The organism is Mucilaginibacter sp. AK015 (genome assembly GCF_014200785.1).
GTDB lineage: Bacteria > Bacteroidota > Bacteroidia > Sphingobacteriales > Sphingobacteriaceae > Mucilaginibacter.
Genome location: NZ_JACHCV010000001.1, coordinates 1,728,901 through 1,839,337, shown reverse-complemented (window position 1 = coordinate 1,839,337; position 110,437 = coordinate 1,728,901). Strand labels below are relative to the sequence as shown.

Sequence of the window (110,437 nt, the reverse complement as noted above, 5' to 3'; positions counted from 1 at the left end):
CAGCTTGTAAAAGCTGGTTAATGTTTGCACCCGCTTTTATACCGATCATATCATCAGCCACATTAGCAGGTACGGGGATGATATTCCAGTTAGCAGTTTGATTAATATTGCTGCAGAAATGACTGAACAACTCTTCAAACACCTCACTCAATTCAAGCCTGTCGGCGGCCGTATTGTCGTTAAATTCGCGAATAGCTTCTTTCTTTTCGCCACCATTACTAAGGCCAGAAGCTTTTTCGGCATTGACAAGTTCCTTTGGAACGGAGAACCCTTTAATAATGCGCGCTTCTACAGATCGTTCGGTAGTTTCAAAAAGCTTATCGTTGTTTTGAATTGCATAAGGTTGAAACTCAGGTTTTGCACTTTCATCTTCGTATTCTATCACAATTATTTTTTGCGCACTTTTGGCACCCTGAAAAGTACCCAGGTCTTTTTCTAATTGCGATGGTGTATTAGTTTTGCGGTTATCTATAACGTTATCGGCTTCCTCGCGGCGCGATTGCATAAACAGCATCGTTGATGGCAAAAAGCCTGTGGTTACTTCGCGGTTGTTAAAGATCTTGATACCGGCTTCGGTTTCAAAATCCTCCCATACCGAGTCGGCTTCTATCAGTGGGTAATCGCAAACTTCGGGGTTAAAATAATATAACTGCCCTTTGTAGTTATCCCAGCCGCCCGCAGCTTTAACCTGTAGCTGTATCACTGTTTCATCAGGGTTGTACCTGTCCAAAAAAGTGATTTTGCTGCGCATGATGTTTTTCCAGGTTTTGCGGCCCCAGTCGTTATAGATCGCAAACTTATCAGCAGTTTCGGTATTGTCCGTATCGCCCATGCGGATATCCTCGAACTTGACATAATTAACAGATGCTATTTTGAAATTTGCATTGTAATTTACATGAATGCCAAACCCGCGAAATAATGCTTTGTCTGCAGCGATGGCTTTTAAAAGCTTGGTTATGGTAAGCCCCTTGCTGTTGATGATCTGCTTGCCGACAGATGCTTCTTCAAAACCGTTCCCGGCAATGAATTTTGCCCGCTTGTTCCAGCAATCTTTGGCAGTAGGCGATTGGCCAACCAGCTCCAGCATACGTTGCGGATAGGCGTTATCCATGTCGTAATTAAGTATACCGAAGGTTTGATTAGGCCTTACCAGTATACGCCTTTCAATTTGTGGTAAGTAGGTTTTCATAAGCCCTCCTCACCGCCCGAAGGGGGAGCCAAAAATTCAGCTCTTTTTATTCTTCGTCTTTTCATTTTAGTTTTTTCCTCCTTTACTTCGGAAGCTCCCGCTTCTGGGGACTGGGCGGTAAACAGCTTTACTATGTGCGGGTATCTTTGCAAATACCATTCGGCTTCTTTGTCCGTCAGGTTGTCGTTATTGTGCACCGCAGGCGAACCGGGAGCGAATTGATGTGTGCCGGGTTTAAGAATATATTTTTTCATGTTGATGGTTCATAGTTCATAGATCATGGTTTAAGGCGGTTCACAATTCATTACCATGAACTATGAACCATTAGCTATAAACTTAAACCGCAACCAATGCCTCAAGTGCTGCTATTGTGCTTGCATACGTAGCTGATCCGCTTTCAGGAGCGATAGATACGGCACGCGGAGGATATGGCTCTTTCAACTTATCCGGATTGGTTAATTTGATCTTATAACCGCCATCTAAAGTTTCGTCGGCTGCGTTGCGTTCAGCTTCGGTAACAATTAAGCCGTTCACCGCGCCAAACAATTCTATGGCCGAGTCGCTGTCCTTATAGTTATTTACTGCTATGGCGCGAACGCGGCCATAACCCATTGCCATTAACTGGGCTTTAACATCGGTAGACAAACCGGCGATATTAAAATCTATCTCCTCGGTATAGCGCGGGCCAACCTGGGTTTTAGCCAGTTTGCTCATGGTATTAAAACTGTTGTTGGTGCCTTCAAATTTGTAAACTTTGGCGGTAGCAACGGGGGTAAGGTCTGTGATGATAAGCGGGTTTGCCACATCATACGTAAGCACCATATCATCCTGGTTAAATATATACACTACATCTTCGATGCCCGAAGTAATTGGCCCGTTTGTGCCTAAGTTAAACCCGGCATTTATTTTATTGTAAATTGACATTGTTATTTATTTAGTGATTTATTGAATTAATGATTTAGTGAATTAATTAAGAGGATGATTGACTGCGGTGATAATTCACTAAATCAGTCAATCACTAATTCACTAATTACACTACGCGCCCAGGTAAAACAGCTCGTTAGCGAATTTGAAGTTTACGGCTGCCTTCATGCGGGCCTTCATACGTACCACGTTATCGTTGGTGTAAGGCTTCATGTAAACGGTAGACAATTCGGAAGCATCCCCCAAAAGATCCACACCCAGGAACAGGTTTGACGAGCGCGCGCCCAGAATGGTGTTGGCCTGCCAGTGGTTCATCAGTTGCAGCGGTACACCCAGGTAGTCCATCTTTTTGGGGTCGGTAAAGGCGTTTAGCACGTTTACTGCTTTATCCGCCTGTGCCTGTGCGTAAGCATATCCAACGTGTAAAGGTATCTGCAGGTTAAAATCTTCCTGAGAACGATCCGCTGGGTCAAGCTGGGCATAGATGCCGGTTAGTACACCTAAAACGTTGCTTGCGTTAATGTAGCTTACAGTGGCCGCAGTAGATGTGCCGCTGAAAGTTGCCGCTTTGCGGGTATTCACCTCGTTGTAATTACGTACCAGTTTAAAAGTAGTTGAACTGATAACCTGTATAAAGTATGATTGGCCCTGCACGTCCACCCCGCTGCCGCCGTTGGTAGTATCTTTACTTGTGCCGGTTACCGCGGTAATGCTTACCACATCGCCATCCCTTAAGGTTGCAGTGCTGCTTACAGTTACTACGCCTGAGGCGCTGATGGCTGTAGCTGCCATTGAAGTTTCTGATTTACCCAGGCCTACTTTGTAAACGCCGCTTGCTGCCGCGATAGAGGGCAATAAACCGGTGAACGGGGCTGTAAAGGCCGCCTCTTTGGTAGAGCCTTTACCAAGCCAGTACAAGCGCTCGTTAGCAATTTGTATTTTGGTTAAGTAACGTTGTACCATAAAGTCGCTAAGGTCAACCACACCCTCGTAATCAAGGAACGCGCCGGGTTTAAGCTGCTGGCTCTCCCATGATTGTACCAGTTTATCCCATTGTTCCGCTGCCGTTAATAAACTCGAATATTCGATCTGTCTTATTAAAGCTTTTAACTAAACTTTTAAATATATCCGATTGATCATGTATGGCGTGGGCGTCGCGTAGCGCGCCCGATTTAAGGTTAGGTATGTCTTGCCCAACTACGGTTATTATTTGTTTGTGGTTATTTGCTGCAAAGCAAAAAAGTGCCTGTAAAACAGCATAGGTTTTACCCGAGCTTGTACCACCCTGGTTTACAATGACATCGGTAGCGGCAAAATAATTACACCAGAATAATATTGAGGCCTTCATTATTGACATTAGGATAGGTTGAATATTTAATAGCGATGTTGGATGTTTTAAAAGCGTATAAGGGCAATTTTATAATTAGCAGTACAAAATTTATTATCATCTTAGGCGTAAATTGTATTGTTTGTGATGAATCATATTACGGCCGGCGTTAGTCGAAAAGCTTTTTATTAATTATACCCGCGTTATTTATAGCCTGCCTTTTTTCTTGTAAAAAGGATAGCGCTCCTGTTGATGATACCCCGCTTATAGTTGGCAAATGGTTGTATAAAAGCAAAACCGATAAACGCATAACGAACGGCGCTGTAGTTCAGGATAATACTTACACCGACATGAATGGCGCCAGTATACAGTTTAACGCTGATAACACCGCTGAGGTGCTAACCGAAAGCGGAAACGCTTTTACAATGCAGTATACCTTAAGCGGTGATTTGTTAACGTATATACATACTGAAAGCCACGATTACTACGGCTCTAAAGAGATACTCCGGATAAAAAAAATGACTAGCAACGAACTGCAGCTGACTTATTCGCCACAGGATAATGAGCCCGCGTTAACGCCACCGGATGGATTTTATTCAGAAATGGTGTTAACAAGGTAATCAGGCCCTTTAAATTAAATGTCTACTTCTTTTTCGGTTCCGGCAATTTGAGGGCCGGTATTGATAACGCTTATCTTTAATTTTGAGGGTGCAGCCTTTACTGATCGCGCCGACGACTTTTCTGTCCACCCCATGCAGCGCAAAGCAAAAATCGCCCCGGTTGGTGCAGGCTGGTGCAACTTTTTTTCATATTCACATTCAATACGCAGGCGGGCTTCCCGCAGGGTTTTTTTGAACAGCCCGGTTTGCTCGTAAGCCTCAAAATCAGCCAGGCTCGGAAACCCGAGAAATAAGGCCAGACCGGTGAGCAGGGGCACTTCGGGCTTATTGGTTTTTGGCGTATACATTGCCAGTGGCGATGTTTTCTTTATATATTTTGACGGCGGTTTTGCCTCGGGTACCGGTTGGCCGGCTACGGACAGAAAATATTTTTCCACACGATCGCTGAGTTCAGCAACAGAATAAAAATGAGTCATACAGGAAATAATATGATTGATATGCCTTTTGGCATTTTATATATACAAATGTACGAATAAATCTTTACTTTAACAAGTAAATACAGAAAATTCTTTATTGAATATCAGGAAGGGAGAGTAGCAGGGACCGACAGTACTTGTCCCGCCATTAAACAATAAATTACCGTTAAAAAATGTTAAATTTTTGACTTAAAAGTTGTAAATACAATTTTTAGATAAATTTTTTATAATTTTATAGCATCCACGTACCTATGCGCAAAAAACGGTTTACTAATTGGTATTTTTCACTTGTCATGCTCCTTTCGGTTATGGCGGTGTCGTGCCAAAAAGATACCGGCGAACAGGCCGTTGATGAAAAGAAGATCGCCTTAAATGCCGATAGTGCTTTAAGCGCTGCATCCCCGGATAATTTCCTTGCCGTTGCAGGCACGCTTACCCTAAAAATGCAGGATTCTGTTTACACTTTTGATGCCGCTAAAGACTCTGTCGCGTTTGTAAATATGAGCGCGGGCGACAACCGGTACTTTGGTATCACCGCCATTAATAAAGAACATACTATAAGTTTTGGTGTAAGCTCAAAAGGCGCTGCCGCGGATAGTCTGATTAAGCCTGTAGCTGGCGGCCAGCTACTAATGATGGCCGATGTGATGCATACCAGGCAGTATACCTTAACACAATATGCAGAACCGGGCGATGCCGGTGTAATACATCTGCTGCAGTATCGCACCAAAGATGTGCTTGCAAAAGGCAATTTTTTTACATTTCTATCTAAGGATGACGAACCGAACTCCTCACTTTACAGGGTAGAAGGAACCTTTGAACTGATGTTGAAGAAACAACAAAAGTAGCTGTGCTCAGTATTGACACCTTATTGTAAAAAACGCTTTACACACCTCATCCTTCGCCTCTAAGCAGCCAAAAACCGGCCTTTTTTGCGTATCTTTACAGAAAAACAAAAGGAGATTAATGAAAGTATTTATTGGAGGCCTTCCGTTAGAAGTAAGTGAGGCCGAACTAAATGCGGTTTTTGGTGATTTTGGGCCGGTTAAGTCCCTCAGGATCGTTAAAGATCGTGAAACAAAAGAAAGCAGAGGCTTTGGATTTGTTGAAATGGTTAATGAAGCAGAAGCTAAAGAAGCCATCAGGTGTATGAATGGCCAAAGCTATTATGGCAAACGCATAACCGTTAATATAGCAGAGGATAAAGGCCCCGGTTTTGGCGGTGGCGGCGGTAACAGAGGCGGTTTTAGCCGTAACTAAGCCCTATATAATTTCTTAAGATATCATGAGCCCTGCAAAGCAGGGCTTTTTTTGTGCTGTTCCGTTTAAATAATTTTATTTTTAAGAAAGATCCTTTAGTACTTGTTCCGCCAATATTTATTTGTACCTTGGATAACCTAAACAAGTAACAAATTTTGCGCCTTTTTGGAAACATAAACAGGCTATGGCTCACGCTTACGGGCTCTACTACCGAGTTCTCTTTAGAGATCAGGATATTTCACTCCCTTTGCCTCATTTCGATACTTGCGCTGGCTTATAACGTGCCCTTTAATTATCTAATAGGGCTGCCCTTTGTGTCCTTGCTTAGTCTTTTAACCCTTATTATATTTTCGGCACTTTATTACTTGTCGCGTTTCCGTGGCAGCTTCAAAGTAACGGTTACCATATTCACCGTCATCGGGAACCTGCTGTTCGCAACGAATTTTATATACAACTCCGGCACTTATGGGCCAACAGACCTGCTAATGGGCCTGTGTATTTTATTGGTGTTGTGCGTTGTGCCTAAAAATCAGCAGAAATTTTGGATTGCCCTTAATATGCTCATCATTGTTGGATTGCACCTGGCTGAGTATTATCACCCGGCATGGGTGCCAAATACCTACGTAAACCGCTCCAGCCGGTATCTCGACCTCACATCTGCTTATGTTGTGGTGGTTATAGTGCTGTATTATACAGTAACTTATTTCAGGCGTAATTATGATTACGAAAAACGCTCCGCTTCTGATAAGGCAAATGCCATTGAACTTCAAAATCACCACATTACTCAGCAAAACCAGGAATTAGCCCGCATTAACTCCGAGAAGAATAAACTAATGTCGATAATAGCGCATGATCTGCGTTCTCCTTTAAGTAATATCCAAAATTACCTTGAACTGGTTACAGAGTACGAATTGGATACAGCTGAACGCCGGATGGTAGAAGGTGATTTGCTTAAAGTTACCCGCCGAACCATTGATATGCTTGGCAAGCTGCTTATATGGTCAAAAGCTCAAATGGACGGGGTTAATGTAAAACTTGGCTATGTTAACCTTCGCGACGCTCTCTTTAATACCCTGGAACTGGAAAAAGCCATCGCCCTAAAAAAAAATATTAGCCTTACTGACGAAATAGATTGGGATATCCGCATTGTAGCCGATATTGATATGCTGCAATTGGTTATACGCAACCTTATAAGTAACGCTATTAAGTTTACTGCGCCCGGTGGGCAAGTAAGTTTTAAAGCAAAACAGATCGGTGGCGAGTGCTGGCTTATTGTTCGTGATAATGGTATCGGCATGTCTGCCGAAAAGCAGGCAGAACTGTTTTCTTTACAAGCGCAATCTACTTTTGGTACCGATAACGAAAAAGGGGTAGGGCTTGGCTTATTGCTCTGCAAAGAATTTACAGAAATGCAAGGCGGGCACATCTGGGTGGAGAGCTCGCCCGACCACGGGGCCGCTTTTTTCGTATCGATGCCGGCCGGCAGTTAATTCAAAAGTCGAAAATCGAAAAAGATTGTGATAATTTGTAAAGCTGTTTTTACTTTTGAGTTTAATTTTAACTTACTATGAGGCCGGGCGATAAAGTGATATGTATAAATGATAAGATCGACGCCGACAAAAGTACCGAAATAAGGCGCGATTTTGAGATCTGGATCACCAAAGATAAAGAATATACCATTCGCGAAATATTAGATAACAACGGTATTGTAACCGGGGTGCTGCTTGATGAGGTCCATAACTTCCCCAAATTTTTTAAATTAATAAACCGCTATCAGGAACCGGCCTTCGCCATCTGGCGTTTCCGCAAGCTTAACTACGCCACCGCCCCTGCAGAAGCGATAAGCGAAGTTGAAGAGCTGGTGCAGGCAGACCAGGAACAATTGGTTAAGGCTAAGTAAATTCCAGTTGGGTATGCCACATATGAGCAGATAGGCTGTTTATGTTTTAAATGCTAAATGGCATAATCGTTACCAATTTTTATCCATCGCGGCCTCGGTCTCTACTAATTGCGTTAATATAGCTTTTAGCATTGCTTCCCGGGCCCATTGCTGCTCTATAAGCGTAGCATCCTGTTTGTACCAGGCTATCGCTTCGTTTATTTGTACACGTGTTTTGTAAACAAACTGCTTGTTAGGGTGCAGGCGCTGGCCTTCATAACTGTTTAGGTTTTCATCCTTAATTATCCTGGCAAAGTTTTTAACAGAGATGTCCAGCTGGAGGCAATCATCAAGGGAATTTTTAAAGTCCTGTTTATCTTCCAGCCAAAGGGTAAGCGTGTCATCCGTCAGGTCGTGGTCGGCAATGCTTATTCGGCTGTAATTATAATCAACGGTAATAATAAGCCACCATAGCTGGTCCTTAAGTTTTTGGGCGATTTTTATCATTGTTTTATTTAATAATGGTTAATATTCATAGAAAAGTAAGTCACTCACGCATTCGCCTCAAAAGGCGGCATCCACCCGGGTATATATTTTTGTATTGCGGCGATTTCATGACGGTACTTATCGCAAGCAGCTATATAGCCCGCAGCGCGTTTGGTTAATTCCCGACTAGTTGGCATGTGCTTGCCGTTTTTTTGTTTAGTGCGTAGGGCGGAGTATGCGATATACATAGGTTATTTAGATATTGATTTTAAATGACTGTAAACATATTGTTGTATATAGCTAAAGTATATTCTGTAAGTTCTGTAAAGCGATTATTTGTTTTACTGATTTTTAGTTTTAATTTAGCATTCGTCGAACAAACAAATATAAAGAAATATCTTTATTTAAATCAAGAAAAATCTTTAATTATTTTTTATTGTATGAATGACCTGTCGAAACCCAACAAAATAAAAACAGTACGACCTGAAACACTGGAGTTTATTATACTGTACAATCAACTAAGGGGTAAGGCATTTAATAATAATACCGAACTGGCTGAAGCTTTAAACTTCAACTCGGCCAGTTCCATTACCGAAATCATTAAAAGCCGCCAAAATATTGATCCCGAAAAATTGAAGGTATTTAAAGAAAAATATGCGGAGCATTTAGGAGGAAAAAAAAATACCGAGAAAGCTGTAGCCGCACGAAGTGAGGAGGGTATACCAATGTACGAAATTACCGCTACGGCATCTGGTGTTGAGGTTTATAATGATATAAATGATTCGCGCCCGGTGGGTCGTATGAATTTCCCGGGGATAGAGGAGTGCGATTTTGCCCTGCCTGTTTGGGGGCACTCCATGTATCCGTATTTAGAAAATGGCTGCTGGGTGGCACTGAAGATAATCAGCGATATGAAAATATTGCCCGGTGAGGTTTATTACATAGAGTGGGGCGATTACCGCATGTATAAGCGCCTGCTGGCCAGCGATAACCCGGAAGAAGTGATCGCTCACTCGGATAATGTAACAGAAATGGTTGCCGGCCGTCTAAAATATGCACCTTTTCCTATCCGCATAGATGAAATAAAAAAGCTATGCCTGGTAAAAGATATCCATAAAAAGCATAACCATTAGTGGAAACAACATACAGCAAAAGATACTTATCAAATTTAAAACCTGTTTACCGTACGGTGATATACTATGCGATATTACTGCCGGCTACTATAATGTTTAATACCCTGCCGGCTTTTAAAACAGGCCCCTGTACCCCTAACCTGGATTTACTGTCAGCTTTCATTTTATTTGTTGGCTCAATGGTGTTATTGATTTTATGCCTTATACGGCTTAAAAGAAAAGGCAAAAGCTATTTACCGTCAGTGCTATACATTCGTCTGTTTTTATAGCCTGTGTTTTAGATATTTAATAATAGGATAACAATTTAATGGAAAATCAATCTCCCGTCCGCCTTGCCACTTTACAAGACATACCCGCTATTATGCAGGTTGTAGCCGATGTTGTACCCATTATGCGTGCAGCAGGCAATTTGCAATGGGATGATACATACCCCAACCCGCGCGTATTTGAAGACGATATTAAAGCCGGCCAGCTTTGGGTGGCCGAAGTGGAAGGCCAAATTGCCGGTGTAACGGCAATTACTACCGATCAATACTCCGAGTACGCACAGGTGGGGCTTGATACCAGCGAAGAAGCTATTGTCACTCACCGGCTGGCGGTGAGCCCTCATTTTAGGGGCAGGGGCCTTGCTGCCGACCTGCTGTACCAGGCAGAACTTGTAGCCATTGAGCGTGGTATACCTATTTTACGCATAGATACCAACACCCAGAACCATGCAACACGGCAGCTCTTCCCAAAAATGGGATATAGTTTAAAAGGCGAAATAACCTTAGAGTTTAGGCCCGGTTTAAGCTTTGTTTGTTTCGAAAAGAGGTTGGATCAAGCGTCTATTCAAAATGCAGACTAAATGTAAAAGTATGCAGGGATAGCCGGCTAATAGGGTTTGCATAAGGCGTGTTTTCTGACAACAGGATATTGCCAAAGCTGTTGCTGAGTTTAATTTCCGGGGATAGTTTAAAATACTCAAAATAAATATCGAAACCAACGCCCGCTTCGTAAGAAGAGTACCCTTTTATATTCCTTAGCAAAAGCTCGGTAGGCGCAGTATTGGCATCATTTTTTTTGGAACCTATCGCCCCCGAATATTTTAAGCCACCCAACAGGTAAGCCCTAAAGTTGCCTATCCGGTCAGATTTTAATTTTAGCTGTAAAGGAAAATCAACGGTAGTGGTTTGTACAGGTTTGGTAACATCCTGCTCCGGTTGCTCATAAGCATAGCTTACGGCCCTGTCGGCAAATACCAGCGACGGTGTAATACGTGTCTCCAGGTGGTCGGTAATACGATAACGCGTTAAAAAACCAACGGCAAAGCCCGGCATGGGCTTAGAACTTATGGCAGTTAATTTACTGGTAGCATATTGGTTTAACCCTGAATCAAAAAAGGCATCGCGCCAGTACGGCTGCTTAATTATCTTAAAGCTGCTCTGGATGTATGAAAAGGAGAATCCGAAGCTAAGATCCTTGTTATCGGCACCGCCGCCCCACGCCTGCGCAAATAAAAGTTTGCTGCAGCCCATCAATATGATGGTTATGAAGAGGCGGGCTTTTATCATTTAATACCGGTGTAAATAGAACAGATACCAAACGCCAAAGGGCGACTTTTGGTATTTTTAAAGCCCGCTTTTCGCATCAGGTTAGTAAACGCTTCGCCGTCGGGAAAGGCTGCCACCGACTCGGGCAAATATGTGTACGCCCTTGCATCCTTTGAAAATAGCTTACCTATGCCCGGAGTAACGTAATTAAAATAAAAGGCGTAAAGCTGTTTTATGGGGAACCCTTTTGGTTTCGAAAATTCCAGTACAACTGCTTTGCCGCCCGGTTTAAGCACCCTGTGGATGTCGGCAAGGCCGGTTTCCAGGTTTTCAAAATTACGTACACCGTAGGCTACCGTAACCGCGTCAAACTCATCAGTATTAAAAGGCAGTTTTTCCGAATCGCCCAGCTTAACTTCAAATTTGTTGTTTAAGCCACGCTTGGCTATCTTTTGCTTCGCGATATCCAGCATACCCTGCGAAATATCCACGCCGATTATTTTTTTGGGCTTTAGGATAGATAACGCCTCAAAAGCAAAATCGCCTGTACCTGTAGCTACATCAAGGATCAGCTGGGGCTGGTCCTTTTTAAGCTCGTTAATTGCCTTTTTACGCCAGATAATATCTATCCCAAGCGACAAAAAATGATTCAGAAAATCGTAGGTTTTTGAAATGTTGTTAAACATATCGGCTACCTGCTCTTTTTTAGCGACTTGCTGGTTTTGGTATGGTGTTACGGTTTTGCTCATGACTATGCGGGCAAAGATAAGTATTGAGGCGCATAGTTATGGTTCATAATTAACGGTTGGCGTACGGCTCAACAAATTTGATTTTGTTATGAATAATTTTCATAAGTTTAAACCACCACTTTAAGCGCCAATCCTACAGCAAAAGCTATAAATATACTTAGCAAGGTTCCAACCAATAGATATTCAGTTTTAACTTCTTCGTTCGAACTATTGTAACGCAGGATGCTTTTTCCGGTTATTAATAGGCCTATAGCTTCATAATGGCCCTGGTATACCAGCAAGCATATTAAAATCCGTTCGATTATTCCAATGTACTTACCGGCGTTTTTTAACCCTGCAGGTACCGCCCATTGCCTGGTAGCCTGGCCAATAATAACTGACGAGGGTAAGGTTAAGAAAAACGCGGCGGCAGCAAATGTCCAAAACCGACTGCCGCTATAAAAAGCTGCAATTGCACCGGTACCCGGCCGGTGTTGCTCAAAAATAACAAGCCAGCAGGCTATTATTACCGCAAGGTGTAACAACTGGCCTATTGTAAAAGTTACGAAGTTATTTTTGGTATATAATTTTAGCACAGTAATTACATAATGGCTTATGGTGATAATTAAAACTACCGCCCAATAATTAAATCCAATAAGCAACAATGCTGCAAGGCCGGTAACCAGGGTATGCCAATACAAATACTTCGATCTAATTTTATGCTGCTCTATACCGGTAACCCACTTTTTGGGCTGCAGGGCAAAATCGCTTATCAAATGCGCCAGTATAAGTTTTATTAACCATATAATGCTTTCATCCATGTTGCAACTGGTTGGTTAGTATATCAAATTTATTAAGGATGTTTTCAATCTCGTCATACCGGGCCGTTTTTACGTGCTGGCTTATCGTAGCTGTTGTTTTATTTAACAGTCGGGCGGTTTCAACCTGGGTTTTACCACATAGTAACTGATACACAACCTCAGCCTGCCGCGCCGTAACCCGTTCCAGTATACTATCTAAATATTGGGCCATAATTTCGTAAGTAAAATCAGCCTCTTTTATACCACTTACAATATACAATTTATGAGACGTGTTTTGAAATTTATCAAAATATCTGCCCGAACTTATGAACAGCTCATCCATATTTGAGCCTAGTTTACCTGTATCACTATTCAATAAACCAATGCTAATGCTCATCCGTATATCAATGCGCTGTTTGTGGCTGTATTGGATAGCCAATAACCTGCTTTTTATACAATCCAATAAAGCATTGTCGGCTTTTTTAACAAATGCCTGAAAACTATCCCCGCGATAGATCTCTAAATTATCCTTTCCGAAAAGGGCGGTTAGGGCACTTATCAATTTTCTAAATGACTCTTTATCTAAAACGGTAGAGTTAACTATATCTGCTGTAATTACTGCATTCATATCTGGCTTAGTTACCTAATTTTTATAAAATTAGTATAAATAACCTAATAAACAAAAAATTAGCTTAAAAAGCCTAATATTGCTGTTGGTAGATATTGCACTTGAAATGTTTTATAAAAAACTATACCTTTCGCCTTTAAGCATCAAAGCTTCCTTATAAGTTCGTAACAATTAAATAACCTTAACGCGTAAACCATGAAAGAAAATTCTGAAGCATCCCGCAGGGGCTTTATAAAAAAGCTGGCTACCACCGCCGCTGCTGTTACCGCCGGAAGCAGCTTAATAGCTGCGGATAAGCACAGTTTTCATTACCTTAAACAAAAGTATAACCAGTACGGCCCTAACGACCAGGTTAATATAGCGCTGATAGGCGCGGGGGGCATGGGTACGCAGGATACCATAGTGGCCTTGCAGGTGCCGGGTGTAAAACTTGTTGCTGTTTGCGATTTGTATGATGGCCGTTTAAAGGATGCCAAAACACGCTGGGGAGCTGATATTTACACCACTAAAGTTTATAAAGAAATATTGAACCGCAAAGATGTTGACGCGGTAATTATAGCCACGCCCGATCATTGGCACCAGCAGATTTCTGTAGATGCTATGCACGCGGGCAAGCATGTATACTGCGAAAAACCAATGGTACACTCAGTTACCGAGGGCCCTGCGGTGATTAAGGCACAGCAGGAAACGGGCAAGGTATTCCAGGTAGGCAGTCAGGGGGTATCATCGTTAGGTAACGAAAAAGCACATGAGCTATTAAAAAGCGGGGCAATTGGCGAATTAAATTATGCCGAAGGCTTTTGGGCGCGCCGGGCGCCGGTTGAAGTGTGGCAATATCCTATACCCGATGATGCATCGCCGCAAACGGTTGATTGGGAAACATATGTGGCCAATACCCAAAAACGGCCGTACGATTCCAAAAGGTTCTTCCGCTGGAGAAATTATACCGATTATGGTACCGGTATGGCGGGTGATTTATTTGTTCACCTGTTTAGCAGTCTGCACTTTATTACCGGCTCAATGGGGCCAAATAAAATATATGCATCCGGCGGGTTGCGTTACTGGAACGATGGCCGCGAAGTGCCTGATGTGTTGTTAGGCACCTTTGATTATGGTAAAACTGTTGCCCACCCGGCGTTCAACCTGTCGTTGCGGTGTAATTTTGTTGATGGCACAAGCGGTACCACCTATCTTAAACTGGTTGGGAGCGAGGGCTCAATGGATATCACCTGGGACAGCGTTACCTTGAAGCGGAATAAGGTTATACAGTCGGACGATCCCTTTTATATCGAAAAGATGCGCAAAGCGGGGCAAACCGACTCGGGCCGGAAACATATTCTACCCCCTGAAGAAATTACTTTTAACGCCGAAAAAGGCTATCTGGGTGGCCCTTACGACCATATGAACAATTGGATAACGGCTATCCGTAACAACGGTAAAGTTACCGAAGACGCTGTTTTTGGTTACCGCGCTGCCGCACCCGCGTTATTGTGTAACGATAGCTATTATAAAAACAGCCCCATGTTTTGGGATCCCGAGAAAATGAAGATGGTTAAATCATAACAATACTTATGATGATGAAAACAAATTTTAAGGTATTAGGGCTTGCAGCAGCCATAAGCTTTGGCAGCATGCAAAGTTTTGGCCAGGTAAAAAAGGCTGGTTGGATAAGTTTATTTAACGGAAAGGACCTGCAAGGATGGCATGGCTATAATAAAAAGGGCGAGGTGAAGAACTGGGAGATCGAGGATGGCGCTTTGGTTTGCCTTGGCGCGGTGAAAGGTACTGATACAGGGGGCGATATTGTTAGCGACAAGCAGTTTGGTAATTTTGAACTTACCTGGGAATGGAAGATTGACAAGGGAAGTAATAGCGGCGTATTGTACCACGTTGTAGAATCGCCTAAATACGAGGCATCGTACCTTACCGGCCCCGAGTACCAGATCATAGATGATATAGGCTGGGTGCCTGATAAACTGGAGGAATGGCAAAAAACCGGCGCCGATTACGCTATGCACATCCCCAATTCGCAAAAAAAGATAATGCCGGTTGGGCAGTGGAACACCAGCCGCATTATATTTAAAAACGGGCATGTTGAGCATTGGCTAAACGGAAAGAAAATAGTTGAGTTTACCGCATGGGATGCCGATTGGCAAAAGAAAAAGGCCGAAGGTAAATGGAAAGACCATCCTGAATATGGCATGGCTAAAATTGGCCATATCGCTTTACAGGATCACGGTCATAAGGCTTACTACCGGAATATCAAAATAAGGCGGCTGTAAGGAAACTAAGCATCAGCATTAATTATCTGAAAAGGCTTGTCAATCGACAGGCCTTTTTATTTCGTCGATTATTGAACCCTGTTCGTCTGGTAAGTATTACATTGCCCTCAAATTGTCTACCATCGTTGCTTGTTTGTCTAATAGATTTCAGCTGTTTTTAAAATGCAGGTTTCTTTGTAAAATCTAAACCAGCATTATGATCCACCATAAAGATTTTTTCATTGTACTCATTCGTTTGTTCCTGGGCTACATTTTTTTGTCGTCAGGTTTATGTAAGTTAACCAACGGGCATTTCGGGCAAATAATCGGCCCGCCATTGTTTGAGGCTATGCTGGCAAAATATGGTTTAGCTTTATTTGCCCGGATAGTGGCTACTTTGCAGGTAGTGTGCGGCATACTGCTGCTATCGCAACGGTTTAGTACCATTGGTGCAATTATGCTTGTGCCTATGAATTTATCTATTCTTGCTGTAACTATCTCCCTTGATTGGCAGGGCACACCGTATGTTAATGGTTTCTTCACCCTGTTAAATGTGCTTTTACTTATTTATGATTGGCATAAATTAAAGATATTGGTAAACCCTAAACTGGCGTCATCGGTAAAGCCCACTGTTATAGATGCCCATACATATAATATATACAACATAGCGGGGGTGGTTTTTGCTGCAGTTGCAATTATTGCTTCGCGGTACGATATTATATTTACTAATGCCTTTGCCATAGCGGCATTTGTATGTTTTGGGTATGCTATAATACAGGTAAAAGCCGTTACCAAAATGCAGGCAATTATAGTGGCCCTGGTTATGTTGAATATGATAATGATAACGCTTGCGGGCAGGTTTGGCCTAATGGTGCAAAAGCTGGTTTTATATAATACGCTTGTTGTATTATTGCTGATAAGCCTGTCGTTTATAAAACGGCTTAATCCGGTAGATAAGCCGGCAGTAACTTAGCCAAACTATCCTTACGGTAAAAAGACAAATAAAGTCAACATAAAAACATAATTTCGTTGCCAATAGTTATTCATATCTATGGCAAAGATAGCACTGATAACAGGCGCCACCGCAGGGATTGGCGAGGCCTGTGCCCACACATTTGCGCGCGAGGGATATAACCTGATACTTACCGGCAGGCGTATGGAGCGCCTTGAAAAAATAGCGCAACAGCTGAATCATAAATACAATGTCGAGGTAGCTGTATCGTCATTTGACGTACGCAACCGCGATCAGGTTATTCAAAGCCTTGAAGGCCTGCCCGCCCACTGGAAAAAAGTTGACGTATTGGTTAACAACGCCGGCCTTAGTCAGGGGTTAGACCCTATTCAAAACGGTAGTTACGAAGACTGGGAAACCATGATAGATACCAATATAAAGGGGTTGCTTTATGTAAGTCGCGTAGTATCTAACTGGATGATAAAAAACGGCTACGGGCATATTGTTAATTTAGGATCGATAGCCGGCAAAGAGGTTTACCCTAACGGGAATGTTTATTGTGCTACCAAGCATGCCGTGGATGCCCTTAACAAAGGTATGCGTATAGATTTGAATGGCTATGGTATCAGGGTTACGGGCATACATCCCGGGGCCGTAGAAACGGAGTTTTCAGAGGTGCGTTTTAAGGGCGATAAAGAGCGCGCAAAAAAAGTATATGAAGGTTTTGAGCCACTGGCAGCCAATGATATAGCGGAAACAATTTGGTTTGTAGTATCGCGCCCGGCACATGTAAACATCAACGACCTGGTTATTATGCCAACGGCGCAGGCCACAGCAACTAATATATTCAGGAAGTGAGTTAAGTCGGAAGTCCGAAGTCGGAAAGTCCAAAGAAGATCGCAAAAACTAATAATTACAAATACATATTTTCCGGCTTCCGGACGTACCGGACCGTCGGAGTTAAAAACTTAAAACCATGTCATTAATAACGCAGATAGACCAGGATATAAAACAAGCCATGTTAAGTAAGCAAGCCGACAGGCTGAGGGGCTTACGCGCCATTAAGTCGGCATTGCTGCTGGCCAAAACAGAAAAAGGTGCTGCTGAAGAGTTAACTCAGGATGCCGAGATCAAAGTTTTGCAAAGGCTTATTAAACAGCGCAAAGAGTCTGCAGACATCTACAAAACTCAGGGCCGCGATGATCTTTATGATATAGAAATGGCCGAAATGTATGTAATTGAGCCTTACCTGCCCAAGCAGATGACCCGGTTTGAGATAGAAGGTTTTGTACAGAATGTTATAGAGAGGCTGGGTGTAACTTCGGTAAAAGATATGGGACGTGTAATGGGAGTAGCCAATAAAGAACTTGCCGGCCGTGCTGATGGTAAAACCGTATCAGAAGTGGTAAAACAACTATTGGGTTAGTTTTAGCGTAATTATTATTAAACAAAGCCTTGTAAACGGTTTTATAATTATAATTTTACAACTTTTGAGACCAAAAACAGGCGCGGCCTGATATATTTACATGATAACTCACATCCTTCATATATGAATTTTGCGCTTAAAGAAGAAAAAGGTTTCAGTTACATTGAAGAAGGCGAAGGCGAAACGCTGTTGCTGCTTCATGGGTTAATGGGCGCTTTAAGCAATTGGGACGAGGTGATAAAAGCATTTAGTCCAAACTATAGGGTCATTATTCCTGTTTTGCCTATTTATGATATGCCTTTGCTGACAACCGGGGTGCGGAGTCTTTCAAAATTTGTACATAAGTTCATAAAATTCAAAAAACTTAGCAACGTTATTTTGCTGGGTAATTCGCTGGGCGGGCATGTTGGGCTCATCTATGTGCTGGCGCATCCGGGGTATGTAAAGGCGCTGGTTTTAACCGGCAGTTCGGGTTTGTACGAGAACGCATTCGGCGGTTCCTTCCCGCGACGCGAAAGTATCGATTTTGTGAGAGAGAAAGTACAATACACTTTTTATGACCCCGCGATAGCCACGGACGAACTGGTGCACGAAGTATACCAAATGATAAATGACCGCCATAAGGTGATCAGGATATTAGCTATGGCAAAATCGGCCATAAGGCATAACATGAAAACCGAGTTGCGTAAAATTACCATGCCGGTATCGTTGATATGGGGTCGCGATGATAAGATCACTCCGCCGGAGGTAGCTGTGGAATTCAACGAGTCGTTGCCCAATGCCGAACTGCATTGGATAGATAAATGCGGCCACGCGCCCATGATGGAACGGCCCGAAGAGTTTAACAGGTATCTTGCAATGTTTTTAAATAAAATAAAAAAATAACCATGTATGCAATTGAGCTGATATCTAACGCTATGCCACCGGTACATACTTCTGATAGCATACAGAAGGTTTTTGACCGTATGGCAGAGTTTAAAGTTCGCCATTTGCCAATTGTTAACGAGGAGCAGTTTCTGGGTCTTATAAGCGAAGACGACCTGGTGGAAGAAAGCGACTTTAACGCGCCCATCGGCTCGCTTGCTTTATCGCTTGTTAACCCGTATGTACTGGAAGAGCAACATATTTATGATGTGATCAGATTGTTTTATGAACGACAACTGACCGTGGTGCCGGTGCTTAACATAAAAAAGGACTACCAGGGAATGATCTCCATCAACGCCATGAACGAGTATTTTGCCAAGCTTACTTCGGTATCCGAGCCGGGCGGCATAATCGTTTTAGAAGTTGACAATAAAAACAACTCCCTGGCGCACATGTCGCAGGTTGTTGAGTCTGATAACGCGCAGGTATTGAGCTCCTATGTGCGCACTTTCCCCGATAGCACCCGCATCGAAGTAACCCTGAAGGTTAATAAGCAGGATATTTCAAATATACTGGCAACGTTTTTACGCTACAATTACGATGTTAAAGCTACCTTTAACTTCACCGACCATAATGACAACTCCATGGATAGGTTTGATTCGTTCATGAACTACCTGAATTTGTAACGTTACCATATGAAGATAGCAGTTTACGGCAGGCAGTTTAATGATCCATCGGTGTTTCCGTATATCCGCCAGGTCTTCGATAGTCTGGCACAGCATAAGGTTGACGTTTATGTACATCCTGCGCTAAGCGATTACTTACAGGGAAATGTTGACATATCTGCATGTGCTACCCTTAATTGCGAAGAACCTATTAAAAACCATATCGATATTTTTTTAACGCTTGGCGGTGATGGTACCCTGTTGGATGTGGTGACCCTTATCCGCGATTCGGGTGTACCGGTTATCGGTATCAATTTTGGCAGGCTCGGCTTTTTGGCAAGTATCAACAAAAGCGATATAGCGGCTGCTATACACGCGGTTGTCAACCACGAATTTTCATTAGACAGCCGCGAACTGCTGGTCATCGATTCAGAACAAAACCTGTTTGGCGACAATAACTTTGCACTGAACGATGTAACCATTCATAAGCGCGACGATAGTGCTATGATAACCACCCACGTATCCCTTGACGGCGAGTTCTTAAACTCGTATTGGGGCGACGGTATCATTATATCAACCCCAACGGGGTCAACCGCTTATTCGCTAAGTTGTAACGGGCCTATCATTTTTCCGCAGTCAAACAGTATCGCACTTACGCCCGTTGCGCCGCATAATTTAAATGTAAGGCCGGTAGTATTGCCCGATACCAGCACACTTACGCTGGATATTGACTACCGCGGCAATAACTATATTGTATCGTGCGATAGCCGAACCGTTATAGTTAATAAGCCCATGCAGTTTAAAGTGTACAAGGCTGGCTTTAAGCTTAATTTAGTGCGCCTTAATAATGAAAGCTACTTATCTACGTTAAGGAAAAAGCTATTATGGGGTTTAGATGCCCGTAATTATTAAATTGCCTTTAATGCGTAAATTTCTTGTAGCTTTTTTACTATTGTTTATCACTATTAAGGTACAGGCCCAAACCTGGGAAATAGGAGGGGCAATAGGCGCCGCAGGCTACATTGGCGACCTGAATGTAAACAACCCCGTTAAACCCAGCGGCGGATTTGCCGGTTTGTTTGTGAAACGAAACTTTAACCGTTATTTGGGGGTAAAGCTAAGCTACAGTTTCGCGCAGATAAGCGGTGCCGATAGTACCTCGTCCAGCCGGCAATTTCGTGATCGGAACCTCAGTTTTAAAACGCCTTTGAATGAACTTAGCCTGATGGGCGAGTTTAATTTCATGAGCTATATACCCGACGCCGGCAAAAACAAATATACGCCATATATATACCTTGGCGCGGGTGTTACATCGTACGCCCCAAGGGCTGTGTTAGATGACAAGTTAGTAGGCTTAAGGGCCCTGCGCACCGAGGGGCAAAGCAACCCTTATGCAACCACCACTATTGTAATTCCTTTTGGCGCCGGCGTTAAGTACAATTTTTCGGGCAAGTGGACGGTAGCTGCCGACCTGGGATATAGGTACACCACCACTGATTACCTTGACGATGTAAGCGGCCTGTATGCAGATCCGTCCCGGTTATCGAGTGCCGCGGCCGTAAAACTGGCCGACCGATCGGGCGAAAAAACACATGTTTACATAGGGACTCCCGGTACTCAGCGGGGCGACTTTAAACCCCGGGATTATTACCTGTTTGTTGGCTTCACGCTTTCTTACACATTTGTAACATCTGCGTGCTATTACTAAAACGGACGGCATAGAATATTATTCTAAAAGAATAAATTAAACAAAATTTAATTTTGTTTAACGGAACAAAACAGTACATTTATACGTTTAATAATGAGTAACCTATTGTTTTACCTTAAACTGTATTGCCATGGCCGAATTAAATTCAACCCCCGAAAGATCAGGAAATAAAAATCGTTCAAAAAAACCTGCATTAAGGGTAGATCGTACCGCGATGGTGGATCTTGCATTCCTGCTTATTACATTTTTTATGCTTACCACGTCGTTAACAAAACCAAAAGCAATGAATATAGCTATGCCGGTGGGCGGCGAGCCGGCGGGTGCGGCAGAATCGCGTACCATGACCATCTGTCTTGGTAAAGACAATAAAGCCATTTATTATTTAGGCATTGCAGATAAGCCAGCTATCGCGCCGGCGATAACCAACTATAGCCGGAGTGGCCTGCGCCATGCTATACTTGAAACCCGGAGGCACGTACTGCAAAGCACCGGTAAAAGTATGATAGTGATCATCAAACCGTCTGATAAAGCTGTTTACGGCAACCTGGTAAACACGATCGATGAATTGAACATAACCGGGGTGCAGCAATACGCTATTGCCGATATAGTGCCCAAGGATGTTAGTTTGCTAAAGAAAATGCAGGCTTTTTGATAGTATCGAAAACTTGAATTTATCCGACTTTTTTCGGGCGTTTTTTGAAGAATCTGAAGGAAAGAGCTCTGGGCTGCAACGCAAAATATTTTCAGAAAACCTCCGATTGGTACCCCCTCTGATCGATAGCAACCGCACCTCCTCCGGCAGGTAGATTTTAAAGCCCCCATCCACCGGATGGGGGCTCGGTGTGAGGCTTCACGCCTTCCCGTACAATTTTTCTCGGGCGCCGCCTGATATTTTCCATTCGTTAAAGTTGAGATATGACGGCTGATATTCAATACCCGTTATGCCTTCGGCCTCCAGGTGTTGTTTGAGCCTTTCGGAAACAAGGTACATTACCCCGCCTTCAACGTTTTCTAATACCAAAAAATCACTGGTTATATTTTCCAGGATATGCACATTTTCGATGTAGATGGAATAAGGGTAACCTTTTTCTTTTATTATGGCTTTTTGCATAACAAAATCCTTATAAGTCAATACATCCAATTTTTTTACTTTGGTAAACGTCATCTCCATCAGGTAAACCTCTGCCTTTTTAAAATCTATGGCCTGCATATCAAATATATAGGGGTTCAGTACCCAATAGTCTTCTACCTGGCTCCCCTGGTAAATCACGGGGGAATTATAAATTTGCAGCCCCTGTTTGTCGGTAATCTCCAAAATGGCTTTCAATTTACCGCTTATCAATGGCTTTTTAGAAAATCCCATGCCGCCCGGATACATATAATCTGTAAGCTTTGCCTTTTTTGCCAGTATGGCCTTCGCGGTTATAGGGTTAAAGTTAACCTTTTTAAAGTCCACCGCCTCATGGTCAATAAACCGAGGCTCGTCCCAAACGCTACAGCTATATTCCGCATTTACCGTCTGAGGGTATTTGCCTGTTATTTTTCTATTTAGGCTATTTCTAAGGATGTAATAAACCATTGTATTAAAATAATTCTCTAAGCCTTCCCATATAACTGTTCCCGAAGGCCGCCTTTTGCCAGCCACTCATTAAAGGAAATATAAGATGGCTGATATTCTATTCCCGTGATGCCCTCAGCCTCCAGGTGCTGTTTGAGCCTTTCGGATACCAGATACATCACGCCGCCTTCAACATTTTCCAATATCAAAAAATCACTGGTTGTGTTTTCCAGGATATGTACGTTTTCAATGTAGATGGAATAGGGATATCCTTTTTCTTGTATCATTGCTTTTTGTTTAATAAAATCCTCGTAAGTCAATACATCAAGCTTTTTAATTTTATGAACATACTTTTCCATTAGATAAACATCCACATTTTTAAAGTCTATGGCCTGCATATCAAATATATAAGGATTTAACACCCAATAGTCCTCTATCTCGTTGCCCTGGTAAATAACAGGGGAATTGTAAATCTGCAGTCCCTGTTTGTCGGTAACTTCCAAGATGGATTTAAGCTTACCACTGATTAATGGCTTTTTAGAGAAACCCATACCGCCCGGATACATAAAATCGTTAAGCCTCGCCTTTTTTGCCAGGATGGCCTTAGCAGTTATTGGGGTAAAATTTACTTTTTCAAAACTTACCGATTCATGTTCTATAAACCGGGGGTCTTCCCAGCTATCACAACTATATACCGTATTTTCCACTTGCGGATATTTACCTAATATTTTTCTATTTAAACTTTCATTAAGAATATAATAAGCCATAGTGTTAAAATATTAAATCGTTAACATGTGTATTTGGATTTGCTATCATTTTGCTTTTAATTTCATTAATAAGATCTTCAATAGCGTCAGCCGTTGCCTCCGGCGACAGGTTTTTATCTATCAAGTTCAATCTTCTTGCAACTTTTCCATCATATACAGTATGGCTCCCCAAATGTACGGATGTATTTAAAGGTATGCCATTTAAGGCGCTGTTCATATGAAAAGCTTTTTTTGATTTGGCTGCTTTTTGTATAACTGCCTCTGTCTGTTTAGCCCAGGGTATTACGTGGTGGGCTATTCGCGCATCGCCTTTGGCCAGATTTAAAATTTTCCGTAGCTGTCCGCGGTCGCCAAAATGAACTATATCGCCAATTTTAACGGCCCATTTAAGCGTGGTTTTGGTGCCGTCGGCCAGTACAATGGTTTTTTTGGCAAACTTGGCACCTGCTGCAAACCACCCAGCTATTGGTATAGCCGATGCGTAGCTTAAAGTGGCATCAACACCCTTGCCTTCAATGGTGTATAAAACCCCATTCGTTAGGTCGGCAACCTCACCAACAACAGGTATCAGGATTGATATTGGCAGTTATGGCCAACAGGCTAAAGGTTTCGGCCTGCCTGCCGCATCGGTTAACTCAAATATTTTTTGGGCCTGCTGCGGTTTGATCATGATACGCAAGTGCCTGGGTGCAACGGCGTGTTATAGGATAGAAAAAAGCTGTAGATTTGAGTATGCTTAAAGTGATTTTTAAATATTTTGAAGCCGACGGTGCAGCAACTTCCCAAATCCTAGCGTCAATTTTAACGGCGTTAATTTCATGGGTAACGTTATTCCGAGATTTTCGAGCTCGAACTACAGTTCTTAAGAAAGAAGCTAAAGTCATAGCTGTAGTTGTTGGGGTGGTAACAATTGTTTCAATCTTTAATATCATAGCATCCAACGCTTATAGTAATCAGGAAAAAAAGGACGTATCTCAAAAGTTGGGTAATTTTCAAACCAGCAACGATTCACTTGTAAAAATCAGTGCTCGTTTGGTAAATAAAAACGACTCGTTACGGTAAAAGCTTGAACACTATAACTCCGAACAGTCTAAACTTATCGTAACATCGCAAACTAAATCAGCTAATCAGCTCAGGCTTGCTGCCGATAATTTGACTAAAAGAATTGAAGGGTCCGACAGTGTTCCTGTGTTCGCATTTAGTACAGTTTCTGCAAATAGAATTGACGGCGGCCTCATAAATAATAGCGATTTACCAGTGCTTAACTTAACTATACAAACAATAAATTATGATGAATTTTTGACGTGTCGCCAAACCACTATAGGTGTACGCAGGGTCATTGAAAAATCCTGTTTTGATAATTGCTCGAATCCATTGGTTTTTGAAGATTATATTTCTCCCCATTCCATGGTTAAATTCAGCCTTCCAGGGTTTAAAGGAATAGAAAATAAGGGCAGGTACGTTGTTAATTTATTATTAAAAGGGAAAATATTTGAAGAGCAGATTTTATATGGACATAAAGATAAACTCTATTATATAGCTGTTCGAATAGTGGAGTATAGAAATAATAAAGCTGTAAGTAATAAGGTTCGAACCAATACCGCCCCTTATCATATTGACTGGGATAAAGAGTTCCCAATCCAAAACCTGGCATCTATTAGAGATATCCAATTTTAGTCTTTTAATAATATTCAATAAATTAAGTTGTAGTTATAACCAAAAAAATTACTTCGTAATGCGCATTCGCAACGGAAACGTCTTGTGTTTTAGAATCGGGAACTTAAATATTAAATCCAATTTTATATTAACATTTACCTCACTATTGACCCCGTCACGCCCTGTCATGAAATTGTTATTGCAAGCCGGGCTCCCGCCCATATATGAAAAAGGCGCCTCGAGGCGCCTTGAAAGAAACTAAACGGTTGATGCTACTTAAGGAACATGGTCTCGAGCATGGAGCTGTCGCCCTTGAGGTACTCCTGGTTAGCCCACTATAGTAAGTTATTGGTTGCGCCAGGAAGTGGGTGATCTTACGTTGATCCAAGTAAGCTTACCTTCGTCGTCGTTGTATTTCTCAAGCTTTATGTGAACGTTTTCATGTAGATGGAATAAGGGTATCGTTTTTCCTGTACAATTGCTTTCTGTTTAGCAGGGTCATCATAAGTTGAATGTTCAATCTTTCAAATCGGTAAAGCTCTTTTCCATCAGGTAACTTCCGTTGTTTTAAAACAAATGGCCTGCATATCAAATTTACCCACCTCGTGCAGTATTTTAAACCTCACCCTGCAATTATTTCTTTTTACCGCATACTAAAATAAATACAATTAAGTTTTACCTTTGTCACCTGAAAAAAATAGCATAAGTAATTGAAAGCTTTGCTAAAAAAGGTTTTAAATTTTACAAAGCAACAGGTGCAGCAGCCCAAACCAGGCTGTTAAAGCCCTTCGGGAAATGAGTTATAAGGACCAGATAGATCTTCAGAAATTACCCCGGCATATAGCCGTTATTATGGACGGTAACGGGCGGTGGGCCAAGGGCAAAGGCAAGTTAAGGGTGTTTGGCCATCATAACGGGGTGCTGTCTGTAAGAGATATTGTTGAGGGTGCCGGTGAGTTAGGCATCGAGTATTTAACGTTATACACCTTTAGCACCGAAAACTGGAGCCGGCCAAAATTTGAGGTAACCGCTATTATGGAACTCCTTATCAGTACTCTTAATAAGGAGATTGCCAAGCTGATGAAGAACAATGTACGTTTGAATGCCATTGGCGACCTGAGCATGCTGCCGGGCAAATGCCATAAGGAGTTGCAAAACGCCATCAACCAAACAGCTGATAACACCGGGCTAGTACTTACCCTTGCTTTAAGCTACAGCTCGAGGGGCGAAATTGTGAACGCCGCTAAAAATCTGGCTGCTAAAGTACAAAGCGGGGAATTGCAGCCCGCCGATATTGACGAAAAAATGTTTGAAGATAATTTATATACCGGCGGTATGCCAAACCCCGAACTGTTGATCAGGACGAGCGGCGAATACCGCATAAGTAATTATTTACTGTGGCAAATTGCCTATGCCGAGCTATACTTTACTACAAAACTTTGGCCTGATTTCAGGCGCGAAGATCTATACGAGGCTATACTCGATTTCCAGAAACGCGAGCGCCGTTTTGGGATGACAAGTGAGCAGGTAAACTAAATTTTTACTTTTAACACTTTTTAACAACTGTATAAATTATTTTTAGCCCACTAAAATATTCGGATGAATAAAGTTTTTTTTGCCCTTTTCTTCTCTATTATAAGCACCGCAGCACTGGCACAGGTTAATGGTTCAAGGCAATCTCCGTTGTCTCAATCCATATCGGCCGATAGCTTAAGCTACCTTAACCCTAAAGATTATATCATAGGCGATATTACCGTATCGGGTGCCAAATATGTTGACAAAGATATACTGCTTACCATATCTAAATTAAATAAAGGCGACAGGATCAATTTGCCGGGCGAAGCAAACGCCAACGTAATTAAGGACCTTTATAAGCAAGGCCTTTTTGACGATGTGCAGCTAAACGTTACCCGGATAAATATGGATACCATATACCTGCAAATAGCTGTTGTGGAGCGTCCGCGTTTGTCACGTTTACATATTACCGGTATCCGGAAGGGCGAAATTGAGGACGTTAACAAAAAACTGAACGATAAAACGGGCAAAATTGTAAACGAAAACCTGCTGAGCACTACCACCGCTATCATTAAAAAGCATTTTAACGAAAAGGGTTACCTGAATACAACCGTTAATATAAAGCAAACAAAAGACCCCGGCGACCCTAACAGCGTTATATTGGACGTAGCTGTAAATAAAGGATCGAAAGTTAAAATAAACAGCGTAACATTTGAGGGAAACAAAGCTTTCTCTGACGCTAAGCTTCGCAAGTTTCTTAAAAATACACGCGAGAAAAAGTTTTGGCACATATTCGGCAACAAAAAGTTTAAGCAGGATAAATACGAGGAAGACAAACAAACCCTTGTAGAAAAAATGCAGGGCAAAGGCTACCGCGATGCCGAAGTTTTAAGCGATACGGTTACCAAACACGATGAAAAATCTGTTGATGTAAAAATTAAAGTTTACGAGGGGCCTCGATATTATTTTGGTAACATCAAATTTTCAGGCAACGCCCGTTATCCTACAGAAGCTTTAACCAGGATACTGCAGATCGAAAAAGGGCAGGTATTCAGCGAAGAAGAACTGAATAAGCGTTTAACCGGCCCAACGCCAAATAACGATGACGTTTCATCGTTGTATTTAAATGATGGTTATTTAACTTTCCAGGCCGACCCAGTGCAAACACGTATCTATAACGATACCGTTGATCTGGATATCAGGATATACGAGGGCCCGCAATATACCATTAACCGCGTACTGCTTAAAGGTAACGATGTTACCAATGATAAAGTAGTAATGCGCGAAATAAGGACCAAGCCAGGGCAGAAATTTAATAAGGAATTATTGATACGCAGCGCGCGCGAAATTGGCCAGCTGGGCAATTTTGATGAGCAAAAAACCGAACCAAGGCCAACCAATATTAACCCGGCAGATGGTACGGTAGACTTGGTTTACAACGTGGTTGAAAAACCATCGGATCAGATCGAGCTTTCGGGTGGTTTTGGGGGCGGCCAGCTGGTAGGTACCCTGGGTTTAACGTTTAACAACTTTGCCCTGCGTAACATATTCAATCTTAAAGCTTACAAACCACTGCCAAAAGGCGATGGCCAAAAATTAAGTTTAAGGGGTCAATCCAGCGGGCGTACTTATCAAAACTTCTCGTTTACGTTCTCTGAACCGTGGCTGGGTGGTAAAAAACCAATTTATTTTGCTTTATCTGCTTACACGCAAGGCAGCTCAACGGGGCAATATTATCCTAAATCGAGCCCTTATTACAATAAATTGCGTATAAACGGCATCGGTGTAACTTTAGGTAAACGTTTAAACTGGCCCGATAACTATTTCCAGCTAAACTACTCGTTAAACGTAGATCACTATGACCTGGATAATTACGGCGGTTACCTTTTCCAGAACGGTACATCGTACAATATCAAATTAACCCAGGAGTTAAGCCGCAACTCTATTGATATGCCGCTTTATCCTACATCAGGTTCAAATATTAAGCTTACCATACAGGCAACGCCGCCATATTCATTATTTAACAATATCAATTATAAGGTAGCTACTCCCGAAGAAAGGTATCACTTTGTTGAGTATTATAAATGGAAATTTGACGCGCAGTGGTTCCAGCGGATAACCGGTAAACTGGTGCTGATGTCGCAGGTGCGCTTTGGTTACCTGGGCCAGTATAACAAGCTGGTAGGCCCGTCACCATTCGAGCGGTTTAAACTGGGCGGCGATGGTATGCAAAGTTACCAGTTTTTACAAGGTACCGATGTGGTAGGTTTGCGTGGTTACGAAAACTTCTCGATAGTGCCGGTAGGCTCAAACTTAAATGCCAATACAAACCAAGGTAGCGCTATTTACAATAAATATACGTTTGAGCTAAGGCACCCGGTAATTACCGGTCAGTCGGCCACTATATTCCTGCTTGGTTTTGCCGAAGGTGGTAACGTTTGGGATAATTTTAACCAGTTTAATCCGTTTAATGTTAGGCGTTCGGTTGGTGTGGGTGCAAGGATATTTTTACCGATATTTGGCTTGTTAGGCTTAGATTATGGTTATGGTTTTGATAAAATACCGGGCCAGCCCGATGCCAACAAAGGCCATTTCCATTTTACAATTTCACAGAGCTTAAGCGGAGGATTTAACTAAATTTGCATAGCAGTTTATGAAAAAGATAATATTAGTACTTTTTATTACGTTTACAGCCTGCACAGCGGCGCTGGCACAACGGTTTGCGTATGTTGATTCGGATTACATATTAAAGCACATGCCCGAGTACACATCATCACAAAAGCAGCTGGCCTCGTTATCAGAGTCATGGCAAAAGGATGTTGACGGCCGTTTCCAGGAGATTGACCGTTTGTATAAAGCGTACCAGGCCGATCAGGTTTTAATGACCCCCGAAATGCGTAAACGCCGCGAAGCGGAAATAGTGGATAAAGAGAAGCAGGCCAAGGACTACCAGCGCCAGATATTTGGTCCGGATGGCGAGCTTTCTAAAAAAAGCAATGCCCTAATTAAACCAATACAGGATAGAGTGTCTAAAGCTGTACAGGCTGTTGCCGAAAGCGAAAACCTGGACATGATATTTGACAAAAACAGCGAAGTTATAATGCTGTACGCAAATCCGCGTTATAACAAAAGCGATGCGGTAATAACCCGCTTGGGGTTGAAGCCGGGTGTATTTGCCAAATAAAAATTTTATATTTAAAAAATCAGAACTATTATTAAACACAGAAGAACAGAAATGAAAAAACTATTTAAAGTTGCTTTAGTTGCAGCAGGAATGTTATTTGCAGGCAACTTTGCCCAGGCGCAGTCAAAAATTGGTCACATCAATTTTTCGCAATTGATTGACATGATGCCTGAGACCAAAACAGTAAAATCTCAGCTTGAAATTTATCAAAAACAATTCATTGACCAGTTAACCGCAATGAATAACGAATACCAAACCAAAGGCCAGGCCTACCAAACCGGCAGGGATAAAATGACCGATGCGGCACGCGGCGCTGCAGAAACCGAGTTACAGGATCTGGCTAAGCGTTTACAGGATTACCAACAGTCTTCACAGCAAAAGGTTGAGACCAAACGCGGTGAGTTAGGTAAACCACTTATCGACAAAGCGCGCGGGGCGGTTGAAGCCGTTGCGAAGGAAAAAGGTTACTCGTATGTATTAGATACCACCAGCGAATATTTAGTGGTATCGCCGGCTGCCGATGACCTGATGGCTGCAGTAAAGCTTAAATTAGGATTGAAATAATCTGAAAATTAAATTATTTATAAAGCGCCTCCATTACGGGGCGCTTTTTTATTTTTGAGATATGTTAACAGGGAGCCCTATCGGCGTATTTGATTCGGGTATTGGTGGCTTAACCGTGTTCCGTTCAATTGTAGAGCGGTTGCCGGCTTATGATTATTTATACCTGGGTGATAATGGAAGGGCGCCGTATGGTAACCGGTCTTTCAATACCATACATCAATACACCTGGGAATGCGTACAGTGGATGTTTAAGCAAGGTTGCCCGCTGGTAATATTGGCCTGCAACACAGCATCGGCAAAAGCGTTGCGTACTATACAGCGGCAGGATATGCCCCGCAGCCATGCTGATAAGCGTGTGCTTGGTGTTATCCGGCCCACTGCCGAAGTAATCGGCACTTATACCCAAACAAAAAAAATCGGCGTACTGGGTACCAAGGGGACCGTACAGTCAGGATCATACCTGTTAGAGATAGCGCGTTTTTTCCCTCATCTTGAAGTCTTTCAGCAGGCATGCCCGCTTTGGGTACCTTTGATAGAGAATGGCGAGTACAATAAGCCCGGTGCCGACTACTACGTGCAGTTATACCTCGATCAGCTGATGCAGCAATCAGCCGGTATAGATACCATTTTGCTGGCGTGTACCCATTACCCCCTTTTGCAGGATAAGATAAAGGCCCACCTGCCGGCCAATATAAAGGTGGTGGCCCAGGGCGATATTGTGGCCGCGAGTTTAACAGATTACCTGCACCGCCATCCTGAAATGGAACAACGGCTCAGCAAAACCGGCGACCGCCGTTTTTACACCACAATGGATGACACGCCGGAATTTAACAGCCACGCTTCGCAGTTTTTCGGCAGCGAAATTATAAGCAGTTTTGTTGATGTAAGAGAAGGGTGTTGATCGGGTAGCACAGGCATTGCCTCAGCACACCCTTTCACAGAACAGGACGCAGCCGCGATTTTTCTTTGGTTACTTTCTTTTGAGAGAAAAGAAAGTAACATCCACTAACGGCTCAATAACTCACTGCCATCCCTCACGAAGCGCTGTTAAAGTGTTGTGCTTTGAATGAACGTTAGCCCGCTCATTGCCGCGGATGGCTACTTCTTTTGCCTTGATACAAAAGAAGCAAAAGATCAAGTCAGAGTGATGCTTCCGCCCGCCCTGCCGGTTCTTAACGCTTTTTTTCTCGATTGTTCGCTGCGCTCCAATCCATCGAAAAAAGCTAAACCGTCATTCCCGCCAGCACCCGGCCCGCTCACTCTGACAGGAAGCCCAACGCTCTTGAAGGTCGAAACTGACGAACGGAACGTTAGCCAAAAATGCGGCATTGGCCTGTTCGGATAGCACAACAACTGATAAAGCACATCCTTTCACAGAACAGGGCGCAGCCGCGACTTTTCTTTGGTTACTTTCTTTTGAGAGAAAAGAAAGTAACATCCACTGACGGCTCATACAGCACACTACCTGTCCTCACGAAGGCAAACGCGGGGATTGCTTCACCACAATACTTCTTACACCTTGCCCTTAATAACCGTGCAAGTCATACCAGTTCAGGTGCCCGGCCCCTATTGTAAAAAACAACTACCAAACCAGTCAACTATCCCCATCATTTATTAAGTTTGCACCCAAAGCAAGCGCCCTTGAATTTTTACCTCACATATTTTATTGTAGCAGCAGGATTATTTGCTTTTGTGGGGTTATTCACCATGTTTGGCGTATACGCCGAACGTAAGGTGAGCGCGTTTATACAACATCGCCTGGGGCCTACCGAAACCGGCAAATATGGTACCCTCCAGGTGTTGGCCGATATGATAAAAATGGTGCAAAAGGAAATGATCATTCCGGCGGCGGCTGATAAGATATTGTTCCTGGCGGCACCCGTTATCATATTTATAGGCGTTTACCTCGGTTTTGCGGCCTTGCCGTGGGCGCCCGGATTGGTGCCCGCGAATATTAATATAGGTCTGTATTATGTCTTCGCGATCATCTCGATCGAAACTCTTGGTATACTCATGGCCGGTTGGGGGTCAAACAACAAATATTCAATATTGGGCGCTATGCGTTCGGCGGCTCAGATCATTTCTTACGAGATACCTGCCGGCTTCGCGCTGATATCCGTAATAATGATAGCGCAGACATTAAACTTGCAGGATATCGCTGTTAAGCAGGGTGTACTATCCGCCGATAAAGCAAAGTTCTTTGGCTTTTGGGATGTATCCCAAATAGGGGGCATACTTTCATGGAATGTTTTCCAGGCGCCGCATTTACTGGTGGCCTTCGCCATATATTTTATCGCATCGCTGGCCGAAAGTAACCGCGCGCCATTTGATATCCCCGAGGCGGAATCGGAGTTGGTGGCCGGCTTCCATACCGAATTTACAGGGTTACAGTTCGCCCTGGTGTTCCTGGCCGAATATTCCATGATGTTCCTGGTATCGATGGTTGGCGTTATCTTATTTTTAGGTGCATGGAACACGCCCTTACCAAACATAGGTTCGGTAACTTTGGCAATATGGACCACCGGCACCTTATGGGGCATTTTTTGGATGCTGGTGAAAACGCTGCTGCTGGTAGGCGTGCAAATGTGGATCAGGTGGACACTTCCACGTTTACGGGTAGACCAGCTGATGAACCTTTGCTGGAAGGTATTGACCCCGCTTGCGTTTGTATGTATGCTGATATCGGGTGTATGGCGGCTGTGGGTAATGTAAAGGTTGATTTCGGATTTCGGATTTTCGATTTCGGATTTTTAATTATTTAGTATTTAAGTTTAGGATTTGATAAAGAGAGCAATAAACGGTTTTACAACGGCATGGAAGGGGCTATCCCTTACCGTAAAGGCTTTGTTTGCCTCAAATGCGAAACGTAACGTTACGCCTATTACCAACGATAACTATTTTCATCAGCAAAATAACACCAATACCATACAGTACCCTAAACAGGAGCTGCCGGTGCCCGAAGTTGGCCGCTACCAGTTGGATGTAGAGATTGACGATTGCATAGTGTGCGACCTGTGCGCCAAGATTTGCCCGGTAAACTGCATCGATATTGAGTCGATAAAGTCGACTGAAGGCAGCATCGGTGAAACATCCGACGGGTCGAAAAAACTATTGTACGCCGCTAAGTTTGATATTGATATGGCCAAATGTATGTATTGCGGCCTATGCACCATTGTGTGCCCCACCGAATGCATCATCATGACCAACCAGTATGACCGGACCGTGTTTGACCTGGGAAACCTCACTTACGAATTTTCGGATATGTCGCCTGAGGAGGCGGCTGAAAAGCGCATGCTTCTTGAAAAACAAACCGCCGAAAAACAGGCAGCAAAACTGGCCGCCATGAAGGCAAAGGAGGGCGGGGCATGAGTTTAGTACAAATACTGTTTTATACAATGGCCTTTATAACACTGGGCTCGGCGCTGGTAGTTGCCGCCGGCAAAAACCTGGTGCGCAGTATATTTATGTTTTTTGTAACGCTGTTTGGTTTGGCCGGCTTATATGTGCTGGCCCTGGCCGATTTTGTGGCTGTTACCCAGATAGTAATATACGTTGGGGGTATCTTGGTACTGATATTATTCGCTTTTATGCTTTCAGGCAGGGAAGCGCTGGTCGCCGCAGAAAAACATCCGGGCAACTTCATCAGCCTGAAAAATATACCTGCGTTATTTTTGGCGTCCTTGTTTTTGATAGTGATGCTAAACGTAATATTTAAAGCCGATGTAAATAACCTGCCCTGGGTAAAAGCTGCCGTAGCCAGCAAAAATGTAGTGCCCGTTAATGGTAGCGGTATTAATAACATCGGCGTAAATTTAATGACACGCTATTTGCTGCCTTTTGAGGTAGTATCTATATTGTTGATGATAGCCCTTGTGGGTGCAGCCCACCTGTCGCGAAAGGAGGCTGCCGAAGCATGATCAACCTAAGCGATTTTATGATAGTGAGCGTGGTGCTGTTTTGCACGGGCCTGTTCATTATCGTATCAAAAAAAAACACCATACAAATTTTGATAGGGATTGAACTGATGCTGAATGCCGCCATTTTAAACCTGGTGGCTTTTGGCAAATATGACCGTACAAACAATGGCGGACAAATGTTCGCGCTGTTTGCAATTGTGCTGGCCGCCGCTACAACAGCGGTAGCGCTGGCTATTATACTAAATGTATACCGGCGGTACAAAACCATCGATCCCGACAGGATAAACCAGTTAAAAGATCAATGAAAAAGCTCCTTTTAATACTGCTTATACTGCTTTCTGTTGGTGCGTTTGCCCAACATAAAAAGCGTGCGAAAAAGAAGGTTAGGCGTACTGCTAAGCGTTCGGTACGGCATAAGGCCATTGAAAAGACGGAACCTGACTTTCAATATGTGGCTATGGGGCCCGATAAAAGAATTGTATTTACCGACCCGCCCGAAGAACTGGAAAAACCTTTTGTGCTGATAAACGACACCGTTTACAACGGCAGGCTGCAAGACCTGAATGTAGACGATATTATTGATGTGTCGGTGATAAAGCGTAAAGGCGCCAGGATAATGTATGGGCCTAAAGCCGCTGCGGGCGCTATCATCATTAAAACAAAGCAGCAATTGCCGGCAAATGCAGGTAATAACGTTTTGCCCTCGCCTAAGCCGCCAACGGTAAAAAAATCTTTCTTGTTTAACGAGGAAGTTACCTATGGAAATGTTGAGGACCTTGACCCTAAAAAGATATTGAGTATTGATACGCTGATAGAGCCGAAATTTACAGGATCTAAAGACAATGACACCACCATAAGCGTAACCACTAAAGTCTACGGCAAAAAGCTCTACCAATGGAAATTCGGCACCCTGTCAAAAGCCTACAAAACCTATATCAGGAGCCGCAGGGGAAATGACAACGGTGTACTTTATATCTTGGGCGATGGCACAACCCTGACTGGCGGTAAAGAAGAAGACCTGATCAAATTACTAAATGTGTATAACGCGGGTGTTAAATCGGTAAGTTTTACTCCGCCGGGCGGTAAACGCAAAAACCGTACGCCTGCCAAAGTAACCATTGAATTAAACCAACCGGAAAATTGAAGCCAACCCTGCCATATAACGATGCGCAAACCGTAACCCTTGCAATTATTACAGTGGTGTTGCCTTTTGCTGCTTTTGTGGTAAACTTTTTACTATTAGGTAAAAGCAAGGCTTCGGGCTGGGTATCCACGGTGGCCATACTGGCAAGCACGGTACTGGCCGGTAGCGTGTTTTTTAATGTTTGGAATAACCATACCATCCATGCCCAACAGGTTTGGTTTACCATTGGCGCTACTAAGGTACAGGCGGGTATATTGCTCAATAACCTTTCGGTGTTGATGCTGTTGCTGGTATCGGTTATCGCGTTGCCGGTGCATATTTACTCTACCGCTTACATGAAGGATGACGATGGATACAGCCGTTACTTCCGTTATTTAAGTCTGTTTTGTTTTAGCATGCTGGCGTTGGTAGTGGTTGATAACCTGATACTGCTCTATGCCTTTTGGGAACTGGTAGGTTTCTCCTCATATCTGCTCATTGGTTTTTGGTTTACCCGCCAGAGTGCCATCATCGCCAATAAAAAAGCCTTTATCATGAACAGGATAGGGGATATCGGTTTGCTTACAGCGATCATTATCCTTTACACCCAGTTCAATACATTTGACATTGAAACGCTGTTTGGCAACAAGGGATTGATCTCCTTATCCAATATTACCAATGGCGAATGGACGTCTGCCATCGGCAGCATCCCGGCCCTGTGGCAATACATAGCCTTCGGTGGGGTTTTCCTGGCTGTTGCAGCTAAATCAGCGCAGTTCCCCTTACACACCTGGCTGCCCGACGCCATGGAAGGCCCTACATCGGTATCGGCGCTTATCCACGCAGCAACCATGGTGGCGGCAGGCGTATTTTTGTTAGGCCGGTTCTACCCCATGTTTAACGGAACTGAACTAACCATACTGGCTATTGTTGGCTGCTTTACCGCTTTCATGGCGGCAACTATCGCTCTTACGCAAAACGACCTGAAGCGCATCCTGGCGTATTCTACCATATCGCAATTAGGCTTTATGGTGATGGCAATGGGTGTTGGGGCTTATTCTTCATCGCTGTTCCACTTGGCAACGCATGCCTTTTTCAAATGCCTGCTGTTCCTTGTCGCGGGTGTTGTTATCCACCAGGTAAAACATATTAAGGACGATAACAACCTCGATATCGATCCGCAAAATATCCTGCACATGGGCGGCCTCCGCAAAAAACTGCCCCTAACCTTTATCGCTGCCTTGATTGGCGGGCTGGCGCTTGTTGGTTTACCGCTTACATCGGGCTACCTGTCAAAAGATGGTATCCTGATACAGGCATTTGATTGGAGCGACAATAGATCTGGTATCCTGAAATTAGTGCCTTACACGGCGCTATTCACCAGTTGGCTAACCGCGTTTTACGTGGCGAGGCTTATTGTAAAAGTTTTCTTCGGAGAGTTCCGTCTGCAAAAAATGAATCCGCATATCCATATCCACATGGGCGATGGCAACTGGCAATACAAACTGCCGTTGATATTTTTAGCTATTTGCTGCTTATTCCCGGTGTTTTCATACAGCCCGGTTTTTTATGAAGACGCCTGGCTGTACAAAGGGTTTTTGCAGGCAAACTTTTTAGCCCGCGAAAACATGTACCACTACATAATCCCTGTACTGGTAAATATTTTAAGCGTAGTGGTAATTTATGCGGCTTATGCTATTTATGTAAAACGCAATACCTGGTCGTTCCCGCAAACGGGGCTGCTGTTCCGCATCTCGTTCAACGAGTGGTATATAGATGTATTTTATAACCGTGTTATCGTTCGCTTTGTGATGTGGCTCAGCAAGGCTTCGTACTGGTTCGACCGGAAAGTGGTGGATGGATTGGTTGCTCTGCTGGAAAAAGCAGGTATCGCCCTTGCCGCTATCGCCGCCTGGCTCGACAGATATATAGTTGATGGCATATTGCACCTGATTGCCGATATTGTACACGCCATTGGTGGGTTTGCGCGCCGGTTTCAAAGCGGCAAAATCCAATATTATTTATACAGCATGTTGTTAGTGCTTATCACCGTATTTATATTAAAACTGATCTGGACCTGATGAATATATTAACCCTGCTCATTTTTACACCCATTTTATTTGGCCTGGTAATTTTGCTGCTGCCATCATCGCTGCGAGCCAGTTTCAAATATATTACGCTGTTTGCAACCGTCCTGCAGCTGTGCTTCAGCATATATGTTTATATGCACTTTCAAACCGGGGCAGCGCATGCAGGCATAAGTGCTGAGGGCCAGTTTCAGTTTGTGCAAAAGCTGCCGTGGATAAGCCTTAACCTGGGCAGTATAGGCAAAATGCAGATAGAATATTTTGTGGGGATTGACGGTATATCGGTTACGTTATTGGTAATGACATCGCTGGTGATGGTGATAGCTGCCATAGCATCCTGGGAAATAAAAAGTAATTTAAAAGGGTTCTTTGCGCTGTTTCTGTTGTTAGATATGGCTGTCATAGGTGTGTTCTGCGCGTTGGATTTCTTCCTTTTTTATACCTTTTACGAGCTGATGCTGCTGCCATTATACTTCCTGATAGGGATGTGGGGCGGTGCAAGGCGCGAATACGCGGCAATCAAGTTTTTCCTCTACACGCTGTTCGGCTCTGTATTTATGCTGTTGGTAATGGTGGGTTTATACCTGTCGGTTACCGATCCGGCCACGGGTAATCATACCTTTAACATCATCCATATGATGAACCCGGCTAACTATATCGAAGGTTCGGTGTTCTCGGTGTTAAGTCACGCTACCATATTGGGGATGCCCGCGCGTACGGTTGGCTTTGTGGTACTGTTTATTGCCTTCGCTATTAAGGTGCCTGTGGTACCGCTGCATACCTGGCTGCCCGATGCCCACGTAGAGGCGCCTACCCCTGTATCAATTATCCTTGCGGGTATATTGTTAAAAATAGGGGGGTACGGTATCATACGTATTTGTATTGGTATCTTCCCTGATGTTGCCTTTACAGGGGCCTTTTGGCTTGGGCTGCTTGGAGTTATCTCTATTTTATACGGCGCTTTCAACGCCCTTGCACAACGCGACCTGAAACGTATGATAGCTTATTCCTCGGTATCGCACATGGGGTTTGTATTATTGGGCATTGCCTCTAACACTGCCGAGGGCATCAGCGGCGCGGTGCTGCAAATGGTTAGTCACGGCTTTTTATCAACCATGCTGTTCTTCCTGGTGGGCGTTATATACAACCGCGTGCACGACAGGGATATCTACAATTTCCGTGGATTGGGCACCCTGATGCCGCGTTATACGGTTTATATCATGATAGCGTTTTTCGCATCGCTGGGTTTACCGGGCTTTTCTGCTTTTGTAGCCGAAGCCTTTTCGCTGGCGGGTGCCTTCAAATCACATTCGGTTAACGGCCTGCTGCCTTACTGGATGGCGGTTTGCGGCTCGGTGGGTATTTTGTTGAGCGCGGCCTATTTCCTGTGGACACTGCAGCGGATGTTCTTTGGCAGTGTATCGTTAAAGGGCGGCGATAGCTGGAAGGCTGCATTAACCGATATCAACTTCCGCGAAACAGCAACTTTATTACCGCTGGCACTTATGGCCCTGGCTCTTGGTATTATGCCATCGCTGGTGCTCGGTAAAATAAACGATTCGGTATTGGCACTGGTTGCTTACACTCAAAACGTTTTACGTTAACCATAATAAATGAAGGATCTGTTACCCGATATTACCACCCAGTTAAATGATGTATTACGCGGCCTGCGCTTTTTTGTGCCCGAGCTGTATTTAACAGCATTGTTTATTGTGGTGCTGGTAACAGATCTTTTGTTCGGTAAAAGGTCGGCAGTGTTATGCCGTATAATAGCGATCGGCGGTATGGCGCTGGTGTGTGTGCAGGTGATTAGTCAGAACGTAAGCCTCCAGGCAAACGAAACCGCGCGGTTTTTTGGCGATATGCTGTTGCTGCACCATCCTGGCATTATATTTAAGCTGATCATTGATGCGCTGGCCCTCATATTACTGCTGTTTTTTGCCTGGGACGATAAGCTTAAGCAGCATAAAAAGGGCTTGTCAGACCTGTACAGCATTGTAATAGGTTCTGTACTGGGCCTGCATTTAATGGTAATGGCTGTGAACCTGCTGTCAGTCTACCTAGCTATCGAAATGGTCTCTATAGCCTCGTACCTGCTTGCAGCGTACTATACGGGTAACGCCAAAAGTACCGAGGCCGGTTTAAAATACGTGCTTTTTGGGGCGGCAGCGTCTGCGGTAATGTTGTATGGCATTTCGCTGCTTTATGCTTTCAGTGGTTCGCTGGATATCTTTTCGCGCGAGATGCAGCAGGGTCTGATACAAACCAACCATTTAAGTGTGTCGTTTGCCTTGGTGCTATTATTACTTGGTATAGGTTTTAAGCTATCGCTTGTCCCCGCGCACTTTTACGTGCCAGATGTTTATGAAGGCGCCGCTACACCGGTTACCGCTTACCTTTCTACCTTACCTAAAATAGCCGCCTTTGCATTACTGGTGAATTTCGTCACACCGTTCATCAGTTCCAGCGGAATGTACATCAATTGGACCGGACTTAATTTTAGGACTGTGCTGGCGGCCATTGGTATGGTCACCATGGTAACGGGTAATTTTGCTGCGGTTTGGCAAAACGGTGTTAAACGTATGCTCGCGTATTCGGGAATTGGGCATACCGGGTTTGCGTTAATGGCAGTAATAACCTTTAGCGGCGAGGGCCTTACCGCCTTAAGCTATTACCTGTTGGCTTACAGTTTGGCCAACATTGCTGCCCTTATGCTGGCCAATTACTTTGAAAATAACGAAGGCATCACCAATATGAGCGATTATAAAGGCCTGGGCTTTAAATATCCGCTGGCCTCGGTTTGCTTTGTTATCGTATTGATATCTTTAACGGGGATACCTGTTAGCGCAGGCTTTATAGGTAAAGTGTATATATTCTCGGCTGTGTATGATATTTATCAGCAAGCGCACGATGTATGGTTGATGGCCTTGCTAATTACCGGAGCAGTAACAACTGTGGTTGGTTTATTTTACTATATCAAAATACCGCTCAACTTATTCTTAAAAACAGCCGAGATCGACAAAAAAAAATCTTCATATTCTATCAACCTACTGGTAATTTCTTCAATAATTGCAATTTTGTTAATAATATTAGGCATATTCCCTGATTTGTTGATTAAATTATTATAATATATTCAATTTTTATAAAATTTTCGGATAAAAAATTTATAAATTAAACCCGTTTAAACTAAATGGTTTTAATTTGATATGAAACGCTACGTTCCCTTTTTTGTAATTCTGGTTATTTTAACATTAACATTCGTTTTCCCTTCTGTTGAGTACGATAAAACGGTAAAAACTAACTTTAATACAGGTGATATTGCATGGATGCTGATGTCAACCGCCCTTGTTTTGATAATGACACCCGGACTTGCCTTTTTTTACGGTGGAATGGTGAATAAAAAGAACGTTATCTCTACAATGTTGCAAAGTATTGTTTGTATGGTGATCATTACGGTGCTTTGGGGGATATTTGGCTTTAGTTTAGCCTTCGGCGATAGCATAGGAGGGGTAATAGGTAATCCGTCTACCTATTTTATGATGAAGGGCATGCTGGGCAACGCCAGCTGGAAGTTAGCGCCTACCATCCCGTTATTGCTGTTTGCTATGTACCAGTTAAAGTTTGCCATTATTACCCCCGCGCTGATAACCGGCGCTTTTGCAGAGCGTATCCGGTTCAACTCATACATTATATTTTTGGTACTGTTTTCCATATTCATTTTTTCGCCGCTTGCCCATGCAACCTGGCACCCCGATGGCATATTATCCAAATTAGGCGTGCTGGATTTTGCAGGTGGTACGGTAGTACACATGTCGGCCGGATGGGCGGCGCTGGCATCGGCCTTATTTTTAAAGCGACGTAACGAGGCTAACCACGCCCCGGCGCGAATTACTTATGTAATGATAGGCACTGGTTTATTATGGTTTGGCTGGTTTGGTTTTAATGCGGGTTCGGCGTTTGGCGCTAACCACCTGGCGGTAACGGCGCTGGCCACCAGCACAACCGCATCTGCAGCAGCGGGCGTTACCTGGATATTTTTTGATATGCTTCGGGGCCGTAAGCCATCGGCTATGGGTACCTGTATCGGCGCGGTGGTTGGGTTGGTTGCCATAACACCGGCAGCAGGTTTTGTAAGTGTGCCGCACTCATTGGCCATAGGTATTATATCGGCAGTGGTTAGTAACCTGGTGGTTGAGTGGCGCACACGTACCTCCATTGATGATACCTTAGATGTATTTCCGTGCCACGGTGTGGGCGGTATGGTGGGAATGCTGCTAACCGGTGTTTTTGCCAGTCAAAATGTTAACCCCAACAATACAACCGGCGAAGGCCTGTTTTTCGGTCACACGCATTTGTTCCTGGTACAGTTACTGGCACTGGTGGCTACATCCTTATTCTCGTTTTTTGGGTCGGTATTGCTGCTCAAGATCACCGATATGATATCGCCGTTACGGGTATCAAAAGAAGAAGAAGAATTAGGGTTAGATATCAGCCAGCATGGGGAAAAACTATAGATGACAAAGTAATCAATAAACCGGGCTGCGTCCTGTTGCAGTAAAATAAGGTGTAAAGGGTAATATAATACCGGTTTTTCGTGGTGCAATTTATTTTATATTTGAATAACATAAACCCGCATCATGAAACGTATTTTAACCTGTATCGTTTTTTCCATCAGCATATCGGGAAGGAAACTTACCGGGTTTATAACTATAAAGATGCTAAGAAGTATGTGGTTGATTTTAAATTTATCGACAGGGGCAGCCCCGTGCCTCTAAAAGCTACACTAGCGGTAACCCCCTTTGCCGACCCAATTGAGCTATTTGTCAAAGGCAATACTTCCAGGTTTTCGGTTATAAACGATTCTATAAAGATCAGGGGGAATGTAGCTGATATCCGGGTCAGCGATTCAATCTACAAAAAAAACATCAGCGGCTTCACGTTTCCCGTAACAGGCTATTCGCCTGCCACTGTACAACAGGTCTTGCTGCAATACTGGAACAACAAAAAGCAGCCAGCAAGCATCAATACTCTGCCCTTTGGAGCGTTACAGATCAAAAACACAGGAGTCGATCAACTCATGATAAACGGGAAACCGATTACCTTTAAACGCTATACGATCAGCGGGTTGATATGGGGCAACGAACTGGTGTGGACGGATACCGCCGGCAAGTTGGTTTGCATCCTTACTATAGACGCCGAGGGTGATAAAACCGAAATGATGCGCGAGCAGTATGAGCCACTGTTGCCCGAACTTATAAAACGCGCAGCAGGATATGGTATGGAGGCTTTTGCCAAGGCAGCGCCTTCCAATAACACACCGGCAGGAACGATAGCGATTAAGGGTGGGAATATAATTGATGTAGAAAGCGGGCATGCTATTCCTAATGGCGTTCTAATGATAATTAATGGTAAGATCGTCAGTATCAACAGATCTGCCGCTGCGCCAATACCTAAAGGCGCACAGGTTATTAATGCAGCGGGCAAAACTATTATGCCAGGTTTATGGGATATGCATGCTCACTTTGAACAAACCGAGTGGGGGCCGGCCTACCTGGCTGCGGGCGTAACTACTGTACGCGATTGTGGTAACGAACTTGGCTTTATTGATGCTATACAACAAGCTATAGATAGCGGCAAAGGTATTGGCCCTAAGATATTGATGGCCGGTATTATTGATGGCAAGGGCCCTATGGCTTTGGGTATCATCCAGGCAGATACAAAAGAGGAGGCTATAAAGGCGGTAGATGTTTACAAGGCAAAAGGTTTTGCGCAGATAAAAATTTACAGCTCAACCAAGCCTGCTATTGTGAAGGCGATATGCGACGAAGCGCACAAACAAGGGCTAACGGTTACCGGGCATATCCCTAATGGTATGACCCTGATGGCTGGCGTTGATTCGGGTATGAACATGGTGAACCACGTACAATATGTGTACAGCACTATGAAAAAGAACAAAGACCGCTCGGTGAATTTTGACGATAGTGTAAGCATAGCGGCAATTAAATTTATAAAAGACCATAACACCGTTATTGACCCAACCGTTGGCGTTTATGAACTGGCGTACCGCAATGTTAAGGATGATATAAATAAGCTGGAGCCTGCGTTTAATACCCTGCCCTTGCCGCTGCAAACCCAGTTCAGGACATACGGCGAAGACTCGGCTACGGTTGCAAGGATCGCGCCTATGCTTAAAAGCATGAAGATGATAGTGAAAAAACTTTACGAGGCCGGTGTACCGATAGTAGCAGGTACCGATATGGGGTTCCCGGGATTTAGTGTTGACCGCGAGTTGGAACTGTATGTAGAGGCAGGTTTAACTCCCGCACAAGCGCTTAAAACCGGTACTATTACCCCGGCAACAGTGATGGGGCTGGATAAGCGAACAGGATCAGTAACAGTGGGCAAAAATGCCGATATTGTTATTGTAGACGGCAATCCATTAATCAACATCAGCAGTGTACGTTACGTTAAGGTGGTAATAAAAGGGGGTAAAGTTTATGATCCGGGTGCCTTACATAAGATGGTTGGATTTAGGAAATAAGGTATGAAGGACGAAATTATAACGTTGTACAGGCCTGTCGGGCCAACTGAACTTCAATTAATAAAAGACTCAGGCTGGAAAAGATTTCCGAAAAGGCTAATAGAGCAGCCTATTTTTTACCCGGTGATGAATGAAGAATATGCAATACAAATTGCGCGCGATTGGAATGTACCGGCATCGGGCTCGGGCTTCGTAACAAGGTTTGATCTGCCGGTTACTTATATCAAAAAATTTAAAGTGCAAAATGTTGGCGGCGCAATTCACGACGAACTTTGGGTGCCTGCAGAAGAACTGGAAGAATTTAACGATAACATTGTTGGCGTTATAACAGTAACACAGTCGTTTTACCCATAAGAGACCCGAAATTACTTATCTATACAATTCCGGCTTAAATCTTTTTGCTAGATAACCGGTAGCTTTTTCAGTATCAATATCCGCTACAATAACGCCTGCCTCGCCGTAGGCCTGATAGGCAGCGCATGCGCCATCGGGGGCTATAATAGCACTGGTCGATTCCTGGTATTTCATCGTATAACCCACGCTTGCAAAGTAAATAGTGTTTTCTAAGGCGCGCATCATCATAGCTTTTTCGTAATAGGGGCTGCCGCTATCACACCATTTAGTTATTTGATTGCCTTTTATATCGCTGCCGGTAAGGTGCGGGTGAAAAACTACCTGCGCGCCTTCGCGTGCGGCCCAGCGAACCGATTCGGGATAACGGAAACCTTCATGGCAAATGGTGATACCAAACTTTAAGCCGCCCACTTCAAACAGCGTTCGTTCCGTGCCGGGTGTCCAAACCGCGTCTTCAGATGGGTCCAACTGGTTTTTTGTTTGATAGCCTAATACTTTGCCTTCGGCGGATATTACCTGCGCAACGTTTAAAAATTTGTCGCCATAGTACCAATCCATCGGCATAATGATAGCTATTGCATTTGCAGCGGCTATTTCGCAAACCTTTTTGAGCGCTTCCTGTAGTTCATCGGGCGAAGCTTTTGGCACTTCAACATCTGCCAGGGGGTAACCCGGCATAAATGTTTCGGGGAAGCAAATTATTGCCGCGCCTTGCTGTGCCGCGTCCTTTACCAACTTTTCGGTAACGGCTAATCCATCAGTTATTGATGTTGGGAACGGGGGAGAGGCAAGTGCTATTTTCATGCACGTAAATTTAACAGTTAGCCAGACTTGTCGCTACATTATATCACAAACTTTTAAGGTATTTTATAGTCTCGGGGATTTGCGCGGCGTGGTCCGGGCTTTCGTCTTCAATAAAATAATGTTTAACGCCTACTTTTTTTGCCGCTTTTATCACTTCAGGTACGTTTATCTGGCCTGTTCCGAGAGATACATCGTTTTTAATATCGGTGCCGCCGGTCAGGTCGTTAGCTATACCCTTGCGGATATCTTTCAGGTGCACCAGCTTCCAGCGGGTTGGGTATTTCAGCAGCAGCGCGGCCGGGTCAGCACCGCCATGAAACGCCCAAAGCATATCCAGTTCAAAAGATACATATTTTGGATTGGTGTTTTTGGCGATATAATCAAACAAGGTGCCGTCTTCATACTTTCCAAATTCGTAGCCATGATTATGGTAGCATAAGGTGATGCCGTTTTCCTGTAACACTTTACCGCCGGCGTTAAAGTCTGCAACGGCTTTCTTGGCGTCATCAATAGTAAAAGTATCGCCATGCGGTATCCAGGCTACCATTACGTACTTAGATCCGAATATTTTGGCGAGCCTGACAGCTTCCTGCGGGTTGGTAGCGATGATATTATAATCAAGCCCTATGGAGGGCATACTGATGCCGCGCTCGTCAAGCATCTTCTTAAACTCCCCGGGACTGATATTTTTAGGGTTTGGGCCTTCCATTTCGGTAATGCCCAAAGCTTTAACGGTATCAAGTGTGGCAGCGACGCCATTAGGGAAACTGGCGCGGTAAGTGTATGCCTGAACACCCATCGGCATGTCAAACAGCGGCTTTGCCTTTTGCGATGAACAGGAAACGGTGACTAAGGCGTAAAGCGTAGCTACGCCAAAAAATAATTTTTTCATAATGTAGATAATTGATCTGTTCAAATTTAAGGTTTCTGCAATAGTGTCAAAATTTGAGATGCCTGGGCATTATAAAATGTTAAAATTGTATCAGGTACGCGCTGATTTTCCACATCGCAAAAAATACTAACTAATGACAATATGTTTAAACACAATATAAGATAAAATTTTACCTTTGCATGCTCATTACCAATCATGAGCGATCAGATTAAACATGAATGCGGTGTGGCATTTATCCGCTTACTAAAGCCACTCTCTTACTATCAGAAAAAGTACGGCACTGCGCTGTACGGTTTAAACAAGCTTTACCTTTTAATGGAAAAACAGCACAATCGCGGGCAAGACGGCGCGGGTGTTGCCACTATTAAACTGGATATCGAGCCTGGCAAACGGTACATTAGCAGGCATCGGTCAATGGCGTCGAACGCTGTGGCCGACATCTTTGAGTATATTCAGAAAAAATTTGCTGAGATACAAAAGGAAACGCCTGAAAAAATGGCTGACACCGAATGGCTCAAAGAACATGTAAGCTTTACCGGCGAAGTGTTATTGGGCCATTTGCGTTATGGTACACACGGCAAAAACAGCATAGAAAACTGCCACCCCTTTCTTCGCCAAAACAACTGGATGACCCGAAACCTCGTTATTGCCGGTAACTTCAACATGACAAATGTTGATGAACTGTTGCAGCAACTTTACGACCTGGGGCAGCATCCCAAAGAAAAGGCCGACACCGTTACCGTGCTTGAGAAGATCGGACACTTCCTTGATACTGAAAATCAGGGATTGTTTGACCAGTACAAACGCGAGGGTGTGAACGACAACATGGAGATCAGTAAAATGATAGCCAACGACCTTGACGTAGCCAAGATACTTACCAAATCGGCCAAGAACTGGGACGGCGGCTACACCATTGCCGGTATAATGGGCCACGGCGACGCATTTGTAATGCGCGACCCGGTTGGCATACGCCCTGCGTTTTATTATTATAATGATGAGATAGTGGTTGCCGCGTCTGAGCGCCCCGCTATTCAAACCGCGTTCAATATCCCTATTGAGGATATTCGCGAGATAAAGCCCGGCCACGCCCTTATTGTAAAAAAGAACGGTACGATAACCGAGAGCATGTTTAGCGAACCGTTGGAAAAAAAATCATGCTCATTCGAACGGATATATTTTTCGCGCGGCAGCGATGCTTCTATTTATAAAGAGCGTAAACAATTAGGCAGGCTGCTTTGCCCGCAGATATTGGATTCGGTAAATAACGATGTTAAAAATACCGTATTTTCCTATATACCAAATACCGCCGAAGTTGCTTTTTACGGGATGGTAGAGGGGGTGCACAAGTACATAAAGCAATACCAGCGCGACAGGCTGCTGAACCGCGAGGATAAGATAAGCGAAGAAGAACTTTCTGAAGTTTTGGCGCTTGCCCCGAGGGTTGAAAAGATAGCCATAAAAGATGTTAAGCTGCGCACCTTTATTACCCAGGATGCCGACCGCAGCGAAATGGTTGCCCACGTTTATGACACCACTTACGGCCTTATTAATAAAGACGCCGATACCCTGGTGGTGTTAGATGATTCGATAGTGCGTGGTACTACTTTGAAACAAAGTATATTAAAAATACTTGACCGCCTTGGACCAAAAAAGGTTGTGGTGGTATCATCTGCCCCGCAGATCCGTTACCCGGATTGCTACGGTATCGACATGTCGCGCATGGGGGAGTTTGTGGCTTTTGAGGCCGCGATAAGCCTGCTGAAAGAACAAGGTAAAGAAAACGTTATTGTTGAAGTTTACCAAAAATGTAAGGACAGCTCAAAATTGGCTAAAGAGGAAGTAGAGAACTACGTAAAGGCTATCTACGCGCCATTTACCGATCAGGAAATATCTGACCGTATTGCTAAGATCATCACGCCTCCAAATATCAAGGCCAAGGTAGAGGTGCTTTATCAAACGCTTGATAACCTGCATGTAGCATGCCCCGACCATACCGGCGACTGGTACTTTAGCGGCAATTACCCAACACCGGGTGGTAACAAGGTGGTAAACCGCGCCTTTGTTAACTGGATGGAAGGCAATAACCAAAGGGCGTATATGTAATTTGGTGAGTAGAGAATAGAGATTGGAGGGCAGTTCCGATCTAATCAATATAAAGAGCGATGGAAAACCCATCGCTCTTTTTTCTTTGCCAGATGCTTTTCGTAGAGACGCGATATTTCGCGTCTTTTGCTCCGGAATGGTTGCTCAACTAACCGCCGGTGCCGAAAATATGAAATGGGTAACCAACCTGTCTATCAATACCAGCGAGGCGATGATCAACGCTATGCCTGCAACCTCATTTAAGCGGTGTATAAATTTCGGAGATATTTTTTCGCGAAGTTTGTTTGCGTAGAAGGCTTTTACTGTATCAAGCCCGAATTGGATAATCAATATGGTAAGAAACATTACCGCTATTTTAGCGGTACGGTGGTGCACACCCGCATGAAACTGCGTACTGGCCACACCGATAACCACCGTCCAGTGCAGCAGCACGGTAGGGTTGAAAATGCACATCACAAAGCCTTTAAAAAAGTAACCTGCGTGGTTTATTTTTTTTGGAATAGTGTTTTTGTAATCAACATCGGCCTTTTTAAAGATGTAATAAATGCCGATAGTGAATAAGATGACACTACCGATAATGCCTGCAATGGTTTTATCATGAGCGGAAACCTCAAAATATTGCGAACCGTAAAGTATGGCGCCAACAAACACCATATCGCTCATTACCACACCAAGGGCAAGCGATATGCCGGCATGAAAGCCTTTTTCTATACTGGTTTTTATTAAAGCAAAAAAGACCGGGCCTGTTATAAACGTGAGCACTAATCCAAATCCAATTCCCGAAATAATGGCTTCTATCATTATATAGGCTTATATGTCCTGCGTAAATCATACAGGTAAAAAATCAGGACACTAATATGCAACTTTTATCTGTTAAACAACAAAAACTTAATGTTGTGATTTATATTTTGAAAAAATTATAGCCATAATTATAAAATTTGATTTATGTTTAGTGCTTCAAACACACCAATAGTATAATCTTAATTAAACGATGGAAAAAACACACTCGAAGAGTAATGGATCGGCGTTGTATACGCTGGTAACAGTATTTTTCTTTTGGGGCTTTTTAGCAGCTTCGAACGGAATATTCATACCTTTTTGTAAAGCGCATTTTAGCTTAACACAATTCGAATCGCAATTGATCGATTTTACTTTTTACGGTGGCTATTTCATCGGCTCGTTGATACTTTATTTTGCGTCTTCGGCAACCAAGGTAGATATCCTGAACAAGATAGGGTACAAAAACGGTATCATTTATGGGTTGTTGATCTCGGCCGTTGGCGCATTGATCATGATCCCGGCAATTAATTCGGGCTCATTCGCCTTCATATTGTTCACTTTCTTTGTAATTGCTTTGGGTTTCTCTTTACAGCAAACTGCGGCCAACCCGTTTGTAGTTGCCTTAGGCAGTGCCGAAACCGGTACCCACCGTTTAAACTTTGCGGGCGGTGTAAATAACTTCGGTAGTATTTTAGGCCCAATTATCGTCGGCTTTGTGCTGTTTGGATCGGCTACAGCTAAAATCCCCGCTGCGGATGTTAAAATATCATCAGTAAATAATCTTTATTATATACTTGCGGGGCTATTTATTGCAGTAGCTATATTCTTTTGGGTATCAAAGTTACCAAGTGTAACCAGCGACGAAAAAATTGAGTCAAGCAGTAAAGCTAACAGGCCATTGGGAATTATATTTATCGCTTTCTTGCTGATATTGGCCGCGCAGCCGCTTACAGATGCTACCGGCATTACAAAATCGTACTTTGTGTATGCCTCGCTGGCCATCATCCTCATAACCCTGTTTACTACCGTATCTGTGAGCAGCAAGCACAAAGAGGGTTGGGGCGCTATGCAATACCCACAGTTAATATTAGGTATGCTTGCCATATTTACCTATGTAGGCGTTGAAGTTACCATCCAGAGTAATATGGGTGCCTTACTGGAAACCCCCGCGTTTGGTAACTACACGCCGGATACTATTGCACCGTTCATATCGCTTTATTGGGGTAGCTTGATGATTGGCCGATGGACAGGCGCTATTGCTGCTTTTCAGCTTACAAAAACCGTTAAGTTTGTTCTTACTGTAATTGTTCCGTTTATAGCGTTTGCAGTGGTTATGATCGTTAATCATATTGGCGGTACAGATGTAACCACCTTATTACCTTATGCGGGTTGTGTTGCTGTATTGGTAATAGGTTTCCTTATTGGCAACCAAAAGCCGGTACGCACATTGGCCCTGTTTGGCATACTGGGCGCTATATTTATGATAACAGGTTTACTAACAACTGGCATGGTAGCCATCTTTGCATTTATCAGCGGTGGCTTGTGCTGCTCTATCATGTGGCCATCCATCTTCTCGTTGTCAGTTACCGGCCTGGGTAAATACACCAGCCAGGGCTCTGCATTTTTAATTATGATGATCCTGGGCGGTTCTATAATTCCGCCGGTACAAGGTATCCTTGCCGATACCAGCGGTATTCACCAATCGTACATTATCCCTGTTATAGGCTTTGCCTACCTTGCCTTCTTTGCATGGAAGGCCGGATCTGAGTTAAAGAAACAAGGTATTGATGTAGATAATATGGAAGCATCCGGAGGACACTAATATTAGTGATTAGAGATTAGTGATCAGAGATTAGTTTTCTTCACTAACCTCTAATCTCTTATCTCTAATTAACTATGGATAAACCAAGTTTCGAAAATATTTTCATGAACCTGGCAACCGACCTGGCCAAACGCTCGCACTGCGTTAAGGCACAGGTCGGTGCCGTTTTAGCTAAAGACACGCGCATTATATCCATTGGGTATAACGGCCCGCCTGCGGGCACCCACAACTGCGATGAAGAATGGCCAGGCCAGGGTTGCGCGCGCGATTCAAAAGGCAGCTGCTCACTTGCCCTGCACGCCGAAGAGAACGCTATTCTGTATGCTGTAAAAAATGGCGCTAACCTTGAAGGCGCTACATTATACACCACATTATCGCCATGCCTGCCATGCGCAAGGCTTATATTTTCTGCAGGGATAAAACAAGTTTATTTCGACAAATCGTACGCCCAGTACAAAGGCCTCGCCAGCGATGAAGGTGTTGACTTTTTAAACAGGTTTGGCGTGAAAGCCGTAAAATCGGGAGAGTAAGAGAACTAATCCCATATTTTTCGCGTCATTGCGAGCGTAGGGTGGCAATCTTCAACATGCTTGTCGTCAACTTTCTATATAAGATTGCCACGTCGCTATCGCTCCTCGCAATGAGGTAGGATAGTCTGACTTTCGACTTTATACTTTCAACTTCTCCACCTTATCCAGTGCAAACTGCAGCTGCTCATCGGGGGTAAGGTTGGTATTATCCAGTATAATAGCATCCCTGGCACGTACCAGGGGGCTTTCCTCGCGGGTGGTATCCTGGTAATCGCGGTGGGCAATGTTCTCAAATATTTCTTCTAATGTGATCCCTGGGTTTTTTGTGTGGATCTCGTCATAACGCCGTTTGGCGCGTACGGCCGGATCGGCGGTCATAAATATTTTTATAGGTGCATCCGGAAAAACAGCTGTGCCGATATCGCGGCCATCCATTACAATGTTTTTTGATTGGCCCATGCGCTGCTGCTGCTTTACCATTTCGCGGCGCACTTCTTTAAGGGCTGATACCTCGCTCACCTTTTCGGATACGGGCATCTGGCGTATCTCGTCCGAAACTTCCTCGCCGTTCAGTGTAATGTGGGTTTCGTAATCGCGCGAGTGGAAATTAAGGTGGATGTTATTTAAAGCTTCCTCTATCTGCGCATGGTTATGCGTATCAATATTATTCCTTAAAAAATACAGGGCTACGGCACGGTACATGGCGCCGCTATCTACATAAATATAATGGAGCTTTTTGGCCAATGCCTTGGCCAGGGTGCTTTTGCCGCATGATGAGTAGCCGTCAATGGCTACTATGATATTGTTGCTCATCAGGTAACGAAGTTACGGTTTTTTGCTTAATGGTGAATGGTTGATTTAGTTGAATAGTGAGTGGTCAGATTATCTTTATTAAAAGAACGATCAATAAAAAACAACCACTCACCACTTAATCCAATTAACCATTCACTATTTTTACCCCATGAACTTAAATAAGGCCGACCTGCAAAAGGAGGTTTCCTACAAAACATCGCGTAGCGGGGGCAAGGGCGGGCAAAACGTAAACAAGGTTTCTACCAAGGTGGAGTTGCTTTTTGATATCAACAGCTCGGCCTTGTTTAGTGATGAAGAAAAATTATTACTGAACAAAAAGCTGCAAACACGTTTTAACAAGGATGGCCTGGTGCAGGTGATATGTGATGAAGAGCGCAGCCAGTACCTTAATAAAGAGATAGCCATTGAACGGCTGGTGTTATTGCTAACCAACGCGCTCCACAAACCCAAAGCGCGCAAGCCATCAAAGATCAGCAAGGCGGCAAAGCTTGCCCGCCTGGGCAACAAACGGATTCAATCAGCCAAAAAAGCCGACCGTAAAAAGGATTTTGATTATTAATTAAAGCGGTAAAGCACACTTACCGAACCCCATTGGTGGCTGCTTTTAACCATTTGCTTTACTTCGCGGGTATTAATAACCGCACCGATGTCAAACACAAACCTGCTGGTGGTAAATGCCACGCCCAACTGGTTGCTAAAAACAACGTGGTTAATATCGCCAACTATCTCCTGGGTGCCTGGTTCAGGGTGGTCGTTAAATATGTTGCCTTGCACTGTAGCATCGTATAAAACACCGTTAATTTGCGGTTTGTAGTAAAAAAACAATTCGTTGTTATGCAAAAGCGGTGTGCTTGTGTTTTTGCTAACCGTGCTTTGCGTACTAACCGATTGAAATAGCTGGTTAAAATTACCCAAACGCAGCATTGGCCCAATGCCGGCAGCATTAAAACCTGTACCTACATTAACATAGCCGGCATAACTAATATCGGCCCATGAGTTGCGTGCAAGTAATTTATTAACCTCGAAATTAAGGTTTAGCTGCGGGGCGTTACGTACCTGATACTGCCAGGTATTGAGCTCGTAAAAACCAAAGGTATTGTGGATGAATTTTTGGATGGCGTAGCCGCCTGCTGCCGGGCCTACAATACCCACCCGCGCAGTTAATTTTATCGAGGTTTCGTTTTTATAGATGATATTTCCGGATATACCAAAGTATAGGTAACCTGCAACTGGCCTGTCTATTTCGCTCGCCGAGGGCAATTGGCCTGATTGCGCATTATAGATCTTTTGACCTATCTCATACCCGGCTATGTAATTCGCAATATCGTCGTGGCGCTTCATTTTGCTAAAATCAATGGCGTGGCGATAATTAAGAAAAAAACCGTTTGTGTAATATCGATCAGACCCCTGGCCCAGGAAAGAATCGTTGTCTGATTGAAAGCCAATTTCGTTGATGCGGTTTTGGGCGTATGAGCCAATGCCGGTTAAAACAGCAGCGGCTAACAAAAGAAATTTTTTCTTCATTTTAGGATTAAAGGTGCGCTAATGTAAAAAAAGCAGCGATATTATCGCTGCTTTTTTTTAAAACGCGTAGCCAAAGCTCACATACGGCCAGTAGGGTAAGAACTGCTCGGAGGTAATAACCGGGCTCACACCCGCCCTGAACGAAAAGCCTCCGTCCACAGGTTGATAACGATAACCGAAATTTAGCGTTCCGATTATTCCGCTGTGATTTTTGCTTTTGGTGTAATAAGTGCCGTCGCTAAAATAAACATCTTCGTACTGTGTGCTGAAAAAAACGTCGTTGGTGTTTACGTTATAATAGGTAATACCTGCGCCAACTTCAAAATATTTACCGCGTTTACCTGCCAGATAATTTATTGCCACAGGTAAGGTAAACAGGTGGTCGCCATTATCGGCGTAGTAGCTTATTCCGGCACGCCCTCCCCAGCCGTCCTGTTGCTTCTTGAAACGCACATCATAGTTAATCGAATATATAGCGCCGGGACCGAGCAATTCAAAAAAGAAGGTTTTGGCTTGTTTGTTAGCATAAGAAGTTTGAATGGAATCGGCCTGCGCTATTTTTTGTGCGCTGGCTGTAAAAGTGCCGGCGCACAGTAATGCGAGTAGGCTTAATCGGAAAAGTTTAAACATATAAGGGTATAAAATTGGTCCGAAGATAAATTTTTTAATTTAAACTAATTTATAAGTTAACCTTTTAAAATATATTAAACAAAATAGCCGGCAGTGTGATCTGCCGGCTATTGTTTTATGGTTTTGCGGATTGCTTAATTTACAACTACAATTGGCGTATCTTTTTCCTTAACCGTTAAGTCAAGTGCACCAGCAACCTTTTCATCAAGCAGCGCCAGGTTTATCACCTCGCGCATATCGGTAACGTAATGAAATTTAAGATCGGTAATATAATCTTCCTTAATTTCCAGGATATCCTTTTGGTTTGATTTGCAGAGGATGATCTCTTTTATGTTAGCACGCTTTGCCGCCAGTATCTTTTCTTTAATGCCGCCTACAGGCAACACACGGCCGCGCAGTGTAATTTCGCCTGTCATGGCCAGGTGTGGTTTTACTTTACGTTGCGTAAAAGCCGATACCAGCGCGGTAAGCATGGTGACACCCGCAGATGGGCCATCTTTTGGGGTAGCGCCTGCCGGTACGTGCACATGCACATCCCATTGTTCAAACAGCTTTGGATTAATGTTAAATTCAGCGGCATGCGCCCTTAAATAAGCTAATGCAATTGTCACCGATTCCTTCATTACATCGCCCAAACTGCCCGTAAGGGTTAATTTGCCGTTACCCGGACTTAAGCTGGCTTCAATAAACAAGATGTCGCCGCCAACTGATGTCCACGCAAGGCCGGTTACCACGCCTGCGGTATCGTTGCCTTCGTACAGGTCTTTATCGTAAAATGGCGGGCCAAGTATCTTTTCAACTTCCTTTTTGGTGACGAGGGTGTTGTACGGCTCTTCCATGGCTATATTTTTAGCCACACCCCGTATAACCGAACCTATCCTTTTCTCCAGGGCGCGCACCCCCGATTCGCGGGTGTAATCTTCTATCAACTTTTCAATAACATCGCTTTTTATAACCACATCCTTTGCGGTAAGGCCGTGGGCCTCGCGCTGTTTGGGTAATAAGTGCCGTTTTGCTATCTCTGTTTTTTCTTCGATGGTATAACCGTTCACCTCGATGATCTCCATACGATCCAAGAGGGCGGGCTGTATAGTGCTCAGCGAGTTTGCAGTAGCGATGAACATTACGTTCGAGAGATCGAAATCAACCTCAACATAGTTATCGTAAAAAGTACTGTTCTGTTCAGGGTCAAGCACTTCAAGCAAAGCCGATGAAGGGTCGCCACGAAAATCGGTGCTTACTTTATCTATCTCATCTAAAATAAATACGGGGTTTGCCGCGCCGGCTTTTTTAACCGACTGTATGATGCGGCCCGGCATAGCGCCTATATACGTTTTACGGTGCCCGCGTATCTCTGCTTCGTCGCGTACGCCGCCAAGCGCCATACGCACATATTTACGGCCCAACGCTTTGGCTATTGATTTCCCCAGCGATGTTTTACCAACCCCCGGGGGGCCTACCAAACAAAGAATAGGGGCTTTCATATTATGCTTCAGCTTTAATACAGCCAGGTATTCAACGATACGCTGTTTAACCTTATCAAGGCCGAAATGGTCTTTATCCAGTATTTTTTGAGCGCGTTTAAGGTCAAAGTTGTCTTTGGTAAACTCGTTCCAGGGCAGGTCTAATAAAAGCTCAAGGTAGTTTATCTGCACTGAATAATCTGCTGCGGCAGGATTGGTGCGGGTAAGTTTTTCCAGCTCTTTGGCAAAATGGGTTTTAACTTCCTTGCCCCATTTCTTTTTTAGCGCGCGCTGGCGCAGGTTCTCTATTTCCAGGTCGAGCGATGTGCCGCCAAGTTCCTCCTGTATGGTTTTCAGCTGCTGGTTAAGGAAATAATCTCGCTGCTGCTTGTCAAGGTCAACCCTTACTTTGGTTTGTATCTGGTTTTTTAGTTCCAGCATCTGTAGGTCGAGCGTAAGGTGTTCAAGCACCATATTTATCCTGTCGCGCAGGCTGGCAGTTTGTAATAAAGCCTGCTTGGCCGCCATATCGGCGTTCATATTTGACGATATGAAATTGATCAGAAAAGATGTGCTTTCGATATTACGGATAGCTATGCCGGCCTCGCTGGGGATATTCGGCGATAGCTGTATAATGTTCATGGCCATGTCTTTAACAGACGATACCATGGCTTTAAATTCTTTATCTTCTTTGGCCTTAACTTCTTTAAAAGGTTCGATAGTTGCCTTAATGTAGGGCTCGCTTTGTACCTCTTCTTTCAACACAAAACGCTTTTTGCCTTGCAGTATTACGGTAGTGTTACCATCGGGCATTTGCAGCATTTTTATGATAAGTGCAATGGTACCAACCTTGTTAAGCTGGTTAAAGGTAGGGTCTTCAATACTTACATCCTGCTGGGCAACAACACCTATCAGGCGGCTACCTTTATTGGCATCGCGTATCAGTTTGATGGATTTATCGCGACCAACAGTAATGGGTATAACAACACCCGGGAATAACACGGTGTTGCGCAGCGGAAGGATAGAAATAATATCGGGTACCTGCTCATTATTCATCTCCTCCTCATCCTCTGACGACATCAGGGGGAAAAACTCGGAATCTTCGTTAATAGAAGGCATGGTATTCTTAAAATCGAATGGATCAAAACTCATCAATCACCTGTTATGTATGGTAATAACGTCATAATGGCAGGCTCAGATACGCCGGGCATGCACATACAGGTTTATTACCGGTAGTTATATATTCAAATATACAGTTTCAAGAGCTGTGCCAATATAAATTTATGAGGGCTATGAAAGGTAGTTTTAGCTTAATTAACTGACTTATTGTGCCTTAGGATTTCAGGCGTGGTGATCAGGGGAGAGCGCTAAATTTGGTAAAGCGGAAAAAAAGTCATGCTGAGGAAAGGTTTTACACAAATAACAGCAAAGTACCGAGTTGCCAGCCCCTCGAAAAAAACAGAACATTCCCGGTAGATTTAAAATTTTTATCTGCTTATTTAGCGGCAAACAACATTTAATTATAGCCCCGGCAACACCGCAACTATAATTATAGGGTTAACATCTCGGATGGCTTTGAGAGATATTGGTTCTTCACCTTTTTAAGGTACAACCGGTTCCTCTTTAGTTATCAGCGTTATACAGTGCGCGTACGCATGTAACTATATTAGTTGATAATTATATAGCTTAACAAATTATTAGCAAATTGCGGGCATCACATAATAATTTACTGTATTGTTAGTTATTATTGTTATCGGATAAAATCCCAAGAATTAATGAGGCTGTCGGCTATAATTTCTTTTTTCATACTTACCTCGCTCGAAACTTCATCGGCCCAGAACGCCTATGTGAAGTTGGGGCAGCAGGCTTTTATGGATGGCAATTTTAAATCGGCGGTTAAGCAGTTGGAAAAGGCGTGTATGGTTGATTCGACCAATGCCAACGCCTACTGGATGCTGGGTTATTCTTATTATCACAGCCAAAGCTACCGTAAATCAATAGCTGCCTATACCAAGGTTATCTTTATAAACCCGATTGATGCCACCGCCTATTATTACCGAGCACGTGCAAAGGGATATCTGGGGAAGGATACCTTCCTGTCGCCGACAGAGCGTGAAAAGTACCTGCTGGGGGCAATTTTCGACCTTACTAAAGCATTAGCCATAGACCCGGACGATCACGGAAAATGCTACCAGACCCGCGGCATAGCATACCGCGAATACGGCGAATTTAAATTACAGCAAAACAGTCAGCATACCTACGATAAGGCCCGGGGTATTAACGCCCTTAAAGCATCAATAGCCGACCTGGAGAAAGTGCTTAACGATAACCCCGGAAGGGCCGATATATCGTCGCTGATAGAGCTTTCGAAAGAAAAGTTAGCTACAGCGCTTGGTCATCATTAAATATCCCTTTAATGCGGTAGCTGTTGGCGCCCATTATTTTTACCCGCTGCATTTTTTCGATGGAATAGTATAAGTCAGGGTTGTAAACAAGCTTTTCGGTAGTATTGTACAGTATATTGTGTGCGTTATTGATAATAGCTATAGCCGTTACTTTCCCTGCTTTTTTACTGATAACTATTTTTCGCGTTTTAAGGTCAGGGTATTTGGCTTTGTAAACCAGGCTATCTTCATTAGCTTGTACCGTGTAGCTTAGTTTCCAGGCAGGCTTGTTTATATCGCTTTCTGTAAAAAGTTCAAGTTCTTTGGGCCAGCTGCTAATACGTATTTTATGGCTTTCAGCTTCATCGTTATGGGCAACTGTTTTATAAACCTGCGGGTTTTGCCTGGTAAGGCGTGCTGCTTCGCTGTTAAAATATCCCTTTAGGTCAAAGTAACTTAGCCGGGCGCCTGTTTCTTTAATTTCGGGTTTGTTACAGGCATAGCTGCCGCTTAAAAGCAGCAGCAGGCCCATATAAATTGTATATTTTTTAACCGGATTACACCAATACATTACCTGTCATTTCTTTAGGGATAGGAACACCTAAAATTTGCAGCACAGTTGGCGCTATATCGCCCAGTTTGCCATCTTTTACCTGTTTAACATCAGCATCTATTATAATGCAGGGAACCAGGTTGGTGGTGTGCGCCGTATTTGGCGATCCATCCTCATTTATCATATAATCGGCATTACCGTGGTCGGCAATGATGATGAACGAGTACCCGTTTTTTAAGCCTGTTTCAACCACTGCTTTTGTACAGGCGTCGGCGGTTTCGGCAGCCTTCATAACCGCGCTAAAAACACCTGTATGGCCCACCATATCGGTATTGGCAAAGTTAAGGCACACAAAATCGGGCCAGCCGGCTTCCAACTCAGGGATTATGGCATCGCGGATGCCTTCGGCACTCATTTCGGGCTGCAAATCGTAAGTTGCAACCTTTGGCGATGGTACTAACAGTCGCTTCTCATCTTTAAACTCCGTTTCGCGCCCGCCCGAAAAGAAAAACGTTACATGCGGATATTTCTCTGTTTCGGCTATGCGTATTTGTTTTTTACCCGCGCTTTCTAAAACCTCGCCCAATGTTTTATCCAGGTCGTCCTTGCGAAAAACCACCTTTACGTTTTTAAAGGTTTCATCATACGATGTCATGGTGACATAATGGATGTTTAGCGGTTTCATACCGTACTCCGGAAACTCTTTTTGGGTAAGCGCCTGCGATATCTCGCGGCCCCTGTCTGTACGGAAGTTGAAGCAGATCACCACATCGCCGTCTTTAATAACCGCAACAGGTTGGCCGTTTTCATCAACCTTAACAATCGGTTTAATAAATTCATCAGTAACGCCTTCAGCATACGATGTTTCTATGGCGGCTAATACGTCGTCAGTAGGTTTGCCCTCGCCTTTAACCATCAGGTCGTAAGCCAGCTTTACCCGCTCCCAGCGGTTATCGCGGTCCATGGCGTAATACCTGCCAATTGCCGAAGCCAATCTTACCGGCGAGTCGGCAATGTGCTGTTCCAGGTCGGTAATGAATTTTAAGCCTGAGTTTGGGTCGGTATCGCGGCCATCTAAAAAGGCGTGTACAAATACTTTTTCCAGGCCTAACGCATTGGTGGCATCAGTTAAACCTTTTAAGTGGTTAATGTGTGCATGCACTCCGCCATCACTCACTAAACCTATCAGGTGCAGGTCTTTATCGTTATCCTTAGCATACTTAAATGCTTCCAGTATAGTTTCGTTCTGTACAAACTCATTGTCTGTAACCGCTTTGTTTATACGGCCCAGTTCCTGGTAAACCACCCGGCCGGCGCCTAAATTCATGTGCCCCACTTCCGAGTTGCCCATTTGTCCTTCAGGCAATCCTACGGCAAGGCCCGATGCCTCCAGCCTTGAATTTGGATATTGAGCAATCATCGAGTCGAAAAACGGCGTGTTTGCTGCCGCAATAGCGTTCGATTTGTCGTTACGGCCGTATCCCCAGCCGTCGAGTATAATTAATACAACTTTTTTTTCGTTTTCCACAATGCAAATATAAAAGCAACGTTTAAACATTATAATTTAAATACCTGTTTATTTTTGTGCAACAATTCTTTAGTTTAATGGTCATATCATTATGAAACTAAGATATCTGCCGATGCTCTCCCTTTTTTACCTGTTGCCGCTGGTAGCTACCGGGGGCACTATTGAAAAAATCGCCGATTTTTTTAAACAAGGTAACGCCCACGAAATAGCGAAGTTTTTTGCAGTAAATGTGGATATCAGCATTTTAGACGAAAGCAATGTATATGCGAAGTCGCAATCAGAAATGATATTGGATAAATTTTTCAGAGAGAATAAACCGCATTCGGTAAAAATACTGCATCGTGTAAGCTCGAACCCTAATTACAACTTTGGCGTGCTTATATTAACTACAGATAAGGGCAAGTTCAGGGTATCGTACACGCTTAAAGATATCAACAAGGATATGGAAATTATTGAGTTGAGAATTGAGACCGAAAAACCTAATTAATTGTCAAATGTTCTTACTTTTGAAGCTCAAAAATCAAAGGTTTGGACAAAGAAATTATACACCAGTTTATTGTTAATGCTTTAATTGAGGACGTAGGCGATGGCGACCATACTTCGCTCTCGACCATAGAAGGAGGCACACAAGGCAAAGCAAAATTATTAGTTAAAGATACCGGCATACTTGCAGGGGTAGAACTTGCCCGGGAGATATTTCGCGAGGTTGACCCTAACCTTAGGCTGAATGTTTTTTTAAACGACGGCGCAGAAGTAAAACCCAAAGATATTGCCTTTGAGGTAGAGGGCGATGCCCGGAGCATACTAAAAGCCGAGCGACTGGTGCTTAACTGCATGCAGCGTATGAGCGGCATTGCCACCAATACCAACCATATCGTACGCCTGTTACAGGGTACAAATACCAAAGTATTAGATACGCGTAAAACAACCCCGGGACTTCGCTACCTGGAAAAGTGGGCGGTACGCATAGGCGGCGGCGTTAACCACCGTTTTGGGTTGTACGATATGATCCTGATCAAAGACAACCACGTGGATTATTCGGGCGGGATACGCCAGGCCATTGAAAATGCCAATAAATATCTTACCGATACCGGGAAAAAACTTGCCATAGAGATTGAGGTGCGCAACCTTGAGGAATTAGAGCAGGTATTGCAAACCGGTAATGTAAACCGTATTTTAATAGATAATTTTAATTTTGATGACCTGAGGCAGGCAGTAAATATGATACAGGGCCGGTATATCACCGAAGCATCAGGCGGTATAACCATCGATAACATACGCGATTATGCCGATTGCGGCGTAGATTACATATCGGTTGGCGCGCTTACACACTCTGTTAAAAGTTTAGACCTTAGCCTGAAAGCTGTAAAAGCGTAGTCGAGGCTTGCCTTTTAACCGGATTGATAAGTGCTTTTTTAAAGCGCTTTGCGTTGCCGGGAATTTAGGGGAGCCGTGTAAAATTATAATGATATATTGCGTAGTATTAACATCAATTTAATAATATTGCAGGCAGATGCTATCAGTCTACTCGATTTCAGCGCTTATTCTGGCTTACCTATTCGGATCAATTCCTACTGCAGTATGGATAGGGCAGGCGTTTTACAATGTTGACGTACGCGAGTACGGCAGTGGCAACGCAGGCGCAACCAACACGTTTAGGGTGCTTGGTAAAAAGGCCGGCATCCCGGTTATGCTGCTTGATATTTTAAAAGGTTGGACCGCCACCAACCTGGCTTATGTTATCGGGGTAACCACCACCGGGGCGTTCCATTCTATAGCGTTTACCAATTACGAATTAGCTTTGGGTATAGCCGCGGTTATGGGCCATTTGTTCCCGGTTTTTGCGGGTTTTAGGGGCGGCAAAGGCATTGCTACCCTTTTTGGAATGATATTAGCTATTAATTTACCGGCTGCTTTGCTTTGCGTGCTGGTTTTTATTGTTACGTTGCTTATAACCAGGTATGTATCGTTATCGTCTATATTAGCCGGTTTTATGTATCCAATCGGTGTAACTTTTATTTTCCCGGTGTATATTAAATCGGTCATAATATATGGAATGTGTATATGTATATTGATCTTGGTTACGCATCAAAAAAATATAGAACGGTTACTAAAAGGCAAAGAGTCGAAAGTTAATTTATTTAAAAAGAAAACTGCCTGACTTACCATGAAAAAACTCAAACCAATTTTGGCGATGGCAATTATTGCCGTTGCTGTTTATGCCTGTTCCACCGTGCCGTTAACAGGCCGTTCGCAACTCAGTTTAGTAAGCGATGATCAGATTAATCCGGCGGCTGCGCAAAGCTACCGACAGTTATTATCAGACCCCAGCACAAAAGTAATCAATACCGGTACTGATGCCCAGCGTGTAAAGCGCATTGGCAACCAGCTTGCCGCGGCAATTGACAATTATTTAAAGGCCAACGGTTACGGCGACCAGTACAATTATCAATGGGAGTTTAACCTGATACAAAGTAAAGAGGTAAACGCCTGGTGCATGCCTGGCGGTAAAGTTGCTGTGTATAGCGGTATATTACCTTTAACACAAACCGATGCGGGTTTGGCCACTGTTATGGGCCACGAAATTGGACACGCCATTGCTCACCACTCGGCCGAAGCGCTTTCGCAGCAGATGGCAGTGCAGGCGGGCGGGGCCGCTGTTAATGCCGCTACTGGCAATAAATCGCAAACCACGCAAGCTATTATAGGTACGCTTTATGGGGTTGGGGGCCAGCTGGCTACCTTGAAATACTCCAGAGACAAAGAAAATGAGGCCGATAGATTAGGCTTAACCTTTATGGCTATGGCCGGTTACGACCCGCGCCAGGCGGTTAGTTTTTGGCAGCGCATGGCCGCCCAGAACCAAGGCGCGCCGCCAGAGTTTTTAAGCACACACCCCAGCGATGCTACCCGTATTGCCAATATTCAAAGGCTGATACCCGAAGCATTAAAGTATTACAAGGGAAGATAAGAAATTACAGTATAAACATTCAAGAGGTCGCAGAGATTTATACTTTGCGGCCTTTTGTGTTTTAGCTAAGTAAATTGCGAAAGCCAAATTTACTCACCCGTCTTGCTTCGCCCGACCACCTTCTCTGCTGCACAAGAGGGTAAAATAGAATCTCTCTCACTCTCTTTGCAGCAAAGAGGGTCGCGCACGCCGTGCAGAGGGTGAGTATAAAGGCAATAGATTAAACAAACCTTGTCTTTCACCGTTTTAACATCATGCCCACCTCCAAATCCCGTTTTCTTACCGCCCAGTGGCGCAACCTAGTAATGCTTAATTACGAGGTTGACCCCGAGATATTGAAACCTTATTTGCCTGCCGCCACAGAGATAGACCTGTGGGAGGGGAAAGCGCTGGTAAGCATGGTAGGCTTTATGTTTAAAGATACCCGTGTGCTCGGTATTAAGTGGCCGTTCCATGTAAATTTCGAGGAGGTGAACCTGCGCTTTTACGTACGCCATTTTGATGGGAAGCAATGGAAACGCGGCGCAGTATTTATCAGCGAAATAGTGCCAAAAAGCATGATCGTGCTTATTGCAAACAACCTGTATAAAGAGCATTACCGGGCGCTACCTATGCGGCATGCTATCACTAAAGATGGGGCCAATCATACCCAATTCTTATACGAATGGAAACTTAAGGATAAATGGAATAAACTTGGCGCTACGGTACGCAACAGCCTTACTCAAATAAAGGCAGACAGTGCCGAGGAATTTATTTTTGAACATTACTGGGGTTATAACCGCCTTACCGACCGCAAAACCATGCAGTACCAGGTAGAGCACATTGCCTGGCAAATTGCCGAAGTAAAGGATTGTTTTTGAGGCGGATATCAAGGAGTTATATGGCGAGGCTTTTTTACCGTATTTGAGCGTAAAGCCATTTTCGGCCTTTTGGGCAAATGGTTCCGAAATAGCTGTCAGGATAGCGGATAAGTTATTGTTGGATCCGGTGTTGCCGGGATAAGTAAAATTTTGTCGGTTTAAGCTTGCCGAAGACCTAAACGCTTTGCGAATGGTTCTGCAAGCCGCCATTACTATCAACTTTTACCCCGTATGCCCAGTACTTCTAAAATAGCTTTGGCTTTTAACAAACATTCCTCGTATTCCTGCTCCGCATTGGCGTGATAAGTAATGGCGCTGCCTACATGAAGGGATAGATACTTTTTCGTGGAATTATAAAGCAGCGTGCGTATCACTACGTTAAAATCAAAATCACCATCCGGACTGAAATATCCTACCGCTCCGGAATATACCCCGCGTTTACTGCGTTCGTATTGTTCCATCAACCGCATGGCGCTTATTTTTGGCGCGCCGGTCATGCTGCCCATAGGGAAGGTGTTTTTGATTGCATCCACAGACGTTACTTCATCCCTTAATTCGCAAACCACGGTTGATACCATCTGGTGCACCTGCTTAAAGCTTTGAATATTGTAAAGGTTTTCGGTTTTAACGGTGCCGGGTTTAGCCGAATGGGTCAGATCATTCCGTACAAGGTCTACTACCATTACATTTTCCTGCAGTTCTTTGGGGTGATTGCGCAATTCATCGATGATGGTTTTATCTGTAACCTCGTCATCATCACGTCTGGCGGTACCCTTTATTGGTTGGGAGATCAGTTTGCTGCCCCGCTTTGCCAAAAACCGCTCGGGCGAAGCGCACATGATATAGTTACCCTTCCATTTAAAAAAGGCAGAGAAGGGGGTAGGCGATAGGTCATTTAAATTATTAAAGATATACAAGGGCTCTATCGCTGTATTATCCGCGTAAAATTCCTGGCAAAAATTGGTTACATAAATGTCACCGCGGATAATATGCTGCTTTATCTGCTCAACCGTTCCTACATATTCCGCCCTGCTGAAACGGGGCTGCAGATTGATAGTCGGCTGCTGATTACCATGTACGAGTCCGAATCCCGTACATGCCTCAAATATTTGATTTTCGTTTTCGCCAATTATCTCAACGGTATTTTCCTTGATGCTGATGAGGACTTCCGGCGCGAAAAAGTACATATCCGGAAATTCAAGCTGGTCGGGGTTGTCTGACTGAAGGCTTTCTATTTCGTTCTTCAGGTCGTAACCAAAAAAGCCTGTTAACCAGCCGGGGTTGTTATTCTTAAATTCCGAAAGTCGCTCAAAAGCGTTACCGGAATTTGCTATAAGTTCAGCTCTGGCACCAACGGCTATCAGCGTATCGAATTTACCATAGGGGTCGTTAAAGCTGTTACTATCAAGATAACACAGGGTGTCAAAGTTTGAGGCCCAGGCAAGCGCTTTTTGTTTAAATTCGGTTACGTTTTTTACACTGGTAGTCACGCTGCAAAAATAGCTAACTAATATGGTTGATAGCACAGGTTTTACTATATTGTGTTAAAAAGAGTGACCCAAAGAGAGCAAACGCTAATACATGCATTTACATCTATATCGTCTTAAACATATGCTGCTCGTTGGCAGAGTGGGCTTTTACAAGGTATTTTTAGCTTGCCTGCTGATGTCTATATTAAACAGCCTTCTTTTTGCAGCTATTGCTGCCTATGGCTTTAATGATATTAAATTAATAAACAACCCAATTGAGACTGAAGGTCTTGTATCGCAAATTATTTTGGCTTGCGTTGTAGCCCCGCTTTTGGAAACCTTATTACTTGTAAAATTACCTAACATACTGTTGCAAAAGGCAGGGATAAAAAATTCGCTACTGTTGATAATTATCCCCGCAGCGCTATTCGGGTTATTGCACCACTATAGTTTGCTTTATATTGTAGTGATGTTTGGCAACGGGCTGGTGATGAACTTTTTTTATATCTATTGTCTTAAAACCGGGTATCGTGCATTCTACCGGGTTGCGCTGCTTCATTGCCTGTACAATTTGTTCGCGGTACTTATGCCATAAGCAAGCCAGGTCTATAACAAAAAAGGCCAATCAGGTATCTGATCAGCCTTTCAAATGATTAAACGGTATTATTGCAATACCAAAGTCTGTTTCCTGTCCGGCCCTACGGATAGCCATTTTACAGGTACCTCCAGTTCGGCTTCTAAAAATTCGATGTATGATTGGAGTTTTTCAGGGATCTCGTTTAGTTCGGTAATGCCGGTAAGGTCTTCGTTCCAGCCGTCAATTTCTTTCAGCACCGGGTGTGCGTCAACTGAACAAATATCGTAAGGCATATAGTCAATTTGCTCGCCCAGGTAGTTATAGTGGGTGCAGGCATATATCTTATCAAATCCGCTTAGCACATCTGCCTTGGTCATTACCAATTGTGTTACACCGTTAAGCATAATGGCGTATTTAAGCGCCGGCAGGTCTATCCAGCCCGTACGGCGTGGCCTGCCTGTAGTAGCGCCAAACTCGTGGCCTATACGGCGCAGTTCTTCGCCCATTTCGTCGTTAAGTTCGGTAGGGAAGGGGCCGCCGCCTACACGGGTACAATAAGCCTTAAAAATTCCAATCACATCGCCAATTTTGCTCGGGGCAATACCTAAACCGGTACAAGCGCCGGCCGCGGTAGTGTTTGACGAGGTAACAAACGGGTACGAGCCGAAATCGATATCAAGCATAGCGCCTTGTGCGCCTTCGGCCAGCACTTTTTTGCCTTGTTTAATATAGTTGTTTACCAGGTGTTCGCTATCAACCAGCGGGAATTGCTTGATCAGTTCAACCGCCTCAAAAAATGCCGCTTCGCGCTCGCTAAAATCAGCCACTTCGCCATACATGGCTTGCAGCATCGAGGTGTGTTTATCAACCAGTTTCTGGTAGCGCTCTTTAAAATCGGGCAGGGTAATATCACCAATGCGTAAACCATTGCGGCCGGTTTTATCCATATAAGTTGGGCCTATACCTTTTAAGGTCGATCCAATTTTGCCATCGCCCATTTTCTTTTCAGAGGCCGCATCAAGCAACTGGTGCGTTGGTAATATAAGGTGAGCCTTTTTTGCTATCTGCAGGTTTTTTTTCGCCAGCAGATCGTGTCCTGCGTCTTTCAGTTTATCAAGCTCTTTTTTTAAGGTGATGGGGTCAATAACAACACCGTTACCTATCAGGTTCATGGTGTTATCAAAAAAAATACCCGAAGGGATGGTGTTTAAAACAAACTTTTTGCCTTCAAACTCCAGGGTGTGGCCGGCATTTGGTCCGCCCTGAAAACGTGCTATCAGGTCGTAGCCCGCGCTTAGTACATCAACAATTTTGCCTTTACCTTCGTCGCCCCACTGGAGGCCTAATAATACGTCAACAGCCATTAAATGATACTTTTCTTGAAATAAGTTTTAAATGAGATTTGTGTAATTACGATACCTTTCTGTCGCAAAAACCATTGCGAAGCTTTATGCAGTTACCGTATAAATTTAGTGAGTGGTGTTTAATATCGAACTTTAAGATATCGCCCATCATGCTCTGGATCTGCTGGATACGCGGATCGCAAAACTCAACTACCTTGCCGCAATCGATACAGATAATATGGTCGTGCTGTTTGTAGCCGTACGATTTTTCGAACTGGGCCATGTTTTTGCCAAACTGGTGCTTGGTTACCAGGTCGCAAGATACCAGCAATTCAAGGGTGTTATAAACGGTAGCACGGCTAACACGGTATTTTTTATTTTTCATGTGGATATATAACGATTCCACATCGAAATGATCGCTCCTCGAGTAAATTTCTTCGAGTATGGCAAAGCGCTCGGGGGTTTTCCTCAGGCTTTTATTTTCAAGGTAGGCCTCAAAAATCTTTTTTACCAACGCAATGGTTTCCTGTACAGGCATAATGTTAAATTAACAAAGCAAAGGTATAATAAAATATAATATAGAGTCAAAAAACAAGAGTCAAGAGCCAAGAAAATGACATTCGGTCTTGGCGCTTGTTTCTAATATCTTACTTCTTTTATGATGCTTTTTCTATAGCCGAATCAAACCGGGTGACACCGGTAATACCTTTTACCATTTTTAAGTTACGTATCAGGTTATCCAGGTGTTGCGTGTCATTTACATACACCATTAACGATCCTTCAAATATCCCGTTATCGCTATCCACTGTTATCGAACGGATATTAACCTTAAAATCCTGCGATATTACGGTGGTCAGCTTGTTTATCAGGCCTACATCGTCAATACCGGTAATACGCAAGCCGGTTAAGAAAGCCAGCTCCTGCTGGTTGGTCCAACGGGCCTTAACAATGCGGTAGCCATAATTAGCCATTAGTTTGGCGGCATTAGGGCAGTTGGTGCGGTGTATCTTAATACCGTCGCTCACCGTTACAAAGCCAAACACATCGTCGCCGGGGATAGGGTTACAGCAATTGGAGAGCTTATAATCTATCTTCTGCAGGTCCTCGCCAAAAAGCAACACATCGCTATCCTTGGTTTTTATATTTTTCACCAGGCTTTGCAGTTGCTCGTGCTCAATTTTATCCTGCGGCTTGTTCTCAATGGTTTTTTCAGATGCCTGGTACTCCTTCAGGTCCTTCATATCAATAAGCCCCTTGGCTACATTGTAAAAAAGGTCCTGTGTTGAGGGCAGCTTAAAATAGTAGCTCAGCTTATGTATATTCTCTGAGTTGTAAGTTATTTTTAACGATTTAAGCTTACGTTCCAGTATCTCCTTACCGTCCTCAGCAATTTTGCGTCGTTCTTCTTTAAGCGCCGATTTAATTTTGGCCTTGGCTTTTGCCGTAACTACAAAGTTCAGCCAGTCCTCTTTAGGGGTTTGCTTTCCGGAGGTGATGATCTCTACCTGGTCGCCGTTTTGCAGCTTATAACTTAAGGGTACCAGCTTATGGTTAACCTTGGCGCCAATGCAGCTTGCGCCAACATCGGTATGTATCTCAAACGCGAAATCAAGCGCGGTGGCGTTCAACGGTAATTGTATCAAAGCGCCCTTTGGTGTAAAAATGAAAATCTCGTCGCTAAACAAGTTCATTTTAAAATCGTCAAGGAAGTCGAGCGCGTTCGAGTCGGGGTTCTTCAACATATCCCTAACCTTTTGCACCCAAAGGTCCAAACCGCTATCGGTTGAAGATTCTTTGTATTTCCAGTGCGCCGCAAAGCCTTTTTCGGCAATCTCGTTCATGCGTTTGGTACGTATCTGCACTTCAACCCATTGCCCCCGGGGGCCCATAACCGTAGTATGTAACGATTCGTAACCGTTTGCCTTCGGCGATGATATCCAGTCGCGCAGCCTATCGGGGTTAGGCCGGTAAAGGTCGGTAACTATCGAGTAAGCTTTCCAGCAATCGGCTTTTTCATTTTCTGGTGTACTGTCCAAAATTATCCTGATGGCAAAAAGGTCGTAAACCTCCTCAAACGGGATCGCCTTTTTCTTCATCTTGTTCCAGATGGAGTGGATGGATTTTGGGCGACCGAACAATTCGCCGTGCAGGTCCTGTCCCTCCAATACCTTTTGTACCGGCTCAATAAAATCGCGGATAAATTTTTCGCGCTCGGCCTTTTTTTCGTTCAGCTTGTTTTTAATGAACTGGTAAGTTTCGCGTTCCATGTATTTCATAGAAAGGTCTTCCAGTTCCGATTTTATAGCGTATAAGCCCAAACGGTGCGCAAGCGGGGCATACAGGTATACCGTTTCTGACGAGAGTTTAAGCTGCTTATCGCGCGGCATAAACTCCATGGTGCGCATATTGTGCAGCCTATCGGCCAGTTTTATCAATATCACCCTTACATCATCGGCAAGGGTAAGCAACATTTTACGGAAGTTTTCGGCCTGTAACGAACTGTTGGTATCAAATACACCCGATATTTTGGTAAGGCCGTCAATGATCTTGGCAACCTTTTTACCAAACTCAAGCTCAATATCTTCCAGCGTAACATCGGTATCTTCAACCACATCGTGCAGCAATGCACATACTATAGATGTGGTGCCCAGGCCAATTTCTTCGGCGGCTATCTGCGCCACAGCAATTGGGTGGTATATATACGGCTCGCCGCTTTTACGGCGCATATCTTTGTGACTCTCCAACGACATTTCAAACGCCTTGCGTATCATCCGCTTATCGCCCTTTTGCAAGGTAGATTTACTGGCGCGCAGCAATGCCCGGTACCTTTTCAGTATCTCTTTTTTCTCAGCTTCCAGGTCAATCACTAAATCTTTCATGTATCAGTGTGTATCTTCTACTATCATAAACCCGTAACAATATTTATTATTGCAGGTTATTATAAAATAACAAAATAAAATGCGTTAATTTTGTATCTGGTAAAAATATGAAATTAATTGTTTCGCTATTGTTGTTTTGTTGCGTGGCCGGTGGCTTAAAGGCCCAGGATGAGCAACCCGCACCACCGGTTATACTTGGCAAAAATGATACCATTAAGGTGTACATGACCAAGCTCGACGGCGAGATGGTGCCCTGGATTGTGGAGCCGGAGGTACGCATTGTTGATACCCGCATTTTTGCCAGCGAGCAAGACAGGCTTAATTACAGGCGGTTGCGCTATAATGTTATAAAAGTGCTGCCTTATGCGCGTTTTGCAGGCCAGCGCTATCGGCAGCTGCAGCGCGACCTTGCCCTTACCGGCGACAAAAAGAAACAAAAGGAATTAATGAAAGCCTGCGAAAAGGAAATAAAAGACTTGTTTAATAAGGATATCAAGAACCTGTCAATTAGTCAGGGCGAGGTGCTTATAAAATTGGTGAGCCGCGAAACCGGCAACACCAGCTATGCCTTAGCGAAAGAGTTGAAGGGCGGGTTTAATGCTTTCCTTTTCCAGTCTGTAGCCCGTTTGTTTGGGCACAATCTTAAAGAAACTTACGACCCCTCCGAGCAACGCGATATCGAAGCTATCCTGCTTGAAGCAGGTTATGTTTCCAGTTCAAATTAAATGGATAAAAGCAACATTTACAGCTTTACAGTTGAGAAACTGGACGGCGAACCTATTACCCTGGCCGATTTCAGCAATAAAGTACTGCTTATAGTGAACACTGCATCGCAATGCGGCTTTACACCACAGCTTCAGGATCTTGCAAACCTGAAAACCGAATTTGCCGGTGAAGATTTTGAGATACTGGCTTTTCCATCAAATGATTTTGGCGGGCAGGAGCCGCTGGAGGGCCAGGAAATATCTGCCTTTTGCGCCAATTATGGCAACAACTTCCCCATATTTGAAAAAATAAGGGTGAGGGGACCATATGCGCACCCGTTGTTTAAGTTTTTGGCTGATAAAAAAGAGAACGGGAACATCAACTCAAAACCACGATGGAACTTTCATAAATATCTTATTGACCGCAATGGCCATGTAGTTGATTTTTTTTACCCCTTTACCAAACCTACAACCTCTAAAGTAAGAAAACGGATACAGCGCCTGCTGGCTACCGAACCTAAATAATTATGCTTTTTTATGCTTAAATTAGATATTTTAGTTTTACCGGTACATCCCGACGACGCCGAATTGGGCTGCGCCGGTACCATTTTAAAACATGTGCAACTTGGCCACAAAGTTGGCATTGCCGATTTAACCCGCGGCGAATTAGGTACCCGAGGTACTGCCGAGATACGCGACAAGGAAGCTGCCAGGGCGGCCGAAATATTAGGGTTAACCATACGCGAAAACCTGGAGCTGCCCGATGGTTTTTTTGAGAACACCAAACAGTACCAGTTAAAGATAATAGAGGCTATACGCCGCTATCAACCAGAAATAATTATTACCAACGCCTACCACGACCGCCACCCCGACCATGGCCGGGCCAACGAATTGGTAGAGGCATCAGCCTTTTTATCGGGCTTACGCCGTATTGAAACTTTTCACCGGGGCGAATTGCAGGAGCCGTGGCGCCCGGCACAGGTGCTGCATTTTATACAAGACCGTTACATTAAGCCCGATATAATTGTTGACGTTACCGAATTCTGGGAAAAAAAGATTGAAAGTATTTACGCTTACGGCTCGCAGTTTCACAATCCTGAATGGAACGAGGATGAACCCCAAACGTACATCTCATCGCCTGATTTTATTGAACAAATACAAGGCCGGGGCCGCGAATTTGGCAAAAGCATTAACGCCAAATACGGCGAAGGTTTTACCTCAAGAAAGATTTTAGGTGTTGATAATTTGTTTGATCTGAAGTAGTTTGGAAGTAAATGGCCTTAGATTTTTACGATATTGGTGATAACAAAAGAACGCTACGGCTATTTTCTCTTTCTGAGAATGACTTTCAGTTGCTTAACGATGCTTTATTGGAACTGGAAAAATTAAGCGGTTTAAACATCGATTATTATGGGACGACAAAAATTTACAGTCAGCAGGTACAGGTGCTCTCTACATATATTCAAAATATCGCGAGCGAACTAAATGACTTTGGGAGTGAGAAGATTAAGAAAGATTCTTTGATGCAACTTGATAAATACCTTTGCAAAGTTAAGGAGGGGTTTTTAATTATAGGAGATTAAATCAAATAATATAAACTAAGAAGGCCGCTCATTTGAGCGGCCTTCTTTTGTTTAATAGTTTGAACTTAAACCCCTACGTATTCGAAGCGGTTATTTTCGTTGCTCCTTTCGCGTTTAAGCTTGTTCTCTTTCGCAAGCTTTAACAGTATGCCCGATAGTTCGGATGTTTTAAAGTCCGAATCGAATTTCTCCTTGCAATAATCTGCTATGGATGATATCGAATGCGGTGTTTTAAAGTAATCGCTTGATAGCAATTGGTTCAAAACCTTGGTAGCGCCTGGCTTTTTGCGGCTCTGTGTCAGTTCATTTACCTCGTTTCCCCTGGATGGCCTGCGGCCCCTCTTATTGAAAATTTCAGTTCCTTCCGTATCCACCCGCTCTGTTTCCATAATCTCGTCCAACAGCCTGTCTACAACTCTCACTTGCACGGCTTCAGACTGGAAAGAATTAACAACCTCAGCAATTTCTGTAAGTTGTTTTTTTAATTTTTCAATTTGTCTGCTCATTATATTAAATATCCCCTTCTACTATATCTACGTTCTCAAATGTATATATGTAACATCATTTGCTATAATATTAACGCGTTTGCGCAATTATAGTATTTGATAAATAAAAAAAGCGCCGGTTTGTGTTAAAACAGGCGCTTGTAGCAATATTATTACATTTTTATTATAGTTGAGTTAATATTTTTTCAAGCATATTCATACCCACGTCAATATGTTTGTTTTCCATGATCAGCGCCGGCCTGAACCGTATGCTTTTGTCGCCGCAGCCCAGGTACATAATATTATTTTGCAAACCTATGCTGATGAACATATTACGCGTATTGCTATCAGGAAAATCGAACGCGGTTAATAAACCCTTGCCGCGCACGTTACTGATCATGCTGTTTTTCTGCGCGATGTTTTTTAAGCTGGTTTGCAAATACTCGCCGGTTCGGGCGGCATTATCGCAAAGGCCGTCTTCTTCAATGATCTCCATAATTTTTGCCGATCGTACCATATCAACCAAACTGCCGCCCCAGGTTGAGTTAATGCGTGATGATACCCGGAAAACATTGTTCTCGATCTCATCCACCCGTTTGCCTGCCAGTATACCGCACACCTGCATCTTTTTGCCAAAGGCTAAAATATCGGGACGGGCGTTTTCGCCAAAGTGCTGATGCAGCCAAAATTTGCCGCTAAGGCCAACCCCGGTTTGAACCTCGTCGTATATCAGCATCGCTTCGTTCTCGTCTGCAAGCACGCGTAGTTGCTCTAAAAACTCCTGCCTTACGTGTTTGTCGCCGCCTTCGGATAATACAGGCTCTATAATTATGGCGCACACATCGTCGGGATTATCCGCAAAGGCTTGCTTGATCTGCGCTATCGATCTTGCTTCGCGGGCCAGCAGGTCACCCAGGTTGCTATCAGTAAGCGGGAAGTGTATCTCGGGTAACGATACCCGCGGCCAGTCGAACTTGGCAAACCACTTGGTTTTAACTGGCTGTGTATTGGTTAAACTTAAAGTATAGCCTGACCGGCCGTGAAAGGCATTTTCAAAGTGTATTACCTTAAAGCCCTTCTCGGTAGTGATGCCTTTCGCAAAATTTTTCTGAACCTTCCAGTCCATAGCCACTTTAAGCGCGTTCTCGATAGCCAGCGAGCCTCCTGCTATAAAAAAAGCGTGCGGCAAATAATCGGGGATACCAACACGGTCAAATGTTGCTACAAACTGGGCGTATTGCTCGGTATATATATCAGAATTCGACGGGTTGGTTAATGCCGCCAGCATCAGGTTTTTTTTAAAGTTTTCGTCGTTTAGCATTTTAGGGTGATTATAACCCAGCGGAACAGAGGCGAAGCAAGTAAAAAAATCTAAAAGGGTGCGGTTGTTCTTTGAATCGTAAATATGGACGCCTTGGCTTTTTTCCATATCAAAGGTAAGGTCGAAACCATCGGCCAGGATATGTTTGCTAAGGGTAGCCTGAACGTTTTGCGGAGTTACGTGCAATTTGTGCATAAAGGATGAAAATTGGTTATGCAAAGCTAACAAAAACGCCTAAATAACAATAATTTAAAGGTTTTTATACCGATTGACTAAAAAGTAACTTTAAACGAACTAAACCTATTTTTTGTACTAAACAGCGTATTGGTATACCGATAACGGTGCGCAGATGTGCAGATTTTAGATGTGCAAATGAGCGCAAAGAGGCACAGTTATGTACTATGAATTGTGACGTTGGAAGACAAAACATCTGCATATCTGCACATTTACACAAATTTATCCTTCATACCCAGCAAACCCCATATGCCTCCACTGTGAACGGCCAGTATTTTACTGCCGGGTGCAAAGTGGTTTTTGGCGGCAAGATCATATATCGAATAAAGCATTTTGCCGGTGTAAACAGGTTCTATCAGCACCCCGGTATCAGCAACAAACTGTTTAATAAATTGAATAAGCTGCGGATCGGTTTTAGCATATCCGCTAAAATGGTAACCAGTGTGCAATGTGTATTTTGCGGGAACGTTCAAAAAGCGGTCGATCTCATCTCTAATAAACTCACCATTTTTAAAGACCGGAACTGCGTTAAAATGGGTGCGTAAAACATTTGAGGTTATGCCATTTATAATGCCCGCCGCTGTTGTACCGGTACCGCATGCACAAAAAATATGATCGTAAGTTTCCGTAAGTTCGTCAACCAGTTCGCTGCAGCCTTTCGCGCCTTCGGCAGATGCACCACCTTCGTCAATAAAAAAAGCGTTTTCATCACTACCGAAAACGTTGTCAAACAAAGCTTTTTTATCGCGATAACTGTCGCGGTTGGTAAATATCAACTTCATGCCGTGCAATTTGCACAAGAACAAGGTATCGTTTTGCACGTCTTCGCCGCGTACAAAGCCCGTGGCTTTAAAACCAAATTTAGCCGCCGCCGCTGCTGTTGCCAGTAAGTGATTGGAAAACGCCCCGCCAAATGTTACCAGGTGGGCTTTGTTTTGCGCCCGCGCACTTCGCAGCACATACTTTAGCTTGCGCCATTTGTTGCCCGATATCATGGGATGGATAAGGTCATCGCGTTTGATAAAAACCTTAAGCCCTTTATCAATAAACAGCTTATGGTTTATTTGCTGAACGGGGCTGTATATGTCAAGGCTGATATCCACATTGCAAACTTATAAAGTAAAGCCGACATATTGTTATAGCGCCTTTGGGCTTAGCCTTAATAACATTACTTTTGCCAGATGATCGACGAGACCGCCATAACCGAGAGCGATGAACAGGACCTATTTGAGCACCTGCGCGTGGTTGTTGATAAGGGCCAGTCGTTGTTGCGGATAGATAAGTTTTTAATGCACCGGGTGGAGAACGCGTCGCGCAACCGGATCCAGAATGCGATAGAAGCGGGCAACGTGCTGGTGAATGATAAGCTTGCCAAATCAAGTTATAAGGTAAAGCCCCAGGATGTAATATCTGTAGTGTTGCCGCATCCGCCCCGTGATACCGAAGTTTACCCCGAGAATATCCCCATTGATATTGTTTACGAGGACGATGATGTACTGATAGTGAACAAACCGGCCGGTATGGTGGTGCACCCCGGTTATAATAACTATACCGGTACGCTGGTAAATGCACTGGTGTATCATTTTCAGCAATTGCCAACCCTGCCGGGTAACGATGGCCGGCCGGGGCTGGTGCATCGCATTGATAAGGATACCAGCGGCTTGTTGCTCATCAGCAAAAATGAGCGCAGTATGAACTACCTGGCCAGGCAGTTTTACGACCATACCATCAATCGTAAATATATTGCGCTGGCCTGGGGAGATATTGAGCAGGACGGCACCGTTACAGGCTATATAGGACGCAGTGTGAACGACCGAAGGGTAATGTCGATATACGACGACCCGGAGAAAGGTAAGTGGGCTGTAACGCATTATAAGGTGCTTGAGCGTATGGGTTATGTCACCCTTATTGAGTGCAAACTTGAAACCGGCCGCACCCACCAGATCCGTGCGCACATGAAGCATATTGGCCACCCGCTGTTTAGCGATGCCATGTACGGCGGAGATAAAATTTTGAAGGGTACCGTATTTAGCAAGTACCGACAGTTTGTTGAAAATTGCTTTGAGATAATGCCACGTCAGGCCCTGCATGCAGCTTCGCTCGGGTTTTTACACCCGTCGCTTAAAAAGAATATTTATTTTGAAGCACCGTTACCGGCTGATTTTACAGCAGTATTAGAAAAGTGGCGTAAGTATACCAGCGCCAATGTGCCGGGAGACATACAAACAGAAAACAATTAAATATTTTTGCAATCTTAATTGCCCAAATGGCGTTAATAGCACTGATATTAACCGTTTGAAATCTGCAAATTTGCACACCAAAAATCAGTATATTCATAAATGCCGCCGCTGTATATAAATTTTAACGGAGAGATACTGCCTGCCGACAGCTTATTGCTCACTATTGCCAACAGGGCATTCAGGTACGGCGACGGCTTGTTTGAAAGTATGCGGCTGATGAAGGGAAAACTCAAATTTCCGGAACTGCACGCCGAGCGCCTGCAAAAAGGCATGAAAGCTTTGAAGATGGACGGTTACTCGCAAGCCGATAGCTGGTTTTTAAAAGAAAAGGCAGAAGAGCTTGCCCGCCGCAATAAAATAAAGCATGGCCGCCTGCGCCTCACTGTATTCCGGGACGCAGGGGGGCTTTACACGCCCACTCAAAATAAAATGGCGTATTGTTTAGAGATACAGCCGGTAGATGAGCCGCGATATTTTTTGAACAAACGCGGCCTGATCATGGACGTATATACCGAACTGCCCAAGCCGTTAAACTGGTTATCAAACATCAAAACCTGTAATTCGCTTTTGTACGTAATGGCGGGGATATTTAAACAGCAAAATAAGCTGGACGAAGTGTTTTTGATAAACCAGAACCGCTACTTGTGCGAAGCCAACAGCGCTAATATATTTGTGTGGTATCAAAATCATTTGTACACGCCGGCCTTAAGCGAAGGCTGTGTAGAAGGGGTAATGCGACAGGTAGTAATGAAACTGGCCCGCGAGAATAACATCCCGGTTACCGAAGCCCAGATAAACCCCGAGATACTAAACCAGGCCGATGAAGTGTTTTTAACCAATGCCACCAAAGGCATACAGTGGGTTATGGGCTATGGCGTAAAGCGTTATTTTAACCGCATCAGCAAAGCGCTGATGGATGAGTTAAATAAGGTGTAGGAAAGCGAATACGCAGGCTATTAACGGGTTGCTTATTCAATTTTTTGGTAGTTAGGCCACCCAGCATTTGTACCGAAGCACTTTTGCCCACTCGCCATTTACTAATTTAAAAATATACAGGCATCCTCTATCGCTATCATTTAAGCCTATCAATACAAAAGTTCTATCGCTGGAGAAAACTGGTTTTGTGAAATGATAAAAATGCTTTTCCTCGATGGAGAAGCTCTTTTCGTATTGTTCAATGGCTTTTGCTTCCTCTATTTTTAGCTGTTGGGCAGAATAGCCGCTTTTTTCTCTAACAGGTATTATTCCTTTGTTTCGATAACTTCGCATTACCGAATCGGGGGTTTTAAAGGGCAAATGCCGGATTATTCTATAGCTATTAGTGTATTTCACCGGGGCTTCCCGAGCGACTTTAGCTTTAATAATATTATAATCGCTCCATATTATTCTTCCTGTATCAATTGCCACGTTTTTAACAAAATCGCTTAATGGTATTTCTTGCGCTTTGGTAATACCTTTTAGCTCATTTAAATCATATTTATCAAACTTTGGGACCCCTCCAAATTCATGCAGATAATAAAATTTTGCTTTAGGGTCTACAACTTCTTTAGAAATCGTATTGATTAATTTAGCTATCAATGTATCGGCAGATGCTTTGGCATTTGCTATCGTTACGATGAATAGTAGTATCGCCAGGCAAAACTTGTTCATTTTTACAATTTTACACCCCTCAAAAACTCCCCTATACCCATGCGCTTTTTGCCCTCTAACTGCACATCCGTTACGCTGATAAAACCATCCCTGGCGGCAAATTTTAACCGTGTTTTGTTATCGGTTACAAAACCGCCCGCCGCGATGCCGGGTTCGCCGGGTTCATAGGTAGCGTTATATATCTTCAGCACTTTATCGTTTAAAATGGTGTAGGCCGCAGGGGATGGGCTTAACCCGCGTATTAAATTATAAACGCGTTCAACCGGCTGGGTGAAATCTATCAGGCAATCGGTCTTAAATATTTTGGGCGCATGTTTCAGCTCTGTGCCAGCGGCTAATTGTTCCTGCGGGTGCTCGTTATATTTGCCGCTTTCAATCCCTTTTACAGTTTTAACTAACAAACCTGCGCCCTTGTTCATCAGGCGGTCGTGCAACTCTCCGGCTGTTTCAGTGCCGGTAAGGGTAACCTTTTCGGTAAACAGGATGTCGCCCGTATCAATCTCATGTTTTAAAAAGAAGGTGGTAACGCCGCTTTCCTTTTCGCCATTAATGATCACCCAGTTGATGGGGGCGGCGCCCCGGTATTGCGGCAATAAGGAGGCATGCAGGTTAATGGTACCCTTTGGTGGCATGTTCCAAACTACCTCCGGCAGCATCCTGAATGCAACAACCACTTGCAAATCAGCTTTAAGGGCGGCTAATTCCGCTAAAAACTCCGGGTTTTTAAGCTTTTCGGGCTGCAACGCCTTTATGCCGTTTCTTTCGGCATATATCTTAACTGCCGACTGGTTAACCTTTTGCCCGCGACCCGCGGGTTTATCGGGCGCGGTAACTACTGCTACAACATTACAACCTGCTTGTATCAAAGCATCAAGCGATGCAACGGCAAAGGCAGGTGTCCCCATAAATATAATTCTCATGTTCGCTCGCTTGGTTTTATTTTAACAGTGCTATTTGTATAATAAATATTTGCTGCGTGTTACTTTAAATTTTGTTAAAGCGGGCTCCCAGCTTTGGCGTATGCTGGCTTCGCTTTTACCGGCAATAATTTGTTTCCTTAATTCATCGTTACCCGCAAGCCGGGCAAAATAAGGGGTAAAAAAATGCGCCTTATCGGGATAGATCTTATACATATCAATTACCCAGCCCAAATTAAGCTTTCCGTTTTTGCGGATGGTTTGCATATTGTAATTTTTAAGGTCCAGACCGTAACAAACCTGGCCTTTAAGCGGTGGGTTATCACTCATGCCGGGTATGCTTACCGGTTTAAACGAAAAGCTATACTCACCCTTAAGCATCGGACTGCCAATAACCTGGAAAGGGAACAGCGTGCCCCTGCCCAAACTAAGCGCCGTGCCCTCAAAAAAGCATATATGCGGATACAATAATATAGACTGTGCGCTGTTTAAGTTTGGCGACGGGCTAACAGGCAGCGTATAATCCATATCGCGTTGATAATTGGCTACTTTAATAATTTTAAGCTTGCATTGTACCTTGTTTTTTAACCAGCCTTCTCCATTTATCATCTGCGCGTATTCCGCTATGGTCATACCGTGCAATACGGGTATAGGGTGCATACCTACAAACGACCGGTAGCCCGCCGTGTCCAGCACGGGGCCATCCACATAAACACCGTTGGGGTTTGGCCTGTCCAGTATCATCAGCTCGATATTGTTTTCGGCACAGGCCTCCATTACGTAATGCAGGGTTGAAATGTATGTATAAAAGCGAGTACCTACATCCTGTACATCAAATATCATCAGGTCGATGCCTTTCAGATCTTCAGGAGTTGGTTTGTTGTGTTTGCCGTAAAGCGATATAGCAGGCAGCCCGGTAACTTTATCAATCGTGTTATCGATCTCGGCCCCGTCGCTGGCATTGCCCCTAAAACCATGCTCGGGGCCATATATCTTTTTTATGTTTACGCCCAGTTTTAATAAACTATCAACCAGCGGGGTTTTATTGATGCCGATAACAGATGTCTGGTTTATCAGCATACCTATTTTGCGGCCCTTAAGATAATCCAGGTAGGCGTCCAGCCTGTCGGCCGCCGGCAGTATAGGCGCCACAATTTTTTTTACCGCGATCTTTTTGGCGGCATTTTGCGTTGCCTTAGGCGATTGGGCAAAATTATCGCATTTAAAAAACAGCAGGCTTACTGCTATCAGTGGTGTATATAATTTGATGCCTATCATAGTTTTTTGATGTTAAAGCAAATTTAAAAGCAGTATGTTTAGTGTAAAAACGCATCTTTGCGAAGTTACAAAAATCATTTCAGCATTGAATTTCGCCAGGTTTATATCAAGTCGTATCACATTCAAGAGCAAGCGCACTTTCTCCAAATTAATTGTGCGCATAGCCATTATTGGTATTATGCTTGGCCTTGGTGTAATGATACTATCATTAGCCGTTATAAAAGGGTTTAAACAAGAGATACGCGAAAAGGTTAGGGGGTTTGGCGGGGATATTCAAATTGTTAAAACAGATAACAATACCTCGTATGAAAAATCGAGCTTTACCGATAGCGCCGACGTGGTTAAAGATATCAGGTCGGTTAATCAGGTTGATGCTATTTATCCTTATGCCACAAAGCCCGGCATCATCAAGGCTAATAACGAAATAGAGGGCGTGGTGCTTAAAGGGGTTGATAAACAATACAACTGGAACTATCTTAAAAAAGCCTTGGTAAGCGGCACAGTAATTAATTTTACCGATACAACTGATGTGCAATTGCAGATAATGATATCGCAGTTAACGGCTAACCGGTTAAAGTTAAAAGCGGGCGACGACCTGAAGATGTATTTTGTACAGGAACCTTTGCGCCAGCGCAAGCTAAAGATAGTGGGCATATTTAACCTTGGGGTTGATGAGGTTGACAGGACCTTTGTAATTGGCGACCTGGCCCTTATAAAACGTTTAAACGATTGGACAAATGGCGAAATAGGCGGGTACGAAGTAAGAATTAAAGATTTTGATAAGCTGAACAGCACTGCCGATTCAATTGATGATAAACTGCCCATAAAGCTAAAATCGCACACTATTATAGAAAACTACCCCACCATATTTGAATGGCTAAATATGCTTGACGTTAATACGGTGATAATGTTGGTACTGATGACAGCTGTAGCGGTTATCAACATGATATCGGCCCTGCTGATCATGATATTAGAGCGTACCGCTATGATAGGTATTTTTAAAGCGATGGGTGCCGGTAACTGGGTTATACAAAAAGTGTTTTTGTACAACGCGGCTTATTTGATAGGGCTGGGCTTATTATTGGGTAATATTTTAGGATTGGGTTTGGGGTACCTTCAACAGTACACGCATCTTTTTAAGCTCGATCAGGCATCCTACTACATGACCTTTGTGCCTATAAAAATTGTTTGGGCTGATGTACTACTGCTTAATTTAGGCACACTTATCATCTGCCTGCTGGTGCTTATTATTCCATCAATGCTGGTTACCCGCATAACGCCGGTAAAAGCCATCAGGTTTAAGTAAATGATTCCTTAAGCAGTTGCTTTCCTGTAAAAAATAGTGCTATTTCTTTCCCTTAAAGCTAAATTTAAGGTTAACCCCGCCCGCCCCAAAACGGATGTCTTGGGCACCAAGGCCGCCAAGCGGATATTTTACAAAGGGTTCTACTATCAGCCTGTTTTTGCCCAAAGGGTAGCCAACCCCAAACGATAAATTGAGTGTTTTAGCAAAATAGAAACTGTTGAAGCTATTATGGGCCGTTTGCTCGGTCTGGCTATTGGGTGCAATAGAAGTACCGTTGCTGTAATTATAACGGTACGTATAACTTTCGTCAATAAAGGTGCCCGAGCTTACCCCTGCCAATATGTAGGCATCTGTTTTTTGCGGATTAAACTCATACTTTATATTGATCGGGATATCAAGCCCCACCAGGCTTGCATTATAATTTTTAAACACGGGCACGAGCGCGGCCGCGGCGAACAGACTTGCTTGCTTTAACGGCGGCGCAGCCGCAAATACCTCGCCTTTCGCTGCTTGCGGCGCGGCGTTATTGTAATTCAACGAATTTTGGGCCAACGCTATACCTGTAGATAATTTAAGGTTTTTGCTCAGCTTAAAATCAGATGTAAACCCTGCGCCGGCGTTTATCTGGTTTGTGCTGCCCTCGGCATAGTTAAAATAGGTAGCGGCATATATACTAAAGTTTACCTTTTTATTTTCCTGTTTATCAGGGTCATTTTGTTTGGCTAATGGCCGCACCTTATCGTCGTTAAACATATCCGTCATCGATTTTTTAGTCGATGGGCTATTGGCATTCTGAGTAGAATTAACCGCAGCCAACTGCGCGGCATCGTTTACGGCAACCGGCTGTGTATTGGCTATCTGGGGTTGGGTTGTAATGTTATTGTTAACTTTTTGGCTGTCAATAACAGGCTTGTTATCATTGGTAATAGCAGTATTTGTTTTCGCCAATGCATTAGCAGGCAACTGCCAGGGTTGTGGATGCCCCACCCATTTGTTTGTTATTGAATTAGACAGTTGATCATCAGTGATTTCAGTAGCTGACGCTGTCGGGCCGCGTTTAACAGACAGAGGCAGTGCAGCAGAGTTGTTAAATGCAGGCGAGGAACTGTTTTTAGCAATTACCGGCTCTTTACCAATTAACAATGTGCTGTTATTGGCGCTGTTGATTGCCGGCTTGTTTTTCACTATTGCTGGCTGTTGTGTTTTTGCGGCAGGCTTAACCGCCATATTGTTAACAGCGGCAACCTGCTTATTATACCACAAACCAATACCCAAAAACACCAAAATAACGGCAGCGGCGCTGCTCCACCATAGCCAGGTTGTTTTCCGGCCTTTTTCTTCCACCGGAAATCTATTTTTCAACTGCGCCCAACCATGCTCAGCACCGGGGTGTTCATAGTCATCAAACACCTTCCTGATGTGGTTGGTTAGTTTATTATCAAACTGCTCATCCATGGTTTCGTGTTTCAGTTGTTAACAGGTGCCTTAATTTATCTTTAGCCCGGCTTAAATAAACCCTTGATGAGCTTGCCGGTAAGTTCAATATTTTGCCTATCTCATCGTGGTTATAACCATCTATTTCGTACATGTTAAAAATTGTAAGCTGTATTTGAGGCAATTGCTTCATCAGCTTTAAAATATCCTGTGCATTTAAGTTTTCAATTATAGCGGCGTTATTGCCAACACCATAGGCATCTTCTATATCTGTGTTGCTTTGATGCTTTAATTCTTTACGGCGACGGTCGATAGCGGTGTTCACTACAATTGTGCGCAGCCACGCCCTGAAGGGTTTGCCGGCAGAATAGGAATTTATATTGTTAAATATCTTGATAAAAGCATCGTTTACAACCTCTAAAGCATCATCTTCGTTTAAACTGTAACGCATACTTACACCCATAGCATAGCCATAAAACTGTTTATATAGTAATTCCTGGTGTTTTATGCTGCCTGATTTACACTTACTGATTATTTCATCTTCAGTAACGCGGTGAAGTAAATGCATTAATTATGTTAATACTGCTTAAGCTGATTTATACAATACGCGCCAAAACCCTAAACGTTACAAACCCTGCAAATTTTAACAAAATACCAATAGCTTTAGCTATGCCAAACCATTGGTGCCTGAAAAGTTAAAACAATATTAATTAGCCTTTTTCAGATCGTACTGTAAGCTTAACGTATCACCGCTGTTTCTTACCATCTGCAAGATCTTGCCATCGTAAATGTAAAGGTACTCGCCGTTAAGATGGTTTTTTACAGGTACCCCGGTTTTTGGATAGGTGCTATCCATAAACAACATGCTGCTGCTATTAATGCCATAGTGGCCTTTGCTGCCTGCATGTACAGTTGTAGTATCGCCCAGCACATGATACCCAACACCCGGTTCAATCACTACTGTTAAGTTTGTTTTTACGGTATCAATGGTTGTCGCATTTTTTTCACGTGAAACACGCCTGAACTCGCCCGTATAAGAGCCTGACGGCTCCGGAACGGGTTGGTTGTTGTTGTTAAAACAACCCGCAAGGGTTACCAAAAGGGGCAATAAATAAATCAGTCTTTTCATATCATCAGAATTACATCTTACATTACGTATATAATTTGAAAACGCTACAATAAAGCTATGATTATTTTACTTTTTTAGCCTCTTCCCAAAACACGTCCATTTCGGCAAGATTCATATTTTGCAGCTGCTTACCGCTTTCTTTTGCCTTATTTTCCAGGTACTGAAAACGCTTAATAAATTTGCGGTTGGTCTTTTCCAAGGCGTCTTCGGGGTTTATGCCAATAAAGCGGGCGTAGTTTATCAGCGAAAACAGCAGGTCGCCAAATTCGCCTTCGGCCTTGTCGTGGTCAATAGCGCTTTCATTAACAACATTGTACTCATCCTTAAATTCCTGCAGTTCTTCTTCAACCTTAGCCCAAACCTGCTCCTTATTATCCCAGTCGAACCCAACCCCCCGTGCTTTTTCCTGTATGCGCGAGGCCTTTACCAATGCAGGTAACGAAGCCGGTACACCACCTAAAACAGACCGGTTGCCCTCTTTAAGTTTTATTTGTTCCCAATTGCGTTTAACATCATCTTCGTTGCTTACTTCAGTGTCGCTGTAAATATGCGGGTGGCGGTTTATTAGTTTATCACAAATCCCGTTTAACACACCGGTAATATTAAAGTCATTCGTCTCCGAAGCTATGCGCGAATAAAAAACCAGGTGCAGCATAATATCGCCCAGCTCTTTTTTAATTTCGTTCATATCGCCGCTTAATATAGCGTCAGATAATTCGTAAGTTTCTTCGATTGTTAAGTGCCTCAGGCTTTCAAGCGTTTGTTTTTTGTCCCACGGGCAGTTCATCCGCAGATCGTCCATAATGGTAAGCAGGCGTTCAAAAGCGCCCGAAGGAGTAGATGCGGTAATGGGTGCGGTAATTGGCATATCTTGGTGTTAAATAGCAAAGATATTCAGTTTGCAGTTATAAGTTTGCAGTTATTACTAAAGTTTGCTGCAAAAGTTGCTTTGCCTACTGCCCACTACAAACCATTCACCGCTCTAAGCATTTCGCGTTTGCCGGGTGCGCCAGGCACTTTTTGCACTTTAAGGCCCAACGCTTTTATAATGCGTTTGAGGTTGCCGGTAATGGCATAGGTAACAAATATACCCCCCGGCTTTAAAAAGTTAAGCGTATGGGCAATCGCTTCCTGGCTCCACATTTCGGGTTGATGTGCTGCCGCGAAAGCGTCAAAATAGATTACATCATATTCGGCTGCCGACGAAAACCCGAGCAGGGAACAGGCGGCTATGTGTAATTGCACATCATGATTAAGCTGTACAGTGCCTTGTAACGATGCATCATAATTTTGAAGAAAACCTTGCCATATGGGTGCAGGAACATACTGGTTATACCCCGTTTGGCCGACCATTTCATTTGTTAATGGATAAGCCTCTATGCCGGTGTATCGCAGAGATATTTGCTGTTGGGTGCAAAAATCGGCAGTAAGCAAAAAATTTAGTCCTGTACCAAAGCCTACCTCAAGTACCGATACAGCTTTGTCACCTGTACCGCTGTTTTTTAAAAAGTATTGCAGGCCGGCTTCAACAAATACATGCCTGCTCTCTTGCAGGGCGCCGTTACGCGAGTGGTAGTTTTCGCCAACCACAGCGTTGTAAATGGTATTGGAACCATCGGCAGTAGGTACTATCTGTAAATGCGAAACGGATGGGTCTGTGCTCATTCTAAAACAAAGAAAAGCATTAAGTTTTAATTTTAACGGGTTATATCATTCGTTCGTTCCGGTAATAAAAGGCGATTCGCCGCATAATTAGTTAACTCACCCCGACTTCGCTTCGCTTGCCGACACTCGGCTGCGCAAAGAGGGTGGAGGAAAAGAATAAGTAAACACACCCTCTTTCCGCCGCAGGCGAAGAGAGGGTCGCGCACGAAGTGCCGCGGGGTGAGTAAATGAAAATCCGGAATTGATCTATGCTGTCATGGCCAGCAGCCGGTTAAGCCTGTGGCAATAATCGGGCAGGCTTATCAGGCCTTTATCATATTCGGCAACCAATTCGTCAAGCTCCTTTTCAACAATACTGCGGGTTGTCTCGCCATTACACTGTGATGCTTTTAGTGCGTTTAACTTATGCTCTACCGACTTTTTCAGGTACAGCGGCTGAACATCCTGCGCTTGCAATAACACCTTGTTTAACTTTTGCCTATTCCTTTTATCAAACTTCAATATCAGGTATACTATAACTAATCCCGCTACCAGGAAGTAAAAGAAATTTGCGGTTGATGCAGTAAAAAACTCGTTCATATAAATTGCCTTCTTCAATATCAAACTTTCGTGACAGGCGTTTCGGTTTTAATTATTACGAACATGATAAGCAGAAGGTTGCATGTTTTTTAAATAATGTTTTAACGGGTTAAAACAGGTGGCCTATTACGCGTCCCGGCCAAAAAACTGAGTTTTAACATGCTTTGTGGTTAATTTTTAAAAACATCCGTTTACATTTGCGCAATGTTATACAGGCACTTAAAAAAAATCCTGAATTATTCTGTTGCTTTTATACTGATGCTGGGTGCATCGCCGGCATTTTCACAGGGTACGCATAAGTCAAAAAAAAAGGCTGCAACAACTATACGCTCCTTTAGGTTCAAAACAATAGTTATTGATGCCGGGCACGGCGGTAAAGATCCCGGCGCGCACGGCGCTTACTCAAATGAAAAAACAGTAGCACTTAGCATCGCCAAAAAATTAAAGACCGCTATTAACAACGAGTTAAGCGACGTTAACGTGATCATGACGCGCAGTACCGATAAATTTGTTGAACTGCACCGCCGCGCCGATATTGCCAATGATAATAAGGCAAACCTGTTCATCTCCATACACTGTAACTCGTCGCCGGGCAGGGTAGGCAAGCGCCGGGGTATATTGCTGCTGCTGTATGGTTACCATCGTAAAGATGAGCAAATGGAGGCCCTGCGCGAGAATGCGTCCATATTCCAGGAAAAGGATTATAAAAAGAAATATAACGGCTACGGTGAGGATGCCGCCGTAAATGCCATTATACTGGCCGCTTTTCAACAACGTTACCGCAAGCAAAGTGTGCATTTTGGCAACCTGCTTAACCATGAATTTACCGTAAACAACGGCCGCAAAAGCCTGGGTGTGCGCGAGCAGGGGGTATTGGTGCTACAACAAAGCGGTATGCCGGGCATTTTGGTTGAAACCGGTTTTATCAATAACCCGTCCGACGAGAAATACCTCAATTCGGCTGCGGGGCAAAATGATATTGTGCAATCTATTTTAACAGCCATTAAAAAATATAAGCAAAGCTTTGAGTAGGGCATCCTGGTGTTAGGTACAAAATTTGCTGGTTTTTGATAGCTTTACTTAAAACCGTCGCCATGAAACCTACCATCAAAACATCCCGCAGAGATTTTATACGCAAAAGTTCCATAGGTGCAGGGGCCTTGATAATGGGGCCGGCGTTATCATCATTGGCTTTGACAAAGCCGGGCAAGCGTTTAGGCATAGCACTTGTTGGTTTGGGTAGCTACAGCAGCGGGCAGTTAGCGCCCGCGTTGCAGCATACAAAAAATTGTTACCTGGCGGGGATAGTGACCGGCACCCCCGCCAAGGCCGTATCCTGGGCAAAAAAGTACAATATCCCGCAAAAAAATGTTTACAACTACCAAAATTTCGACGACATAGCCCATAACCCCGATATTGATATTGTGTACATAGTGCTGCCCGTTTCTATGCATAAAGAGTACACCATACGCGCGGCTAAGGCCGGTAAGCATGTGATATGCGAAAAGCCCATGGCACTGAACGCCGCCGACTGCCGCGAAATGATAGCGGCTTGCAAAAAGGCAAACAGGCTGCTTTCAATTGGTTACCGCCTGCATTTTGAGCCGCATACACTGGAAGTAATGCGCCTTGGTCAAAAACAAATTTTCGGCAAGGTGACCAAAGTTGATACCGGCAATGGTTTACTTATAACGGCGACCCCAACGCCTGGCGTTTAAAAAAGGCAATGGCCGGTGGCGGCGGTCTAATGGATATGGGGATCTATGCCATACAAGGCGCGCGATATACGCTGGGGCAAGAGCCGGTCGCCGTAAAAGCCAGGCAGGAGAAAACCCGCCCCGATTTTTTCAAGGAGGTTGACGAAACCGTTTTTTGGGAACTTAAGTTTCCGGGTGGTGCAAAGGTTGCCGGCAAAAGCAGCTATAACCACGATTGGGGCTACCTGCGTGCCGAAGCCGAAAAAGGGAGCTTTGAACTGGAACCTGCATACGGCTATGGCGGCCTGGATGGAAAGGTGAACGGCAAACGGATGGATATCCCCAATATTATACAGCAGGCCGCGCAAATGGATGATTTTGCCACCTGCGTTACCCTGAACAAACAAAGCCGCGTGCCCGGCGAGGAAGGCTTAAAAGATATGAAGGTTATTGATGCTATTTACCGAAGCCTGGATAGCGGTAAATGGGAGAATATAGCGTGATAGGATGTCGTTATATACAAGCCCTCCAGACGCTGCGTATTTTATTAGCGGCATACCGTGTTACAATGCCTTTGATTATATTTACGCATGCATATCAAACGAATTATATTAATGGCGCTAATACCTCAACTGATAGCTGCGTTCAGTTTCGCGCAAAAAACACACTATGGCAAAAACGCGGCTGTCGGTAAATATTATAGCATCAGGGGTATAAAACTCTATGTAGAAGAATACGGCAGCGGCCAGCCCTTGTTAATGATACATGGCAACGGCGGCGATATGAGCGCTTTTAGCGAAAACGTGCCGTACTTTGCAAAAAAATACCGCGTTATACTGGTAGACAGCCGGTCGCAGGGAAAGTCGGCCGACCCGAATCCATATATTACCTTCGAGCAAATGGCAGATGACTTCGCGGCGCTGTTGGATGCGATGCACATTTCAAAGGCTTATATTTTAGGGTGGAGCGATGGTGGTATTAACGCTATATTGATGGCTACGCGCCACCCTGATAAGGTAATTAAACTGGCATCCACAGGTGCAAACATAACACCCGATGCAGCCGCATTTGCTGACGGCGCCTGGGCCGGTTCAAAAAAGTACTACGAGCAAAATAAAAACAGAAAGTGGCGTACCGCCGCCGAAAAAAACGCCTGGAAAATGTTTATGCTGGATTGGGAGCAGCCGAATATAAAACTTGCCGAGCTGCACACGATCAAATGCCCGGCCCTGATCATCGCCGGCGATCACGACGTTATAGCGGACCAACACACGCGCCTTATACAGGCCAATATTCCGGGCAGCAAGCTCTGGATCGTTAAAAACTCGGGCCATGGCACATTGATTGAGCATGCCACCGAGTTTAATAACCGGGTTGACACTTTTTTTAGAGGCAAATAAGCGATTGTCATGAGTTTCTCAAAAAAGATGTTTGAACATCTTTTAAAAATATCTTTGTTATATTTACGCCATAAAACCATATAACACACATGAAAAAGATCTTAACCTTAGCAGCAGCGGCATTGTTTATGCAAAGTACCGTGTTTGCACAAAGCACCTGGAAAGCCGATAAGGCACATTCGCACGTAAAATTTACCATTACCCACTTAGCAGTGTCTGATGTTGATGGTACCTTTAAAGATTTTGATGCCAGCATAGTGGCTGCAAAACCCGACTTTAGCGATGCTAAGTTTACTTTTACTGCAAATACCGCATCAGTAAACACCGATAATGATAACCGCGACAACCATTTAAGGTCGGCTGATTTTTTTGATGTGGCTAAATACCCGACACTTACATTTGTGAGCACAAACGTTGCACCAGCGGGTACAAACAAATATAAGGTAACCGGCAATCTTACCCTGCATGGCGTTACAAAACCTGTAGTTTTAGATGTGGTTTACCGCGGTACTATTACCAACCCCATGACCAAAGGCCCTGATGCAGGCTTTAAAATCACCGGTACAATCAAACGTTCAGATTTCTCATTCGGTAGCAAATATGGTTCGCCAATGCTTAGCGACGAAGTTGAACTTAGCGCCAGCGGCGAATTCCTGAAACAGCAATAATACGTTTACCAGTATAAATAAAAGGCTCCTGTTAATGATAGCAGGAGCCTTTTTTATTATCCTAATTAATTTACCCTTTTGAAGGTTAACGTTTTACCAATAAACTTAAAGTGCCAGTACCCTTTTACCTTAAGTAGCCCATCTTTATTAATGTATGCCGAGGCGTTCCAATGACGGCCATGTTTAGGATCGTATATCATGCCATCTTCCCAGCTATCTGTTTTAGGGTTGTAACTCAATTTTTCAACAACGTTCAGCCCCAAAATTTTGCGGCTGCGCAGGTGTGGGTCGGGGTTTCTTACATCCTTCCAATAATCGGTTGGTTTGGTATCATCTTCATCATCAAACCACAAAATTTTGGCTTTAAACTCCCCGCCATCCCGGTATACTTGTATTACAAGGCTTTCGCCTACCATTTGCCATTTACCGCATACCCTGTCCGCTCCGGCTGCAGTATAAGGTTGAGAAACTATTCCGCTATATAAAAAAAAGGCTAAAAAACTGCATAGAAATTGATTGGTCATAGTATACTAACAAACAATATCAGTGCCAATATAAAATGCCGTTCCCGTTTAAGGAGAAAGCGTGCGTTATAAACGCTTGAAGGTCATGGTTTTGCCCAGGAACTTAACCTTCCAGTATCCTTTTACTTTTAACAAGCCGCTTTTATCAATATATGCCGCGGCGTTCCAGTATTTACCGCTTTGCACTTCATAAATCTTACCGCTTTCCCAGGAGTTTGTGCGGGCGTTGTATTTAAGGTCCTGCACCACGTCAAGGCCAAGCACTTTTCGGCTGCGCAGGGTGGGGTCGGGGTTTTTAATATCTGTAATGGTTTCCATGGGTTTGGCTTTTGAAACGCCGCCGCTAAACCAGATAATTTTTGCCTTGAAGGTGTTTTTGTAAGGGTAAACCTCGACAGTAAGATTTTTTTCGCTGGCTTGCCACTTACCGCAAATACGGTTGGCTTGCGGGCCGGCATCGGTATCGATAGATTTGAACGAGGGAAGTACAGTTATTAACAAAAGAAGCAGATATCGCATAGGCTATAACAAACAGCTACACAATATTGTCTACAGCCATTTTGTTTGGCAAAACTAAAAATTTTAAAAGTATCTACGAAAACGTGATAGTAAATTCCCTGGCCTTAAAAACGGGCATCTGGCGGGTACTTTTATATATTTGAGATCGTAAACCAATACGCATCTTATCTGTATGAAAAAACTGCCACTGCTGCTACCATTGCTCGGGCTTGCCTTCTCTGCGTCGGCACAGCAAAAAAATATTTACCACAAGGGCTGGGTCGATTTTAACAAGAACGGCCGAATGGACGTTTTTGAAGACCCCTCGCAAAACATCGAAAAACGCATTGCCGACCTGCTAAGCCAGATGACCGTAGAGGAAAAAACCTGCCAGATGGCTACCCTGTATGGTTACAAACGCGTGCTGAAGGACGAAATGCCCGTGGCCAGCTGGAAGAACGAGATATGGAAGGATGGTATAGCCAATATTGATGAAGAACTGAATAACCTTACCTCGCATACCGACGATGCGCCTACACAATATTCTTATCCCTTTAGCAAGCATGCATCTGCTATAAACACCGTGCAAAAGTGGTTTGTTGAAGAAACCCGCATGGGTATCCCGGTTGATTTTACCAACGAGGGTATACATGGCCTTAACCACGATCGCGCTACCCCGCTGCCCGCGCCTATAGGCATTGGCAGCACCTGGGATAAACAACTGGTGCGCCAGGCCGGGCAAACCGTGGGCCGCGAAGCAAAGGCTTTGGGTTATACCAATGTTTACGCCCCCATACTCGACCCCGCCCGCGACCAGCGCTGGGGCCGTGTAATAGAATGTTACGGCGAAAACCCTTTCCTGATAGCCGAAATGGGCAAGCAAATGGTGCTGGGCATACAAGAAGAAGGCGTGGCATCAACCTTAAAACATTATGCTGTATACAGCGTACCAAAGGGCGGCCGCGATGGCAGCGCCCGCACCGACCCGCATGTGGCCCCGCGCGAAATGCACCAGGTGTACCTGTACCCGTTTCGTCGGGTGATACAGGAAGCCCACCCCATGGGGGTAATGAGCAGCTATAACGATTGGGATGGCGTACCCATAACAGGCAGCTACTATTTTTTAACCGAGTTGCTCCGCCAAAAATTTGGTTTTCAGGGCTATGTAGTATCCGACAGCGAGGCGGTGGAGTTTCTGTACTCGAAACACAAAGTAGCGGCTGATTACAAAGAGGCCGTACGCCAGGCGGTTGAGGCGGGACTAAACGTGCGCACCAACTTTACCATGCCGCAAACATTTATACTGCCCCTGCGCGAACTGATCAAAGAGAACCGTATTTCCATGAAGGTGATAGATTCGCGTGTGGCGGATGTTTTACGGGTGAAGTTCCGCCTGGGGTTGTTTGATAACCCTTATGTTAAAGACCCAAAGGCGGCTGATAAAACCGTGCATACCGCTGCCGATGCCCAGATGAGCCTGAAGATGAACCGGGAGTCCATGGTGCTTTTGAAGAACCAGGATAACCTGCTGCCGCTTGATAAAAGCAAGTACAAAAATATACTGGTAACCGGTCCGCTGGCTGCCGAAACCAACTACGCCATCAGCAGGTACGGGCCATCGCACAACCCGGTAACTACCGTGCTGGATGGGATAAGGAACTACATGGGGAGCAATGCCAGGGTAACCTACGCCAAAGGCTGCAATATTGTTGATGCCACCTGGCCCGAAAGCGAGATCATAGAAACGCCGCTGACAGGTGCTGAACAGGCGGGGATAGATTCGGCGGTGGCGCAGGCCAGGCAATCGGATATTGTTATAGCGGTGGTAGGTGAGGATAATGAAAGGGTAGGCGAAAGCCTGTCGCGCACGGGGCTTAACCTGCCGGGCCGCCAGTTAAAACTGATACAGGCTTTACAGGCCACAGGGAAACCAGTTGTTATGGTAATGATAAACGGGCAGCCGCTAACCATTAACTGGGAAAATAAGTACGTGCCTGCCATTTTAGAGGCCTGGTTCCCGAGCGTGCAAAGCGGACAGGTAATTGCCGAAACCCTTTTTGGTGATAACAATCCCGGCGGCAAACTGCCCATTACCTTCCCGAAAACAACCGGGCAGATAGAATTAAACTTTCCATTTAAGCCAAATTCTCAGGCGGGGCAGGGCGGGCAAAACAGCTGGGGGCATACCAGTGTTAACGGCGCGCTGTATCCCTTTGGCTACGGCTTAAGCTATACCAAATTTGAATACAGCAACCTGCAGGTATCGCCGGAAAAAGGGCACAGCCAGGGAGATGTAACCGTTACTGTTGATATAACCAATACCGGCCAGCGCAAGGGCGATGATGTAGTGCAGCTTTATTTAAAAGATGATGTAAGCAGCGTAACCACTTACGAGTACGACCTGCGCGGATTTGAGCGTGTAACCCTTAACCCCGGTGAAAAGAAAACCCTTACCTTTACCTTGCATCCCGATGATCTGGCCCTGCTGGATAAAAACATGAACTGGACGGTTGAGCCCGGCACCTTCCAGGTTTGGATAGGCAGCTCGTCGGAAGATATTAAGCTGAAGAAAAGTTTTACGGTGGAGTAATGGGAATTTTAAATTCGTTGTTTAGAAAGGAGGACGACAAAGAGCCCTATGAAGGACCTCCGGAAAACCGTGCGCTTATAAATTACATTGCGGATTGGTATAAAACACCGAACGACGAAAACTACAAGAAAACGGTGTTAGAGTTAATGGAAGGCAGGCCTGTGCTATTGCTGCCATCGGCAAATAAGGTAGATATCCGTGATAAGTGGCAGGTAGCAAAGGAAGATACTATGCTTAACCTAACATCGATATTTACAGCAGATAGCATAAAGGTATTAGGTGCCTTTACCGACGAAGCGGCTTTGCTAAACTGGACAGGTAAATCAACCGTTTATACCGCCATGCACTCAAACGATGTGCTGCTGCTGTGCGAAAAAAATGGCATCAGCAGGTTAGTGATCAATAGCAATGCTTATAACATGTTTATATTGCAGCGCAGCAGGGGCGACGTGCAAACGCACCCCATACCGGCGGGGACCACGGTTAGGGTAGGCACGCCCGAACGCCCCCTGCCCAAACGGATTTTAGAGAAGATAATATCCGGGTTTAAAGCCAATACCAATATCAACGAGGGTTATCAATACCTTACCTCGTTCGCTGACCAATATAGCCTGGTTGTAGGTGTTGTTTTAGCTGCGGATAGCCAGGATGCCAGGGCTGCCGTCAGCTTTATATTGCAAGATGCTTTACGCGGCGAAGAGCTGGAGCAGCCCGTAGATGCGTTTTTCTTGCAAGACGCCGAATGGCTGCAAACGGTTAGGCAAATACCTGGTTCAAAATTTTACACTAAATAATATGGCACCAAAACGTTTCGACTGGGTTCCGTCTGCTTATACAGATTATATGCAAAACATCACCATCCGCGAGGCCACATTGGCTGATATGGACATCCTGCTGCAGTTCGAGCAGGGTGTTATTTCCGCCGAGCGGCCGTTTGATCCTACAATCAAGGGCGAACACATCAATTATTACGACCTTAACGAGTTTATAACCGCCCCGAACATTTACCTGGCCCTGGCCGAACTGAACGGCCAGGTCATCGGCAGCGGCTACGCCCGAATAGAGACTTCAAAGATCTACCTGAAGCACCGGCAGTATGCCTACCTTGGCTTTATGTATGTGCTGCCGCAGCACCGTGGCAAGGGCGTAAACAAGCTTATCATCCAGGCGTTAAAAAACTGGGCGCTTAAACAGGGCATAACCGAGCTGCGCCTGCAGGTTTATAATCAAAATGCGCCTGCTATAAAAGCCTATGAAAAAGTTGGCTTCAGCCGGCACATGATCGAGATGCGGATGGGGTTATAGCCTCCGCCGCTTTACGATTTTTTCGCGGTAGCAACAATTACAATCCCGCCCACTAACAGTATCCCACCCAGGTACGGTGGCCAGTTAACCGTTTTTTGCTTGTCTGCAGATACCTGGATCGGCCCGGCATCAACAATTTTCTCTTTCTTGGTATAAGTAAAGCCCGTCCATATTAGCATTGCCGCGCCAATTACGATGAGTACTATGCCGATTGTTTTATTCATGATATTAGTTTTTTGGTTTGATAGTACAATACCAGTTTAGCCCTAATTGTTTTTAACTTTTTTTTGCCGATAGCTTTTTATAGATTAGGTTTGAGACAATTAAACTATTGATCACTCCGCGGTAAAATGAAAGATGACCTGATACTGGAAACCATATCGGTTACCAAGAATTTTTTTGGCGATAAATCATCAGGGGTTAATAACATCACCGTTTTTATACCAAAGGGCAAAATTACAGCCATTGTGGGCGAAAGCGGCAGCGGTAAAACCACACTGCTTAAGCTGCTGTCAGGCACCATGAAGCCCGACTCGGGCGATGTGTTTTTTCACGGTCAGCCGCTGCCTGTACGTACCGCTCATGTTACATCGGCACATACCGTTATTACCATGGTGAGCCAGGACAATACGGATATGAGCATGGGTGCCACCGTGTGGGATAACGTTGCAAATGGCCTGCCTACCGAGGATGCAAACTATAAGATACAGAAAACCACGCAGGCGCTGAACCTGCTGGGGATATACGACCTGCGCGATCAACCCTTTGGCAAACTTAGCGGCGGCGAAAAGCAGCGGGTTACCATTGCCAAAGCCCTGATAAACCGCCCCGAAGTGCTGATGCTGGATGAACCCTTTAACCAGGTAGATGCCAATTACCGCGAAAGCCTGCAGCACGATATACGGCAGATAGTAAAAGAATGGGGCGTTACCGTGATACTGGTATCGCACGACCCCGCCGAATTGCTTTCAATGGCAGATGAACTGATCGTGATAAAGGAGGGCGAGATAGTGGAGTATGGTTCCCCCGAGGAGCTTTACCATAAACCCAAGTTACTATATACATCAAAAATATTGGTAAGCTGCAGCGAACTCTCGGCTGCGCAGGCAAAGGTATGCGGCATCAAATCAAAACGGGGAACGGTAGTTATTTATGCCGAGCATATCAGTATTGCCCCCCTGACTATGGGCGCCAAATGGACGGTAAAGCAAGTGTTGTTTAAAGGTTTTTTTGAAGAGCTGATCATCGAGCGCGAAGAGGTAACCCTGCGGGTTATCAACTACGACCGGCGCAAACATCCCGTTGGCAGCAAAATATGTATCCGTATTAAAAAATACTATGAGTTTGGAAAGTGGTTGAGTTAAGATATTAACTCTTTCTCCGCGTCATTGCGAGGTACGAAGCAATCTCCTGATATGCCATGTAGCCGACCGATCCTAAAGAGATTGCTTCGTACCTCGCAATGACGGGCTTATTATATTAAACCCTCTTCTTCAACGTTAGCACCGTTACCTCCGGCCAGATACCTAAACGGCCGGAAAACGCCAGGAAGCCAAAGCCCCGGTTGATGTACAGGTAGCGGTTATTATGTTTAGCCAGGCCGGCCCAATCGGGGTAGCGGTATTTTACAGGGCTCCACCTTAACCACGATGCTTCAACCCCAAACTGCGCGCCATGGGTATGCCCGGCAAGCGTAAGGTGCACATCGGTAGGGTGCTGCTTTACAATTTTTTCCCAATGGGTTGGGTCGTGCGAGAGCAGGATCTTAAAGGCATCTTTATCAACCCCGGCCAGGGCCTTATCAAGGTCGCCAAGTTGAATAAAGCCTTCGCCCCAGTTCTCTACGCCGATGAGCGATATTTTTTGTCCGCCTTTTTCGATCACCACATTCTGATTAAGCAACAAGCGATAACCCAAGTCGGCATGATGTTGCTTTAGTTTGGCTAAATTAGCCCGTTTTTCCTGCTCGCTATCCCAATGAATGTAGTCGCCATAATCATGGTTGCCCAGGATAGAGAACTGCCCGTAAGGCGCTTTTATCTGCCCAAAACGGTCGATGTATTGTTCAATTTCCCAGGCGGCATTGTTCACCAAGTCGCCGGTGAACACAAACAAGTCGGATTTTTGCGCTTTTGCCAGGTCGATACCCCGCTGCATGGCTTTTACATTATCAAAGCTGCCCGAGTGAATATCTGATAGCTGGGTAATGGTGAAGCCGTCGAAGCCATCCGGCAGGTCATCAAAATAAATGGTTTGCCGGTGTACCTTATAATCATATTTACCCCGAAACATGGCATAAAAGAACGATGTAAAAGGTATAGCGGCCACCAAGATGGCTATTTCGGTAATAAATTTGCGCCGCGAGGGAAAAAACGCGCCGCCCGATTTGCTGTCGGTGCTAACAGCGTGCGCAATGCCGTAAAAGAAGCGGCCAAGGTCGCCTAAGGAAAGCACTATCACAAAAACCAACTTGGTAACAAAAAAGGTAAGGAACAGGCTTAGCATCCATTCGTGAAATGGTGTCATGCCCCGGGCGCTGCTCATGCTGCCTAATCCAAGCAAAAAAACCACGGTTACACCCACAGAAACCACCAGGAACCCCCAGGTAACTAACTGCCGCAATGGCCGTGATTGCCAATCGGCTGTAAAGGTGCGCAACCCGTTAAAAACATACCAGTCCATTAACAGGGTGATAGCCGATATTATAAGAAATATTTTGAGAAACTTCATTGATATCAATCCATTAAGCCGCAATATAAAAAAGGTAAGGTAATTGCTTTGTAAAAACACAGATTTCAAGGTAATTACCTATTTTAGCTATCCAATTATACTTACATGCAAGCACGTTTAATAGGCCTGTTGGCTCTTTTAGCAGCATCAACAGCAGTTGTTGCGCAGCCCTCAAAAAGGGATACCGTATTTTTTGATGATTTTAAGGAAGGTACGCTTGACCGCAGCAAATGGAATGTAGAAGTTACAGGCCATACCGTAAACGACGAACAACAAGCGTATGTTGATTCGGCCGCTACCATCTATATTGAAAATGGTACGCTGGTTTTAAGGGCGCTGTATAAGCCGGGTTATACCAGCAAACAGGGCAATAAGTATGATTTTATAAGCGGGCGCATCAACACGAGCAATAAGGTAATGTTTACTTATGGCAGCGCTTCGGCACGTATGAAGGTTGCCGGAGGCGAGGGCATGTGGCCGGCATTTTGGGCCTTAGGCAAAGGCAAATGGCCCGATTGCGGCGAGATTGATGTGATGGAAACCGTTGGCGATACAACCTGGACCAGCAACGCCTTGCACGGGCCGGGCTACTTTGGCAATACACCGCTGGTTTATCGCGCGCACTTCTCAAAAGGTACCGATGCTACCCAATGGCATGTTTATAGTGTTGACTGGACGGAAAACAGTTTAACTTTTAAGGTAGACGGCTTAGTTACCTATAAGGTTACCAAAGCTATGGCCGAAAAGTATGGCCGCTGGGCGTTTGACAATCCTAAGTTTTTAATATTGAACTTTGCCGTGGGCGGCGGGTATCCAAATTCGGTAAATAAGGTTTCTAAGCCCTATTACGGCCTGTCGCAGGCCTCGGTCGATAAGATCAAAGCCGGTAACGCCAGGGTTTATGTAGATTGGGTGCTGGTAACAAAATAAAGAGGAAGCCCTGCCTGGTAATCAGGGGGGGTTCCTCTTTATTAATAGTGGCGTATTACAACGCGCCTGTGGTGCGGGCGATAGTAAACCGGCCTGGCTACCACTACAGTGCGGCGGTAACGCGGGCGGCTATGGTACCTGTTAACTACTACAACACGGCGTGCAACGGGCCGCTCAACCACCACAGTGCGTACGGGGGGCGGCGGTGTGCCAATTTGTGCGCTTACAACTACTTGCGCTTTCGCGCCTTCAACGGCAAACATGGCAACGGTGGCCACTGCTAATACTTTAAGAAATTTCATAGATGCTATATATTGTTGTTAAACTTTAATTTGCTGATCAATATCCACGGTTGTGATCATTATAACGATTGTCATGATGATCGTTGTGGTAGCGGTCATGATGATAGCGGTCGTAGTTACGCCTACCGCGATGGTTTTCAATTGAGCACCCCGATAATGCTGCTGCGCCGAATATCAATAACGCTAACAGTTTTGTTATTTCCTTTTTCATGATCTGTCTTTTTTAAATTTATAATTGCTGTTGTTATATATTAAACCTGCATCACGATTGTAGGTTTAAAGCGGTAAGCCAACATCAACTAAAAAGTTACAAAGACCGACATGTAAAGTATAGATGTATTTGTTACAACTATTATCAAAAAAAAATCAATAGAATAGTTCGTAAAGTGTATATTTAACACGTATAACAATCCCTCAAATGTTAAACTATAGCCAATTTAAACCATTACAAAAAGCTGCGTTTAAAGCTGCGGTTGCGCTGTTATTAAGCGTACCAACAATAAGCAATGCGCAAACTGCCGCCAAAACGGTTTTTAACCACGTTGCGCTTTGCTCAAAGGACCTCAAAAAAAGTAACGAATTTTATACGTCGGTTTTAAACTTAAAAATAATACCCAATCCCTTTAAAGATACCGTACATACCTGGTACAGCATTGCACCCAATATTGCCATGCATGTAATACAGGGTGGCTGCTCAACAGCGCCAAAACTTATCGGCGACCATATTTGTTTCAGCGTGCCTGCAATTAACCCCTTCATTGCTATGCTTAAGCAAAAAAATATCCCTTATACAAACTGGAAAGGCGTGCCAAACCAGGTAGAACACCGCATAGACGGTGTATCGCAGGTTTATATTCAAGACCCTGACGGTTATTGGATAGAAGTAAACGACGCGAAGTAATTTAGCAACCTAAGCCATACTAGCTCAAAACCTAAAAGGGGTAACCCTTGCCAGTACATCACAGTTATGAAGGGATATGTAAATATACCTAAATCTATTTATTGCAAAACCTGTAAACATTGCGGTACACGCCCTATTATCGCCCGTATTAATAATGCAGGCTATGTGGTTAAATGCCCTAAGGACGATAACCACTATCAAACAACTCCGGGCTTAATTGACATTGAAGACTGGAATATTCATAACACGGTATTATACGAACAAGAGTAGGAAGAGGCTTGGTCGTTTCGCGAGTTAATTTAGCCGTCCCCGACAGCTATCGGGATTCGCCCGGTCACCTTCTCTTCACCTCGCGGAAAGAGGGTCTCTGAATTTTTCCTCACCTTTTTTGCGAAGTGGAGAGGATCGACAAGTGCAGCGTAGTCGGGTGAGTTAGCTAACCAAACGGGAAATTTTACTCACCCCGCGGCGCTACGCGCGCGACCCTCTCTTCGCCTGCGGCGGAAAGAGGGTGAGCTTCCATTTTCTTTCCCACCCTCTTTGCGAAGCAGAGAGGGTCGACAAGCGAAGCGAGGTCGGGGTGAGTAAACTGTGTGTTACACGGTCACAGCAATTGTTTTCGCGGCTAATGGGTAACATCCGCTTTACAATAGCGTAATTGTTAAACCAATCAAATTTTTCATGGTCACATACACAACAATCACAATATATATATGCCATGAAAGACGCCATCAAGACCATATTAAGCGATATTAACCACGTAATTATTAAAGGCGAATCTGACAAGACCGAGCAGGCGCGGGTTTTTTTATTATTAGCCATACCGTCAATATGCGCCGTGTTTACCTTTGGGCCGCCGCTGTTGTACTAATTACTTTTAGTAAACAGTCCACTAAAAATAATCTGCTACTTTTGCGGCACGATGGACAGCTTACAAGATAAATTCGACAGTATAATTTTCGACCTGGACGGTACCCTTTGGGATAGTACCGAAACCATTACCCGGGCCTGGCAAGCGGCGCTTGCGCAGGCGCCCTATATGAGCCATGAGGTAATGACCCGCGAGCGCGTGCGCTCGATAACCGGTATGACCTACGACAGGATCTTCGAAACTCTGTTCCCGGCTTTAACAACAGAACAACGCGCCGAAGTGCAGCGTTTGTGCTCAATAGCTGAGCTGGACATATTACATAAGCAGGGCGGCACACTTTACCCAGACCTTGCTGAAACGCTGGCTTACCTTGGCGAAAAGTATAAACTGTACATCGTAAGCAATTGCCAGAGCGGATACATCGAGCTTTTTTTAGATATCCATAACATGCACCCTTATTTCCGGGCGCACCAATGCTATGGTACTAAAGGCAACCCTAAAGCCGATAATATAAAGGATATAGTAAACGATCATGAGCTTAAAAGCCCCGTTTATGTGGGTGATACCCTTGGTGATCATGAATCGGCCACCAAAGCGGGTGTTCCGTTTATTTTCGCTTCGTACGGTTTTGGCGAAGTTACAGGCGGGCAGGTTGCAACCATCAATAACTTCCGCGAGTTAAAACAACTGCTGTAAAAAAACCTTTATCTACGGCGAAAGTTTATAGTGTATCATGAATCATATGAAAATCACTAAATACTTACATTCGTGCCTTGTTTTTGAGCTGGATAGGTATAAGCTGCTGTTCGACCCCGGTAAGTTTAGCTTTGCTGAAGGACGGGTTACACCACAAATGTTCGCGGATATAAACAGTATTATTATTACGCACATCCATCCCGATCACCTCGATATCGAAAACCTGAAAACGATATTGGCCTTGAGTGATGCTACTTTATATACTAACGCAGAAGTAGGGGCAGCTATTCAGACAGAGGGCATTCAATTTAAAGTGATAGAAAAAGGCTTTTACCACATAGGCCCCTTTAAATTAGAGGCTATTCCCGTACAGCACGAGCCCCTGCTGGATAACCCTATACCGCAGATGACCGGCTTTATTATTAATGATAAGGTGCTTCACCCTGTTGATTCGATGGAGGCTAAGCTTACCGGATATAAAAATATCGATCTGTTGCTGATGGTTACTATGGCGCCTTTTACAAACGAACTGCGCATAGCCGCCTTTGCCGATGCCGTAAACCCCAAACAGATACTACCTGTGCACGATGGATATGCCAAAGACTTTTTTATTGAACAGCGCTATGATAATTATAGCACACACTTTAAAAAGGCCGGCATTAAATTTCATAAAGTATACCGGGTTGGGGATAGCGTAATACTTTAATAATCAAGTATCTATATTAAATATACAAACCTGAATTACTTAATAAGTAAATTATTAAATCTTTGGTATGTTTTTGGGAGTGATTAGCAAAACTAACTGTCTATGAAAACGATCATATTTATCCATGGCATGTTCCAAAATCCCAAAAGCTGGAACAACTGGGTAACTTACTTTACTAACAAAGGTTACAATTGCCTGGCCCCCGCGTGGCCAAAGCATGAAGGCGAGCCGGAAGACCTGCGTAACTATCCGCCTGAAGGGCTTGGAGATCTGCGGCTTAACAACATTGTAGAAAATATAGAAGCGCTGATACGTGTGCAGGATGAGCCACCTATTTTAATTGGCCACTCGGTTGGAGGGCTGATAGTTCAGCTGATGGTAGCCAAAGGCCTTGCTGATATGGGCGTTGCCATAAGCGCGGTTGCGCCAAATACCATGCTTGCCTTTGATTGGGGTTTTATGAAAAACAGCGCGTTAATAGCTAACCCGTTTAAAGATAATCAGCCATTTTATACAGACCCGGAAAGTTTTCATGAGTCGTTTTGTAATACGATGAGCATCGAGGATAGTAAAGCAGCTTTTGAAGAAACCGCCACCCACGACAGCCGTAATGTGTTACGCGATTGTATGGGCGAGGATAGCGAAATTGATACCGGGATGCCGCATTCGCCGCTGTTATTTATTGGTGCCGAAAAGGATGAGATAATACCCGCCGAGCTTTGCCAGCGAAACGCCGAAGCGTATGAAGATGATTCGAGCATATCAGATTATAAAGAATTTGCCAACCGCGGCCATTGGATATGCGGGCAGGATGGCTGGGAAGAAGTTGCCGGTTACATTGCGGAATGGCTGGAGCAGCACAAAATAATTAAGTATCACGCTAACCCTATAGAAGCCAACCAATAATATTTGTAAGCAGTATTGATGAACTCTTATGTGCCGGCGTGTGGCGCATGAGGGTTTTTTTGTTTCAGACCATTTTTGTTGAATCCGTTACCCTTAAATATAAAAACCCGCCCAAAACTGATACGGGCGCGAAGATAAACATGGCGAACAACTGCGTCCAATGGGTGCCGCTGGCAGTTGCAAGCGATATTGCAGCAAACACAAAAATAACTGCCATTAAGATATAGTTTAAGGTTAACCTTTTCTGCTTTGCTATCAGTTGTAAAACAAAACCGGCAATAACAGAAAATACGATGCCGTAAGCTATTGTTATAATTTTAAATGCCATCGGCGCTTCTGCATGCGGTTTTTGTCCCGTAAAAATAAATAAGCACACAGAGCTAATGGCAAATATTAAGTAACCAGCTATAACTGATAAAATGTTCCTCATCATTTGTTAAATTTTTAACGGGTGGGTTGCAACAGTCAAAAACCATTCACCATTTAACCACTCAACAATACCTATTTTGCCTTCTCCTCTTTGTCAAAGTTTTCCATCACCAGCACGGCGGCGCCAATCAGCTCGGCATCAAAACCTAATGATGATATCAGCAATTCGGTTCCGGATGAAAGGCGCGGAATGCAATATTTATGCAAAGCCTGCTGTATAGGTGCCATCAGTATTTTGCCAACCTTAGCGCCGCGGCCGCTTAAAACGATGTTTGCCGGGTTCATGATATGAATAAGGATAGCCAGCGCCTTGCCAATTTTATAGCCGGCATCGGTAAGCAGTTCAATGGCAAACTGGTCGCCTTGGTTTGCGGCCTCCATCAGGTCTTCGCCCATTAGTTTCGATTGGCCGTGATGTGGTTTAAGGCTGGTTACCCGTCCTTTTTTTATACCTTCTTCGGCCTTTTCGGCTACCACCAGCATTGATGCCTCAGCCTCCAGGCAGCCGCGTTTACCGCAAACGCACAATGCGCCGTTGTCTGACAAGGGAATGTGGCTCAACTCACCCGCAAAACCGTTATAGCCTCTAAATATTTTCCCGTCAATGATCATCCCCAGGCCAATGCCCCAGCCCAGGTTTATCACCATTACTTCCTGTTGCGAACGCGCTATACCAAACTTTTGCTCGGCAAGGGCTATCAGGCTGCTATCGTTATCAATGTAAGTGGTGATGCCGGTTTCTTTTGCAATGTATTTGCTCAGGCTTTCGCCGCCCGCATCAAGGTAAGTGTAGTTAATGCCTTCAACCGCGTTTATAAAACCGGGCATACCTATGCCAATACCCGCTATTTTCTTTTTTTGGATGCCGCTCCCTTCTACATATTGGTTTAAATGGCTGATAAGCTGAGGCAAAGCATCGTCGTTATTGTGTAGCTTAAGCTCTACCGTGGCCATTTCGGCAACCGGGTTGTTATTAAGGTCAATAAGTTGTATGCGCGCCGATAGCTGGTCCATTGCCACAGCCAGTATAAACATGGCGTTGGTGTTGATGGCATACATCAAAGGCCGCCTGCCGCCGCTTGATGGCGCGTAGCCCTGTTCTATTACAAAGCCCTCTTTAATAAGCTCGTTTATAGCTTTAGCTATCGAGGGGATGCTTTTATCAAAAAGTTGGCTTAATCCAGCGCACGACATCGCTTTATCAAAATATAATCTTTTGATGATCATGTTTTTTAACCATCCGCTTTTTACACCAGTGCCTTTTATTTCCATGAAGTAGCTGCTTGCCTTTAAATAGTTGTAGGATATTTTCTGCTATAAAATTATAAATAATGCTGTAAAGCGCAATAAGTTGAAAAACTTTTTAAAATTTTATAAATACACATAGCTTGTTAAACAGGATAAAAGGGCTGCTAAAATTAAGGCCCCGGTTGTATATTAGCTGCGATGGAACCCCGATTTTTTGAAACGCCGGCCGATTTTAGGCAATGGCTGCAGGAGCATGCTGCAACTGAAACCGAATTACTGGTTGGCTTTTATAAAACCGGCAGCGGTAAGCCGGGCATTACCTGGCCGCAATCTGTTGATGAGGCCTTGTGTTTTGGCTGGATAGACGGCGTGCGCAAATCGCTTGGTGACGAAAGTTATACCATACGTTTTACACCGCGTAAACCAAACAGTATATGGAGTGCCGTTAACATAAAGAAGGTGGCCGAGTTAACCGAAAAGGGCCTGATGCAACCCGCGGGCATCGCCGCTTTTGCAAAGCGTAAAGAAGAAAAATCGGCCATTTACAGCTTCGAGAACGAAGTGATGGAGTTGAAGCCCGAATACGAACAGCAATTTAAAGCCAGCAAAAAGGCGTGGGAGTTTTTCCAGGCACAGGCACCGTGGTATAAAAAGGTTTCTATCCACCGTATCATGACCGCTAAACAGGAGAAAACACAACTTAGCCGATTACAAGCATTGATAAAAGTGAGTGAGAATGGAGAGCGGAATTAGTGGATTTTGAAATGCGGTTTGAGGTATACGAGTAACCCTATACCAGCCTGCCGTTTTGTAAAGCATTGTTCAATACAGCTACCTTAAACTTTGGCTTATAACAATAACTCGCAAGCCGTTTAACCCATGGCCGCCTGTAACCAAACATCAGCTTTAGCATACGCACCCTGGCCGAACCTTTGGGGTATCCGTATTTATACCAGCTGAACTTTGAATTGTCAACCTTAAAATGTTCGGCAAATTCGGCCAAAAAAAGGTCTATTTCTATATCGTATATGTCAAGGTCAAGGTCAACGCTGGTGTCGGCGTTCAGCAGCGCGGGGTCTAACCGATAAACCTTATACCGATTACAGTAATCAACTATAAAATCTTTTAACTGCGGTTCGATCTGCTCCATACAATGCCTTAATAGTTTATTAAAAGACACCGTTTTTTGCCCGGCGTTGCATTTTAAAAATACAAAAGGGTTTCAAATACTCAAAAATTTAACTTTTATTAACGGATGGCCTCACCCCAACCCTCTCCAAAGGAGAGGGAGCAAGAATTTAAAGTCCTCTCCTTTGGAGAGGATTAGGTGAGGCTTTTTTCCAGTTTATACATTTCTATGGGGTGTTTTAATATACCGTTACGCTCGCTGATCTTCAGCGGTATAACCTCGCCGGTTTTGCTGTAGCCACGCCGTTCGTACCAATCCAGCAATTCGGTGCGGGTAGTAATAACCGTCATTTCAATGGTGCGGCAATTAATGCTCAGGGCGTAATCTTCGGCAGCTGTTAGCAGTTGCCTGCCCAGGCCGTTTGCCTGTAACGCTGGCGATACGGTAAGCATACCCAGGTAAATTTTTTGTCCGCGTTTTTGCAGGTACACGCAGCCGTTTATCCGGCCATCTTCGTTAGTATTTTTAAGGATAACCGCGTCGGGATCGTTTAGCTGTTCCACTACCCCCTCCTGGTCAATCCGTTGTCCGCCAATCAGGTTTGCTTCTGTGGTCCAGCCTTTTTTCGAGCTTTCGCCCCTGTAGGCAGCGTTTATAAGCGTAGCCAGTTCGGGCGCATCACCAAGGGTTGCCATTTTAATATACATGCAGCAAATTTATCAAATTGCATTTAAACCGCACGGAGCCGGTATTTATAGTTTTTGATAATCTTCCCTCACCGGGCTGAATATATCTATCAACTTGCAATCGGTTATGGCTAAACCGCTGTGGCGTACGTTGGGCGGTATAACCGCAAACGTACCTGCATCAAGTATTTTGGGTTCGTCATTAACAGTTAGTTGAAACTTCCCTTCAATTACAAAGGCGCATTGCTCATGAATGTGCGCATGGTCGGGTACCGAGTTGCCGGCCTTAACCTCAATAAAGTTAATGGTGTTGGTTGCGGTATGTATCAGCTTTGAGAAATAGCCGGGCGCAATTTCTTTAGTTTCAATATCGGCGAAACGGCGGATGATATTATTGTTCATAAGTATTGATCTTTAAACGTATATTGTTATGCGGCGTAGGCCAGCGTGCTGCCGCGCGCATACGGTTTAGCGGGTGTAATTTATGTAAAACAGGCTTAATTAAACAGCCCTGTTAAAACTTAAGCCCACGCTCCGTCGTTTAAATAAATACATTGTAATAAGCTATGGCATTTATTGATTATTATAAGATACTTGGCGTAAACAAAAACGCATCCGAAAAAGAAATAAAAAGCGCTTATCGTAAAATGGCCCGCAAATACCACCCGGACGTTAATCCTAACGATGCGGAAGCCGAAAAGCAATTTAAGCAGGTGAACGAAGCTAACGAGGTTTTAAGCGACCCCGAAAAACGCAAAAAATACGATAAGTATGGCGAAAACTGGCAGCACGGCGAAGCTTACGAGCAGCAGGCGAGGCAGCAAAACCAGCAGCGCAGCTATGGGGGCGGTGGTAGCGCGCAAGGTTTTGGCGGGTACGATTTTGGCGGCGGTGGCGGAGATTTTTCTGATTTCTTTAATTCGATGTTTGGCGGAGGCCCGCCGGGCAGTGGGAGCGGGGGCAGGCAATCGGCACGTTACCGGGGGCAGGATATGAACGCGCAGCTGCAGCTAAGCCTGCGGGACATACTGGAATCAAAAAAGCAAACCATAACCGTTAACGGTAAAAACATACGCCTCACTATCCCGGCAGGCATAGAGAACGGGCAGACCATAAAAATTGCCGGGCATGGCGGCCCCGGCAGCAATGGGGCACCTGCCGGCGATTTGTATATAACCTTTTCCATCCCGGATGACTCGGAATTTAAACGGGTAGGTAATGATCTGTACCGCACGGTAAACATCGATCTTTATACCGCCGTTTTGGGGGGTGAAATTACAGCCGATACCTTAACAGGCAAGGTAAAACTGAAAGTGCAGCCGGGCACGCAGCCGGGCGCCAAAGTTAAGCTGAAGGGCAAGGGTGTGCCGGTTTATAAAAAGGAATCGCATTTTGGCGACCTTTACCTCACCTACAATGTACAGCTGCCCACCAGCCTTACCGCTAAACAAAAAGAGTTATTTGAAGAACTGGCTAAATCATAAACCGATGAGAACCGAGAATTTAATAACCGTGAACGACTTTTGTGTGTACCATAACGTGGAATATACTTTTGTTGATTACCTGGCCGAGGCCGGGCTGGTTAAGGTAACAACCGTTAACAAAACCAACTGCATACCTATTGATGAGATACAAAAGCTGGAGCGCATGGTACGGCTGCACAACGAGCTTGAAATAAACGAACCGGGGATTGCAACGATAAATAATTTGCTGCAAAAGCTGGAAGATATGCAGCAGGAAATGAGTATTTTAAGAAGCAAATTGAAGCTTTACGAAGGGTGATACTGAAAAAAGCGTGATTTTTTATTAAACCCCTGTACACCGATCGTGTCATAGAGGTAAATGAAACTATAATTGTTAATAAAAATTCACTGCCATGAAGATCATTAAAATTTCAATAATTGCGATAGTATTAACCTTTAGCATGCAACTGGCGAAAGCACAGGTTAGCGTAGGTATAGGAGTAAATATAGGCACGCCGGTACACAGGGTAGTAGAAAGGCCTTATTATTATGACGATTTTGGCCGCGTTGTTTACTACGAGCGCCCGGTTTATGCAACCCGTTATTACGCACGCCCGGTTTACCGTACAAGATATTACACCCGCCCGGTTTACCGCAATGTAGTTGTATATAACAAACATTATTATCACGGTCGTGGTTGGGGTCATGGTCATGGTCATGGCCACGGAAGGCATTAATCTGGAAATACGAGAACGCACTATCTTGAATAATAAAAAAACCCGCACTTAGCGGGTTTTTTTGTTGTATTGTACCTTGCCAGAATTTCGGTGTCGCACTTGCCATGCTTATCGCGGTCATTCTGTCGCTGATCCAAAAGTTACAGTCATTTGTATTTAGAGGCGATTATTTACTTCTTTAAAAACGCATTGAGCGCTTGCTGCGTAAACTCAGACAGTACCAGTTCGCCACTGATGGCGGCCCGGTTGGTAAGCAATTGGTCCCAGTCTTCGGTGCCCTCCCAAAGTATCTGTTTGAGGCCCTTAAGCGCCTCTGGATGATATGACGCAAGTTTGCGTGTCAGTATCCCTAACGCTTCATCCAATTGCTTTATATCGCCGTAAACTTCGTTAAACAAACCCTTTTGCATGGCCCATTGTGCCGATTGAAAATCGATAGCACGGATAGTGAGCTGCGAAAATGCCGGCAACCCTATTTTGCGTATAACCGCCGGCGATATTACAAACGGCCCGATACCAATGGCAAGTTCGCTTAATTTTATCGATGCCGCTTCGGTAGCCAGGCAATAATCGGCGCCGGCAGCAAGGCCCACCCCGCCGCCAACCGCCTTGCCCTGTATACGCGCAATAATGATCTTGGGCGATTTCCGGCAGGCATTAATCACGTTGGCAAACCCGGAAAAAAAAACTGCGCCCGCTTGTTTATCCTTTATCTGCAGTAGTTCGTCAAAGCTGGCCCCCGCGCAAAAGGTACGCTCGCCGGCGCTTTGTAATACAATCACTTTAACAGCCGGGTTGGTACCGGCCTCATTAATTTCTTCGGTAAGCGCCTGCAGCAGGTGAGCGGGCAGCGAGTTTTGCGCAGGGTGATAAAAGCCTATGGTAGCTATGCCATCGGCACTTATGTTAACTGCTACATTTCCATTTGGTGAATCTGTCATTGCATGTTTTAGATAATGGCGTGCCAATATCCGCAAATTTAAATTAATCACAAATTTTACGGATACCTGTATGTAACCGCCGGTTTATATAGAGCGTCACAAAGCTTAATCAAGCTACATTAATCATGATGGAAAAGAAAATTTTTACTTTATCGCTGGTTGTCGCACCACTGCTTTATACAGCATCGGGCTTTTTTTGGCTTAGTAACGGCAGGTATAATGTTGCCGGCGCTACACTTATTGTTATGGGCAGCGTTTTCTGGGTTTTTGTATTCAACGGTTTTTTTTCCGGGCTGAAAGCACACGCGCCACGGTACAGCGCTATAGGGCGGTGTGTGGCAATTTATGGGTGCGCCTGCGGTGGGGTGGCCTTTGGCCTTCAGGATGCCTTGGCTGATATATTTCATATTTCGCACAGTGCCATGCTTAACGGGCTGGCGTCGCACCCGGTATTTGCAAATTTGATCTTTTGGATAGGCGGGCCGCTTTTCCCGTTAAGTGTATTT

Annotated in this window: 127 protein-coding genes (2 of these 127 running past the window's edge); 76 read left to right on the top strand and 51 right to left on the bottom strand. The window is 44.2% G+C overall.

The window, feature by feature from the left end; translation table 11 throughout:
- The 5 genes from HDC91_RS08230 to HDC91_RS08210 all read right to left on the bottom strand — a co-directional run.
- A protein-coding gene (locus HDC91_RS08230) for a hypothetical protein (RefSeq protein ID WP_183550366.1) crosses the window boundary here: on the bottom strand, positions 1 to 1,189 show its 5' portion. Its footprint begins 83 nt before the window's first position; only the first 1,189 of its 1,272 coding nucleotides appear in the window; it begins with the start codon at positions 1,187 to 1,189; the stop codon falls past the left edge of the window.
- Positions 1,186 to 1,443, bottom strand: a complete 258-nt coding sequence (locus tag HDC91_RS08225; protein WP_183550364.1) for a hypothetical protein — start codon at positions 1,441 to 1,443, stop codon at positions 1,186 to 1,188. The genes HDC91_RS08230 and HDC91_RS08225 overlap by 4 nt, the downstream gene beginning before the upstream one ends.
- Positions 1,444 to 1,525: 82 nt before the next feature.
- Positions 1,526 to 2,113 carry a hypothetical protein gene (locus tag HDC91_RS08220; RefSeq protein ID WP_183550361.1) on the bottom strand — a complete coding sequence of 196 codons (588 nt, stop codon included), beginning with the start codon at positions 2,111 to 2,113 and terminating at the stop codon, positions 1,526 to 1,528.
- 111 nt (positions 2,114 to 2,224) lie between these two features.
- Positions 2,225 to 3,076 carry a hypothetical protein gene (locus HDC91_RS08215; protein ID WP_183550358.1) on the bottom strand — a complete coding sequence of 284 codons (852 nt, stop codon included), beginning with the start codon at positions 3,074 to 3,076 and terminating at the stop codon, positions 2,225 to 2,227.
- A gap of 82 nt (positions 3,077 to 3,158) precedes the next feature.
- A complete protein-coding gene (locus HDC91_RS08210; protein ID WP_183550355.1) occupies positions 3,159 to 3,461 on the bottom strand; it encodes a hypothetical protein in 303 nt (100 codons plus the stop codon).
- 260 nt (positions 3,462 to 3,721) lie between these two features.
- Between HDC91_RS08210 and HDC91_RS08205 the strand changes: the two genes are divergently transcribed.
- Positions 3,722 to 4,060 carry a hypothetical protein gene (locus HDC91_RS08205; RefSeq protein WP_183550352.1) on the top strand — a complete coding sequence of 113 codons (339 nt, stop codon included), beginning with the start codon at positions 3,722 to 3,724 and terminating at the stop codon, positions 4,058 to 4,060.
- 14 nt (positions 4,061 to 4,074) lie between these two features.
- Here the strand turns inward: HDC91_RS08205 and HDC91_RS08200 are convergent, their stop codons facing one another.
- Entirely contained in the window at positions 4,075 to 4,536 is a 462-nt protein-coding gene (locus tag HDC91_RS08200) for a terminase small subunit (protein WP_183550350.1), read from the bottom strand.
- 293 nt (positions 4,537 to 4,829) lie between these two features.
- On the opposite strand from HDC91_RS08200, the gene HDC91_RS08195 reads away from it, so the two are divergent.
- The 4 genes from HDC91_RS08195 to HDC91_RS08180 all read left to right on the top strand — a co-directional run bounded on the left by HDC91_RS08195 (position 4,830) and on the right by HDC91_RS08180 (position 7,696).
- Positions 4,830 to 5,384: a hypothetical protein gene (locus HDC91_RS08195; RefSeq protein ID WP_183550347.1), complete on the top strand. Its 555-nt coding sequence runs from the start codon at positions 4,830 to 4,832 to the stop codon at positions 5,382 to 5,384.
- Positions 5,385 to 5,502: 118 nt separating this feature from the next.
- Entirely contained in the window at positions 5,503 to 5,796 is a 294-nt protein-coding gene (locus HDC91_RS08190; RefSeq protein WP_183550344.1) for an RNA-binding protein, read from the top strand.
- A 155-nt stretch (positions 5,797 to 5,951) separates the two neighbouring features.
- Positions 5,952 to 7,286, top strand: a complete 1,335-nt coding sequence (locus HDC91_RS08185) for a sensor histidine kinase KdpD (RefSeq protein ID WP_183550341.1) — start codon at positions 5,952 to 5,954, stop codon at positions 7,284 to 7,286.
- Positions 7,287 to 7,363: 77 nt separating this feature from the next.
- A complete protein-coding gene (locus HDC91_RS08180) occupies positions 7,364 to 7,696 on the top strand; it encodes a hypothetical protein (RefSeq protein WP_183550338.1) in 333 nt (110 codons plus the stop codon).
- A 69-nt stretch (positions 7,697 to 7,765) separates the two neighbouring features.
- Here HDC91_RS08180 and HDC91_RS08175 read toward each other — a convergent pair whose 3' ends face one another.
- A complete protein-coding gene (locus HDC91_RS08175) occupies positions 7,766 to 8,182 on the bottom strand; it encodes a hypothetical protein (protein ID WP_162431343.1) in 417 nt (138 codons plus the stop codon).
- Positions 8,183 to 8,601: 419 nt separating this feature from the next.
- Here HDC91_RS08175 and HDC91_RS08170 point away from each other — a divergent pair, with 419 nt between their 5' ends.
- Positions 8,602 to 9,294: a S24 family peptidase gene (locus HDC91_RS08170; protein WP_183550335.1), complete on the top strand. Its 693-nt coding sequence runs from the start codon at positions 8,602 to 8,604 to the stop codon at positions 9,292 to 9,294.
- Between the two features lie 307 nt (positions 9,295 to 9,601).
- The gene (locus HDC91_RS08165; RefSeq protein WP_183550333.1) at positions 9,602 to 10,141 is read left to right on the top strand and encodes a GNAT family N-acetyltransferase; all 540 of its coding nucleotides are present in this window, start codon (positions 9,602 to 9,604) and stop codon (positions 10,139 to 10,141) included.
- Here HDC91_RS08165 and HDC91_RS08160 read toward each other — a convergent pair.
- The 4 genes from HDC91_RS08160 to HDC91_RS08145 form a co-directional block, all read right to left on the bottom strand.
- Positions 10,122 to 10,847 (bottom strand): outer membrane beta-barrel protein, encoded by a 726-nt coding sequence (locus HDC91_RS08160; RefSeq protein ID WP_183550330.1) that lies wholly within the window; start codon positions 10,845 to 10,847, stop codon positions 10,122 to 10,124. The two genes, HDC91_RS08165 and HDC91_RS08160, sit on opposite strands and share 20 nt — an antisense overlap.
- Positions 10,844 to 11,575: a bifunctional demethylmenaquinone methyltransferase/2-methoxy-6-polyprenyl-1,4-benzoquinol methylase UbiE gene (ubiE, locus tag HDC91_RS08155; RefSeq protein WP_183550327.1), complete on the bottom strand. Its 732-nt coding sequence runs from the start codon at positions 11,573 to 11,575 to the stop codon at positions 10,844 to 10,846. The genes HDC91_RS08160 and ubiE overlap by 4 nt, the downstream gene beginning before the upstream one ends.
- A 107-nt stretch (positions 11,576 to 11,682) precedes the next feature.
- On the bottom strand, positions 11,683 to 12,375 hold the full coding sequence (locus HDC91_RS08150) for a DUF3307 domain-containing protein (protein ID WP_183550323.1): 693 nt from the start codon (positions 12,373 to 12,375) through the stop codon (positions 11,683 to 11,685).
- On the bottom strand, positions 12,368 to 12,982 hold the full coding sequence (locus HDC91_RS08145) for a hypothetical protein (protein ID WP_183550321.1): 615 nt from the start codon (positions 12,980 to 12,982) through the stop codon (positions 12,368 to 12,370). The genes HDC91_RS08150 and HDC91_RS08145 overlap by 8 nt, the downstream gene beginning before the upstream one ends.
- Positions 12,983 to 13,177: 195 nt before the next feature.
- Here HDC91_RS08145 and HDC91_RS08140 point away from each other — a divergent pair, with 195 nt between their 5' ends.
- The 10 genes from HDC91_RS08140 to HDC91_RS08095 all read left to right on the top strand — a co-directional run bounded on the left by HDC91_RS08140 (position 13,178) and on the right by HDC91_RS08095 (position 21,510).
- Positions 13,178 to 14,545, top strand: coding sequence for a Gfo/Idh/MocA family protein (locus tag HDC91_RS08140; protein WP_162431351.1), 1,368 nt, complete (start codon positions 13,178 to 13,180; stop codon positions 14,543 to 14,545).
- Positions 14,546 to 14,553: 8 nt separating this feature from the next.
- Positions 14,554 to 15,264, top strand: a complete 711-nt coding sequence (locus HDC91_RS08135) for a DUF1080 domain-containing protein (RefSeq protein WP_221262128.1) — start codon at positions 14,554 to 14,556, stop codon at positions 15,262 to 15,264.
- 196 nt (positions 15,265 to 15,460) lie between these two features.
- Positions 15,461 to 16,216, top strand: coding sequence for a DoxX family protein (locus tag HDC91_RS08130; RefSeq protein WP_183550318.1), 756 nt, complete (start codon positions 15,461 to 15,463; stop codon positions 16,214 to 16,216).
- Positions 16,217 to 16,294: 78 nt separating this feature from the next.
- Positions 16,295 to 17,053: an SDR family oxidoreductase gene (locus tag HDC91_RS08125; RefSeq protein WP_183550315.1), complete on the top strand. Its 759-nt coding sequence runs from the start codon at positions 16,295 to 16,297 to the stop codon at positions 17,051 to 17,053.
- A gap of 118 nt (positions 17,054 to 17,171) precedes the next feature.
- Positions 17,172 to 17,621: a GatB/YqeY domain-containing protein gene (locus tag HDC91_RS08120; protein WP_162431354.1), complete on the top strand. Its 450-nt coding sequence runs from the start codon at positions 17,172 to 17,174 to the stop codon at positions 17,619 to 17,621.
- A gap of 123 nt (positions 17,622 to 17,744) precedes the next feature.
- Positions 17,745 to 18,506: an alpha/beta fold hydrolase gene (locus tag HDC91_RS08115; protein ID WP_162431355.1), complete on the top strand. Its 762-nt coding sequence runs from the start codon at positions 17,745 to 17,747 to the stop codon at positions 18,504 to 18,506.
- 2 nt (positions 18,507 to 18,508) lie between these two features.
- Positions 18,509 to 19,171, top strand: coding sequence for a CBS domain-containing protein (locus HDC91_RS08110; RefSeq protein ID WP_183550312.1), 663 nt, complete (start codon positions 18,509 to 18,511; stop codon positions 19,169 to 19,171).
- A gap of 9 nt (positions 19,172 to 19,180) precedes the next feature.
- Positions 19,181 to 20,062 (top strand): NAD kinase, encoded by an 882-nt coding sequence (locus HDC91_RS08105; RefSeq protein ID WP_162431357.1) that lies wholly within the window; start codon positions 19,181 to 19,183, stop codon positions 20,060 to 20,062.
- A gap of 10 nt (positions 20,063 to 20,072) precedes the next feature.
- A complete protein-coding gene (locus HDC91_RS08100; RefSeq protein ID WP_183550309.1) occupies positions 20,073 to 20,858 on the top strand; it encodes a DUF6089 family protein in 786 nt (261 codons plus the stop codon).
- Positions 20,859 to 20,988: 130 nt separating this feature from the next.
- A complete protein-coding gene (locus HDC91_RS08095; protein ID WP_183550306.1) occupies positions 20,989 to 21,510 on the top strand; it encodes a biopolymer transporter ExbD in 522 nt (173 codons plus the stop codon).
- A 198-nt stretch (positions 21,511 to 21,708) separates the two neighbouring features.
- On the opposite strand, the gene HDC91_RS08090 is transcribed toward HDC91_RS08095, so the two are convergent.
- Genes HDC91_RS08090 through HDC91_RS19980 form a run of 3 tightly spaced genes read right to left on the bottom strand, consistent with a single transcriptional unit; the run spans position 21,709 to position 23,466 of the window.
- Entirely contained in the window at positions 21,709 to 22,437 is a 729-nt protein-coding gene (locus HDC91_RS08090) for a hypothetical protein (RefSeq protein ID WP_183550303.1), read from the bottom strand.
- Positions 22,438 to 22,454: 17 nt separating this feature from the next.
- Positions 22,455 to 23,183, bottom strand: coding sequence for a hypothetical protein (locus tag HDC91_RS08085; RefSeq protein WP_183550301.1), 729 nt, complete (start codon positions 23,181 to 23,183; stop codon positions 22,455 to 22,457).
- Between the two features lie 4 nt (positions 23,184 to 23,187).
- Positions 23,188 to 23,466 (bottom strand): AHH domain-containing protein, encoded by a 279-nt coding sequence (locus HDC91_RS19980; RefSeq protein ID WP_370576811.1) that lies wholly within the window; start codon positions 23,464 to 23,466, stop codon positions 23,188 to 23,190.
- Between the two features lie 232 nt (positions 23,467 to 23,698).
- On the opposite strand from HDC91_RS19980, the gene HDC91_RS08075 reads away from it, so the two are divergent.
- The 20 genes from HDC91_RS08075 to HDC91_RS07980 all read left to right on the top strand — a co-directional run bounded on the left by HDC91_RS08075 (position 23,699) and on the right by HDC91_RS07980 (position 44,124).
- Positions 23,699 to 23,923, top strand: a complete 225-nt coding sequence (locus HDC91_RS08075; protein ID WP_183550298.1) for a hypothetical protein — start codon at positions 23,699 to 23,701, stop codon at positions 23,921 to 23,923.
- Positions 23,916 to 24,245 (top strand): hypothetical protein, encoded by a 330-nt coding sequence (locus HDC91_RS08070; RefSeq protein ID WP_183550296.1) that lies wholly within the window; start codon positions 23,916 to 23,918, stop codon positions 24,243 to 24,245. Before HDC91_RS08075 ends, HDC91_RS08070 begins: the two co-directional genes overlap by 8 nt.
- 90 nt (positions 24,246 to 24,335) lie before the next feature.
- A complete protein-coding gene (locus HDC91_RS08065; protein ID WP_183550293.1) occupies positions 24,336 to 24,860 on the top strand; it encodes a hypothetical protein in 525 nt (174 codons plus the stop codon).
- A 774-nt stretch (positions 24,861 to 25,634) separates the two neighbouring features.
- A complete protein-coding gene (locus HDC91_RS08060; RefSeq protein ID WP_183550290.1) occupies positions 25,635 to 26,375 on the top strand; it encodes an isoprenyl transferase in 741 nt (246 codons plus the stop codon).
- A 63-nt stretch (positions 26,376 to 26,438) separates the two neighbouring features.
- A complete protein-coding gene (gene bamA / locus HDC91_RS08055; protein WP_162431361.1) occupies positions 26,439 to 28,991 on the top strand; it encodes an outer membrane protein assembly factor BamA in 2,553 nt (850 codons plus the stop codon).
- A gap of 16 nt (positions 28,992 to 29,007) precedes the next feature.
- Entirely contained in the window at positions 29,008 to 29,538 is a 531-nt protein-coding gene (locus tag HDC91_RS08050) for an OmpH family outer membrane protein (RefSeq protein WP_162431362.1), read from the top strand.
- A gap of 51 nt (positions 29,539 to 29,589) precedes the next feature.
- Positions 29,590 to 30,102: an OmpH family outer membrane protein gene (locus tag HDC91_RS08045; RefSeq protein WP_162431363.1), complete on the top strand. Its 513-nt coding sequence runs from the start codon at positions 29,590 to 29,592 to the stop codon at positions 30,100 to 30,102.
- 61 nt (positions 30,103 to 30,163) lie between these two features.
- Positions 30,164 to 31,003 carry a glutamate racemase gene (gene murI / locus HDC91_RS08040; RefSeq protein WP_183550287.1) on the top strand — a complete coding sequence of 280 codons (840 nt, stop codon included), beginning with the start codon at positions 30,164 to 30,166 and terminating at the stop codon, positions 31,001 to 31,003.
- Between the two features lie 165 nt (positions 31,004 to 31,168).
- The gene (locus HDC91_RS08035; RefSeq protein WP_183550284.1) at positions 31,169 to 31,447 is read left to right on the top strand and encodes a hypothetical protein; all 279 of its coding nucleotides are present in this window, start codon (positions 31,169 to 31,171) and stop codon (positions 31,445 to 31,447) included.
- A gap of 296 nt (positions 31,448 to 31,743) precedes the next feature.
- The gene (nuoH, locus tag HDC91_RS08030) at positions 31,744 to 32,814 is read left to right on the top strand and encodes an NADH-quinone oxidoreductase subunit NuoH (RefSeq protein WP_183550281.1); all 1,071 of its coding nucleotides are present in this window, start codon (positions 31,744 to 31,746) and stop codon (positions 32,812 to 32,814) included.
- A 66-nt stretch (positions 32,815 to 32,880) separates the two neighbouring features.
- Positions 32,881 to 33,471, top strand: a complete 591-nt coding sequence (locus HDC91_RS08025) for a 4Fe-4S dicluster domain-containing protein (protein WP_183550278.1) — start codon at positions 32,881 to 32,883, stop codon at positions 33,469 to 33,471.
- 26 nt (positions 33,472 to 33,497) lie between these two features.
- Positions 33,498 to 34,019, top strand: a complete 522-nt coding sequence (locus tag HDC91_RS08020; protein ID WP_255476673.1) for an NADH-quinone oxidoreductase subunit J — start codon at positions 33,498 to 33,500, stop codon at positions 34,017 to 34,019.
- Positions 34,016 to 34,324, top strand: coding sequence for an NADH-quinone oxidoreductase subunit NuoK (gene nuoK / locus HDC91_RS08015; protein WP_162431368.1), 309 nt, complete (start codon positions 34,016 to 34,018; stop codon positions 34,322 to 34,324). The genes HDC91_RS08020 and nuoK overlap by 4 nt, the downstream gene beginning before the upstream one ends.
- Positions 34,321 to 35,163: a hypothetical protein gene (locus HDC91_RS08010; protein ID WP_183550272.1), complete on the top strand. Its 843-nt coding sequence runs from the start codon at positions 34,321 to 34,323 to the stop codon at positions 35,161 to 35,163. Before nuoK ends, HDC91_RS08010 begins: the two co-directional genes overlap by 4 nt.
- Positions 35,160 to 37,223 (top strand): NADH-quinone oxidoreductase subunit L, encoded by a 2,064-nt coding sequence (locus HDC91_RS08005; RefSeq protein WP_255476672.1) that lies wholly within the window; start codon positions 35,160 to 35,162, stop codon positions 37,221 to 37,223. The genes HDC91_RS08010 and HDC91_RS08005 overlap by 4 nt, the downstream gene beginning before the upstream one ends.
- The gene (locus HDC91_RS08000; RefSeq protein WP_183550269.1) at positions 37,223 to 38,833 is read left to right on the top strand and encodes a NuoM family protein; all 1,611 of its coding nucleotides are present in this window, start codon (positions 37,223 to 37,225) and stop codon (positions 38,831 to 38,833) included. Before HDC91_RS08005 ends, HDC91_RS08000 begins: the two co-directional genes overlap by 1 nt.
- A 9-nt stretch (positions 38,834 to 38,842) precedes the next feature.
- Positions 38,843 to 40,357 (top strand): NADH-quinone oxidoreductase subunit N, encoded by a 1,515-nt coding sequence (locus tag HDC91_RS07995; protein ID WP_183550266.1) that lies wholly within the window; start codon positions 38,843 to 38,845, stop codon positions 40,355 to 40,357.
- A 78-nt stretch (positions 40,358 to 40,435) separates the two neighbouring features.
- Positions 40,436 to 41,743 (top strand): ammonium transporter, encoded by a 1,308-nt coding sequence (locus HDC91_RS07990; RefSeq protein ID WP_162431372.1) that lies wholly within the window; start codon positions 40,436 to 40,438, stop codon positions 41,741 to 41,743.
- 101 nt (positions 41,744 to 41,844) lie between these two features.
- A complete protein-coding gene (locus tag HDC91_RS07985; protein ID WP_183550263.1) occupies positions 41,845 to 43,770 on the top strand; it encodes an amidohydrolase family protein in 1,926 nt (641 codons plus the stop codon).
- A 3-nt stretch (positions 43,771 to 43,773) separates the two neighbouring features.
- Complete coding sequence (locus HDC91_RS07980) at positions 43,774 to 44,124, top strand: hypothetical protein (protein WP_183550248.1); 351 nt, start codon at positions 43,774 to 43,776, stop codon at positions 44,122 to 44,124.
- 15 nt (positions 44,125 to 44,139) lie between these two features.
- Here HDC91_RS07980 and HDC91_RS07975 read toward each other — a convergent pair whose 3' ends face one another.
- Positions 44,140 to 44,928 (bottom strand): carbon-nitrogen hydrolase family protein, encoded by a 789-nt coding sequence (locus tag HDC91_RS07975; RefSeq protein WP_183550246.1) that lies wholly within the window; start codon positions 44,926 to 44,928, stop codon positions 44,140 to 44,142.
- Between the two features lie 43 nt (positions 44,929 to 44,971).
- On the bottom strand, positions 44,972 to 45,820 hold the full coding sequence (locus tag HDC91_RS07970) for a sugar phosphate isomerase/epimerase (protein WP_183550244.1): 849 nt from the start codon (positions 45,818 to 45,820) through the stop codon (positions 44,972 to 44,974).
- A gap of 195 nt (positions 45,821 to 46,015) precedes the next feature.
- On the opposite strand from HDC91_RS07970, the gene HDC91_RS07965 reads away from it, so the two are divergent.
- The gene (locus HDC91_RS07965) at positions 46,016 to 47,923 is read left to right on the top strand and encodes a class II glutamine amidotransferase (protein WP_183550241.1); all 1,908 of its coding nucleotides are present in this window, start codon (positions 46,016 to 46,018) and stop codon (positions 47,921 to 47,923) included.
- 144 nt (positions 47,924 to 48,067) lie between these two features.
- Here HDC91_RS07965 and HDC91_RS07960 read toward each other — a convergent pair whose 3' ends face one another.
- Complete coding sequence (locus HDC91_RS07960) at positions 48,068 to 48,724, bottom strand: LysE family translocator (protein WP_183550238.1); 657 nt, start codon at positions 48,722 to 48,724, stop codon at positions 48,068 to 48,070.
- Between the two features lie 190 nt (positions 48,725 to 48,914).
- Here HDC91_RS07960 and HDC91_RS07955 point away from each other — a divergent pair, with 190 nt between their 5' ends.
- A complete protein-coding gene (locus tag HDC91_RS07955; protein WP_183550234.1) occupies positions 48,915 to 50,525 on the top strand; it encodes an MFS transporter in 1,611 nt (536 codons plus the stop codon).
- Positions 50,526 to 50,599: 74 nt separating this feature from the next.
- Positions 50,600 to 51,055, top strand: coding sequence for a dCMP deaminase family protein (locus HDC91_RS07950; RefSeq protein WP_183550231.1), 456 nt, complete (start codon positions 50,600 to 50,602; stop codon positions 51,053 to 51,055).
- Positions 51,056 to 51,193: 138 nt separating this feature from the next.
- Here HDC91_RS07950 and cmk read toward each other — a convergent pair whose 3' ends face one another.
- Positions 51,194 to 51,868 (bottom strand): (d)CMP kinase, encoded by a 675-nt coding sequence (gene cmk / locus HDC91_RS07945; RefSeq protein WP_183550228.1) that lies wholly within the window; start codon positions 51,866 to 51,868, stop codon positions 51,194 to 51,196.
- 148 nt (positions 51,869 to 52,016) lie between these two features.
- Here cmk and arfB point away from each other — a divergent pair, with 148 nt between their 5' ends.
- A complete protein-coding gene (gene arfB, locus HDC91_RS07940; protein ID WP_183550225.1) occupies positions 52,017 to 52,427 on the top strand; it encodes an alternative ribosome rescue aminoacyl-tRNA hydrolase ArfB in 411 nt (136 codons plus the stop codon).
- Here arfB and HDC91_RS07935 read toward each other — a convergent pair.
- The 3 genes from HDC91_RS07935 to lon all read right to left on the bottom strand — a co-directional run bounded on the left by HDC91_RS07935 (position 52,424) and on the right by lon (position 56,637).
- On the bottom strand, positions 52,424 to 53,392 hold the full coding sequence (locus tag HDC91_RS07935) for a lipid A deacylase LpxR family protein (protein WP_183550222.1): 969 nt from the start codon (positions 53,390 to 53,392) through the stop codon (positions 52,424 to 52,426). The genes arfB and HDC91_RS07935 overlap by 4 nt on opposite strands.
- Positions 53,393 to 53,449: 57 nt before the next feature.
- Entirely contained in the window at positions 53,450 to 54,022 is a 573-nt protein-coding gene (locus HDC91_RS07930) for a hypothetical protein (protein ID WP_183550219.1), read from the bottom strand.
- Between the two features lie 134 nt (positions 54,023 to 54,156).
- A complete protein-coding gene (gene lon, locus HDC91_RS07925) occupies positions 54,157 to 56,637 on the bottom strand; it encodes an endopeptidase La (protein WP_370576798.1) in 2,481 nt (826 codons plus the stop codon).
- 623 nt (positions 56,638 to 57,260) lie between these two features.
- Here lon and HDC91_RS07920 point away from each other — a divergent pair.
- On the top strand, positions 57,261 to 57,890 hold the full coding sequence (locus tag HDC91_RS07920) for a tetratricopeptide repeat protein (RefSeq protein WP_162431385.1): 630 nt from the start codon (positions 57,261 to 57,263) through the stop codon (positions 57,888 to 57,890).
- Here the strand turns inward: HDC91_RS07920 and HDC91_RS07915 are convergent.
- Both HDC91_RS07915 and gpmI read right to left on the bottom strand, forming a co-directional pair.
- Complete coding sequence (locus tag HDC91_RS07915; protein WP_183550213.1) at positions 57,868 to 58,401, bottom strand: hypothetical protein; 534 nt, start codon at positions 58,399 to 58,401, stop codon at positions 57,868 to 57,870. The genes HDC91_RS07920 and HDC91_RS07915 overlap by 23 nt on opposite strands.
- A 25-nt stretch (positions 58,402 to 58,426) precedes the next feature.
- Entirely contained in the window at positions 58,427 to 59,980 is a 1,554-nt protein-coding gene (gene gpmI / locus HDC91_RS07910; RefSeq protein ID WP_183550209.1) for a 2,3-bisphosphoglycerate-independent phosphoglycerate mutase, read from the bottom strand.
- A 61-nt stretch (positions 59,981 to 60,041) separates the two neighbouring features.
- Between gpmI and HDC91_RS07905 the strand changes: the two genes are divergently transcribed.
- The 5 genes from HDC91_RS07905 (at position 60,042) to HDC91_RS07885 (ending at position 63,781) form a co-directional block, all read left to right on the top strand.
- Positions 60,042 to 60,437 carry a DUF4783 domain-containing protein gene (locus HDC91_RS07905; protein WP_183550206.1) on the top strand — a complete coding sequence of 132 codons (396 nt, stop codon included), beginning with the start codon at positions 60,042 to 60,044 and terminating at the stop codon, positions 60,435 to 60,437.
- Positions 60,438 to 60,478: 41 nt separating this feature from the next.
- Positions 60,479 to 61,327, top strand: a complete 849-nt coding sequence (gene nadC, locus HDC91_RS07900; RefSeq protein ID WP_183550203.1) for a carboxylating nicotinate-nucleotide diphosphorylase — start codon at positions 60,479 to 60,481, stop codon at positions 61,325 to 61,327.
- Between the two features lie 136 nt (positions 61,328 to 61,463).
- Positions 61,464 to 62,111, top strand: coding sequence for a glycerol-3-phosphate 1-O-acyltransferase PlsY (gene plsY, locus HDC91_RS07895; RefSeq protein WP_162431390.1), 648 nt, complete (start codon positions 61,464 to 61,466; stop codon positions 62,109 to 62,111).
- 6 nt (positions 62,112 to 62,117) lie between these two features.
- The gene (locus HDC91_RS07890) at positions 62,118 to 62,921 is read left to right on the top strand and encodes a M48 family metallopeptidase (RefSeq protein WP_183550200.1); all 804 of its coding nucleotides are present in this window, start codon (positions 62,118 to 62,120) and stop codon (positions 62,919 to 62,921) included.
- Positions 62,922 to 63,175: 254 nt separating this feature from the next.
- Positions 63,176 to 63,781 carry a YqjF family protein gene (locus tag HDC91_RS07885; protein ID WP_221262127.1) on the top strand — a complete coding sequence of 202 codons (606 nt, stop codon included), beginning with the start codon at positions 63,176 to 63,178 and terminating at the stop codon, positions 63,779 to 63,781.
- A 215-nt stretch (positions 63,782 to 63,996) separates the two neighbouring features.
- On the opposite strand, the gene HDC91_RS07880 is transcribed toward HDC91_RS07885, so the two are convergent.
- Positions 63,997 to 65,271 (bottom strand): anthranilate synthase component I family protein, encoded by a 1,275-nt coding sequence (locus tag HDC91_RS07880; protein WP_183550198.1) that lies wholly within the window; start codon positions 65,269 to 65,271, stop codon positions 63,997 to 63,999.
- 121 nt (positions 65,272 to 65,392) lie between these two features.
- Here HDC91_RS07880 and HDC91_RS07875 point away from each other — a divergent pair, with 121 nt between their 5' ends.
- The gene (locus HDC91_RS07875; RefSeq protein WP_221262126.1) at positions 65,393 to 65,845 is read left to right on the top strand and encodes a type II CAAX prenyl endopeptidase Rce1 family protein; all 453 of its coding nucleotides are present in this window, start codon (positions 65,393 to 65,395) and stop codon (positions 65,843 to 65,845) included.
- A gap of 68 nt (positions 65,846 to 65,913) precedes the next feature.
- On the opposite strand, the gene HDC91_RS07870 is transcribed toward HDC91_RS07875, so the two are convergent.
- The 3 genes from HDC91_RS07870 to HDC91_RS07860 form a co-directional block, all read right to left on the bottom strand.
- Positions 65,914 to 67,191 carry an adenylosuccinate synthase gene (locus tag HDC91_RS07870; protein ID WP_183550194.1) on the bottom strand — a complete coding sequence of 426 codons (1,278 nt, stop codon included), beginning with the start codon at positions 67,189 to 67,191 and terminating at the stop codon, positions 65,914 to 65,916.
- Between the two features lie 46 nt (positions 67,192 to 67,237).
- Positions 67,238 to 67,708, bottom strand: a complete 471-nt coding sequence (locus HDC91_RS07865) for a Fur family transcriptional regulator (protein ID WP_162431396.1) — start codon at positions 67,706 to 67,708, stop codon at positions 67,238 to 67,240.
- A gap of 118 nt (positions 67,709 to 67,826) precedes the next feature.
- Positions 67,827 to 70,049, bottom strand: coding sequence for a bifunctional (p)ppGpp synthetase/guanosine-3',5'-bis(diphosphate) 3'-pyrophosphohydrolase (locus tag HDC91_RS07860; RefSeq protein ID WP_162431397.1), 2,223 nt, complete (start codon positions 70,047 to 70,049; stop codon positions 67,827 to 67,829).
- A gap of 107 nt (positions 70,050 to 70,156) precedes the next feature.
- Here HDC91_RS07860 and HDC91_RS07855 point away from each other — a divergent pair, with 107 nt between their 5' ends.
- Genes HDC91_RS07855 through HDC91_RS07840 form a run of 4 tightly spaced genes read left to right on the top strand, consistent with a single transcriptional unit; the run spans position 70,157 to position 72,336 of the window.
- Positions 70,157 to 70,774, top strand: a complete 618-nt coding sequence (locus tag HDC91_RS07855; protein WP_183550192.1) for a DUF4294 domain-containing protein — start codon at positions 70,157 to 70,159, stop codon at positions 70,772 to 70,774.
- Positions 70,775 to 71,278, top strand: a complete 504-nt coding sequence (locus HDC91_RS07850) for a glutathione peroxidase (protein WP_183550190.1) — start codon at positions 70,775 to 70,777, stop codon at positions 71,276 to 71,278.
- Positions 71,279 to 71,290: 12 nt separating this feature from the next.
- Positions 71,291 to 72,016: a bacillithiol biosynthesis deacetylase BshB1 gene (gene bshB1 / locus HDC91_RS07845; RefSeq protein WP_183550188.1), complete on the top strand. Its 726-nt coding sequence runs from the start codon at positions 71,291 to 71,293 to the stop codon at positions 72,014 to 72,016.
- An 11-nt stretch (positions 72,017 to 72,027) separates the two neighbouring features.
- A complete protein-coding gene (locus HDC91_RS07840) occupies positions 72,028 to 72,336 on the top strand; it encodes a hypothetical protein (protein ID WP_183550185.1) in 309 nt (102 codons plus the stop codon).
- A gap of 65 nt (positions 72,337 to 72,401) precedes the next feature.
- Here the strand turns inward: HDC91_RS07840 and HDC91_RS07835 are convergent, their stop codons facing one another.
- The 3 genes from HDC91_RS07835 to HDC91_RS07825 form a co-directional block, all read right to left on the bottom strand.
- Positions 72,402 to 72,842, bottom strand: a complete 441-nt coding sequence (locus tag HDC91_RS07835) for a hypothetical protein (protein WP_162431402.1) — start codon at positions 72,840 to 72,842, stop codon at positions 72,402 to 72,404.
- A 163-nt stretch (positions 72,843 to 73,005) separates the two neighbouring features.
- Positions 73,006 to 74,337 carry an L-lysine 6-transaminase gene (lat, locus tag HDC91_RS07830; protein WP_183550182.1) on the bottom strand — a complete coding sequence of 444 codons (1,332 nt, stop codon included), beginning with the start codon at positions 74,335 to 74,337 and terminating at the stop codon, positions 73,006 to 73,008.
- Between the two features lie 251 nt (positions 74,338 to 74,588).
- Complete coding sequence (locus HDC91_RS07825) at positions 74,589 to 75,479, bottom strand: 1-aminocyclopropane-1-carboxylate deaminase/D-cysteine desulfhydrase (protein WP_370576797.1); 891 nt, start codon at positions 75,477 to 75,479, stop codon at positions 74,589 to 74,591.
- Positions 75,480 to 75,557: 78 nt separating this feature from the next.
- On the opposite strand from HDC91_RS07825, the gene HDC91_RS07820 reads away from it, so the two are divergent.
- Both HDC91_RS07820 and HDC91_RS07815 read left to right on the top strand, forming a co-directional pair.
- Positions 75,558 to 76,616: an RluA family pseudouridine synthase gene (locus HDC91_RS07820; protein ID WP_183550179.1), complete on the top strand. Its 1,059-nt coding sequence runs from the start codon at positions 75,558 to 75,560 to the stop codon at positions 76,614 to 76,616.
- 99 nt (positions 76,617 to 76,715) lie between these two features.
- Entirely contained in the window at positions 76,716 to 77,552 is an 837-nt protein-coding gene (locus HDC91_RS07815; protein ID WP_183550177.1) for an aminotransferase class IV, read from the top strand.
- A gap of 51 nt (positions 77,553 to 77,603) precedes the next feature.
- On the opposite strand, the gene HDC91_RS07810 is transcribed toward HDC91_RS07815, so the two are convergent.
- The 3 genes from HDC91_RS07810 to HDC91_RS07800 are packed head-to-tail and all read right to left on the bottom strand — an operon-like array spanning position 77,604 to position 80,461.
- Positions 77,604 to 78,266 carry a hypothetical protein gene (locus tag HDC91_RS07810; RefSeq protein WP_183550174.1) on the bottom strand — a complete coding sequence of 221 codons (663 nt, stop codon included), beginning with the start codon at positions 78,264 to 78,266 and terminating at the stop codon, positions 77,604 to 77,606.
- A gap of 2 nt (positions 78,267 to 78,268) precedes the next feature.
- Complete coding sequence (gene fmt, locus HDC91_RS07805) at positions 78,269 to 79,186, bottom strand: methionyl-tRNA formyltransferase (protein ID WP_221262125.1); 918 nt, start codon at positions 79,184 to 79,186, stop codon at positions 78,269 to 78,271.
- Between the two features lie 30 nt (positions 79,187 to 79,216).
- Complete coding sequence (locus tag HDC91_RS07800; RefSeq protein WP_183550171.1) at positions 79,217 to 80,461, bottom strand: exo-beta-N-acetylmuramidase NamZ domain-containing protein; 1,245 nt, start codon at positions 80,459 to 80,461, stop codon at positions 79,217 to 79,219.
- Between the two features lie 85 nt (positions 80,462 to 80,546).
- Here HDC91_RS07800 and HDC91_RS07795 point away from each other — a divergent pair, with 85 nt between their 5' ends.
- Positions 80,547 to 81,767, top strand: a complete 1,221-nt coding sequence (locus tag HDC91_RS07795; protein ID WP_183550168.1) for an FtsX-like permease family protein — start codon at positions 80,547 to 80,549, stop codon at positions 81,765 to 81,767.
- A 39-nt stretch (positions 81,768 to 81,806) separates the two neighbouring features.
- Here HDC91_RS07795 and HDC91_RS07790 read toward each other — a convergent pair whose 3' ends face one another.
- From HDC91_RS07790 to HDC91_RS07765, 6 genes are all read right to left on the bottom strand, one after another.
- Positions 81,807 to 83,222, bottom strand: a complete 1,416-nt coding sequence (locus HDC91_RS07790; RefSeq protein ID WP_183550165.1) for an outer membrane beta-barrel protein — start codon at positions 83,220 to 83,222, stop codon at positions 81,807 to 81,809.
- A complete protein-coding gene (locus HDC91_RS07785) occupies positions 83,215 to 83,769 on the bottom strand; it encodes an RNA polymerase sigma factor (protein ID WP_162431413.1) in 555 nt (184 codons plus the stop codon). Before HDC91_RS07785 ends, HDC91_RS07790 begins: the two co-directional genes overlap by 8 nt.
- 138 nt (positions 83,770 to 83,907) lie before the next feature.
- The gene (locus tag HDC91_RS07780; protein ID WP_162431414.1) at positions 83,908 to 84,330 is read right to left on the bottom strand and encodes a hypothetical protein; all 423 of its coding nucleotides are present in this window, start codon (positions 84,328 to 84,330) and stop codon (positions 83,908 to 83,910) included.
- A gap of 61 nt (positions 84,331 to 84,391) precedes the next feature.
- A complete protein-coding gene (gene mazG, locus HDC91_RS07775; RefSeq protein ID WP_183550163.1) occupies positions 84,392 to 85,198 on the bottom strand; it encodes a nucleoside triphosphate pyrophosphohydrolase in 807 nt (268 codons plus the stop codon).
- A gap of 95 nt (positions 85,199 to 85,293) precedes the next feature.
- Positions 85,294 to 85,995: a tRNA (5-methylaminomethyl-2-thiouridine)(34)-methyltransferase MnmD gene (gene mnmD, locus HDC91_RS07770; RefSeq protein ID WP_183550161.1), complete on the bottom strand. Its 702-nt coding sequence runs from the start codon at positions 85,993 to 85,995 to the stop codon at positions 85,294 to 85,296.
- Between the two features lie 246 nt (positions 85,996 to 86,241).
- Complete coding sequence (locus tag HDC91_RS07765) at positions 86,242 to 86,574, bottom strand: hypothetical protein (RefSeq protein ID WP_183550159.1); 333 nt, start codon at positions 86,572 to 86,574, stop codon at positions 86,242 to 86,244.
- A gap of 204 nt (positions 86,575 to 86,778) precedes the next feature.
- On the opposite strand from HDC91_RS07765, the gene HDC91_RS07760 reads away from it, so the two are divergent.
- The 5 genes from HDC91_RS07760 to HDC91_RS07745 all read left to right on the top strand — a co-directional run bounded on the left by HDC91_RS07760 (position 86,779) and on the right by HDC91_RS07745 (position 90,339).
- Positions 86,779 to 87,606 (top strand): N-acetylmuramoyl-L-alanine amidase, encoded by an 828-nt coding sequence (locus tag HDC91_RS07760; protein WP_183550157.1) that lies wholly within the window; start codon positions 86,779 to 86,781, stop codon positions 87,604 to 87,606.
- 62 nt (positions 87,607 to 87,668) lie between these two features.
- Positions 87,669 to 88,292: a Gfo/Idh/MocA family protein gene (locus HDC91_RS19860; RefSeq protein WP_221262124.1), complete on the top strand. Its 624-nt coding sequence runs from the start codon at positions 87,669 to 87,671 to the stop codon at positions 88,290 to 88,292.
- An 8-nt stretch (positions 88,293 to 88,300) separates the two neighbouring features.
- Positions 88,301 to 88,774, top strand: coding sequence for a Gfo/Idh/MocA family protein (locus HDC91_RS19855; RefSeq protein ID WP_221262155.1), 474 nt, complete (start codon positions 88,301 to 88,303; stop codon positions 88,772 to 88,774).
- A gap of 111 nt (positions 88,775 to 88,885) precedes the next feature.
- Complete coding sequence (locus tag HDC91_RS07750) at positions 88,886 to 89,671, top strand: alpha/beta fold hydrolase (protein ID WP_183550155.1); 786 nt, start codon at positions 88,886 to 88,888, stop codon at positions 89,669 to 89,671.
- 89 nt (positions 89,672 to 89,760) lie between these two features.
- On the top strand, positions 89,761 to 90,339 hold the full coding sequence (locus HDC91_RS07745; protein ID WP_162431421.1) for a YceI family protein: 579 nt from the start codon (positions 89,761 to 89,763) through the stop codon (positions 90,337 to 90,339).
- 65 nt (positions 90,340 to 90,404) lie between these two features.
- Here HDC91_RS07745 and HDC91_RS07740 read toward each other — a convergent pair whose 3' ends face one another.
- Together HDC91_RS07740 and HDC91_RS07735 are read right to left on the bottom strand one after the other, a co-directional pair.
- Positions 90,405 to 90,863: a DUF2147 domain-containing protein gene (locus HDC91_RS07740; RefSeq protein WP_183550153.1), complete on the bottom strand. Its 459-nt coding sequence runs from the start codon at positions 90,861 to 90,863 to the stop codon at positions 90,405 to 90,407.
- A gap of 66 nt (positions 90,864 to 90,929) precedes the next feature.
- Positions 90,930 to 91,382, bottom strand: coding sequence for a DUF2147 domain-containing protein (locus HDC91_RS07735; protein WP_183550152.1), 453 nt, complete (start codon positions 91,380 to 91,382; stop codon positions 90,930 to 90,932).
- 172 nt (positions 91,383 to 91,554) lie between these two features.
- Here HDC91_RS07735 and HDC91_RS07730 point away from each other — a divergent pair, with 172 nt between their 5' ends.
- Genes HDC91_RS07730 through HDC91_RS07720 form a run of 3 tightly spaced genes read left to right on the top strand, consistent with a single transcriptional unit; the run spans position 91,555 to position 95,256 of the window.
- Positions 91,555 to 93,951 (top strand): glycoside hydrolase family 3 N-terminal domain-containing protein, encoded by a 2,397-nt coding sequence (locus HDC91_RS07730; RefSeq protein WP_183550150.1) that lies wholly within the window; start codon positions 91,555 to 91,557, stop codon positions 93,949 to 93,951.
- Complete coding sequence (locus HDC91_RS07725; protein WP_183550147.1) at positions 93,951 to 94,745, top strand: SseB family protein; 795 nt, start codon at positions 93,951 to 93,953, stop codon at positions 94,743 to 94,745. Before HDC91_RS07730 ends, HDC91_RS07725 begins: the two co-directional genes overlap by 1 nt.
- A 1-nt stretch (position 94,746) precedes the next feature.
- Complete coding sequence (locus HDC91_RS07720; protein WP_221262123.1) at positions 94,747 to 95,256, top strand: GNAT family N-acetyltransferase; 510 nt, start codon at positions 94,747 to 94,749, stop codon at positions 95,254 to 95,256.
- Between the two features lie 11 nt (positions 95,257 to 95,267).
- Here HDC91_RS07720 and HDC91_RS07715 read toward each other — a convergent pair whose 3' ends face one another.
- Positions 95,268 to 95,480, bottom strand: coding sequence for a hypothetical protein (locus HDC91_RS07715; protein WP_162429149.1), 213 nt, complete (start codon positions 95,478 to 95,480; stop codon positions 95,268 to 95,270).
- A 126-nt stretch (positions 95,481 to 95,606) separates the two neighbouring features.
- Between HDC91_RS07715 and HDC91_RS07710 the strand changes: the two genes are divergently transcribed.
- Positions 95,607 to 96,620, top strand: coding sequence for an ABC transporter ATP-binding protein (locus HDC91_RS07710; RefSeq protein WP_183550144.1), 1,014 nt, complete (start codon positions 95,607 to 95,609; stop codon positions 96,618 to 96,620).
- Between the two features lie 115 nt (positions 96,621 to 96,735).
- Here the strand turns inward: HDC91_RS07710 and HDC91_RS07705 are convergent, their stop codons facing one another.
- Positions 96,736 to 97,986: a metallophosphoesterase gene (locus HDC91_RS07705; RefSeq protein ID WP_183550141.1), complete on the bottom strand. Its 1,251-nt coding sequence runs from the start codon at positions 97,984 to 97,986 to the stop codon at positions 96,736 to 96,738.
- 105 nt (positions 97,987 to 98,091) lie between these two features.
- On the opposite strand from HDC91_RS07705, the gene HDC91_RS07700 reads away from it, so the two are divergent.
- Positions 98,092 to 98,916 (top strand): family 16 glycosylhydrolase, encoded by an 825-nt coding sequence (locus tag HDC91_RS07700; RefSeq protein WP_183550138.1) that lies wholly within the window; start codon positions 98,092 to 98,094, stop codon positions 98,914 to 98,916.
- A 41-nt stretch (positions 98,917 to 98,957) separates the two neighbouring features.
- On the opposite strand, the gene HDC91_RS07695 is transcribed toward HDC91_RS07700, so the two are convergent.
- The gene (locus HDC91_RS07695) at positions 98,958 to 99,218 is read right to left on the bottom strand and encodes a hypothetical protein (RefSeq protein ID WP_183550135.1); all 261 of its coding nucleotides are present in this window, start codon (positions 99,216 to 99,218) and stop codon (positions 98,958 to 98,960) included.
- A 37-nt stretch (positions 99,219 to 99,255) separates the two neighbouring features.
- Complete coding sequence (locus tag HDC91_RS07690) at positions 99,256 to 99,429, bottom strand: hypothetical protein (protein ID WP_162431429.1); 174 nt, start codon at positions 99,427 to 99,429, stop codon at positions 99,256 to 99,258.
- 207 nt (positions 99,430 to 99,636) lie between these two features.
- On the opposite strand from HDC91_RS07690, the gene HDC91_RS07685 reads away from it, so the two are divergent.
- The 6 genes from HDC91_RS07685 to HDC91_RS07660 all read left to right on the top strand — a co-directional run bounded on the left by HDC91_RS07685 (position 99,637) and on the right by HDC91_RS07660 (position 103,298).
- Positions 99,637 to 100,119, top strand: coding sequence for a VOC family protein (locus tag HDC91_RS07685; protein ID WP_183550132.1), 483 nt, complete (start codon positions 99,637 to 99,639; stop codon positions 100,117 to 100,119).
- Between the two features lie 66 nt (positions 100,120 to 100,185).
- Positions 100,186 to 100,389: a hypothetical protein gene (locus HDC91_RS07680; RefSeq protein WP_183550130.1), complete on the top strand. Its 204-nt coding sequence runs from the start codon at positions 100,186 to 100,188 to the stop codon at positions 100,387 to 100,389.
- 448 nt (positions 100,390 to 100,837) lie between these two features.
- A complete protein-coding gene (locus tag HDC91_RS07675) occupies positions 100,838 to 100,990 on the top strand; it encodes a hypothetical protein (RefSeq protein WP_183550127.1) in 153 nt (50 codons plus the stop codon).
- A 51-nt stretch (positions 100,991 to 101,041) separates the two neighbouring features.
- Positions 101,042 to 101,686: an HAD family hydrolase gene (locus tag HDC91_RS07670; protein ID WP_183550124.1), complete on the top strand. Its 645-nt coding sequence runs from the start codon at positions 101,042 to 101,044 to the stop codon at positions 101,684 to 101,686.
- Between the two features lie 46 nt (positions 101,687 to 101,732).
- Entirely contained in the window at positions 101,733 to 102,392 is a 660-nt protein-coding gene (locus HDC91_RS07665) for an MBL fold metallo-hydrolase (protein ID WP_183550121.1), read from the top strand.
- Positions 102,393 to 102,494: 102 nt separating this feature from the next.
- On the top strand, positions 102,495 to 103,298 hold the full coding sequence (locus HDC91_RS07660) for an alpha/beta hydrolase (protein ID WP_183550118.1): 804 nt from the start codon (positions 102,495 to 102,497) through the stop codon (positions 103,296 to 103,298).
- Between the two features lie 64 nt (positions 103,299 to 103,362).
- Here the strand turns inward: HDC91_RS07660 and HDC91_RS07655 are convergent, their stop codons facing one another.
- Both HDC91_RS07655 and HDC91_RS07650 read right to left on the bottom strand, forming a co-directional pair.
- Positions 103,363 to 103,515: a hypothetical protein gene (locus tag HDC91_RS07655; protein WP_183550114.1), complete on the bottom strand. Its 153-nt coding sequence runs from the start codon at positions 103,513 to 103,515 to the stop codon at positions 103,363 to 103,365.
- A gap of 284 nt (positions 103,516 to 103,799) precedes the next feature.
- Positions 103,800 to 104,999 (bottom strand): ROK family protein, encoded by a 1,200-nt coding sequence (locus HDC91_RS07650; protein ID WP_183550111.1) that lies wholly within the window; start codon positions 104,997 to 104,999, stop codon positions 103,800 to 103,802.
- 174 nt (positions 105,000 to 105,173) lie between these two features.
- Between HDC91_RS07650 and HDC91_RS07645 the strand changes: the two genes are divergently transcribed.
- Positions 105,174 to 105,728 (top strand): YdeI family protein, encoded by a 555-nt coding sequence (locus HDC91_RS07645; RefSeq protein ID WP_183550108.1) that lies wholly within the window; start codon positions 105,174 to 105,176, stop codon positions 105,726 to 105,728.
- Between the two features lie 37 nt (positions 105,729 to 105,765).
- Here the strand turns inward: HDC91_RS07645 and HDC91_RS07640 are convergent, their stop codons facing one another.
- From HDC91_RS07640 to HDC91_RS07630, 3 genes are all read right to left on the bottom strand, one after another.
- Positions 105,766 to 106,125, bottom strand: a complete 360-nt coding sequence (locus tag HDC91_RS07640) for a DUF1493 family protein (protein ID WP_162431437.1) — start codon at positions 106,123 to 106,125, stop codon at positions 105,766 to 105,768.
- 173 nt (positions 106,126 to 106,298) lie between these two features.
- A complete protein-coding gene (locus tag HDC91_RS07635; protein ID WP_255476671.1) occupies positions 106,299 to 106,799 on the bottom strand; it encodes a GNAT family N-acetyltransferase in 501 nt (166 codons plus the stop codon).
- Positions 106,800 to 106,856: 57 nt separating this feature from the next.
- Complete coding sequence (locus HDC91_RS07630; protein ID WP_183550102.1) at positions 106,857 to 107,192, bottom strand: cupin domain-containing protein; 336 nt, start codon at positions 107,190 to 107,192, stop codon at positions 106,857 to 106,859.
- A 164-nt stretch (positions 107,193 to 107,356) separates the two neighbouring features.
- Here HDC91_RS07630 and HDC91_RS07625 point away from each other — a divergent pair, with 164 nt between their 5' ends.
- From HDC91_RS07625 to HDC91_RS07615, 3 genes are all read left to right on the top strand, one after another.
- The gene (locus HDC91_RS07625) at positions 107,357 to 108,274 is read left to right on the top strand and encodes a DnaJ C-terminal domain-containing protein (RefSeq protein WP_183550100.1); all 918 of its coding nucleotides are present in this window, start codon (positions 107,357 to 107,359) and stop codon (positions 108,272 to 108,274) included.
- A 4-nt stretch (positions 108,275 to 108,278) separates the two neighbouring features.
- Positions 108,279 to 108,572, top strand: a complete 294-nt coding sequence (locus HDC91_RS07620) for a chaperone modulator CbpM (RefSeq protein ID WP_183550097.1) — start codon at positions 108,279 to 108,281, stop codon at positions 108,570 to 108,572.
- Positions 108,573 to 108,666: 94 nt separating this feature from the next.
- Positions 108,667 to 108,990 (top strand): hypothetical protein, encoded by a 324-nt coding sequence (locus HDC91_RS07615; RefSeq protein ID WP_183550094.1) that lies wholly within the window; start codon positions 108,667 to 108,669, stop codon positions 108,988 to 108,990.
- A 170-nt stretch (positions 108,991 to 109,160) separates the two neighbouring features.
- Here HDC91_RS07615 and HDC91_RS07610 read toward each other — a convergent pair whose 3' ends face one another.
- Complete coding sequence (locus HDC91_RS07610) at positions 109,161 to 109,931, bottom strand: enoyl-CoA hydratase/isomerase family protein (protein WP_183550091.1); 771 nt, start codon at positions 109,929 to 109,931, stop codon at positions 109,161 to 109,163.
- A 125-nt stretch (positions 109,932 to 110,056) separates the two neighbouring features.
- On the opposite strand from HDC91_RS07610, the gene HDC91_RS07605 reads away from it, so the two are divergent.
- A protein-coding gene (locus tag HDC91_RS07605) for a hypothetical protein (protein ID WP_183550088.1) crosses the window boundary here: on the top strand, positions 110,057 to 110,437 show its 5' portion. The gene runs 216 nt beyond the window's last position; the window shows 381 of its 597 coding nt (coding positions 1-381); the start codon lies at positions 110,057 to 110,059; its stop codon lies off the right edge, out of view.

What these genes read in the sequence shown, in the direction of transcription:
- HDC91_RS19855 (WP_221262155.1), top strand. Translation starts at nt 88,301, where the DNA reads ATGGCCGGTGGCGGCGGTCTAATGGATATGGGGATCTATGCCATACAA.
- HDC91_RS07875 (WP_221262126.1), top strand. Translation starts at nt 65,393, where the DNA reads ATGCTGCTCGTTGGCAGAGTGGGCTTTTACAAGGTATTTTTAGCTTGC.
- HDC91_RS07960 (WP_183550238.1), bottom strand. Translation starts at nt 48,724, where the DNA reads ATGATAGAAGCCATTATTTCGGGAATTGGATTTGGATTAGTGCTCACG.
- HDC91_RS08120 (WP_162431354.1), top strand. Translation starts at nt 17,172, where the DNA reads ATGTCATTAATAACGCAGATAGACCAGGATATAAAACAAGCCATGTTA.
- lon (WP_370576798.1), bottom strand. Translation starts at nt 56,637, where the DNA reads ATGAGTTTTGATCCATTCGATTTTAAGAATACCATGCCTTCTATTAAC.
- HDC91_RS07950 (WP_183550231.1), top strand. Translation starts at nt 50,600, where the DNA reads ATGGATAAACCAAGTTTCGAAAATATTTTCATGAACCTGGCAACCGAC.
- HDC91_RS07715 (WP_162429149.1), bottom strand. Translation starts at nt 95,480, where the DNA reads ATGAATAAAACAATCGGCATAGTACTCATCGTAATTGGCGCGGCAATG.
- mnmD (WP_183550161.1), bottom strand. Translation starts at nt 85,995, where the DNA reads ATGAGCACAGACCCATCCGTTTCGCATTTACAGATAGTACCTACTGCC.
- HDC91_RS08130 (WP_183550318.1), top strand. Translation starts at nt 15,461, where the DNA reads ATGATCCACCATAAAGATTTTTTCATTGTACTCATTCGTTTGTTCCTG.
- HDC91_RS07615 (WP_183550094.1), top strand. Translation starts at nt 108,667, where the DNA reads ATGAAGATCATTAAAATTTCAATAATTGCGATAGTATTAACCTTTAGC.
- plsY (WP_162431390.1), top strand. Translation starts at nt 61,464, where the DNA reads ATGCTATCAGTCTACTCGATTTCAGCGCTTATTCTGGCTTACCTATTC.
- HDC91_RS07840 (WP_183550185.1), top strand. Translation starts at nt 72,028, where the DNA reads ATGGCCTTAGATTTTTACGATATTGGTGATAACAAAAGAACGCTACGG.
- HDC91_RS07665 (WP_183550121.1), top strand. Translation starts at nt 101,733, where the DNA reads ATGAAAATCACTAAATACTTACATTCGTGCCTTGTTTTTGAGCTGGAT.
- HDC91_RS07655 (WP_183550114.1), bottom strand. Translation starts at nt 103,515, where the DNA reads ATGGCAGTTATTTTTGTGTTTGCTGCAATATCGCTTGCAACTGCCAGC.
- HDC91_RS07745 (WP_162431421.1), top strand. Translation starts at nt 89,761, where the DNA reads ATGAAAAAGATCTTAACCTTAGCAGCAGCGGCATTGTTTATGCAAAGT.
- HDC91_RS07855 (WP_183550192.1), top strand. Translation starts at nt 70,157, where the DNA reads ATGAAATTAATTGTTTCGCTATTGTTGTTTTGTTGCGTGGCCGGTGGC.
- HDC91_RS07630 (WP_183550102.1), bottom strand. Translation starts at nt 107,192, where the DNA reads ATGAACAATAATATCATCCGCCGTTTCGCCGATATTGAAACTAAAGAA.
- HDC91_RS07885 (WP_221262127.1), top strand. Translation starts at nt 63,176, where the DNA reads ATGCCCACCTCCAAATCCCGTTTTCTTACCGCCCAGTGGCGCAACCTA.
- HDC91_RS08045 (WP_162431363.1), top strand. Translation starts at nt 29,590, where the DNA reads ATGAAAAAACTATTTAAAGTTGCTTTAGTTGCAGCAGGAATGTTATTT.
- HDC91_RS08220 (WP_183550361.1), bottom strand. Translation starts at nt 2,113, where the DNA reads ATGTCAATTTACAATAAAATAAATGCCGGGTTTAACTTAGGCACAAAC.
- HDC91_RS07815 (WP_183550177.1), top strand. Translation starts at nt 76,716, where the DNA reads ATGCCGCCGCTGTATATAAATTTTAACGGAGAGATACTGCCTGCCGAC.
- HDC91_RS08100 (WP_183550309.1), top strand. Translation starts at nt 20,073, where the DNA reads ATGCGTAAATTTCTTGTAGCTTTTTTACTATTGTTTATCACTATTAAG.
- HDC91_RS07645 (WP_183550108.1), top strand. Translation starts at nt 105,174, where the DNA reads ATGGAACCCCGATTTTTTGAAACGCCGGCCGATTTTAGGCAATGGCTG.
- HDC91_RS08125 (WP_183550315.1), top strand. Translation starts at nt 16,295, where the DNA reads ATGGCAAAGATAGCACTGATAACAGGCGCCACCGCAGGGATTGGCGAG.
- HDC91_RS07695 (WP_183550135.1), bottom strand. Translation starts at nt 99,218, where the DNA reads ATGAAATTTCTTAAAGTATTAGCAGTGGCCACCGTTGCCATGTTTGCC.
- HDC91_RS07710 (WP_183550144.1), top strand. Translation starts at nt 95,607, where the DNA reads ATGAAAGATGACCTGATACTGGAAACCATATCGGTTACCAAGAATTTT.
- HDC91_RS08190 (WP_183550344.1), top strand. Translation starts at nt 5,503, where the DNA reads ATGAAAGTATTTATTGGAGGCCTTCCGTTAGAAGTAAGTGAGGCCGAA.
- HDC91_RS07610 (WP_183550091.1), bottom strand. Translation starts at nt 109,931, where the DNA reads ATGACAGATTCACCAAATGGAAATGTAGCAGTTAACATAAGTGCCGAT.
- HDC91_RS08010 (WP_183550272.1), top strand. Translation starts at nt 34,321, where the DNA reads ATGAAAAAGCTCCTTTTAATACTGCTTATACTGCTTTCTGTTGGTGCG.
- HDC91_RS07800 (WP_183550171.1), bottom strand. Translation starts at nt 80,461, where the DNA reads ATGATAGGCATCAAATTATATACACCACTGATAGCAGTAAGCCTGCTG.
- fmt (WP_221262125.1), bottom strand. Translation starts at nt 79,186, where the DNA reads ATGAGAATTATATTTATGGGGACACCTGCCTTTGCCGTTGCATCGCTT.
- HDC91_RS07640 (WP_162431437.1), bottom strand. Translation starts at nt 106,125, where the DNA reads ATGGAGCAGATCGAACCGCAGTTAAAAGATTTTATAGTTGATTACTGT.
- HDC91_RS07680 (WP_183550130.1), top strand. Translation starts at nt 100,186, where the DNA reads ATGAAGGGATATGTAAATATACCTAAATCTATTTATTGCAAAACCTGT.
- HDC91_RS08000 (WP_183550269.1), top strand. Translation starts at nt 37,223, where the DNA reads ATGAATATATTAACCCTGCTCATTTTTACACCCATTTTATTTGGCCTG.
- HDC91_RS07810 (WP_183550174.1), bottom strand. Translation starts at nt 78,266, where the DNA reads ATGAACAAGTTTTGCCTGGCGATACTACTATTCATCGTAACGATAGCA.
- HDC91_RS08225 (WP_183550364.1), bottom strand. Translation starts at nt 1,443, where the DNA reads ATGAAAAAATATATTCTTAAACCCGGCACACATCAATTCGCTCCCGGT.
- HDC91_RS07705 (WP_183550141.1), bottom strand. Translation starts at nt 97,986, where the DNA reads ATGAAGTTTCTCAAAATATTTCTTATAATATCGGCTATCACCCTGTTA.
- HDC91_RS07905 (WP_183550206.1), top strand. Translation starts at nt 60,042, where the DNA reads ATGAAACTAAGATATCTGCCGATGCTCTCCCTTTTTTACCTGTTGCCG.
- HDC91_RS07740 (WP_183550153.1), bottom strand. Translation starts at nt 90,863, where the DNA reads ATGACCAATCAATTTCTATGCAGTTTTTTAGCCTTTTTTTTATATAGC.
- nuoK (WP_162431368.1), top strand. Translation starts at nt 34,016, where the DNA reads ATGATCAACCTAAGCGATTTTATGATAGTGAGCGTGGTGCTGTTTTGC.
- HDC91_RS07750 (WP_183550155.1), top strand. Translation starts at nt 88,886, where the DNA reads ATGGCGCTAATACCTCAACTGATAGCTGCGTTCAGTTTCGCGCAAAAA.
- HDC91_RS08115 (WP_162431355.1), top strand. Translation starts at nt 17,745, where the DNA reads ATGAATTTTGCGCTTAAAGAAGAAAAAGGTTTCAGTTACATTGAAGAA.
- HDC91_RS07870 (WP_183550194.1), bottom strand. Translation starts at nt 67,191, where the DNA reads ATGGCTGTTGACGTATTATTAGGCCTCCAGTGGGGCGACGAAGGTAAA.
- HDC91_RS07820 (WP_183550179.1), top strand. Translation starts at nt 75,558, where the DNA reads ATGATCGACGAGACCGCCATAACCGAGAGCGATGAACAGGACCTATTT.
- HDC91_RS07865 (WP_162431396.1), bottom strand. Translation starts at nt 67,708, where the DNA reads ATGCCTGTACAGGAAACCATTGCGTTGGTAAAAAAGATTTTTGAGGCC.
- HDC91_RS07725 (WP_183550147.1), top strand. Translation starts at nt 93,951, where the DNA reads ATGGGAATTTTAAATTCGTTGTTTAGAAAGGAGGACGACAAAGAGCCC.
- HDC91_RS08095 (WP_183550306.1), top strand. Translation starts at nt 20,989, where the DNA reads ATGGCCGAATTAAATTCAACCCCCGAAAGATCAGGAAATAAAAATCGT.
- HDC91_RS08090 (WP_183550303.1), bottom strand. Translation starts at nt 22,437, where the DNA reads ATGGTTTATTACATCCTTAGAAATAGCCTAAATAGAAAAATAACAGGC.
- gpmI (WP_183550209.1), bottom strand. Translation starts at nt 59,980, where the DNA reads ATGTTTAAACGTTGCTTTTATATTTGCATTGTGGAAAACGAAAAAAAA.
- HDC91_RS07650 (WP_183550111.1), bottom strand. Translation starts at nt 104,999, where the DNA reads ATGGAAATAAAAGGCACTGGTGTAAAAAGCGGATGGTTAAAAAACATG.
- lat (WP_183550182.1), bottom strand. Translation starts at nt 74,337, where the DNA reads ATGCACAAATTGCACGTAACTCCGCAAAACGTTCAGGCTACCCTTAGC.
- HDC91_RS08160 (WP_183550330.1), bottom strand. Translation starts at nt 10,847, where the DNA reads ATGATAAAAGCCCGCCTCTTCATAACCATCATATTGATGGGCTGCAGC.
- HDC91_RS07735 (WP_183550152.1), bottom strand. Translation starts at nt 91,382, where the DNA reads ATGCGATATCTGCTTCTTTTGTTAATAACTGTACTTCCCTCGTTCAAA.
- HDC91_RS08175 (WP_162431343.1), bottom strand. Translation starts at nt 8,182, where the DNA reads ATGATAAAAATCGCCCAAAAACTTAAGGACCAGCTATGGTGGCTTATT.
- HDC91_RS08170 (WP_183550335.1), top strand. Translation starts at nt 8,602, where the DNA reads ATGAATGACCTGTCGAAACCCAACAAAATAAAAACAGTACGACCTGAA.
- HDC91_RS07780 (WP_162431414.1), bottom strand. Translation starts at nt 84,330, where the DNA reads ATGAAAAGACTGATTTATTTATTGCCCCTTTTGGTAACCCTTGCGGGT.
- cmk (WP_183550228.1), bottom strand. Translation starts at nt 51,868, where the DNA reads ATGAGCAACAATATCATAGTAGCCATTGACGGCTACTCATCATGCGGC.
- HDC91_RS07835 (WP_162431402.1), bottom strand. Translation starts at nt 72,842, where the DNA reads ATGAGCAGACAAATTGAAAAATTAAAAAAACAACTTACAGAAATTGCT.
- HDC91_RS07850 (WP_183550190.1), top strand. Translation starts at nt 70,775, where the DNA reads ATGGATAAAAGCAACATTTACAGCTTTACAGTTGAGAAACTGGACGGC.
- murI (WP_183550287.1), top strand. Translation starts at nt 30,164, where the DNA reads ATGTTAACAGGGAGCCCTATCGGCGTATTTGATTCGGGTATTGGTGGC.
- HDC91_RS07625 (WP_183550100.1), top strand. Translation starts at nt 107,357, where the DNA reads ATGGCATTTATTGATTATTATAAGATACTTGGCGTAAACAAAAACGCA.
- HDC91_RS07785 (WP_162431413.1), bottom strand. Translation starts at nt 83,769, where the DNA reads ATGCATTTACTTCACCGCGTTACTGAAGATGAAATAATCAGTAAGTGT.
- HDC91_RS08070 (WP_183550296.1), top strand. Translation starts at nt 23,916, where the DNA reads ATGCTTAAAGTGATTTTTAAATATTTTGAAGCCGACGGTGCAGCAACT.
- HDC91_RS19860 (WP_221262124.1), top strand. Translation starts at nt 87,669, where the DNA reads ATGAAACCTACCATCAAAACATCCCGCAGAGATTTTATACGCAAAAGT.
- arfB (WP_183550225.1), top strand. Translation starts at nt 52,017, where the DNA reads ATGAACTTAAATAAGGCCGACCTGCAAAAGGAGGTTTCCTACAAAACA.
- HDC91_RS07685 (WP_183550132.1), top strand. Translation starts at nt 99,637, where the DNA reads ATGTTAAACTATAGCCAATTTAAACCATTACAAAAAGCTGCGTTTAAA.
- HDC91_RS07965 (WP_183550241.1), top strand. Translation starts at nt 46,016, where the DNA reads ATGAGCGATCAGATTAAACATGAATGCGGTGTGGCATTTATCCGCTTA.
- HDC91_RS08210 (WP_183550355.1), bottom strand. Translation starts at nt 3,461, where the DNA reads ATGAAGGCCTCAATATTATTCTGGTGTAATTATTTTGCCGCTACCGAT.
- HDC91_RS07955 (WP_183550234.1), top strand. Translation starts at nt 48,915, where the DNA reads ATGGAAAAAACACACTCGAAGAGTAATGGATCGGCGTTGTATACGCTG.
- HDC91_RS07860 (WP_162431397.1), bottom strand. Translation starts at nt 70,049, where the DNA reads ATGAAAGATTTAGTGATTGACCTGGAAGCTGAGAAAAAAGAGATACTG.
- ubiE (WP_183550327.1), bottom strand. Translation starts at nt 11,575, where the DNA reads ATGAGCAAAACCGTAACACCATACCAAAACCAGCAAGTCGCTAAAAAA.
- HDC91_RS07995 (WP_183550266.1), top strand. Translation starts at nt 38,843, where the DNA reads ATGAAGGATCTGTTACCCGATATTACCACCCAGTTAAATGATGTATTA.
- bshB1 (WP_183550188.1), top strand. Translation starts at nt 71,291, where the DNA reads ATGCTTAAATTAGATATTTTAGTTTTACCGGTACATCCCGACGACGCC.
- HDC91_RS08105 (WP_162431357.1), top strand. Translation starts at nt 19,181, where the DNA reads ATGAAGATAGCAGTTTACGGCAGGCAGTTTAATGATCCATCGGTGTTT.
- HDC91_RS08050 (WP_162431362.1), top strand. Translation starts at nt 29,008, where the DNA reads ATGAAAAAGATAATATTAGTACTTTTTATTACGTTTACAGCCTGCACA.
- HDC91_RS07935 (WP_183550222.1), bottom strand. Translation starts at nt 53,392, where the DNA reads ATGAAGAAAAAATTTCTTTTGTTAGCCGCTGCTGTTTTAACCGGCATT.
- HDC91_RS08145 (WP_183550321.1), bottom strand. Translation starts at nt 12,982, where the DNA reads ATGAATGCAGTAATTACAGCAGATATAGTTAACTCTACCGTTTTAGAT.
- HDC91_RS08165 (WP_183550333.1), top strand. Translation starts at nt 9,602, where the DNA reads ATGGAAAATCAATCTCCCGTCCGCCTTGCCACTTTACAAGACATACCC.
- HDC91_RS07690 (WP_162431429.1), bottom strand. Translation starts at nt 99,429, where the DNA reads ATGAAAAAGGAAATAACAAAACTGTTAGCGTTATTGATATTCGGCGCA.
- HDC91_RS08200 (WP_183550350.1), bottom strand. Translation starts at nt 4,536, where the DNA reads ATGACTCATTTTTATTCTGTTGCTGAACTCAGCGATCGTGTGGAAAAA.
- HDC91_RS08075 (WP_183550298.1), top strand. Translation starts at nt 23,699, where the DNA reads ATGGTGTATAAAACCCCATTCGTTAGGTCGGCAACCTCACCAACAACA.
- HDC91_RS07975 (WP_183550246.1), bottom strand. Translation starts at nt 44,928, where the DNA reads ATGAAAATAGCACTTGCCTCTCCCCCGTTCCCAACATCAATAACTGAT.
- HDC91_RS08135 (WP_221262128.1), top strand. Translation starts at nt 14,554, where the DNA reads ATGATGATGAAAACAAATTTTAAGGTATTAGGGCTTGCAGCAGCCATA.
- HDC91_RS07760 (WP_183550157.1), top strand. Translation starts at nt 86,779, where the DNA reads ATGTTATACAGGCACTTAAAAAAAATCCTGAATTATTCTGTTGCTTTT.
- HDC91_RS08215 (WP_183550358.1), bottom strand. Translation starts at nt 3,076, where the DNA reads ATGGTACAACGTTACTTAACCAAAATACAAATTGCTAACGAGCGCTTG.
- HDC91_RS08110 (WP_183550312.1), top strand. Translation starts at nt 18,509, where the DNA reads ATGTATGCAATTGAGCTGATATCTAACGCTATGCCACCGGTACATACT.
- HDC91_RS08140 (WP_162431351.1), top strand. Translation starts at nt 13,178, where the DNA reads ATGAAAGAAAATTCTGAAGCATCCCGCAGGGGCTTTATAAAAAAGCTG.
- bamA (WP_162431361.1), top strand. Translation starts at nt 26,439, where the DNA reads ATGAATAAAGTTTTTTTTGCCCTTTTCTTCTCTATTATAAGCACCGCA.
- HDC91_RS08150 (WP_183550323.1), bottom strand. Translation starts at nt 12,375, where the DNA reads ATGGATGAAAGCATTATATGGTTAATAAAACTTATACTGGCGCATTTG.
- HDC91_RS08085 (WP_183550301.1), bottom strand. Translation starts at nt 23,183, where the DNA reads ATGGCTTATTATATTCTTAATGAAAGTTTAAATAGAAAAATATTAGGT.
- HDC91_RS07730 (WP_183550150.1), top strand. Translation starts at nt 91,555, where the DNA reads ATGAAAAAACTGCCACTGCTGCTACCATTGCTCGGGCTTGCCTTCTCT.
- HDC91_RS07980 (WP_183550248.1), top strand. Translation starts at nt 43,774, where the DNA reads ATGAAGGACGAAATTATAACGTTGTACAGGCCTGTCGGGCCAACTGAA.
- HDC91_RS07660 (WP_183550118.1), top strand. Translation starts at nt 102,495, where the DNA reads ATGAAAACGATCATATTTATCCATGGCATGTTCCAAAATCCCAAAAGC.
- HDC91_RS07930 (WP_183550219.1), bottom strand. Translation starts at nt 54,022, where the DNA reads ATGTTTAAACTTTTCCGATTAAGCCTACTCGCATTACTGTGCGCCGGC.
- HDC91_RS07765 (WP_183550159.1), bottom strand. Translation starts at nt 86,574, where the DNA reads ATGAACGAGTTTTTTACTGCATCAACCGCAAATTTCTTTTACTTCCTG.
- HDC91_RS07720 (WP_221262123.1), top strand. Translation starts at nt 94,747, where the DNA reads ATGGCACCAAAACGTTTCGACTGGGTTCCGTCTGCTTATACAGATTAT.
- HDC91_RS07890 (WP_183550200.1), top strand. Translation starts at nt 62,118, where the DNA reads ATGAAAAAACTCAAACCAATTTTGGCGATGGCAATTATTGCCGTTGCT.
- HDC91_RS07620 (WP_183550097.1), top strand. Translation starts at nt 108,279, where the DNA reads ATGAGAACCGAGAATTTAATAACCGTGAACGACTTTTGTGTGTACCAT.
- HDC91_RS08035 (WP_183550284.1), top strand. Translation starts at nt 31,169, where the DNA reads ATGAACGTTAGCCCGCTCATTGCCGCGGATGGCTACTTCTTTTGCCTT.
- mazG (WP_183550163.1), bottom strand. Translation starts at nt 85,198, where the DNA reads ATGCCAATTACCGCACCCATTACCGCATCTACTCCTTCGGGCGCTTTT.
- HDC91_RS07675 (WP_183550127.1), top strand. Translation starts at nt 100,838, where the DNA reads ATGAAAGACGCCATCAAGACCATATTAAGCGATATTAACCACGTAATT.
- HDC91_RS07790 (WP_183550165.1), bottom strand. Translation starts at nt 83,222, where the DNA reads ATGGATGAGCAGTTTGATAATAAACTAACCAACCACATCAGGAAGGTG.
- HDC91_RS07700 (WP_183550138.1), top strand. Translation starts at nt 98,092, where the DNA reads ATGCAAGCACGTTTAATAGGCCTGTTGGCTCTTTTAGCAGCATCAACA.
- HDC91_RS07970 (WP_183550244.1), bottom strand. Translation starts at nt 45,820, where the DNA reads ATGAAAAAATTATTTTTTGGCGTAGCTACGCTTTACGCCTTAGTCACC.
- HDC91_RS07670 (WP_183550124.1), top strand. Translation starts at nt 101,042, where the DNA reads ATGGACAGCTTACAAGATAAATTCGACAGTATAATTTTCGACCTGGAC.
- HDC91_RS07920 (WP_162431385.1), top strand. Translation starts at nt 57,261, where the DNA reads ATGAGGCTGTCGGCTATAATTTCTTTTTTCATACTTACCTCGCTCGAA.
- HDC91_RS08060 (WP_183550290.1), top strand. Translation starts at nt 25,635, where the DNA reads ATGAGTTATAAGGACCAGATAGATCTTCAGAAATTACCCCGGCATATA.
- HDC91_RS07915 (WP_183550213.1), bottom strand. Translation starts at nt 58,401, where the DNA reads ATGGGCCTGCTGCTGCTTTTAAGCGGCAGCTATGCCTGTAACAAACCC.
- HDC91_RS08180 (WP_183550338.1), top strand. Translation starts at nt 7,364, where the DNA reads ATGAGGCCGGGCGATAAAGTGATATGTATAAATGATAAGATCGACGCC.
- HDC91_RS08020 (WP_255476673.1), top strand. Translation starts at nt 33,498, where the DNA reads ATGGCCTTTATAACACTGGGCTCGGCGCTGGTAGTTGCCGCCGGCAAA.
- HDC91_RS08195 (WP_183550347.1), top strand. Translation starts at nt 4,830, where the DNA reads ATGCTCCTTTCGGTTATGGCGGTGTCGTGCCAAAAAGATACCGGCGAA.
- HDC91_RS07990 (WP_162431372.1), top strand. Translation starts at nt 40,436, where the DNA reads ATGAAACGCTACGTTCCCTTTTTTGTAATTCTGGTTATTTTAACATTA.
- HDC91_RS07635 (WP_255476671.1), bottom strand. Translation starts at nt 106,799, where the DNA reads ATGGCAACCCTTGGTGATGCGCCCGAACTGGCTACGCTTATAAACGCT.